Source organism: Pseudomonas sp. IT-P294 (assembly GCF_949767865.1).
GTDB lineage: Bacteria > Pseudomonadota > Gammaproteobacteria > Pseudomonadales > Pseudomonadaceae > Aquipseudomonas.
The window spans coordinates 734,851-824,467 of the sequence record NZ_CATKQW010000022.1; the positions used below are offsets into that span (position 1 = coordinate 734,851).

An 89,617-nucleotide genomic window follows, 5' to 3' on the forward strand; every position below is an offset into this window, starting at 1 on the left:
AGCGTGGGTCGGGGCTTTGAGGTCGGCCAAAACGTCCGTTCGGGTCGTTGATCTGAATAATCGTGGGTTGCGTCGGATTCCCGCTGTCAACTTCGAGGTTGCCGTTGGTGTAGTCGATCCGGGAGATGAAACCGCTCCCCGCGTTGGTTGATTGCTGGGAGACAAAGATCAGCCCGGCAATCTGCTTGTTGGAGACAGTGTTGCCTACCACATGAATCTCGAACGAGGGGTAGGCCGCCGCTGATTTTCCGAGCGCCAGGGTTCCACCTCTGACGAAGTCGGCCCAGGTCAGGGTGTTGGCTGGCATCTGCATAACGGTGTTGCAAGGAACAGTAATCGTGACGCCGTTTAATTGGACGGTCCCCCCAAAGCGGCCAGGGTCGCTGGTGTTGGGGCAATTCGCATTGGTGGAGTCCAGCGTCATGCTCTGGATAAAGCCCGTAACGTCAAACCCATGAATTGCAGTCGGATTGGTAAAAACCGGGTCGGGCAGTGTGGGGGTCGAGAACGGCGAGGGCACACCCGGGGGCTTGGCAGTCCCGCCACCACCGCCACCGCCAGCTCCGTTTTTGGCAAATGCAAATCCGCCACCACCAATGGTCAGTGCGACAGCGACGGCACTGGCGAGCAGTGCTTGGCGACTGAAGATGCCGTTGAATCGTTTGTTGGGCAGCAGCGGTATGCCGAGCGTTTTTTCGTACAAAGATAAGCTCATGGCTCACTCCAGTATCTTGCAAGACCAATTGCCGGCCAATCGAGCCCTTAGATTTGCTGATGCGCTGAATCCTGCGCAGGAAAAACGCAAAGCCGTGAGTGTCGAATGTTGGCCCGATCCAACGGTGTAAGTGCCTGTGTACGGTCGACACTTGCCGTTCGGATGCTTTCGCCTGCGTTGCGTCGGCCGGTTACGGACGCAAACGCGAGAGGCATTTCCTTGAGCCTGAGCCACACGATGCAGTTGTCGTGCCTGCTTTGAAATAATTAGACACAAACAATCACCGGCGCACTCAGAATGCGGGGTGCGCGGCCAAGGATGGTATTGCGCACAACACTACCGAATTAATATCCACCAACATAGGGGGGGGTATATGCCCAAGTTTGGGAGTGTGCGAAGTGAAGTTTAGTATTTGCTGTATGGCTGTAAGCACTTCGTTTCTAAGTGCTAAATGAGAAACGTTGTCTATATCTACTCCGGGCAGAATCATATTGCAAGAAAAATGTATTGGTCACAAAATTTGTTCTGATATTAATAAAAGCAATAGCTCACGCAGTGCAACTAGTGCACGCGCGAAGTATTGAATTCTCATAAAAGCTTATTTTCCTGAAGGCCTAACCTTGTCAACAAAGTCGTAAATTTTATTAGTTGCTATGAAGTGTGGAGAGCAATTGCTATGCCAGGTGTTTAATTAAATATTTATCTTTAAAATCATTAACTTGATGTTGTTTGTTAAATCCGGTGTTTGCATGCATTGGGGGAGATTACCCAGTATTGGGGGAAATTCACCATATTTGAGAGGCCTCCATAGTCTTTGTTGGTGCATGCTGTTAGGCGTGTTTGCGAGGCATTTTTATTTGTATCGATGTAGATAAAAATTTTTGATTTTTCCTGTTGAAATTATTTGTTACAGCTAAAGTTCGATTAGGCGCACCGTCGGTGCGACAGAACAGTGTCTTAATCAAGCCTGAGCCAAGAGAGTACTTTGCCAGTCAAGCTTTGCTTTGCCCTGAACCCTTTCGAGTGGTGTAACTACTGGTGCAAGCAGCAAGATGTGTGGCGATGAGTTCATCTCGTAACAGGAAAACCCCGGAGCCTGGCTACTCCGTACTGAATCGAGAATGTCATCATGGTGAAGCCCTTGAGCATCCTTCGTACTTCCAACTTTGCCTGCGCGATCGCAGTCAGTCTGGTTTGCAACTGCGCGTTTGCCGCGACAGCACCAGAGATTGTCACAACCGCGCCGGATGTCCCCACCTTGCAGTCGCTGCACGGGATCGTCCCGCCCGACCCTTCGGGAACTGAAGGCGGGCGAAAGGTCGATCTGATGACCGACTACGTGCTCAATCGCAGCGCGGCGGTCCTGTTGGGCAAGGCTCTTTTCTGGGACATGGAGATCGGCAGCGATGGCTCGACGGCGTGTGCGTCGTGCCACTTTCACGCGGGCGCAGATCACCGGATTACCAACCAGATCAACCCCGGCCTGGCGAACACCAACGCCAACGTCGCATCGATCTTCAACAAGCCGTTCATAGCGTCCAACATCCCTGGCGATGTGGCTTCCTATGCCACCCTGTCCGGCGGCAAGGGCGGCCCGAATTACACGTTGAAGAAAACCGACTTCCCGACCCATGTGCTGGCTGATCCGCTGGATCGCAATTCGCCGATCCTTCACTCGACTGACGACGTGGTTGGCTCACAAGGCGTGTTCGACGCCAACTTCGTCAAGCCGCGCCAGGCGCGTTTCGACAAGTGCACACAGCAACCGGACGGCATCTTCCAGGTGGGCGGCATCAATGTGCGCCGCAGCACCGGGCGCAATGCGCCAACCGTCATCAACGCCGTGTTCAACGTTCGCAACTTCTGGGACGGTCGGGCCAACAATGTCTTCAATGGCTTCTCGCCGTTCGGCAACCGTGATCCCGATGCCGGGATTTTCGTCACCAGCGATCGCAGTGGGGTGGCAACCAAAGTGCGGCTCGCCCTTAATGATGCCTCCGCGGCGTCCCAGGCCGTGGGCCCACCCGGCAGCCCGGTCGAAATGTCCTGCGGCGGGCGTACCTTCGCCGATATTGGACGGCGGATGCTCGACACGCTGATGCTCAAACAACAGCGGATTTCTTCCACCGATTCGGTTCTTGGCCCGGTATCCGGCGCTCGCCGTCCCACCTACCGTGAACTGATCAAGGCCGCTTTCCATCCACGCTTGTGGAACGCAACCCAACAGGTTTCGCTGGGCGGTGCGCCGTACACCCAAATGGAGGCCAACTTCCCGCTGTTCTTCGGGCTGGCCATTCAGATGTACGAAGCCACGCTGGTCTCCGATCAGGCGCCGCTGGATACCTACTTGCAGGGTAATCAACAGGCACTGAACGCCCAGCAAGTCGAGGGCATGAAGCTGTTCCTCGGCAAGGGCAAATGCGTCAGTTGCCACGGCGGCGCCGAACTGACCAACGCCGCCAGCCGTTTGCTGTTTCATCCTCGCGAGCGTATCGAACGGATGTTGATGGCCGACAACCTGATCGCGCTGTACGACAACGGTTTCTACAACACAGGGGTGCGTCCGACCTCCGAGGACCTGGCACTGGGTGGGTCGGATGCCTGGGGCAACCCGCTGTCATTCACTCGTGAATACAACACTCAGCTCAAAGGCGGCAGTGTGCCCGATCCGCTGGACGTCGACGTGTGCAAGTTTGAGGTGCTGTTGAGCGCGGGACTGCCTTGTGATCCGACGCTCAAGCCCAATGTCGGATTCCACGATGCTGTCGATGGCGCATTCAAGACCCCGACCTTGCGCAACATCGCGCTGACCGGACCCTATTTCCACAATGGCAGCCGGGCGACGCTGAAACAGGTCATGGAGTTCTACAACCGCGGCGGCGACCGGCGTGGCTCGGAGGCAAACAACACCAGCGGATTCGATCATCCGAGTGCGAATCAGCACAACACCTCCAACCTCGATCCGGACATGACCCCGCTGAACCTGACGCCCGATGAGGTGGATGCCTTGGTCAAATTCATGGAAGTCGGGTTGACCGATCCGCGTGTCGCCTGGGAGCGGGCACCATTCGATCACCCATCGCTGGTCATTCCACAAGGAGAGGTGGGTGACGAAAACTCTGTGTCGCTACGGCCAGTCAATCCAAAAATCACCACCCGCCAGGCGACGGATGCGCTGATAACGCTCAAGCCGGTAGGGGCCGAAGGGCGCAAAGTTGAAGAAGGACCGTTGCTGCCGTTCTACAACGACCTCTGATGGAATGACCGTTACTGGCCGCACCGTTGCGGCCAGTAACGCACTCGCTAAAAAAACCTGGCAATTGACTCAGCAAGTCAGCGTTTCTGCCGTTACAGTACGTGGGCACAATGCCATCTATTGTTATGACGGTCGGAGCTTTACCCTTGCCGCGTTCTTCAGCTGTACGTTTCAGCCATTTCCTACCGTCGTTACTGCTATTGCTTGCGGGGCTGGCGGCTGCCTACGTCAAGGATCTCAACGTCTTCTTCACCTCACTGTTCAACGTGCTGCCAACGTTGGTGCTGTTGCTCGGTGGTGCGTATTGCGCGGTTTACCGACGTCAGCGAGAGCTGTTTCTGATGGTCACGGTGTACATCGCCTACTTCCTGCTCGACACGCAGACCGACTATTACCGCGACAACGGCAAAGTCCGCGATGACGCTGCCGTGGTGTTTCACTTGTGTTGCCTGCTGTTGCCATTGATGTTCGGTGTGTTCGCTGCCTGGCAGGAACGCACCCATTTGTTTCAGGACATGGTGGCGCGCTTCGCTGTCTTGCTGGCCGTCGGCAGTATCGCGTTGGGCCTGGAGCAAAGTTACCCACAGGCTCTGCTGCTATGGCTGTCGGAGATTCGCTGGCCAGCCCTGCATGGTGCGTGGATGAGCCTGATCCAGCTGTCCTATCCGGTGTTCATCGCATCGTTCCTGTTGCTGAGCTGGCAATACTGGCGCAACCCGAGACCCTTGCACGCCGCGCAATTGGTGGGTTTGCTGGGTTTGTTCTGGGCGCTGCCGAAAACGTTCATCCTGCCGTTCACCCTGAACATCATGTGCAGTCAGGTGATGCTGATGATTGCGGCGGCGGTCGCCCACGAGGCTTATCAAATGGCCTTTCGCGATGAACTGACCGGTTTGCCGGGGCGTCGTGCCTTGAACGAACGGATGCAACGGTTGGGGCGCAACTATGTGCTGGCCATGAGCGACGTCGATCACTTCAAGAAATTCAACGACACCCACGGTCACGACGTCGGCGACCAGGTATTGCGACTTGTTGCCAGCAAGCTGTCGAAAATCGGTGGGGGCGGTAGGGCGTATCGCTACGGTGGTGAGGAATTTGCGCTGGTGTTCGCGGGCAAGACGCTTGAAGAGTGCATGCCGCACCTGGAAGTCATTCGCGAATCCATCGCCACGTACAACATTCAACTGCGCAACCAGGACAGTCGTCCTCAGGACGACCAGCAAGGTCGTCAGCGGCGTGCGGGCCCGGGCGCTGCCAGTGTGTCGGTCACCGTCAGCATTGGCGTCGCCGAACGAGTGGATCAGCGCACCCCTGAAAAAGTGCTCAAGTCCGCGGATGAGGCGCTCTACAGCGCCAAGGGTGCCGGGCGAAACTGTGTGGTGGCGTTCGGTCAGAGCCGTCGTGGCGCGGTACGCATGGACACCGCTGCGGGTTGAGTGATGATGGCGCATTCAGCGTCTGGACTGTGATTGTGAGGCGTGGTGGGCGGCAGTAGGTTTGATCGATCTGCTGACGGAGAAATGACCATGCCCGAGTACAAAGCCCCCTTGCGCGACATGCGCTTTCTGATCGACCACGTCTTCGACTTCCACACCAACTACGCAGCGCTGGGCGCGACCGACGCCAGCCCGGACATGGTCAATGCGATCCTCGAAGAAGGCGCGAAGTTTTGCGAGAACGTCCTTGCGCCGCTCAATCGCAGCGGCGACGAAGAAGGCTGCCATTTCGACAATGGCGTGGTGACGACGCCTACAGGCTTCAAGCAGGCATTCGCACAATACGTGGAAGGCGGCTGGCATGGTCTGGCGGCTGATCCGGCGTATGGCGGCCAGGGCCTGCCGAGTTCGCTGGGGCTGGTTATCAGCGAGATGGTCGGCTCCAGCAACACCTCCTGGGGCATGTACCCCGGCCTGACCCACGGCGCGATGTCAGCCATCCACGCCCACGGCACCGAAGAACAGAAAAGCACTTACCTGAGCAAGCTCACCGCAGGCCAATGGACGGGCACCATGTGCCTGACCGAAGCCCACTGCGGCACCGACCTGGGCATCATCAAAACCCGTGCGGTGCCGGCGGCCGACGGCAGCTTTGCGATCTCTGGCAGCAAGATTTTCATCTCTGCCGGCGAGCACGACATGAGCGACAACATCATTCACCTGGTGTTGGCGAAATTGCCGGACGCTCCAGCGGGCACCAAGGGCATTTCGTTGTTCATCGTTCCCAAATTCCTGCCCAATGCCGAGGGTGAAGCGGGCGAGCGCAATGGCGTTTCCTGCGGCTCCATCGAGCACAAAATGGGTATCAAGGCGTCGGCCACGTGCGTGCTGAACTTCGATGAGGCCAAGGGCTTCTTGATCGGTGAGCCGAACAAAGGCCTGAACTGCATGTTCACCATGATGAACCATGCGCGGCTCGGCACCGGGATGCAGGGCTTGTGTCTGGGCGAGGCTAGCTTCCAGGGGGCGATCAAGTACGCCAATGATCGCCTGCAAATGCGTTCGCTCACCGGTCCGAAAGCCCCCGAAAAAGTCGCCGATCCGATCATCGTTCATCCCGATGTGCGGCGGATGCTGCTGACCATGAAAGCCTTCAACGAAGGTAATCGTGCGCTGACGTACTTCACCGCGCAGCTGTTGGACGCGGCGCATCTGAGCCCGGATGCATCCGCGCGCCAGGATGCCGAGGACCTGCTGGCGTTCCTCACACCCATCTGCAAAGCCTTCATGACCGACACCGGGCTGGAGGTGACCAACCACGGCATGCAAGTGTTCGGCGGTCACGGCTTCATTCGCGAATGGGGCATGGAGCAGTTGGTTCGCGACTGCCGGATTGCGCCGATCTACGAAGGCACCAACGGTATTCAGGCGCTGGATTTGCTCGGGCGCAAAGTGCTTGGCAGCCAGGGCAAGCTGCTGCGCGGCTTCACCAAAATCGTCCACAAGTTCTGCGCAGCGAACGCTGAACATCCGCAACTGGCCAGCTACATGGCACAGCTCAACGAGCTGAACCAGCAGTGGGGCGAGTTGACCACCAAGGTCGGCTTGGCCGCGATGAAAAATCCGGACGAAGTCGGTGCTGCATCGGTGGATTACTTGATGTACAGCGGTTACATCATCCTCGGCTATCTGTGGCTGCGTATGGCGCTGGTGGCCCAGGCCCAACTCGAGGCTGGCAGTGGCGATGCCGATTACTGCAAGGGCAAACTGGCGACCAGCGAGTTTTACTTCAAGCGATTGCTGCCGCGCACCGCCGCTCATCGCGCCGCAATTGAAGCGGGCAGTGATTGCCTGATGAAGCTGCCGGCCGAGTTATTTGCGCTTTAATCTTTAAAACCGGTGACACAGGAGCCCGCGCTATCGCGGGCTTTTTCATGACTGTTTAGTCAGTGACTAAACATTACAAAATGGTCACCGGCTGACCCTATGTGTCACAAAAGTTGTTGGGGTACACTCTGACCCAACGAAAGCACTATTCCTACGAATCACCTGTAAAGATCTTGCGAGGTTTGCCATGGCTGACTACAAAGCGCCCCTGCGCGATATGCGCTTCGTCCTCAATGAAGTATTCGAGGTCGCCAAACTCTGGGCCGAACTGCCTGCGCTGGCCGATACCGTCGATGCGGAAACCGTCGAGGCCATTCTCGAAGAAGCCGGCAAAGTCACCAGCAAAAGCATCGCGCCGCTGAGCCGTGCGGCTGACGAAGAAGGTTGCCATTGGGCGGATGGTGCCGTCACCACGCCGGCGGGTTTCCAGCAGGCTTATCAGACTTACGCTGAAGGCGGCTGGGTCGGTGTCGGTGGCGATCCGACCTACGGCGGCATGGGCATGCCCAAGGCGGTTTCGGCGCAAGTCGAAGAGATGGTCAACTCCGCGAGCCTGTCGTTCGGTCTGTACCCGATGTTGACCGCCGGCGCCTGCCTGTCGATCAACGCCCACGCCAGCGATGAGCTGAAAGCCGCTTACCTGCCGAATATGTACGCGGGCGTCTGGGCCGGGTCCATGTGCCTGACCGAGCCACACGCCGGCACGGACCTTGGGATCATCCGCACCAAGGCCGAACCTCAGGCCGACGGTTCCTACAAAGTCAGCGGCACCAAGATCTTCATCACCGGTGGTGAACACGACCTCACCGAGAACATCATCCACCTGGTGCTGGCCAAGCTGCCGGATGCACCGGCGGGGCCGAAAGGCATTTCGCTGTTCCTGGTGCCGAAGTTCATGGTCAATGCCGATGGCAGCCTGGGTGCGCGCAACCCGGCGAACTGCGGTTCGATCGAACACAAGATGGGCATCCAGGCGTCCGCGACCTGTGTGATGAACTTCGACGAAGCCGTGGGTTATCTGGTCGGTGAGCCGAACAAAGGCCTGGCGGCCATGTTCACGATGATGAACTACGAGCGTCTGGGCGTCGGTATCCAGGGCCTGGCCACGGGTGAGCGCTCCTACCAGAACGCGATCGAGTACGCCCGCGACCGTCTGCAAAGCCGTTCGCCGACTGGCGCGCAGAACAAAGACAAAGTCGCTGACCCGATCATCGTCCACCCGGACGTGCGGCGCATGCTGCTGACCATGAAAGCTTCGAACGAAGGCGGCCGTGCCTTCTCGACTTACGTGGCGATGCAACTCGATACCGCCAAGTTCAGCGAAGACGCGACCACCCGCAAGCGTGCGGAAGACCTGGTGGCACTGCTGACCCCGGTGGCCAAGGCGTTCCTCACCGATCTGGGGCTGGAAACCACGGTCCACGGCCAGCAGATTTTCGGCGGCCACGGTTACATCCGCGAGTGGGGCCAGGAGCAACTGGTGCGCGACGTGCGTATCACCCAGATCTACGAAGGCACCAACGGCATTCAGGCGCTGGACCTCGTCGGACGCAAGATCGTCGGCACCGGCGGTGCGTTCTACAATCTGTTTGCTGACGAGATCCGTCATTTCACCGCCACGGCCAGTGCTGACCTGGCAGAGTTCACCAAGCCGCTGAACGATGCCGTGACCACCCTCGACGAACTGACCGCCTGGCTGCTGGATCGCGCGAAAAGTAACCCGAACGAAATCGGCGCTGCGTCGGTCGAGTATCTGCAAACCTTCGGTTACGTAGCCTACGCATATATGTGGGCGTTGATGGCCAAGGCAGCCGTGGGCAAAGAAGCGCAGGACGATTTCTACGCGAGCAAGTTGGGCACGGCGCGGTTCTACTTCGCCCGCCTGCTGCCGAGAATTCACTCGTTGAGCGCGTCGGTGAAGGCTGGCAGCGAATCACTGTTCCTGCTGGACGCCGCACAATTCTGACCCTGTAGCGTCATGTAAGCATTCTCTTACATGACGTACTGCTGTTCTCCCATATGCGAAGATTGGATCCAGAGCTAATCTACTTCACATGGACGTCGCGCAGGAAGCGCAAAGCAACAACACGGACACGTAGGATTCTGCCAGGACGGCGGAGTGAAATGGATGTCAGGGAAACAGTCTGCAAAGCCCCGCTTCGGCGGGGTTTTCTTTTGCCTGCAGAAAAGTATTCAGCTCAGTGCGTCGAGGGTTGGCGCGCTGTTCAAGCGGTCATCCGGCCCATTCATGACTTCCTCCAGCAATGTCCGCAACAGGGCCAGCGAAGCTTGTTGCCGTTGTACATCCCGGCACACCAACCCGACTTTCAGCGGCACCCGCGGCTCGGTCAGTGGTTTCCAAAGCAGTTCATTGTTGCCGAGCGCCTTTTGCGAGCGCCCGGGCAGGACCGTCGCCAGCCGCGTGTGGGGCAAGCTGTCGAGTATCCCCGCCATGTTGTTCAACTCCGCCTGCACCTGCGGACGCCGTCCCAGATTGGCCAGTTGTGTCTGCCAGATCTGCCGTACCTGAAACTCTTCACCGAGCAACAACATCGGCAATTCGGCGGCCTGACTCATCGAGACTTTCTTGAATTCACGCAACGGGTGGTCCGCCGGGATGACCAGCGTCAGTTCATCCTCGTACAGCATCACGCCGTGCAGACCCGGCTGACGGGGCGGCAAGTAGCTGATACCGATATCGAGGGAGCCATTGAGCAGCCGGCGTTCAATCTCCAGCCCGGTCAATTCATAAATCTGCACCACCAGGTGCGGCTGCGCCTTGCGCACGCGTTCAAGCATCTGGGGCACCAGACTGCTGTGAACCGTTTGCAGCACGCCGATGGCCAAGGTGCGCAACGCCTGGCCCTTGAAATTTCCCAATGCCTCGCGCGCCCTTTGCAAGCCGTCGAGCAAGGGCAGGGCGTGGTTGTACAGCGTGTGCGCGGCCAGCGTGGGCAACAGGCGTTTGCTGCTGCGCTCGAACAGGCTCACATCGAGGTTTTGTTCCAGATGACGAATCTGCTGGGACAGTGCCGGTTGGGAGATTGAAAGTCGCTCGGCGGCCCGACCCACATGGCCTTCTTCGTAGACCGCGACGAAATAACGCAGTTGCTTGAAATCCATAAGGTGCGCTTATCGAAAATGCTCGGAAATCGAAATGGCTCAACGCCTTGTGTGGGCCTAGTCTAACCGCATTCACAAGGCTTACAGGGCCATAGAGCGCGATGAATACCGTTTATGTCGATAGTATTTGCATAGGCAAGACAAAAAATCTCAAGCGAGGTTTTTTTGTATGAATTTGTTCAGTTTGCGGCGCAATCCGCTAAGCCTTGATGATTTGGCCGTCGACACCTTCCAGCAACCGCGCAGCATCAGCCTTTCCAGTGAGTACCTGATGCCCAGTGTCGAGCGGCCGAAGCAGATATTCGTTCGAGGTCAGGGCTCGTGGTTGTGGGACAGCGATGACCGTGCGTACCTCGATTTCTCACAGGGCGGTGGCGCCAATAGCCTGGGGCACAGCCCTTCGGTGCTGGCCAACGCGATTTCGGAGCAGGCCCGGTCGCTGATCAATCCAGGATTCGGCCTGCATAACCGCGGCATGCTCAGCCTTGCCGAGCAACTCTGCGCCCGTACCGGCAGTGATCAGGCCTACCTGCTCAACAGCGGCAGCGAGGCGTGTGATGCCGCAGTTCAACTGGCGCGTAAATGGGGTCAACGTCATCGCGGTGGAGCTTCTCGGATTATTGTGGCCGGTAATGGCCAACGTCCGGGGATGACTTCTGCTGGAGACTTTCACCACGTTCCTTTCAATGACCTTATGGCGATGCACGCGGCGGTCGATGCCCGGACCGTGGCAATCATGCTTGAACCGATCCAGAGCGAAGCCGGAGTGATTCCAGCCACCGAGTCTTACCTCAAAGGTGTCGAACGCCTGTGTCGGGAACTGGGTATTTTGTTGATCCTCGACGAAGTACAAACCGGTATCGGTCGCTGCGGCACCTTGCTTGCCGAAGAGTCCTACGGCGTTCGGGCAGACATCGTTGTCCTGGGTGGCGGGCTCGGTGGTGGCGTACCCTTGGCGGCGTTGCTGGCGCGAGGCACGGCGTGCTGTTTCGACATCGGCGACTTGGCGGGCACCCATCACGGCAACGCGCTGATGACGGTCGCCGGGCTGGTGGTCCTCGACAGTGTGCAAGACCAGGGCTTTCTCGATCATGTCGGGCAAACCGGCCAGCACCTGCGCGAAGGCCTGCAGCGTTTGTCCCATCGCTATGGTCACGGTGAGTTACGCGGGCGAGGATTACTTTGGGGACTGAGCCTGTCCGAAGATTCGGCTGATGCCGTCGTCAAATCAGCGTTGTACGAAGGCTTGCTGCTCGACGCCCCGCAACCTGACTGCCTGCGCTTTACCCCGGCGCTCACCGTCAGCAAGGCCAACGTCGACGAAATGCTCCTGCGACTGGCCCGCGCCTTCTCCCGAGTGCGCACCGCGCAATTGCAATGCCGCAAAGGGATCGCAGTCTGATCAGACCCGACCTACACGAATTTCCGAACCGTCTCGCGGTAATAACGCATCGCCCCACGTTTGATCTTTCGCGTGGGGCGTTTTTTTGTCTCTGCGTTTTGCCAGATGCAATAAGCGCTTGAGCGACCGCTCGATAAATGGCTTTTTGAGACAGTTGGCCGACTAGAGCGAGTTAGCCAAGTCATACGTTGGGCTGACCGAGATGGAAATCCAGCGCCTGCTGGATATGAAGGAATTCGTGGAGATAAATCATGAGTAAAAAATTCAAAAGTGAAGTGTCTGAATCGATACACGAATCGGCCAGTGCCTTGTTTGCTGTCGGAGCAATCAGCAAGGCAACCATGCGCGAATTCGACGAGTCGTGCCTTGCAACGGTGCCAGTGTCAATTGATGCAGAGCAGATTAAAGCGCTGCGCGAGCGCAACAATGTCAGCCAACCCGTGTTCGCTCGTTATTTGAACACCAGTGCTTCGACAGTAAAGAAATGGGAGGCAGGCGATAAACACCCCAGTGGCATGGCGCTGAAGTTGTTGAGCATCGTGCAGAAACACGGTCTTGAGATATTGGCCTGATGGTCCGCACTGAACCCTGACGAATGACGCTGGTCGATTGACTGTGTGGCTCACACGAGCCAACTTCAATCAGGAGCTACCCCATGGACTTTATTCGAATCATCATTGCCATTCTGTTGCCGCCATTGGGTGTGTTTCTGCAAGTCGGTTTCGCTGGCGCGTTCTGGCTGAATATTCTGCTGACGTTGTGCGGTTACATTCCGGGGATCGTGCATGCGGTGTACATCATCGCCAAGCGCTGAGTTTAGCGACCTTAGATAGACCGCTATCGCGAGCAGGCTCACTCTTGCAGGGATTTCTGCAACACCGCAGATCCAATGTGGGAGCGAGCCTGCTCGCGATGGACGCGCCGCTAATCAGGCATTGCCTCCGAGCGCCATGACCCGCCGATAAAACAACCCTTCCTGCTCGAGCGCATGGGCCTGGTTCCGCGCCTTGCGAAAACCGTGGCGTTCGTCGGCGTAGTAATGCGCCTCCACCAGAATCCCGTTGTCCTGCAGCGCGGTGACCATGTCGCGGGTCTGTTGCGGCACCACCACGGCGTCCAGTTCGCCCTGAAAGAAAATCACCGGCACGCTGATGTTCTGCGCATGCAGCAGCGGTGTTCGCGCAGCGTAGCGTTCGGCATCAAGCAGCGGATCGCCGATCAGCCAATCCAGATAATCGCCTTCGAATTTGTGGGTCGCGCGCCCCAGTGCAACTGGATCGCTGACCCCGTAGAGGCTGGCGCCAGCGCGGAAGACCTTGTGAAAGGCCAGTGCGCATAGGGTGGTGTAGCCGCCAGCGCTACCACCGCGAATAAATGCCTTGTCACCGTTGATCAATCCGCGTCCGGCGAGATGAGCGACGACAGCGCAGGCATCCTCCACATCCACCTCGCCCCAACTCAAATGCAGGGCCTGGCGATAAGCGCGGCCATAGCCGCTGCTGCCACGGTAGTTGAGGTCGGCCACGGCGAAACCGCGTTGCGTCCAGTACTGGATGCGTGGATCAAGCATCGGGTAGCAGGCCGAAGTCGGGCCGCCGTGGATGAACACCACCAGCGGCGGCGTTGCGTCTGCGGTCATCGCCGGATAGAAGAAGCCATGAGCCTCACCCGCGCCGCTGGGGTAGCGCAGGGTTTGCGGGAAGCTGATCTGTTCGGCGGGCAACGGAGCAATGCCTCCGGCCAATACGTTGACCTGCCGCGTAGTGCGGTCGATAGCAATGACCGCTGCGGGACTGACCGGCGAGGCGGCGATGCAGTAAATGAATTGCTCATCGAGGGCGAGATGGCGAAACCGGCTGTAGTTGCCAGTGAAATCTTCACTGACGTCGCCACACAAACCCAAACGACCAAACCCGCCTTCCGTCCAGCTTGCCAGGTAGTTGCTGTCGCCCAGCGGCAACCAAGTGCTGCCACCCAACTGCCACGGCGCCGGTCCATGATCGGCGGCGGCGCTCGGCAGCGGGCTCAGGCCGTCTGCCGACTCCACCCAAGGCTGCCAATAACCGCCGCGATCGGTCAGGCAAAACAGACGGCCGCTGCTATCGAAACGAGGTTGTTGCAGCGACTCCTGAGCACCATCGCCCGCCACGCAACGCGACTGAGCAAAACCACCCTCGCTTTTACGTTCGGCAACCACCAGGCGGGTCGCGGTCCATGGCTGATCCGGGCGGCTCCATTCGATCCACGCCAATCGTTGCGCGTCGGGACTCAGTGTCGGCGCGGCGTAGAAATCAGCGCCTTCGGCCAGCAGATGTCGACTGCCGTCCGCTACATCAATCGCCACCAGTCGATGCCGATCACGATGCTCTTCAACCGCCAGAACCTGACCATTGGCGAACTGCAGGTCGCCGTAACGGCACTCCCCCGACGTCAGCATTTCAGGCGCCTCGCCGGCCATGGATTGCTGATACAGCTGCTGATCCGCCTCGTTGACGAAAACAATCCCGTCATCGGTCAGGCAAAACGCGCCACCACCATATTCGTACACCCGACTGCGCACGCTGAAGCCTGTCGGTGTCAGGCACTGCGCCTGGCCATCGTGCCAATGCCAGATCCGGCAGGCGGCGTCTTCGGGACGGTACTCGTTCCAGAACAGGCCGTGTTTGCCGACCTGCAACTCGGCGAAGTCGATACCCGCCGCGACGGCCCGGGCTGCGCTGAAGGGTTCAGCTTTTGGCGATGAGTCGTGAGTTTCGTTCATTGCGAAAGGCCAGTTGTTCGATGGTCTGAGTCGCGTGCTCGGCTTCTTCGCGGGCCTTGAGGATCACGCCGTGATGTTCGGACTTGCTGCACACCGGGTCGGCATTGCTCGCGTCACCCGTGAGCATGAACGCCTGGCAACGGCAGCCGCCGAAGTCCTTTTCCTTCTCGTCGCAGGAGCGGCACGGCTCGGGCATCCAGTCGTAACCGCGAAAGCGGTTGAAACCGAACGAGTCGTACCAGATGTGCTGCATGCTGTGGTCGCGCACATTGGGAAACTGCACTGGCATTTGTCGGGCACCGTGACACGGCAGTGCGGTGCCATCCGGCGTGACTGTCAGAAAGATACTGCCCCAGCCGTTCATGCAGGCTTTCGGGCGCTCTTCGTAGTAATCCGGCGTGACGAAAATCAGCTTGCACGGATGCCCTTCGGCTTCGAGTTTGGCGCGGTATTCGTTGGTGATGCGTTCGGCGCGGACCAGCTGTTCCTTGGTCGGCAACAGGCCGACCCGATTGAGCTGCGCCCAACCGTAGAACTGACATGTGGCGAGCTCGACGAAGTCGGCCTCAAGGGCGATGCACAGCTCGATGATCCGGTCGATCTTGTCGATATTGTGCCGATGCGTCACGAAGTTCAGCACCATCGGATAGCCGTGGGCTTTCACCGCACGGGCCATTTCCAGTTTCTGCGCGAAGGCTTTTTTCGAGCCGGCCAACAAGTTATTCACTTGTTCGTCGCTGGCCTGAAAGCTGATCTGGATGTGGTCCAGGCCGGCCTTCTTGAAGTCGCTGATTTTCTGCTCGGTGAGGCCGATGCCGGAGGTGATCAGGTTGGTGTAGAAACCCAGGTTGCGCGCCTCGGCGATCAGTTCGGCGAGGTCCTGGCGCACCAGCGGTTCGCCGCCGGAAAAGCCCAATTGCGCGGCGCCCATCTCCCGTGCTTCGCGGAAAACCTTGATCCACTGCTCGGTGCTCAACTCTTTGCCTTGCTCGGCGAAGTCCAGCGGATTGGAGCAGTAGGGACATTGCAGCGGGCAACGATACGTCAGCTCGGCGAGCAGCCAGAGCGGCAAGCCGATTTCAGGTTTTGGCGGTAACGTGTCTGACACGGAATCAGACAAGTTCGATCCAGTGCTGAGCACGGGCGACCTCCATGAATTGCTCGATGTCTTCACCAAGTTCTGGCACGCCGGGAAATTTTGCGTCCAGCTCAGCGACGATTGCCGCGACGTCACGCTGGCCATCAATCAAACCGCCAATCAACGCGGCGCTCTCGTTGAGTTTGATCATGCCTTCCGGGTAGAGAAGGACATGGCCTTTCTGCGCCGGTTCGTATTGGTAACGGTAGCCAGGACGCCAGGTCGGGGTCTTGCTGCGATCGAAACTCATAAGGTGATTCCTTTATGCCAGACCCGTTGCCCGGTCACGCTGTGATACGGCGGGCGGTTCAGTTCGTAAGCCATGCTCATGGCATCGAGCATGCTCCAAAGAATGTCCAGTTTGAACTGGAGAATTTCCAGCATGCGTTCCTGGCCTTCGCGCGTGGTGTAGTGCTGCAAGGTGATTGCCAGACCGTGCTCGACATCGCGGCGCGCCTGGCCGAGGCGGGTGCGGAAATACTCGTAGCCGGCCGGATCGATCCACGGGTAGTGCTGCGGCCAGCTGTCCAGGCGCGATTGGTGAATTTGCGGTGCGAACAGCTCGGTCAGCGAACTGCTGGCGGCTTCCTGCCAGCAGGCCCTGCGGGCGAAGTTGACGTAGGCGTCCACGGCGAAACGCACGCCGGGCAGGACCAGTTCCTGGGAGCGCAACTGGTCCGGGTCGAGGCCGACGGCCTGGCCCAGGCGCAACCAGGCTTCGATGCCGCCGTCTTCGCCGGGCGCGCCGTCATGGTCGAGCAGACGCTGAATCCACTCGCGGCGGATCTCGCGATCCGGGCAGTTGGCAAGGATCGCAGCGTCCTTCAGGGGAATGTTCACCTGATAGTAGAACCGGTTGGCGACCCAGCCCTGGATCTGCTCACGGGTCGCCCGGCCTTCATACATCGCCACGTGATACGGGTGATAGATGTGGTAGTAGGCGCCCTTGGCGCGCAAGGCCGCTTCGAATTCGGCGGGGGACATCGGGGTGTCAGTCATTTTGCTTCTCCGGGTACGACCGGTGGTTTCTTTGGTGTCAGGACCGGCCTCATCGCCAGCAGGCTGGCTCCCACAGTTGATCGCATTCCCCTGTGGGAGCCAGCCTGCTGGCGATAGACTGCGCCGCGGTCTTGAAGTCCTACAACACAATACTCATGCCGTCATACGCCACTTCAACCTTACGTCGAGCCAACTCCGCGCGCTCCGGCGAATCCTCATCGAGAATCGGGTTGGTGTTGTTGATGTGGATAAGCACCTTGCGCTGCTTGGGCAATTGCTCCAGCACTTCGAGCATGCCGCCGGGGCCGCTCTGCGCCAGGTGACCCATTTCCCGACCGGTGCGAGTGCCGACGCCACGGCGTTGCATTTCGTCGTCATCCCACATCGTGCCGTCCACCAGCAGGCAATCGCTGGCGGCCATGATCTCCAGCAGCGGCGCGTCGACCTTGCCCAGGCCCGGGGCGTAGAACAGTTTGCCGCCGGTGTTCAGGTCTTCGACGATCAGGCCGATGTTGTCGCCCGGGTGCGGGTCGAAGCGGTGCGGCGAGTAGGGTGGCGCGGCGCTGCGCAGGGGCAACGGGGTGAAACGCAAACTCGGGCAGGCCGGGATGGTGAAACTGCAATCGAGTTCGATGCGGTTCCAGTTCAGCCCGCCATTCCAGTGGGTCAGCATGGTGAACAGCGGGAAACCGGTGCTCAGGTCCTCGTGGACCATGTCGGTGCACCAGACCTGATGCGGGCAACCTTCGCGCAGGCTGAGCAGACCGGTGGTGTGGTCGATCTGGCTGTCCATCAGAATGATCGCGCTGATGCCGGTATCGCGCAGGGCGCGGCCCGGTTGCATCGGGGTGAAGCTTTGAAGCTGGGCGCGGATGTCCGGCGATGCGTTGCACAGGATCCAGTTCACGCCGTCATCGGAAATCGCGATGGACGACTGAGTTCGCGCCTTGGCCTTGAGGCTGCCGTTGCGAAAACCTGCACAGTTCACGCAGTTGCAGTTCCACTGGGGGAAACCACCGCCAGCGGCGGAACCTAGAATCTGGACAAACATGGCCGCTCCATCATTTCAGCACTGAAAATAAAAACGCCTCGGCAATACCGAGGCGCTGAACCACACGACAATCTTAGCGGCTTGCGAAGTACATAGTGACTTCAAAGCCGATACGCAGGTCGGTGTAAGCAGGTTTGGACCAGGACATGGGAGCGCTCCTCAGGGTGATGGGACGGTTGAGATCTATACATATAGTCCACCTCCAGTCGGAGATGTTCAGATAGTTAGGTGGCTATGTTACTCAAAATTACCGATTGATTGGCCTGCTATCTCGGAAAAAGCTAATTGCGCCAGCGGTAATGATCATTTTGTCACTTGCCAAGGCGCTTGCGGTTCCGAACTGCTGGCCAGGCAGCGCCAGCCACCTTCGGCGTTGCTCAGTCTATGCGCGGCGGCGACCAAGGCGTCGCGGTCGATGGCTAGAATCGACAAGGGCAGCTGCGTCAGGTAATCCGACGAACGGCCAGCCTGCTTGCCCTGCCAGAGCAGTTCGGCGGCTTGGGCCAAGGGTAATGCAGCCTCCTTGAATTGATCGGACAATGCCTGACGATGCGCGATAAACGTAGCCTCCTCGATTCCGTTGATCATGGCGGGCAAGTCACTCAGGAAGCGTTCCATGTGTTCCAGCAATTTCAATGGTGCGGTGCCCGGAGATTGCACACCCAACACAATACCGGTCTGCCCATGGATCTGGCGCAGTGCGCTGAACACTGCATAACCCAGTTGCAGCTCCACGCGCAGGCGCTGATAGATCGGGGTCTGACAGACGAGCGCCAACAAGCGCCAGACGGCTTCTTCGCAGATGTCCTGCGTTGCCGTCGGGCAGAACAGCACCAATGCATGTTCGCTGGAACCGGTGTCGAGCGTTGTCCACAGACGCTGCGAGTTGATCGAGGGTGGCGTAGACGGTTGGGTGTCGGCAACGCCGGGCACGCGGCTCAGGGTCAAACCCAAGGCCGCTTGAGTGTGAGCTGACAAGCCGACCGCCAAGCCTTCCCAGCGCGAACTCGACCACAATTGCTGCAAGTCGCCAGAGACGGCCGAGCGCGCGATGCAAAGATCGGGCAGTGCCTTGAGCAGGTGTTTAATCGGTATGAGTGCAGGGCTTTTCGGCACTTCCTGTGAGAAATCTCTGTCAGGCGTTGTCAGTGCTTTCAGCGCATGTTCGAGGGCAGTCGGCATCGGCGCCTGCAGCCCCGTCATCTTCAGCAACCATTCATTGCCTGAGGCGCTGAAAGACACATCAACGCCAGCCTGACGTGCATCTTCGCGCAACGACTGCAGGCCATTTTCCAGGTGGTATTGAAGGCGCGAGTGCGGCTTGGACTCGAGGCGCCAGCGCAGATAAATCGCACCGTGTTCCGTATTGTCCGGCAAGGCCTGGCTGAACTGCATTGGGGAGTTTTCCCGACGACTGCGCGAGCGGTCTTGGGCAAACGTTCTCAGGCCTCGGTGTTTACTGGTTTGCCCGCGAATCAGCCCGGCATTTTGCGCCGGTGCCTCGACTTTTAAAAACGGGTTCGGCGCTGGCAGTTGCCAGTCGCCAATGAAGTTATCCACAGCGCCGATTTTCTTCAGGATGTCCTTGAGTGCTACAACGCCTTGCTCGGTTAACCCGTCTTCAAGCTGTTCGCTGTCGAGCCGGGCCAATTCCAGTGCACTGCTGACCTGTTGCTGGCGCTGAAGCACGGTGGCGTACTCGTCGCGCAGACACGCCCAGTCTTGCTGTGAGGCAAAAAAGCCTAGCCAATCCAGGAGTTTCTCGCGGATTGCGCTCGCTGGCGCAGCCTTTGTCAGCTCGATGTGCAGTACGGCTTGTCCGGCAAACTGATACAGCAGTCTGGCGTTCAAATGTTCAGCCAAACCGCGCGAGCGCAATTCAGCCAGCAACCCACCGGGTTTCGCGGCGTTCAACCAATGGCACAGGAACGCCAACGCTTGGGCCGATGAAGGCAGTAGCGATTCGAAAGCAAACAGCAGATCGAGCCTGGCTTCGTTTGCCTGTTGATAATTTGTCTGTGAAGACTCCATCAGCGGCACAGGTGCCACTTGCGGGATGTTTGCTCCCGCAGGAATCGCCGCGCCGAAGCTCTGCGCCAATTGCTTGAGCTCTTCAATACTTTGCGGGCCGGCCATGCTCAGCGTCATCTGCCCGGTTCGATAAAACTGCTGATGGAAATCCTTCAGCGCTTGCTGAAACGGCAGTTGCTGCACGGGAAGGCTGTCGCGGTTACCGGCATGAAAACCACGCAATGGGTGACTCGGCGACAATCCGTCGAACAGCGCCAATTGCTGTTGCGCTCCCTCATCCTGCGACCAAGCGACAAACTCGGCATGCAGCACTTCCCGTTCCCGCTGCTGATCGTCCAGATTCATACGCGGATGAGCGAGCATGTCTGACAGACGCTCCAATCCTTCTTTGAATACCTGAGGTGGCAACTCGAAAAAGAAGTCGGTGGTGCGCTCGCTGGTCCGAGCATTCACCTGCCCGCCATGACCTTGTACGTAGGCCATCAGCCCTTGTTCCGCAGGAAAACGCGCGGTGCCAAGAAACAACAGGTGCTCAAGAAAGTGCGCCAGGCCTGGCCATGCCAATGGCACGTCGTGACTGCCCGCAGCGACCCGCAAAACAGCCGCACAACGCTTCAGGTTCGGGGCATGACGCAGGGTCACCCGTAAGCCGTTTGCCAGGGTTTCAGTGTGGGGGCGAGGGGGATTCAGCACAGGCATGAGCACTTCCAGAACAGAGAAGTACTCATGCTAGCGGATAACGCTGACTCAGCGCTTGTTCAGTGCGCCGTAAAGCTCGGGACGACGATCGATCAAATAGCGGTTGGCCGCGCGGGAATCGATCATTAACTGACGGTCCAACTCGCCGACAATCAGCGCTTCATCCAGGCCCGCCTGGGCGATACGACTGCCATCCGGCGCGGCAATGCTGCTCTGGCCGCAGTACTGGATCTCGCCTTCCTGCCCGCAATAGTTGGCATATGCCACATAGCACTGGTTTTCGAAGGCGCGGGAACGCACGGTGACGTCGGCCACGAAGTCGAAAGGAATCATGTTTGCCGTCGGCACCAGAATCAGCTCGGCGCCAGCCAGGGCGAGGCGGCGAGCATTTTCCGGGAACTCCAGGTCGTAGCAGATCAGGAAACCGAGCTTCCAGCCGTTGAGTTCAACCAGCGGAAACTCGTCTTGCCCGGCGCTGAACATCGAGTGATCGAGGTCGCCAAACAGGTGCGTCTTGCGGTAGTTGCAAAGGCGCTCGCCGTTGGCGTCGATCAACTGCACAGCGTTGTAGATCTGCCCGTCCTCGGTGCGCTCGGGGTAGCCATACAAAATGGCGATCCCTGCCGTCTTGGCAATGCGCGCGATCTGCTGCGCCGATTCACCGTTGTGCACTTCCGCCAGCACGCTGACCGCATCGAGGCCAATGTTGTAGCCGGTCAGGAACATCTCCGGCAGCACCAGCAGGTCTGCGCCCTTGGCCTCCAGCGCCAGTTGATGCAACCGTTGCAGATTACCGGCGACATCCAGGGGTAACGGTGGACATTGGTACAGGGCTACGCGCATTTCTCGATTCCTTTTACTCGGGCAGGGCGATCGGACCGATCTCGTTGAACACATCACCTGGACCCGGGTTCTCGGCGTGAGTTTCACCGCCGAAGTGTTTCATGATGCCCCACACCGCATTGAGCGAGGTCTGCACCGCGCCTTCGACCCACGCCGGCGTCCACGAAACGTCGTCCCCGGCAATGAAAATCCCGCGCTGCTCGGCCGGCATGTCGTCCTGCATGAAGTGCGCGTACATGCGCTGGTTGTAGCGGTAGTGACCGGGCAGGGCGCCTTTGAAAGCCCCGAGGAAATGCGGGTCGGCTTCCCACGACACAGTGATCGGATCGCCGATGATGCGCGCGGCGATGTCGACTTTCGGGTAGATCTTCTTCAACGCGTCCAGTGCCAGCTTCACGCGCTTCTCAACCGGGTGCGGGAGCATCTTCAGCGCATCGCTCATCCACGAGTACGACAGGCAAATCACACCGGGCTTGTCGTCGCCGTTGTCGAACAGGTACGTGCCGCGGGTCAGGCGATCGGTCAGGGTCATGCTCATCAGGTCGCGGCCGGTTTCCGGGTCCTTGTCCTTCCAGAACGGGCGGTCGACCATCACAAAGGTTTTCGACGATTGCATGTAGCGGGTGCGATCCAGGGCCATCCACATCTTTTGCGAAAACAGCGTTTCGTCGCATTCGATCTGGGTGGTCAGCAGCCAGCTCTGGCAGGTGGTCAGCACCGCCGCGTATTCGCGGGTGTCGCCATAGGTGTCGGTGACAGCAAAACGGCCGCCCGGCGCGTGGGCAATTTTCTTCACCCCGGAGCGTGGCGCGCCCCGGTGCAACGAACTCAGGCTGGTGCCTTCAGGCCAGTGCACGCAACGCTCCGGCACATGGCGCCAGATGCCCAGCGGCACTTGTTCCACGCCGCCGACTACCAGGTGCTGGTGATCGTCGCAGTTGGTCATTACCACACGGAAGATTTCCAGCATCGAGTTCGGGAAATCCGAGTCCCAGCCGCCGGTGCCGAAACCGACCTGGCCAAACACCTCGCGGTGATGGAACGACAGCTTGGCGAAGGCTTTGGAGGTGGCGACGAAGTCGTAGAAAGTGCGGTCGTCCCACAGCGGAACCAGCGTGTTCCACAGCTCTTTGAGGCGCGGTACATCGCGGTCGCGGATGGCTTGCTGGATATCGGAGAACTGCGAACCGGCTTCCAGTGCGTCCGCCCAGGCGTCCGCCACTTCCTGGAACAGCGCAGGAAGATCCGCCAGTTTCTGTGCGTAATGGGTTTTGCCTTCGATGTCGATCACCGTGCTGCCCGATGCGGGCGTCAGCGGGTTCGGGAAGGGCTTGGTTTGCAGGCCGAGCTTGTCGACGTAGTGATAAAACGCGGTGGACGATACCGGGAAGCGCATGCCGCCCAGCTCGGCGATGATGCCTTCGGCACCATTGAACGCCTGCGAGCGCAGACGGCCGCCCATTTTCGAGGCTTCGTAGACGACGGGTTTGAGACCCAGCTTCATCAACTCGTAAGCCGCTACGAGACCAGCGATACCCGCGCCGACAATCGCCACTTCGGCACCGTGGTTGTGCGCAGGAATACTGCCCAGGCCGGCCGGGTGTTCGATCCAGTCGTCAAAACCGAAAGGGAAGTCCGGGCCGAAAATAGTGACTGGTTTTTTACCGTCTGCAGGATGGCGATTGTTCTTGTTCATGGCTGACCTTGCTGGCGACCCGACGCGGAATGCGCATCTGAGTATAGGAAAAGATGGCAGCCATTCTAGAGAGCGTAGAACACGTTAATAAGACGCAATGTGTCGTCGTTTTGCCAAATAACTGATCAATATGACGGTCAGCTGCTACACACCGACCAATGTGGTAGCGATCCTGCTCGCGATGAGGTCCTCAAAGACGCTGCAAATCAAACCGGCTGGCCCCGATCAATCTTGCTGCTCAGGATGATCGAAGTCGTCGTCTTCTCCACCCCGTCCACACTGCCAATCTGATCGAGCAACTGATCCAGTTGCTCCGGCGAATCGGTGCGCAACCACGCCACGTAATCAAATTCGCCACTCACCGCACACAGTTGCTGCACCTGTGCCATGGCGCTGAGCCGGCGCAGCACTTCCTTGCCCGAGCGCGGTTGCACCGTGATCCCGACATACGCCTGCAAGCCGCCATCCACCACCCGCTGACCCAAACGCACGCCATAACCGGTGATGACTTTGGTTTTCTCCAGTCGCGCCAGGCGTGAGGTCACCGTGGTCCGGGCGATGCCCAGCTGGCGAGCGAGCATGGCCACGCTTTCACGAGCGTTGATCTGCAAGGCCGCGATCAATTGGCGGTCGATTTCGTCAAGAACAGGCGGGCGGGTGTCAGGCAAGGGTCGTCTCCAGCAACACAAAACATTGATTTGGCATGTTACAGCACGGCTCGCACAACGCAGGTTTGATCTGGCCTCAGTACCGTTCGGGACATTTTTATCTGCGACAAATTGCCATAAGTAACTAGGTAGTACATCATTTCGCGCTTGTCACAAATGGGGATAATTTCCGACATGAATAATTCTGGGGCTGCCGGCGGCGGCAAATGGTTGCTGTTGGGGCTGGGTGTCCTGATCGCGTTGATCGGACTCGGCCTGGCCGGCGGCGGTGGTTATCTGATGTCGCTCGGCGGGAGCGCGTACTTCCTGCTGATGGGCCTGGCGATGCTGGTTTCGGGGCTGATGATTGCCCGTTGCAAGCCGCAAGGCGCGTGGCTGTATGGCGTGGCGTTGATCCTGACAGCGATCTGGGCGGTATGGGACGGCGGTTTTGAATACTGGCCACTGGTCTCACGCGTGCTGACCTTTGCCGTGATCGGCCTGGACGTGGCGCTGATCTATCCGACGCTGGTGCGTGCTTCGGGCGCGACGGCGGGCCGTGGTGCATATGGCCTGGCCGGTATCCTCGGCGTCGGCGTTGTTGCAACGATGGCGTACATGTTCGTGCCGACTCACGTCGTCAAAGCCAGCACCGAGCCGGCTGTAACGCCGGTCACACCCGGCTCCGAACAGAAAGACTGGGCCCACTGGGGCAACACTACAGCCGGTAACCGTTTTGCCGCGCTGGATCAGATCAACAAAGGCAACATCGACAAGTTGCAGGTGGCGTGGACCTTCCATACCGGCGACATCCCGCAAAGCACCGGCGCCGGCGCCGAAGACCAGAACACGCCGCTGCAAATCGGCGACACGGTCTACACCTGCACCGCCTACGGCAAAGTCTTCGCCCTGGACGCCGACACCGGCACTCAGCGCTGGAAATTCGACCCGCAAGGCACCGCGCCTAACTGGCAGCGCTGCCGGGGCCTGGGCTATTCCGAAACCCCTGCGTCCTCGCCAACCCAGCCCACTGCCTGTACGAAACGTCTGTTTCTGCCGACCGGCGATGCGCGCCTGATTGCGATCAATGCTGATACCGGCAAGCCCTGCGAAGAGTTCGGCAACAAAGGCACGGTCGATCTGACCATCGACATGGGCGAAGTGAAGCCCGGTTACTACCAGCAGACGTCGACCCCATTGGTGGCGGGTGATGTGGTGATTGTCGGCGGTCGAGTTGCCGATAACTATTCCACCGGCGAACCGCCAGGCGTTGTCCGCGCATACGACGTGCGCAGTGGTGAACTGGTGTGGGCGTGGGATCCGGGCAACCCGAACACGACCAAACGTCCACCGGCTGGTGAGACCTACACCCGTGGCACGCCGAACGTCTGGTCGGCCATGTCCTACGACGCCAGACTCGGTCTCGTGTACCTGCCAACCGGCAACGCCACACCGGACTTTTTCGGCGGCCAGCGCACGGCATTCGATGACAAGTGGAACTCGTCCATCGTTGCCGTCGATGTGAAGACCGGTCAGGTGCGTTGGCACTTCCAGACCACTCACCACGATTTGTGGGACTTTGACCTGCCGGCGCAACCGCTGCTGTATGACGTGCCGGACGAAAAAGGCGGCATGCAGCCGGCCTTGGCGCAAGTCACCAAACAGGGCGAGATCTTCCTGCTCAACCGCGAAACCGGCGTCCCAATCGCCCGCGTCGAGGAACGCCCGGTGCCACAGGGAAACGTGCCCGGCGAACGCTACTCGCCGACCCAGCCGTTCTCGGTGGACATGCCGTCAATCGGCAACAAAACCCTGACCGAGTCCGACATGTGGGGCGCCACGCCGTTTGACCAGTTGATGTGCCGCATCCAGTTCAAAGGCATGCGCCATGAAGGCGTCTACACCCCGCCGGGCCTTGATCGTGCGTTGCAATTCCCGGGCTCGCTGGGGGGCATGAACTGGGGCAGCGTTTCGGTGGACCCGAACACGAACTACATGTTCGTCAACGACATGCGCCTGGGCCTCGCCAACTACATGATCCCGCGCAACAAGATTGCTGCCGGGGCCAGTGGTATCGAAATGGGCGTGGTGCCGCAGGAAGGCACGCCGTTCGGTGCCATGCGCGAACGCTTTCTGTCGGCGGCCGGCATTCCGTGCCAGAAACCGCCGTTCGGCACGATGTCCGCCATCGACCTCAAGACCCACAAACTGATGTGGCAGGTCCCGGTTGGCACCGTGCAAGACACTGGTCCGTTGGGCATCCGCATGCACCTGCCGATCCCGATCGGCATGCCGACCCTCGGCGCTTCGCTGGCCACCCAGTCGGGCCTGTTGTTCTTCGCCGGCACTCAGGATTTCTACCTGCGTGCTTTCGATACCGGCAACGGTAATGAGATCTGGAAGTCGCGTTTGCCCGTCGGTAGCCAGTCGGGGCCGATGACCTACGTTTCGCCTAAAACCGGCAAGCAGTACATCCTGCTCACCGTCGGTGGCGCTCGTCAGTCGCCGGATCGCGGTGACTATGTGATTGCCTACGCGTTGCCCAAGTAAAGTCTGAATCGCAGGTACGAAAAAGCCGCGCCATTGCGCGGCTTTTTCTATTGTGGAGTTCAACCCGGGTGGGGCGCGGATGCCGGGATGGACACCAACAGACAGTCATAGTCGAATGCGAAATCGAGGGATGCGAGGTGATGAATATGACGCAGAAAATGCCTTCCGCTGTACGGGATCATGCAGTGCAGATTGCCCATCACGAAATGGGGCACTACGTCGTTGCCCGCGCCTTAGGGTTTGAAACGGGCGGCGTGACCCTGAAAGTCACCATGGATTTGAGGCATCAAGCAGGGGCCTCCATTACCTTGGCGCGGTCAATGTCGTCGATAGATGCCGTACAGGACTATTTGGAGGCCCGGATGATGGTGCTCTTTGCGGGCGCGATGGGGCAGTCATTGGCCTCGGAACAGTCATCCGGCAAACGCGTCGATAAGCGCAAGGCAGCCACGATCCTGAAAGGGGAGCTGGGGGCGGAACAGGATTACGCAAAAATAAGGGAGTTAGGGCACTTGCTGCGCAACATCACTTACCCCGATACGAATTCGGCGTCGTCTGACCGTACAGCGGCCGAACTGAAAGAGATAACGGATCGCCTGTGGTTTCGGACTCAAACCCTCGTAGAAGAACTGGCCGATACGATTACCGGACTGGCGAGGATGCTGGTAGACGGCATGGTCATTGTGGAGCAATGGGGCAGGGCGGCGGATACGTATGAGGGGGTGTTGACGAGGGAGGTGCTGGAAGGGCTGCGGTTAGTGCAGGCGATTCCTGCGTCACGTATCAGAGCTTATTAACCCCGGCATTTCTGCCGGGGCTGTCAGCAATGTCGTTAGGCTCAAGCGCATACTTTTGCCTGATTGTGCCATTCGCCTTCGAACTCCAGATTCAATTTATAAAGGTCATGGTCCAGTTTGTTGATGGTATTGATAGCTGCCATGAGATCCGCTTCGCCAGTTTTGGCTTCAAGATAAAGACCACGCAAATACCGGTCGTTTACCATCGGAATTTTGTCGGTTTTTTCCCATATCGCTACGGCTTGACTCGTCAAACCGACGATCTCGGCGAGACTTTCCTGAGACAGCCCAAGCTCTTTCCTTAAAAATCTAAACTCAGCCCCCGTCAGCACTGAAGGTTTCTCAGCGATGGCCTTGCCGATTACGTCATGCAGGCCCTTCACATCCGTGATGGCGACAGACTCGCCATATGCGGTCTGTTTCACCACGAAGCCATTGCTAAGCCATACGTTCGGTAGGCCGCTTTCTACGTAGTGGTACATAAAATTCACCTTTTATTTTGACCCTCGACTTTAGTTTGCTGGCATGTCGAGGTGAACTCGTTTTGGGTAATTCAGATGCTTCTGACGGAAAAAGCGCTTGGAAAAGCTGAGCGCCAGAAACGGAAAAGCCGCGCATTAGCGCGGCGCCGGATAAGCGGGGAACCGTGAAAGGAAGGCAGATATACAGATTTGCTAGAAGCCTCTAGCAGCCATCCCAATCGTGATGACCCGCTCAAATATTGGGGAGCCCCATCAGAGATGGCTCGTTACTGTTCTTCGGATTCCGTTTCGGTCCGGGGAGGCCGAGGTGTCAACACCTTCACTACATCATCAATAACCGCCTTACCCATCGCCGTCAGATAGTGCGCGGCCCATGCGTGGCGGTCGGTGTCTTTTGCGTAGGCTGCGTCCTCGGCAAAAGATTTGGCGAGGAACAGCAAATCGGAGGCTTGTGACAACGCATCGACGATGGGGACACCAGCGCGGACGTTGAACAACGCCTGATCCGAGCAGTAGATGAGTGGGGTGAAACCGATGGTTTTCAGGTCTGATACTGCGGATGGACTTGTTTTATTCAAGGTAAAACTCCTGGGTTCGAGGAACTGCCACTTTCGTTACCACACGAAAGGGAGGCAGCTGTACGCAGGGTGGTAAACCGGGAACCAAGGAAACCGGCACGCCCGAAAGCGTCCCACGCACAGCCGCCATATCGAAACCACAGGATAAAAACCGCCTGTTTTCGTGATGAGTGCACTGTTGCGCTGGTTTCACCGGGTTACCACACCCGATCACTGCATTTGCAGCGACGTCCGGAGAGTATCCCGTCGAAGAGAACGCCAACAAGGCTGCAAAGTGCCCAAACGCACCCATTACGCAATTCTCGGAGTTTGCCTACAACCTTAGAGGACGTCATCCGATAACCCGACGATTGCGTAAAATATAACCTAAGGGCACAAAGGAAAATGACTCACGTTCCGCCGCGGAGCATTGCACAGGACGCGACCCGAGCCCCGATAGGATGACTGATGCTGCAAAATGACCGCGATAATCTGGAGCTCGATAAGCTTCAAGTCGAAATCCGGAAATTCATGGCCGAAACCCGCAAGTTTATGGCAGAAGAAAGCAAACTTAGGCAGGAGGCTTTTTGGTATCCATTTGCAGTGGGCGCTGGTCTGGTGACCGCCGTTGTCGCCGCCGTCGGACTGTGGTCCAAACTTTAAAATTCCAACACATGGAAGCGACCAATCATCGGGGATGCTTGAGTTTTACCGCTTAGCAGCTCACCTTACCTAACAAGGGTTAGCGCATAGGCGCGACCCGTGATCCCTGCAGGAAGACGCAGTATGTCCACACCTCCAACGACTCAGGCCAGCATTGAACAGTTACACCGTGACGTGGCCGCTTTGGCTGAAGACATGCGTAGCCCAACCCCAACCGCAACCCGAGCGATCCTTCTGCCGTTTGGCCTCGGTGCCGCGTTGGCTCTTGTAACTTTTGTTGCTGTCGCCTTTTTGGCTCGACTGGTCTGATCTCTTAGGCCAATCGTTAAGCTCAGAAAAACAGAAAGCCGCGCATTTGCGCGGCTTTCGTGTTTGGTGGGTCCACACGGATGAATCGTGGACTAAAGAACTATGAGTAGGTCTGTATTGGCTAGGGCAGAAACGAAAAAAGACGCCATAGGCGTCTTCTTCGATTTGGTAAAGCAGGTCCGGACACCACTTGCGAACCGCCTTGCGCGGTTACGGCTTTCGCCGCTGGGAAGCGCTCAATCTCATCCGGTCAGTCGCTTCGACAGCTCGAATCTAATGAAAGTCGATATTAGCGTCAATCATTAGATCTGAAGAACGCCGCGCATCAGCGCGGCTTTCTTGTTTGGTGGGCCCACACGGACTTGAACCGTGGACCAAAGGATTATGAGTCCTCTGCTCTAACCAACTGAGCTATAGGCCCTCAGTAGGCCGCGGATTATAGCGATGGTTTCTCGGCTGTGCTATCCGAAAAATCCGATACGGCTATATGAAGAAACGTCGCGGCGAATTCATCTGCGGGGAGAGGCAGGCTGACGATGTAGCCCTGGATCTGTTCGCAGCCTTCCTCAGTAAGGAATTGCTGTTGCGCCAAGGTTTCGACGCCCTCTGCGATGACCGTGAATTGCATGCTGCGACCCAAGGCAATAATGGCCCGGACAATCGCTGCATCGTGCGGATCGTCAGGCAGGCCACGGACGAAGGACTGGTCGATCTTGAGAATGTCCAGCGGCAGGCGCTTGAGGTAGCTCAGGGACGAGTAGCCCGTACCGAAGTCGTCGATCGCCAATTGCACGCCCAGGTGCTTGAGTTGGTGCAGCACTGTCAGTGCTTCTTCGGCCTGGCTCATGATGAAGTTTTCGGTAATTTCCAGTTGCAGAAAACCTGGCGCCAGGCCGTGGTCATTGAGCAGTTGTTCGATTCGTCCAAGCAGGTTCGGCTGACGTAATTGAGCGCCGGCGAGGTTCACCGACAGTGGGCCGACGCTTTCATACACCTGGTTCCATTCGTACATCTGCCGGCAGGCGGTTTCCAGTACCCAGTCACCGATTTGCAGAATCATGCCGTTTTCTTCTGCCAAGGGAATGAAGTGTTCCGGCGGCACCGCACCGAAGGTCGGGTGGTGCCAGCGTATGAGCGCTTCGGCGCCGACCAGTCGATGGTCCACGAGGCTGATTTTCGGTTGGTAGTACAGAAACAGCTCATTGCGTTCCATGGCTCGCCGCAATTCATGTTCCAGCGCCACGCGTTCGCTGGCCTGGGCCGTGAGGTCGCGGGTGTAGCTTTCGACCCGGTTACGCCCCTTGGCCTTGGAACGATACATGGCGGCATCGGCGTTCTTGACCAATGTGGCGACATCGCAGCCGTCCCTGGGGTACAGGCTGGTGCCGATGCTGGCGCTGATGAAAAACTCGTGTTCGCCGGCCTGGAAAGGGGCGGCGAAGCAGTTAAGCAACTTGGTCGCAATATTGTCTGCGTCGCTGGCCTGCTGCAGGCCGGGCAGCAGAATGATGAATTCGTCACCGCCCAGCCGCGCAACGGTATCGATATCGCGCAACTGCTCCTTGAGGCGCACGGCGATGCCTTTGAGCAGCAGGTCACCGACCGGATGGCCAAGGCTGTCATTGATGTGTTTGAAACGGTCGAGGTCGAGAAACAGCACCGCGCCCTGGCCGCCATTTTCCTGTTGGGTATTGAGTGCGGTCAGCAGCCGGCTCTCGAACAGCGTGCGGTTGGGCAGGCCGGTCAGCGGATCGTGGTGCGCCTGGTAGTCAAGTTTGGCTTGAGCGTGCTTGAGGCTGGAAATGTCGGCAAATACCGCCACAAAGTGGGTGATGAACTTTTCGCGGTTGCGCACGGCGCTGATGGTCAGCCAGCTTGGGTAGAGCTCGCCATTTTTGCGCCGGTTGGAAATCTCGCCTTGCCAGTGACCCTCGGCCGTCAGCTGGTGCCACATTGCCGCATAGAACGCGCTGTCGTGCAGGCCGGAGGCGAGCAGGCGGGGGGTATGCCCCAGTGCTTCGCTCTCGCTGTAGCCGGTAATCTCGGTAAAGGCGCGGTTGACCGCACTGATGTGCTGCTGGGTGTCGGTGATCAACACGCCTTCGGCGGTGCTTTCGAACACGGTGGCGGCCTGTTGCAGTTTCTCCTGCATCAGGTGTCGCTCGGTGATGTCCCGCGCAATAGTCAGCATGCAGTCTTCATCGCCGATGGGCAGCGGACGGCTGGACACTTCGCAGAGACGGATCTGCCCGTCGCTGCGGCGGATGTGGCAGGTGAAGTCGCGAACGAAACCATCGCGATGCAGCAAGTCGAGCATCTGTTTGCGTTCGTTCAGATTGACCCAAATCCCCAGTTCCAGGGCTGAGCGGTCCACAGACATGGCGCTGTTGAAACCTGTGATACGGCTGAAGCCTTCATTGACCTCCAGCAGCAACCCGTCGCTCTGTCGGGACAACAACAAACCGTCCGGGGAGGCATGGAAGGCCTTGGCGAATTTTTCTTCAGAGGTTTGCAGTTGTTGCTGGGTTTCCTTGAGCTGGCTGATATCGCGCACCACGACGACCAGGGCAGGCGTCGTATCGAGATCAAAAGGCTCAGCGGAAATCAGGCCGGTAAACACCTGGCCGTTGTTGCGCCGAAAGGGCATTTCCAGGTTGCGGATGCTGCCAGCCTGCAGGCGCTGCAACAAACCCGGGCCTACACCGGGTATGCCCCAGATATTGAGGTCGGTGGCGGTCTGGCCAATGACGTCTTCGGCCTTGAGGCCTATCTGCTCCTCGAACGCTTTGTTGACTTCCAGCAGGCAGCCGTCGGACAGCCGCGCAATCACCAGGATGTCCGGGCATTGCTTGAACACGGAGGCGAATTTTTGCTCGGAGAGGCGCAGTGCCTCTTCGGTGCGCTTGGCATCGCTGATGTCGATCATCAAGCCGCGCAGCACCGGTTCATGGCCATGCTCGATCAGGCTGACGATATCGCGCACCCAAAGGCACCGGCCATCGGCCGTGATGACCCGGTAATCGACGCTGTAATCGCGCCCGGCCAACACTTCGTGATCGCAGAATGTCTGGGTCCGGGTCAGGTCTGCCGGATGAATGATGTTGCGCCAGAAGCCTGGAATCAGCCAATGGGACAGGGGATAACCGAGCAGGGCTTCGGCGTGGGGTGACACGTAGCTGTAGGTGTAATCGCTCATCCGTGCTTCCCAGGCGATGGCCGAAAGGCTCTCTACCAGTCCACGGTAATGATATTCGCTACTGCGCAGTTCTTGCTCCAGATCGACTCGACGAGCAATTTCCGAACTCAATCGGCGGTTAATACGAATGACGATCGCCAGCATGATTATCAAAAACAGCAGCCCAGGCAGGCCATAAACCAGTAAGTCCGACCAGAAGGTTCGATGATCCAGGACATTGCCGACCCAATGCTCCTGAATGGCATTGACTTCACTTGGGGTCATATCCGCCAGGACTTTATCGAGGATGCCAACCAGTAGCTTGTTGTCAGGGGGCACGGCCATTGCCAGCTGATAGCGATAGGGTGTTTCGCCGCTGACATACAGGCCCTCGAGCTTGAGTTGACGCAGGCTCCAGACGCTGGAGGCGAGATCGCCCACAACGGCGTCTACTTTATCGGTAGCCAGCGCCTGCAAGGCCGAGCTGACATTGGGCATCGCCACCAGATTCAGGTCGGGGTGGTGCGTGCGCAACAGCTCATGGGGCGCATAGTTTTCTACCACGGCGATCTTCAACCCGTACAAGTCTTCAAGTTTGCGCGGTTGCGGGCCTCCGACATGGGCGAGGATGACGATCGGAAAGTCCAGGTAGGGACGGGTAAACGACAGGTACGATTGGCGCTCCGGGGTCGACATGATGCCCGGAAGGACGTCGAGTTTGCCCTGTTTGGCCTGCTGCAATACTTCGGTCCAGCTGATTGGCTCGATGGGTGTCAGCTTGATGGCCAGCCGTTGACGGATCACGTCGATGTAGTCTGCTGCCAAGCCTTGGTAGCGGCCTTGGTCGTCGCGAAATTCAAATGGCGGCCAGGATGCATCGACACCCAGGCGCAAGTCGGGGTGAGCCTTCAGCCAGCCACGTTCTTCGTCGGTAAGAGTCAGCGCGCCAGCCGTTGCGGTCCAGGTCATCAGAGACAGCAAAAAAAGCATGGACGGCAGTATGGGCATAACCGGTCTCGTTATGGCTCGGGGGGAATGTTTCGAGTGTAGACGGGCAATTCGGAGGGGGAGAGGTGCGGGGGATTTAATCTGTATAAAGCAAAACCCCCGGCCTGGGCCGGGGGTTTTGTGATCACTCGTCGAGGAAGGAGCGCAAATGCTCGCTTCTCGTCGGGTGGCGTAGCTTGCGCAACGCCTTGGCTTCGATCTGACGAATCCGTTCACGGGTCACGTCGAACTGTTTACCAACCTCCTCGAGGGTGTGGTCGGTATTCATGTCGATACCGAAGCGCATGCGCAGCACCTTGGCTTCACGGGCAGTGAGGCCGGACAGCACTTCGCGAGTCGCTTCTTTAAGGCTCTCAACGGTGGCGACATCGATTGGCGACTGCATGGTCGAGTCTTCGATGAAGTCACCCAGATGGGAGTCTTCGTCATCACCGATCGGGGTTTCCATGGAGATCGGCTCTTTAGCGATCTTCAATACCTTGCGGATCTTGTCCTCAGGCATTTCCATGCGTTCGCCCAGCTCTTCCGGGGTCGGTTCGCGACCCATTTCCTGCAACATCTGCCGGGAAATACGGTTGAGCTTGTTGATCGTCTCGATCATGTGCACCGGAATACGGATGGTGCGGGCCTGGTCGGCGATCGAGCGAGTGATCGCCTGACGGATCCACCAGGTGGCATAAGTCGAGAATTTGTAGCCGCGGCGGTATTCGAACTTGTCTACCGCTTTCATCAAACCAATGTTGCCTTCCTGGATCAGATCGAGGAATTGCAAGCCACGGTTGGTGTACTTCTTGGCGATGGAGATCACCAGACGCAAGTTCGCTTCAACCATCTCTTTCTTCGCGCGGCGGGCCTTGGCCTCACCGATCGACATGCGACGGTTGATGTCCTTGATTTCGGCGATCGTCAAACCGGTTTCGGTTTCCAGCGCTTTCAGCTTCTGCTGGCAACGAATGATGTCCGGTTGCAGGCGACCAACGGCTTCAGCATATTTGCTTTTGCCTTTGGCCAGTGCATCCGTCCAGCTTTCGTCGACTTCGTGGCCCGGGAACTGGCGCAGGAAGTCGGCACGCGGCATGCGCGCATCACGAACACAAAGCTGCATGATCGCGCGCTCTTGCTGACGCAGACGATCCAGGGCACTGCGAACACGCTCGACCAGGCCTTCGAATTGCTTCGGAACCAGTTTGATCGGCATGAACAGCTCAGCCAGAAGCACCAGCTCGGCGATTGCCAGCTTGTTGCCACGACCGTGCTTTTTCAGCGCCTTGCGGGTGATTTCCATCTGATCGGAGACAGCGCCAAAGCGCTGGGCTGCGATGACCGGATCCGGACCGCTTTCGGCTTCTTCTTCGTCATCCGTCGCTTCAGCGTCGTCGTCATCGGTGTCGTCGTCCGCTTTCACGGCTTTCGGATCGATTGGCGGCGGCACTTCTGCAGCAGGCGGCGCAATGCCGTCGTCCGGGTCGATATAACCGCTCAGGACGTCGGACAGGCGGCCACCTTCGGTGGTGACGCGAGTGTATTCGGAGAGAATATGGTCAACCGTGCCAGGGAAGTGCGCAATTGCGCCCATCACTTCGCGGATACCCTCTTCAATACGCTTGGCGATTTCGATTTCGCCTTCACGCGTGAGGAGCTCTACCGTACCCATTTCACGCATGTACATGCGCACTGGGTCGGTGGTGCGACCAATGTCGGTCTCGACCGCTGCCAACGCTGCTGCTGCCTCTTCGGCCGCGGCTTCGTCGGTATCGGCGTCAGCCAGCATAAGGGAATCCTTATCTGGCGCAACCTCGAATACGTTGATCCCCATGTCATTGATCATGCGGATGATGTCTTCCACCTGTTCCGGATCTGAAATATCCTCCGGCAGGTGGTCGTTGACCTCCGCGTAAGTCAGGTAGCCCTGCTCACGACCAAGTGTGATCAACTCTTTGATACGAGACTGCTGTTGCGCTTTTCCGGACATAACACCCTATCCACTGAAGGTCTTGGCGGGCAAAAAACAAGCCGAGGATTATACCTGAGCTATGACCTCACGCGCCAGTTGAGGTCGGGGTTGATACAGCCATATTGCGTTTTAATAGGTCGCGCATCTGATTTGCTATCTGATTTGCTTCCTCCGCGGTCAGTCCAGGCTGCCTTGCTTTTCTGATTAGTGCTTCCAGGCTATCGGTGTGTTGAGAGGCTGATAGCCTAGTAATGGTGTCTAAAAACTGTTGTTCAAGGTTGTCGCCCTCAATCAGCCATTCCTTTTCCGCCAGCGCCTTGAGCAAGCGCCCCTGTTCCGTCCCGTGCCAGCGTGCCATTAACTGGATTGAGTTTAGCTTAGGATTTTTTTGCACCGCCTCGATCAGCGCGACCAGCAACTGAGCATAGGTATTGCTTTCGTTGGCGAAGTGGTTGGCGGTTTCGACCTTGCCAGCCAGGTCCGGATGATGGATCAGGGTGCGCAGCGCAATAAGGGTCGGGGCTTCCACTGCAATCGGCGTGCGTGGGGCGCTCGGTTGATCGCGATCACCGCCGCGTTTGCCATTCTTGTCCCATGGTTTCTTGTCCCACTTCTTGCCGCCGGCGCCGGGTTTTTTCGGTGTCCATTCCTGCTGCGGCGCATGCATTTCTTGTGCCTGCGGCTGATGGTAGTCGCCGTAATCCGGCATGGCGTCGTAATCGACGCCCGGGTCGTAGGTCGGCGGTGCATCCTGAGGCGCGCTTTGCACCAGTTGGCTCACGGCTTCGCCGCTGAGTCCGGTAATCTCGGTCAGGCGCTGACGCATCAGGATGCGCAGGTTCGCGCCCGGGACCTTGTCGATAAGCGGCGCGGCGAGGGTGGCCATATGGGCCTTGCCTTCGAGCGAGCGCGGATCGGATTCTTCCGTCAGCTGCTGAAAGAAATAATCCGCCAATGGCTGAGCGTGCTGGTTGATTCGCGCGCGAAAAGCGTCAGTGCCTTCGGAGCGGACCAGTGTGTCCGGGTCTTCGCCTTCGGGCAGGAACAGAAAGCGTGCGCGCCGTCCGTCTTGCAGGCACGGCAGCGTGGCCTCCAGTGCTCGCCATGCGGCGTTGCGGCCAGCCTGGTCGCCATCGAAGCAGAACAGTACGTTGGGCACCACACGAAACAGTCGTTTCATGTGTTCTTCGCTGGTGGCAGTGCCCAGGGTCGCGACAGCGTTGCGCAGGCCTTGCTGGGCGAGGGCGATGACATCCATATAGCCTTCGACAACGATGATTTCGTCGAGGTTGCGATTATTTTTTCGCGCTTCATACAGGCCGTAGAGCTCCTGGCCTTTATGGAATACCGGGGTTTCCGGCGAGTTCAGGTATTTCGGCTTGTCGTCGCCCAGTACTCGGCCGCCGAAAGCGATGATGCGTCCGCGGCTGTCACGGATCGGGAACATCACGCGATCGCGGAAGCGGTCATAGCGTTTGCCGGTTTCGGCGTTCTCGATCAGTAGGCCGGCATCGACCATGGCTTTCTGTTGCAGGGTGTCGCTGCTCAGGTGCTTGAACAGATTGTCCCAGCCGGGCGGGGCGAAGCCGAGGCCGAAGTCCCGGGCGATTTCGCCGGTCAAACCGCGACCTTTCAGGTAATCCACGGCGGCTTTGCGCGATGGATGACTTTTCAGCGCCTGACGGTAAAAGTCGGCAGCGGCGGTGAGCAGCGGATACAGCGGCGAATCGGTCGGCTGGCGCGGTTTGTGCGGCCGGCCGCTTTCTTCGCGGGGTATTTCCATGCCGGCGGCTTTGGCCAGTTCTTCAACAGCCTGGACGAAATCCAGGTTGTCGTGGTCCATCATGAAGCCGAGGGCGTTACCGCCAGCGCCGCAGCCGAAGCAATAGTAGAACTGCTTGTCGGGGCTGACGCTGAAGGATGGGGTTTTCTCTTTGTGAAACGGGCAGCAGGCGGTGTAGTTCTTGCCGGCCTTTTTCATTTGCAGGCGAGAGCTGACCACATCGACGATGTCGGTGCGGTTCAGAAGGTCGTCAATGAAGCTCTGGGGAATTAGCCCGGCCATGGCGTTCTCGTCAACTGCGCTGAAATGGACCCGAAACGAAGGGCGGCCGAACGCGGGTCGTTTTTTGAGGCGCGCAAAACATGCGGCTCGACCGGTGTCGTCTGCGTAATCGCTGTCGGGAAGTGTATCTGCCGAAAATCCACTGACGTTAGTACCAATCAGTATTCGACTATGTGAAAGTATTGCGCTGAACTCCGCTGCGGCCAGTCGATAGCCTCGGATAGCTCATAAGCGGGCACGCAAGAAGGTGCCTTGGGCTGATCGTCGTGAGAGGAATCAGTGGGTGTGCTCGTCAGTAGCCTTGGAAGGCTCGTCAGAAAAGACGTGCACCGCTGGCAAAAGAGCCAGGTCTGACGCTGTGAAGCAGTTTGTCTCGGTCGCGTCTGCGGCTTTGACGGTGAAGCATCAAGCGTACTCCGCAAATGCCATTAGCCCGGCTGAGGGCCGGGCTTGGCAGAAGCTTGCTACGAACGTCTGTGTATTAGTACAGACGAACGGCGCGGCGCTGTTCGCGCTGTACTTTCTTGGCGTGACGCTTAACAGCGGCTGCTGCTTTACGTTTACGCTCAGAAGTAGGCTTCTCGTAGAATTCGCGGCTACGAACTTCAGCCAGTACACCGGCTTTTTCGCAGGAGCGCTTGAAACGACGCAGAGCTACGTCGAAGGGTTCGTTCTCTTTTACTTTGACGGCTGGCATCCAGAGCTACCTTCATTCATTACCGGGGTCAACATCCTCGTGGCAAAAGAGCACTTGAAGACGTCGGTTTTTAAGGGTTGCGGATGTTAACCCCTCATCGCTCGGAATGCAAAGCCTCTGATCGAAAACCGCTAGTCGGGGCATCACGTGGCGACTATTATGCGCGCCTTCGAATTCAGCCTAAACAAGGCGTAAACCCATGCTAGTACTGGGATTAGAAACCTCTTGCGACGAAACCGGTGTCGCACTTTACGACAGTGAACGTGGCCTTTTGGCCGACGCGCTGTTCAGCCAGATCGATCTGCACCGTGCCTATGGCGGCGTAGTGCCGGAGCTGGCCTCGCGCGACCATGTCAAGCGCATGCTGCCCTTGATCCGTCAGGTGTTGGCCGAGGCCGACTGCGTTCCGACCGAGATCGATGCCATCGCTTATACCGCGGGTCCCGGCTTGGTCGGCGCGTTGTTGGTGGGGGCCTCCTGTGCCCAGGCGCTGGCCTTTGCCTGGGGCATTCCAGCCCTCGGCGTACACCACATGGAAGGTCACTTGCTGGCACCGATGCTGGAGCCGCAACCGCCCGAGTTCCCGTTCGTCGCTTTGTTGGTGTCGGGTGGTCATACGCAGCTCGTTCAGGTCGACGGTATCGGCCACTACACGTTGTTGGGCGAGACCCTCGACGATGCCGCCGGTGAAGCGTTCGACAAGACGGCGAAGATGATGGGGCTCAATTATCCGGGTGGTCCGGAGATTGCCAAGCTGGCGCAGCAGGGCGTTGCCGGACGTTTCACTTTTCCGCGTCCGATGTGTGACCGACCAGGGCTGGCGTTCAGCTTCAGCGGCTTGAAAACCTTTGCCCTGAACACCTGGCAGCAATGCGTCAGCGCCGGGGACGACAGCGAGCAAGCCCGTTGCGACATCTCGCTGGCGTTCCAGGAGGCCGTGGTGGAGACTTTGACCATCAAGTGCAAGCGAGCCCTGAAACAGGCGGGCATGAAGCGTCTGGTGATCGCTGGGGGCGTCAGCGCCAACAAGGCGCTGAGGGCATCCCTGGAGAAAATGCTCAGGGACATGAAGGGCGATGTGTTTTATGCCCGTCCGGAATTCTGCACCGACAACGGCGCAATGATTGCGTTTGCAGGTTGCCAGCGCCTACAGGCCGGTCAGCACGAAAGTCTGGCCATCAGCGTGCAGGCGCGTTGGCCGATGGAGCAATTGTCAGCGCTTTGATGAGCGGCACTCACGTGCAGGATTCAAAAATGCCGTTCGCGCCCGGCAAACAGGTCGCGTAGATTGCCGCGATGGCGCCATACAATCAGCCCCGTAAGTGCGGTCATGGGCAGCAGGGCCGCCGGTTCCTGCCAGGCCAGCAGCGGCAGGGTCAGTGGCGTTGCGATCAGCGCGGCCAGTGAGCTGGTGCGGGTCAGGTAGAACGTCAGCAGCCAGGCACAGACCGCCAGCAGGGCCGCGGGTGGATAGAGTCCCAGCAACATGCCGGCCGCAGTGGCGACACCCTTGCCACCGCGAAAGCGGAAGTACAGTGGAAACAGGTGGCCGATGACGGCGCAGATGCCGATCCAGGCTTGCTCCTGAAGGGAAAGCCCGGCAAGACCTGCGATCAGCACCGGCAAAAGGCCTTTGAACAGGTCGCCGAGCAAAGTCAGGACGGCGAGCTTTTTACCGGCCAGGCGCAACATGTTGGTGGCACCGGCATTGCCCGAGCCACTCATTCGCGGATCGGGATTACCGGTCAGGCGGCTGAGCAAAATGGCGAAGGACAGCGAGCCGAGCAGGTAGGCGAGTGTCGCCAATAACCAAAACATGCTAACTATTCCGGGCGAGGACGCCCTGATTCTAACGGCGCATTGCGCCCTTGTCGTGCAGCGGAGAAAAGTGCTTGGACAGAGTGTTTATCGAGGGCCTGGAAGTCGACACCGTAATTGGTGCCTACGACTGGGAACGAGGCATCCGACAGTGCTTGCGACTTGATCTGAGTTTCGCCTGGGACAATCGCCCGGCCGCCGCCGGTGATGACCTGACCCTGGCGCTCGACTACGCGAGCGTTTCGTCACGCATCCAGGCCTTTGCCGAGCAGGCACAGTTCCAGTTGGTAGAAACCTTCGCCGAGCGTCTGGTGGAAGTGTTGATGAGCGAATTCAAGATCACCTGGATGCGCCTCAAACTGACCAAGCCAGGCGCTGTCCCGGCGGCCACCGGTGGTGTGGGCGTGGAGATCGAGCGCGGATGTCGCTGACTCAGGTGTACCTAGGGCTCGGTAGCAATATCGAGCGCGAAACCCATTTGCAGGCGGGCCTGGAAGCCTTGGCGGCTTTTCTGGTGGATATACGCTGCTCGGCGGTGTTCGAAAGCCAGCCGGTGGGGATCAAGAGCGGACCGTTCTTCAATTTCGTGGTCTCGGCTTACACCGATCTGCCGTTGATGGAACTGGATCGTCGCCTGAAATTCATCGAGGCGGATAACGGTCGTTATGCCCCGGACCGCAAGGGCTTGCCGCTGGACATTGATGTGCTGCTGTTCGGCGATCTGGTAGGCAATTTCGATGGGCTGACATTGCCCAGGGCAGAGATTCTGAAAAATGCCTTTGTGCTGTGGCCGCTGTCGCTGATAGCGCCGGATCGGGTCCATCCAGGTGTAGGCAAAAGTTTTTCGACGTTGTGGCGCGAAGCGCAGATTGATCAGGTGTTGGCGCCAGTGGCGTTCGAGTGGCGTGGCCAGCAATTGACCCCAACGAATTTACTGAGATCTGACTGACGCAATTGCGGGAAGTCCGCTCCCATAGGGATTTACATAGAACCTGTGGGAGCGGGCTTGCCCGCGATGTTTTTCAGGCGGACGCCGCCTCTTTGTAGGCTTTCAGCGCCTTGAGCCGTTCACGTTTAATCGCCTCGCCCAGTTCCGGCCCTTTAAATCCCTTCTCAAGCAGCGGCTGAACCGCCACGCTGCGGGCCGCGGTCGCTGCGCCGCGCAAATAATCCGCCTGTGGATAACTTCGCTGCTCCAGCCCTTTGCGCCCCCGCGCATCCATTTCACACGCCGCAATAAACTCTTCAAATCGCTGGGGTCGACGGTACACGTCAAAACTCTGCAACAACTCCAGCAAAGTCGAAGGCTTCAGCTCCAAAGCGCGATGGCCATGGGTGTGATATTGGCCCACCAGCAATGCCAGTTCCTGGCAATCCTTGGGTGCCTTGAAGCGTTCATTGACCGCTTTGATCAACTTCATGCCCGTGTGTTCGTGGGCAATGTGACGCGGCCATTCTTCTTCGGGTGTCAATCCTTTGCCCAGATCATGCAACAGGCAGGCCCAGCGCACGGTCAGTGGTTGTTTGTGCAGCGCCGCTTGTTCAAGCACGCTCAGGGTGTGCACGCCGGTATCGATTTCCGGGTGATGGGCTTCGGGCTGCGGCACGCCGAACAGGGCATCGACTTCCGGCATCAGCACGTTGAGCGCGCCACATTCACGCAATACCTCGATAAATACCTGAGGCTGGTCTTCCATCAGCGCCCGGGAGATTTCTTTCCAGCTGCGTTCGGCGGTCAAGGCTTGCAGTTCGCCGGACTGGCTGAGCTGGCGCATCAGCTCCAGGGTTTCAGGGGCGACGGTAAATCCCAGGCCGTAATAACGAGCGGCAAAACGCGCAACCCGCAGGACTCGGAGTGGATCTTCTGCGAACGCGGGCGAAACGTGGCGAAGTATGCGCGCCTCGAGATCACGCTGGCCATGGTAAGGGTCAGTCAGATGCTGTTGATCGTCTTCGGCCATGGCGTTGATGGTCAGGTCGCGACGGATCAGGTCCTCTTCGAGGGTGACTTCGGGGCTGGCGTGAAAGGTGAAACCGCCATAACCGCGACCGCTTTTGCGTTCGGTGCGGGCGAGGGCGTATTCCTCACCGCTTTTAGGGTGAAGGAAAACCGGGAAATCCGCGCCTACCGGGCGATAGCCCTTGGCGAGCATTTCTTCAGTGGTGGCGCCGACCACGACCCAGTCGATATCGGTGACAGGCTTGCCCAGCAGGCGATCGCGTACCGCACCGCCGACTTTATAAATCCGCATAAAAAACCTCCGTTAGCTCGACAGAATAACCTTTGCATCGAGCTATCGGAGGCGTAAAGACGGTTAAAGATGAATGACGGCGAGGTCCAGTCGCCCGTAATCCCCTTCGCCGTGCTCGCTTCTGGGGGGAACATGATGGGTTTTCATCACCTGATCCCCTTGCAGGGTTTCGAGGTGAATATCGAAACCCCACAGCCGGTGGAGGTGCTTGAGCACTTCCTCGGTGGACTCGCCCAGCGGTTTGCGGTCGTGTTGCTGATGGCGCAAGGTCAGCGAGCGGTCACCACGCCGGTCGATGCTGTAGATCTGCACGTTGGGCTCGCGGTTACCAAGGTTGTACTGCGCGGCCAGGGTTTCGCGGATGATGCGATAGCCACCCTCATCGTGAATCGCCGGAACCAGCAAGTCGTCCTTCTGGTCGTCATCGAGAATGCTGAACAGTTTCAGGTCACGGATCACTTTCGGTGACAGGTATTGCAGGATAAAACTCTCATCCTTGAAGCTGCTCATCGCGAACTTGATGCTCGATAGCCAGTCGGTGCCCGCTATTTCCGGGAACCAGCGGTAGTCCTCCTCGGTAGGGTTTTCACACATGCGGCGGATGTCCCGGTACATGGCAAAACCCAGGGTGTAGGGGTTGATGCCGTTGTAGTAGGGGCTGTCGAAGCCGGGTTGGTAGACCACACTGGTGTGGGACGTCAGGAACTCCATCATGAAGCCGTCAGTCACCAGCCCTTCGTCATACAGGTCGTTCATCAGGGTGTAGTGCCAGAACGTGGCCCAGCCTTCGTTCATCACCTGAGTCTGGCGTTGTGGGTAGAAATACTGGGCAATCTTGCGCACGATCCGCACGATCTCCCGCTGCCAGGGTTCCAGTAGCGGCGCGTGTTTTTCGATGAAATACAGGATGTTTTCCTGAGGTTCGGCGGGGAAGCGTGCGTTGTCCTTGTCACTGAACTTGTCCGCTCCTTTCGGAATGGTGCGCCACAGATCATTGATTTGTTTCTGCAGGTGCTCCTCACGATCTTTCTGACGACGACGTTCCTCTTCCGCCGAGATCGGATAGGGGCGTTTATACCGGTCGACCCCGTAGTTCATCAGCGCATGGCAGGAATCGAGGAGATCCTCGACTGCGTCGATGCCGTGGCGTTCTTCGCACTGCATGATGTACTGCTTGGCGAAGACCAGGTAATCGATGATCGAGCTGGCATCGGTCCAGGTACGGAACAGGTAATTGCCTTTGAAAAAGCTGTTGTGCCCGTAGCAGGCGTGGGCGACGACCAGCGCCTGCATGCAGATGGTATTTTCTTCCATCAAATAGGCGATGCACGGGTCTGAGTTGATCACGATCTCGTAAGCCAGTCCCATCTGCCCGCGGCTGTAGGATTTCTCGGTGCTGAGAAAGTGTTTGCCGTAGGACCAATGGTGATAACCCAGCGGCATGCCGACGGAGGCGTAGGCATCCATCATTTGCTCGGCGGTAATCACCTCTATCTGGTTGGGGTAGGTATCGAGTGCGTAGCGAGCCGCCAGGCGACTGATTTCTTTGTCGTAGGCCTGGATCAGCTCGAACGTCCATTCGGAGCCGGTGGAAATGGGTTGGCGCTTCTGCTCTTTGGCGGTCATGTCACTAACCTGCGCTGGAAGAGTTCACGAAAGACCGGATAGATATCCCCGGCCGAGACCAGTTGCTGTTGGGCAAAAGTGTCAGAGAAGGCTTCGGCGATGCGTTCGTACTCGAACCACAAAGCCTGGTGTTCGCGCGGGGTAATCTCAACGTAAGTGTAGTACTGCACGAACGGCATGATCTGGTTGATCAGAATGTCGCGGCAGATCGGCGAGTCGTCGTTCCAGTTATCGCCGTCGGACGCCTGGGCGGCGTAGATGTTCCACTCATTGCTCGGATAGCGCTCGGCCATGATCTCCTGCATCAGTTTCAGGGCACTGGAGACGATGGTGCCGCCGGTTTCCCGGGAGTAGAAGAACTCTTCCTCATCCACTTCGCGGGCGCTGGTGTGGTGGCGGATGAACACAACGTCGATCTTGTCGTAGTTACGCTTCAGAAACAGGTACAACAGGATGAAGAAGCGCTTGGCGATGTCCTTGGTCGCCTGGGTCATGGAGCCGGACACGTCCATCAGGCAGAACATCACGGCCTTGGAGCTCGGGTTCGGCTGCTTGATCAGCAGGTTGTACTTGAGGTCAAAGGTGTCGAGAAACGGCACGCGATGGATGCGCGCACTGAGTTTTTCGATTTCCGCTTCGATTTCCTGAATATCGCCAAAGTTATCCGGTTCATCGCGCTTGAGCCGCAACAGTTCCTCTTTGGCTTCGCGCAATTTAGCCCGGCTGCTGCCAGACAGGGCGATGCGCCGGGCATGGGCCGAACGCAGCGTGCGGATGATGTTGATGCGTGAAGGGTTGCCTTCGTTGCTGATGCCCGCGCGCACGGTCTTGAAGGTGTCGGTGCCGGTCAGGTTGCGCTTGACCAGGTTCGGCAGCTCAAGGTCCTCGAACATGAACTCGAGGAATTCCTCCTGGGTGATCTGGAAGACAAACTCGTCCATCCCTTCGCCCGAGTTGCCAGCCTTGCCGGGGCCTCTGCCGCCTCCCCCTCCAGGTGGACGGGCAATGTGCTCGCCGCTGGTGAATTCCTTGTTGCCGGGGTGCACGACGGTCTGCTTGCCACCACGGCCATGGTGAAGCACCGGCTCGTCGATATCACGTCCGGGAATGCTGATTTGCTCGCCGTGCTCCATATCGGTAATGGAGCGCCGGCTGACGGCCTCTTCGACAGCCTTTTTGATGTGATCACGGTAACGCCGCAGAAACCGCTGGCGGTTCACCGTGCTCTTGTTCTTGCCATTGAGACGTCGGTCGATCACATAGCTCATGACTGCTCCTTAGAAGCTGTCCTGAAAGGGGCGAGCGGTTATGCAGCATCGACCGTGCCAAGGGATGTTCACGCTCCCCCAAGCGCTTTGAATACTGCCTGAACCTCGCACCGACTTTCGAACACCTTCCAGAGGCCTGTGTAACAGAAAAAGCGCACACAGGTCTCTGGCTGACGACAACCGGTCTGACCGGCAGCGGGTTACTGTGATTTTCTGACCCGCAGGTACCACTCGGACAGCAGCCGTACCTGTTTGTCGGTGTAACCCCGCTCGACCATCCGTGTGACGAAGTCGTTGTGTTTCTGCTGGTCCTCTTTGCTGGCCTTGGCATTGAAGCTGATGACCGGCAGGAGGTCCTCGGTGTTGGAGAACATTTTCTTCTCGATGACCACCCGCAGTTTTTCGTAGCTGAGCCAGGTCGGGTTCTTGCCATTGTTGTTGGCCCGCGCGCGCAATACGAAGTTGACGATTTCGTTGCGGAAATCCTTCGGATTGCTGATGCCAGCCGGTTTTTCGATTTTCTCCAGCTCTTCGTTCAGGGCGACGCGATTGAGGATCTCGCCGGTTTCCGGGTCGCGGTATTCCTGATCCTGAATCCAGAAGTCGGCGTACAGCACGTAGCGATCGAAGATGTTCTGGCCGTACTCGCTGTAAGACTCGAGGTAGGCAGTCTGGATCTCCTTGCCGATGAATTCGATATAACGCGGTGCCAGGTACTCCTTGAGGAAGCGTAGATACCGTTCACGAGTCTCGGCCTGGAATTGTTCCTGTTCTATCTGTTGTTCCAGCACATAGAGCAAATGCACCGGGTTGGCGGCGATTTCGTGCGGGTCAAAGTTGAACACCTTGGACAGGATCTTGAACGCAAACCGGGTCGACAGACCGTTCATGCCCTCGTCTACACCGGCGTTGTCGCGGTATTCCTGGATCGACTTGGCTTTCGGATCGGTGTCCTTGAGGTTCTCGCCGTCATACACCCGCATCTTGGAGTAGATGTTGGAGTTTTCCGGCTCCTTGAGACGCGAGAGCACGGTGAACTGGGCAAGCATCTTCAGGGTGTCGGGCGCGCAATGAGCCTTGGCCAGGGAGCTGTTGAACAGCAGCTTGTCGTAGATCTTCACTTCGTCGCTGACGCGCAGGCAGTACGGTACTTTGACGATGTAGATCCGGTCGATGAAGGCTTCGTTGTTCTTGTTGTTACGGAAGGTGTGCCATTCCGATTCGTTGGAGTGCGCCAGCAGGATCCCGGTGAAAGGAATCGCCCCGAGGCCTTCGGTACTGTTGTAGTTGCCTTCCTGAGTGGCGGTCAGCAATGGGTGCAGCACCTTGATCGGCGCCTTGAACATTTCGACGAATTCCATCAGGCCCTGGTTGGCCCGGCACAGTGCGCCCGAGTAACTGTAGGCATCGGCGTCGTTCTGTGGGTATTCCTCCAGTTTGCGGATGTCGACCTTGCCCACCAGCGCCGAGATGTCCTGGTTGTTTTCATCTCCCGGCTCGGTTTTGGCCACCGCGATCTGATTGAGGATCGACGGATAGAGCTTCACCACGCGGAACTGGCTGATGTCGCCGCCGAATTCGGCCAGGCGCTTGGTAGCCCATGGCGACATGATGGTGTTGAGATAGCGCCGAGGAATGCCAAAGTCTTCCTCGAGGATCGCGCCATCTTCGGTGGCGTTGAACAGACCCAGGGGCGACTCGAATACCGGCGAACCCTTGATCGCGTAGAAGGGCACTTTCTCGATCAGCTGTTTCAGCTTTTCGGCCAGGGACGATTTACCGCCACCGACAGGACCGAGCAGATAGAGAATTTGTTTCTTCTCTTCCAGCCCCTGAGCGGCATGGCGGAAATACGACACGATCTGGTCAATGCATTCTTCCATCCCGTGGAAGTCTTCAAAGGCCGGATAGCGGCGGATGACCTTGTTGGAGAAGATTCGCGACAGCCTCGAGTTGGTCGAGGTGTCGAGCAGCTCCGGTTCTCCGATGGCCAGCAATAGACGCTCGGCGGCGGAGGCGTAGGCGCTGCGGTCCTGTTTGCACAGTTCAAGATACTCTTGCAGCGTGAGTTCTTCCTGGCGTGTGGACTCGAATCGTTGTTGGAAGTGGCTAAAGATACTCATGACGTCACCTCGCTCGATACGTGGAGCCGACGCCGGATCATTCAGTCGATGCTGGCAGCAACCGGATATGCAGTCGCTGTTTACCCCCCAGAACTCTTTCGGATCTGACTACCCCGAAAGCTACTCCCGATGACCCGCGCGCCGGTGTACCGGCTCTCCCCTGTTTTGGATGGCCTGCGCTTAAGGATAGTTGGGAATTCGTGAGGTAAAGGCAAGATGCGTAATTAGTTGTGGCAGACCGTTCGTCTGCCACCGCGCTAACCCACGGGGGCCGGGGCTTGCGCGTTACAAAAAAATTATTCTGAGGTGCCTTGCGCCGTTTCCGCAGGAAAAGTGGTACGCCACAGCTCAAAACCGCCATCCATGCTGTAGACGTCGGAAAAGCCCTGGCTGATGAGGTAAGCCGCCGCGCTCTGGCTGGAGTTGCCGTGATAGCAGACCACTACCAGCGGTGCGTCGAGGTCGGCGCTGCGGATGAAATCGGCGATGGAGTGGTTATCCACATGCCGGGAGCCGGCAATGTGCAGCGCGGCGTAGGTTTGCGGGTCGCGGATATCGACCACCACTGCGCCTTGTTCGCGCAGGGCATGGGCCTGTTCCGGGGGAATACGTTTGAATTCGCTCATGGCGGGCTCCTGTGGCTCGGCTGGAGGCGCAGTCTAGCGCGGGGCGCTGGCTGGCGTTGGTTCGCTGGTTTGTGGGGCGACTGCTGGCTCGGCGGCATGGCCATGCTCGTCGCATTTGCAGGACAGGCGTTCTCCGCTATCGACATCCATCAGGGTCAGGGCACCGCCCCAGACGCAACCTGTGTCGAGGGCGGAGACGCCCGGTTCGTTGCACTGGCCTTCAAGCGCGGCCCAGTGCCCGAAAATGATTTTCACGCCCTTGGTCTTGCGTTCCTTATGCTGGAACCAGGGTTTGTAGCCAGGTGGCGCAGTGTCCACGCCTTCCTTGGTCTTGAGGTCCAGCTTGCCTTCGGCGGTACAGAAACGCATGCGGGTGAAATAGTTGGTGATCACCCGAAGGCGCGTGACACCTTTGAGGTCGCTGTCCCATTTCGCTGGATCATTGCCGTACATACCGTCGAGGTAGGGTGGCAGCAAATTATCGTCGCGCAGGGTCGTCTCGACCTCGGCGGCGCATTTCAGGGCTTTGCGCAGCGACCATTGCGGCGGGATACCGGCATGCACCAGCACAACGTTACGTTGCTCGTCGTAGTGCATGAGCTTTTGCTGGCGTAGCCATTCCAACAGGTCGGCACAATCGGGGGCTTCAATAATCTCGCGAAGGGTGTCGGTTTTCTTCAGGCGTTCGATGTTTTTTCCGGCGGCCAACAAGTGCAGGTCATGGTTGCCGAGCACGCACACCAGCGATTCGCGAATGCTATAGAGGAAGCGCAAGGTAGCCAGCGACTGCGGACCACGGTTGACCAGATCACCCACCAGCCACAGACGATCCTTTGTCGGGTCGAAGGCTACTTTTTTGAGCAGGCATTGCAGGGCTTCAAGGCAGCCTTGCAAGTCTCCGACCGCATACGTTGCCATCAGTGCAAGGCTCCGGGCACCGCCAGCCGGAAGGGCGCAATGACAGCATCGAAATGCTTACCGTCGTCGGCAAGCATCTGATAAGTGCCTTGCATCGTACCGACCTTGGTGGTCATCACGGTGCCACTGCTGTAGGTGTGTTCTTCACCGGCCTGGATCAAGGGTTGCAAGCCCACGACGCCGGCACCGCGAACCTCCTCGACATGCCCGTCACCGTCGGTGATCACCCAGTGCCGTGACAACAATTTGGCCGGTAGCTCGCCATTGTTGTGCACGGTGATGGTGTAAGCGAAGGCAAAGCGGTTGTGCTCGGGTTGCGATTGTTCTGCCAGATAGCGGGTGACGACGCTGACGTCGACCTGATAACGAGGATCGGACATGCAAGAGGCCTTAAATCAAAGCGGGACGCGGGGCGTAGCTGATACAAATCAGTCTAGGCCAAGTACCGGGTAGTAAACCAGACATCGCGTCTGGCGTCCCACCCGATAACGCTCATCGCCTGTCAGTCGGCGGCAGGCGCCAGCGAGACTTGTTCGCTGAGCTTGTCGGCCAGGCGCACGAAAGCGGCGAGGTCGAGCTGCTCCGGGCGCAGACTGCCGTCGACACCGGCGGCGGTGATCTCGTCGTTGCTCAGCAGCAACTTGAGGGTGTTGCGCAGGGTCTTGCGGCGCTGGTTGAAGGCTTCACGCACCACACGCTCCAGCAGTTTGTGATCCTTTGCCGGGTGCGGCAGCACGGTGTGAGGCACAAGGCGCACGATGGCCGAGTCGACTTTCGGTGGCGGATTGAACGCACCGGGGCCAACGTTGAACAGGTGCTCGACCCGGCAATGGTACTGAACCATGATCGACAGGCGACCCCAGTCACCGCCACCAGGTCCCGCCGCCATGCGCTGGACCACTTCCTTTTGCAGCATGAAGTGCATGTCGCGAATCAGGCTGGCGTTATGCAGCAGGTGAAAAATCAGTGGCGTCGAGATGTTGTACGGCAGGTTGCCGACGACCCGAAGGCTGCCCGGTGCCGCATTCAGGCTGTTGAAGTCGAACTTCAGCGCATCGCCTTGATGCAGGTTGAAATTGCTCTTGCCGGCGAACTGCTGATTCAGGATCGGGATCAGGTCCTTGTCCAGCTCCACTACGTCCAGTTGCGCGCCGCTGCCCAGCAGGCCTTGGGTCAACGCACCCTGGCCCGGGCCGATTTCCAGCAGGCGGTCTTCCGGTTTGGCGTGGATGGAGCGCAGGATGCGGTCGATAACGCCGGCATCGTGCAGGAAGTTCTGGCCGAAACGCTTGCGCGCACGGTGTTGGTAATGCTCGGTCATAAACGGGTCTCGGCCATCTGGTAGGCAGTTTCCAGGGCGACTTGCAGGCTGCCGGTATCGATTTTACCGCTGCCGGCCAAGTCCAGGGCGGTGCCGTGGTCGACTGACGTGCGGATGATCGGCAAGCCGAGGGTCACGTTGACTGCCGCGCCGAAACCTTTGTATTTCAGTACGGGCAGGCCCTGGTCGTGGTACATCGCCAGCACCGCGTCGCAGTGCTCCAGATATTTGGGGGTAAACAGAGTGTCGGCGGGCAGGGGGCCACGAAGGTCCATGCCCTCGCCGCGCAGGCGCTCTAATGTAGGTTCGATGATATCGATTTCTTCATGGCCCAAGTGTCCGCCTTCACCGGCATGCGGGTTGAGTCCGCAGACCAGGATGCGTGGCTGGGCGATGCCGAATTTTTCTTGCAGGTCGCTGTGCAGGATCCGCGTGACTCGTTCCAGGCGCTCCGGCGTGATCGCATCGGCAATCTCGCGAAGGGGCAGGTGAGTCGTTACCAGCGCCACACGCAAGCCGCGGGTGGCGAGCATCATCACCACTTGTGCGGTATGGGTCAGGTCGGCGAGAAACTCGGTGTGCCCGGAAAAAGCTATCCCGGATTCATTGATTACACCTTTGTGCACAGGGGCGGTAATCATCCCGGCAAAATGCCCGTCGAGGCAACCTTGGCCCGCACGGGTAAGGGTTTCCAGGACGAAAGCGGCATTCGCCTTATCCAGTTGCCCGGCAGTGACCGGTGCACTGAGGGGGGTATCCCAGACATACAGGCTATTGGCAGGCGCCGGCGCGTCCGGCCAACTGTCCGGCGTCACCGGAATCAAGTCGACAGCCACGCCCAGCTGCGCGGCCCGCTCAAGGAGCAGGTCACGGCTGGTAATGGCAATCAGGGGGTGGGGCTGGGCTTGCGCGGCGAGCAGCAGGCACAGGTCGGGACCTATGCCGGCCGGTTCGCCGGGTGTCAGCGCGAAACGTTTGGGTTTCACTGTGCTGCCTGGTCTGCACCAGGGAGTTTGATCTCTACATAAGCTTCGTCACGGATCTGACGCAGCCAGGTTTGCAGCTCTTCGTCGTATTTGCGGTTGCGCAGTACGGTCATTGCTTGCTGCTCACGAGCCTGGGTGGTGCTGTCGGTGGCGCGACGGCCAAGGACTTCCAGAACGTGCCAGCCGTATTGGGTCTGGAATGGCTTGGACAGCTGACCTTGCGGGGTCTTGGCCATTACTTCGCGGAACTCGGGCACCAGCGCGTTAGGGTCGACCCAGTTCAGGTCGCCGCCATTGAGGGCTGAACCCGGATCTTCCGAGAAGCTTTTCGCCAACTCGCCGAAGTCTTCGCCGGCTTCGATACGGGCGTAGAGCGATTGGGCCAGTGCCTTGGTTTTTGCTTCGTCGCGGATCGGACTCGGTTTGACCAGGATATGACGCACGTGCACTTCATCGCGTGTCTGGGTTGCACCGCCACGCTTTTCGAGGATCTTCAGGATGATGAAGCCGCCCGGTGTGCGCATGGGTTGGGTGATATCGCCGACTGCCATGGTGCTCAACATGCGATCGAATGGCGGTGGCAATTGAGCAGCTTTACGCCAGCCCATATCGCCGCCTTCCAGTGCAGTTTCGCTGGCAGATTTGGCAATGGCCAACTGACCGAAGTCAGCGCCTTGCTTAAGCTGCTGGTAGACCGCGTCCGCTTGTTTGGCCGCATTCTGAATCGCATCGGAGTTGGCGCTTTCCGGTGTAGGAATCAGGATGTTCGCCAGACGAAACTCTTCGGACAGCTGCATCTTGCCGAGGTCGGAAGCGAGGAAGTTCTTCACTTCCTGCTCGGACACCTGGATGCGTTCGGCTACACGACGCTGGCGCACACGGCTGATGATCATTTCGCGGCGAATCTGTTCACGGGCGTCGTCGTAAGACAGACCGTCGTGAGTCAGGGCGGCGCGGAACTGATCAATCGACATGTTATTGCGCTGGGCAATGGTGCCGACGGCCTGGTTCAGTTCTTCATCGGTAATGCGGATGCCAGAACGTTCGCCGATCTGCAATTGCAGGTTTTCGACGATAAGGCGTTCCAGCACTTGCTGATCCAGCACACTGGCAGGCGGTGCCGCAGCACCGCGTTTGGCGATGGTTTGCTGAACTTCGTGGACACGCTGGTCCAGTTGGCTCTGCATGACCACGTCGTTATCGACAATGGCCACCACTTTATCGATGGACTGCACTGCGGCGTTAGCCGCAGTACCCAGGAACATCGCGCCCAGCAATAGCGGGCGCAGACAATCAGAAAGCTTGGTCTTCACGTTCACGATAACCTTGGATGCCTTTGTCGAGGAAGCTCTCTACTTTAGCGCCGGTGAGGCCGCCGAGACCTTTCAGAACGATTTGTAGGAAGACGCCGTGGTCGCCTTTTTCGTTTTGCGGAGCTTCCTGACTGAATTCGTCGTAGGAAACCCAGTAACGGTTGATCAGGCGCAGTTTCCAGCAGCAGTTGTCGTACTCGAAACCACCAAAGGCTTCCAGGGTACGGTTGCGGTTGTAGTCATACTGCCAACGGCTGATGGCGTTCCATTGCGGCACGATCGGCCACATCACCGAGAAGTCGTGCTGCTTGATTTTGTAGTAGTCCTTCACGAAGCCAGGCTGGCCAGGGGTGCCGTAGTCACCGCCACCCACGGACCACTTACCGGTGTTCTGGTCATAACGAACCTGGTCATTGCGATAGCGATAGCCGGCGTTGATGATCTTGTTCGGGTTGTCTTCAGGCTGGTAGTGGAACATCGCGCTACCCGAGCGAGGGCTGCGGCTGTCCGGATCCCAGTTGTAATCGGCGGTGGTGCGCCAATCGTGGTTCCAGCGGTATTCGTATTCCAGCGCATACGGCGAAACGTTGGAATGCGCGTCGTCGCGGGTTTTTGGATCGATACCCGGCAGCTGGACTTCACGGTTCTTGAAGTACATGGCCTGGCCGACACTGATCCGTTGACGCTCGAAACCGTCGTCTTCAATCCAGCGGTTGGTGATGCCCAGGGACAGCTTGTTCTCGTCGCCGACACGGTCGGAGCCCGAGAATCGGTTATCACGGAACAGCGACGCGTAGCTGAAGGTGTACTCGCTGGTGTCGAAAACAGGGATGTTTTCCTGATCCTTCTCGGGTACATAGAGGTAGTACAGGCGCGGCTCAAGGGTCTGGCGATAGTTTTTACCGAACCATTGGGTATTGCGATCGAAGTACAGGCCGCTGTCGATGCTGGCGATGGGTACGCCGCGGCTTTGGTTGCTGCCGAATGTACCGTTGAGCTGGTCTTGTTCTGCGTTCTGCGCAGCAATCTGGGATTTGCCGATACTGTCCAGGTCCAGTTGGTACTGAGTGTACTGGTACTTCAGGGATGGCTTCAGGAAACCATAGGTGGCATTCATCGGATAGCTGATAACCGGGGCCACATTCAGACGATCGCCGGTCGCGCGCGCCAGGCCTTGAACGTTGGTGTCCAGACGTGGACTTACATTGCCGTTTGCATCAGTGAAAGTGCCATTTTTCAGGTCACGATCAAATCGCACTATTTCAGTTTCGTAAGCGAAATCCAGTCCGCCCGGATGCTCCGGCAACTGACCGTTGAAGGTGATCTGCGGCAGACGATCATATGGCGTGATGTTGGAAACGGTTGCCAGCTCGTAAGCCTGGGCATTGAGGCGGGCCACATAGCTGTCGCCACGGTAAGTGACGGAACCCTGCTGGTTTACATAGTCAGCGCTTTTCACGCCAATCTGGTCAGTCTGCAGATCCTGGAAGTAGTACGGATCGCTGATCTTGGTGTAATCGACCTGCGTTAAGACCCGCGAATCCAGACCGCCCTTGTGCTGCCAGTTATACATGTAGCGGTTTTTCTGATAATCGGTCTGCTTGCTGCGATCGGTATCTTCGTCGTTGAGGTACGCGGCACCAAACTGACCTTCGCTCGACTTGGTCAGGTAGCGGAACTCGCCTTCCATCAACAGGCCGTGCTTGCTCATGTAACGCGGGTACAACGTGGCGTCGTAGTTCGGTGCCAGGTTGAAGTAATACGGTGTGACCAGCAGGAAGCCGGTATCGCTGCCCGCGCCGATGGTCGGCGGCAGGAAGCCGGACTGGCGACGGTCGTCGATCGGGAAATAGATGTAGGGCGTGTACAGGACTGGAATGTCCTTGACCCGCAATGTCACGTTGGTTGCGGTACCGAAGCCGGTCGCCGGGTTCAAGGTGATGTTGTTGCCCTTGAGCTGCCAGGCGTTGCTGTTCGGTTCGCACGTGGTGTACGTACCGTCCTTGAGACGGATGATCGCGTTTTCGGCCCGTTTGGCGTACAGCGCGCTACCGCGGATGCGGGATTTATGCATCACGTATTCGGCGTTATCGACCTTGGCTTCACCGGTGTCGAGCTGCACGTCGGCATGGTCGCCGACAAGCAGCGCGCCGTTGTCGCGAATACGGACGTTGCCGCTCAGTTCGCCACGGCTCTCGGCCTGGTAAAGGTTGGCCTCGTCGGCTTCGACCTGCATGCTGCCTTGGCGCATGACGACGTCACCGGCGAGCGTGCCGACCTGATCTTCGGTGTTATAGCGCGAAGCCTTGGCGCCGATAAAGGTCGGGGCGTCACTTTTATTCGTCGTGTCATTCATGCCAGGACGAATCGGTTCGATATAGGAACCAGAGCAGTAAGGACCGGTCTCGGCCAATTGCGCAGCCGTGAGGTTTTCACGAGGAACCCAATCGAGGTGACTGTAGTCTGCACTACGCGACTTCAGGCCGCGGCCTTTGGCCTCGGTAACCAGCACAGGCTTGGCGCCGGTATCTTCACGGGGGCCGCCTTCGGGCGAGGCTTCGCCCGTGGCGGAAACTGCGCTGCCCTCATGGACGGGACGCGGAGGCAAGGCCGCCGCTGGCGATTTTGGCGCACAGGCCCAGGCGCCCGAAGCAGAGACTGAGCAGTCATACTGTTCCGCGGCGACCACGAATGAAGTGGCTAGGGGTTGCAGGGCCAGCAGACTGCCGGTAACCAACAACGGAAATTTTTTACGAAACGCGGGGGATTTCAATGCCATCTTATTAGTCCGGGCTTCCTGCGTGCCATCTGCCCGCGGTGTGGGCCGCACGCCTCTCGATGGTCTGAAAAAGATGCTGGATAATAAAGCATGACCCGCTTGACGGCTAGCGCCGTCGGAGACCCTTGCAATGCCTGACCAAGATGTACGTTTGCAACACCTGAAAGTTTGGCTCGATGAGCAGTTGGCCGTCCTTTTTGCAGAACAGGATTGGGGCGTTGTACCCCCGGCCACGTTGACTGCGGCCAGTAGTGATGCGAGTTTTCGGCGCTATTTCCGTTGGGAAGGCGCCGGCAGAAGTTTCGTCGTGATGGACGCGCCACCGCCCCAGGAAAACTGCAAACCCTTCGTGGATATCGCTTTTTTGCTGGCGAAATCCGGAATAAATGTGCCGAAAATTTATGCCGAAGACCTCGAACGCGGTTTTCTTTTGCTCAATGACCTGGGCAACAAGACGTATCTGGACGTGATCGACAGCGAAAACGCCGACGATTTGTTCAAGGACGCCCTTGATGCGTTGCTGGCTTTTCAGCAGTTGCCAATGGTTGCGCCGCTGCCCAGTTATGACGTGGCGCTGTTGCGTCGCGAGCTGGAATTGTTCCCCGAGTGGTACGTGAAGCGCGAGCTGGGCATCGAGTTCGACGCAGCGCAACAAATGCTCTGGCAGAACGTCACCGATGTGTTGATCGACAGCGCCCTGGCTCAGCCCAAAGTGCTGGTGCACCGCGACTACATGCCGCGCAACCTGATGCTCAGCGAGCCTAATCCTGGCGTGCTGGATTTCCAGGACGCGGTCTATGGCCCGGTGACCTACGATGTGACCTGCCTGTTCAAGGATGCCTTCCTGAGCTGGCCAGAAGAACGCGTACGCGGCTGGCTGGAAAACTACTGGCAGCAAGCGGGCGAGCTCGGTATTCCCGTGCAGCCTGATTTCGAAGACTTCCTGCGGGCCAGCGACCTGATGGGCGTGCAGCGCCACCTGAAAGTGATCGGCATTTTCGCGCGCATCTGCCATCGCGACGGCAAACCCCGCTACCTGGCTGATGTGCCACGCTTCTTTGCCTATATAGATGCAGTGATAGCCCGCCGCCCTGAATTGGCTGAGCTGGATGTGTTGCTGCTGAGTCTGCGCGCTGGAGTCCCGGCATGAAGGCAATGATTCTGGCAGCCGGCAAAGGCGAGCGCATGCGCCCGTTGACCCTGTCCACGCCAAAGCCGCTGGTTCGTGCCGGCGGCGTGCCCCTGATCGAGTATCACTTGAAGGCCCTGGCGATTGCCGGGTTCACCGAGGTCGTGATCAATCACGCCTGGCTTGGTCAACAACTCGAAAGCTACCTGGGCGACGGTTCGCAATACGGCATGCGTATTGAGTACTCGCGAGAAGGTGAGCCGCTGGAAACCGGCGGCGGGATTTTCCGCGCGTTGCCATTATTGGGTGACGAGGCCTTTGTGGTGGTCAACGGCGACATCTGGACCGACTACGACTTCAGCGTGTTGCATCAACCCATTGCCGGGCTGGCCCACCTGGTGTTGGCGGATAACCCGCTCCATCATCCCGCCGGCGACTTCACACTGGTTGACGGGCAAGTGCATGACGCTCAACCGGGCGCCGCGACCCTGACCTACAGCGGCATTGCCGTGCTGCATCCGCACTTGTTCGACGGTTGCTCGGCCGGCGCCTTCAAACTCGCACCGCTGCTGCGCAAGGCCATGGCCGATGGGCAGGTCACGGGCGAACACCTGCGAGGGCATTGGGTGGATGTCGGCACGCACGAGCGTCTGGCCGAAGTTGAATCCTTGATAGAAGCGAGACGCTGAGATGCTGTGGCCAGGGACTCTGATTGGAGCCGGAGCGGGCTTTGCCATAGCCAGTATTCCGGGGGCCATGCTCGGCGCTTTGTTGGGGCAGGCACTGGATCGGCGCTTGCACTTGCAGAGCTGGGGACAATTGCGTGAAAAGCTCGGCGGTCGTCCGATGCTGCGCAACGATGAGCTGTTATTCGTGTTGCTGGGGCGCTTGGCCAAGAGCGATGGGCGTGTGGTGGATGGCCATATCCAGCAGGCCCGTCAGGAAATGCGTTCGTTGGAGATGACCGAGTCGGCGCAGCGACGTGCCATTGCCGCGTTCAATCGTGGCAAGTCGGGCAATGACCGGTTACGCGGGTATCTGCGCCGATTGAGTGCGCAGCCCCATGCGGCGGAAGGTGTGTTGCGTGCCTGTTGGCGGATGGTCTGGGCCGATGGCCGTGCCGGAAACCGCGAGCGCGAGCTGATTGCGCAGTGGGGGAAATGGCTAGGCTGGACGCACCATCAGGTGCAGGCACTGGCGGCCGACTATGAACAGCACAAGCGGCCGCAAGTCAGCGCCACCCTCACTTATCAGGATGCACTGCGGCTATTGGGTGTGTCGGCGACCAGTGAGCCGGCGCAGATCAAGCGTGCCTATCGACGCCTGCTCAGTCGCCATCACCCGGACAAGATTGCCGGCAGCGGTGCGACCGCGTTGCAGGTGCGTGAAGCGACTGACAAGACACGTGAACTGCATAGCGCCTACACGTTGATTCGCCAGCGACGGGATTTTCGCTAACCGGCGGCGATGCGCTGGCTGTGAGACCGCCATCGCGAGCAGGCTCGCTCCCACACTTGATCCAGGCCGAACACAAATGATGTGTTTACCGAAAATCCAATGTGGGAGCGAGCCTGCTCGCGATAAGGGGGACGCGGTCTATCAGTCCGCCGCTTTCTGCGGATTCAGCCAGCCGCGCACTCGACGCACCAATTGCTCTTGCTCCGCCGCGGCGTTACCGGGCAGTGCCTTGAGCGATACCTGGCTGAACGCTGAAGTCTTCAAGCGCTTGCTGGCCTGCATCCGCTCCAGCGCCGCCTTGCGATCCAGTGGTTTATCCACATAGAAAATGTCTGCCGTCGGCAGCTTCAGCGTCGGCGTCAACTCAACCAGATCGGGTTTCGCCGCCACCGGCGTCTGCACCGCGACCATCACGAACTTCTCCACTTGCGCGGGTTGCTTTTCGCTCAGATATCGCGCGGCCCAGTAAGCGCCGGTGCCATGACCCAACACCACAATGCGCCGAGCGCTCTGTTGCTCTGCATAGGCAATGGCGGCATCGATACGGGCGAAGATGCGTTCGGCGTCGGCCTTGGCTTGTTCCTCGGTGGTTTCGGCGATGGCCTTGTCGGCCACTTCCGCTTCGCCGCCGGCCGCTTGCTCGATGGGGGCTGTCGTGGTCGAGTCCTTGCTGCCGGTTTGCGGCGCCTTGAGCGTTGGCGGCATTTCCACGACGCGTGGCGCAATGGCATCGCTTTGCAGGTCCGGCAGGGTGATACTCAGGCTGCTCCACTGGGCGTCAGGTAATTTGCGCCGCAATGGACCGATTACTTGCGGCCAGTCAACGGTTTCTCCGGCGCCCGGGATGATAATCACCGCACCTTTGGGCTCGGCGGTATTGGCCGGTTTCCACAGCGCGAGGAAAGTGTCGGCACCGGCTTGCAGTTGTTGCTGTTCCTGAACAGGGATTTTTCGCTCAAGTGCTGTCGCTTCTTCCTGACTACGCTCAAGCAGCGGCTGGCGTTCGACCGGTTTTTCTTCTGCGGGTTTTTCCGCAGCCACAGGTGCCGGGTCAGCCGCTTCGACAGAAAAGGCGCAAGGCAGGATCAGCGACAGGCACAATGCTGGCAGTGCCAGGCGGTAGACAGGGGGCATCGGATATTCCAGGCCAGAAGTTATTCCGGCAGCCTAAAGGGTTGGTCAGTATTTGTCAGTGTGTGGGACTTCAATGATGCGTTTTCGCTGCCTGTGGGTTATCGGCTGTTTGTGGTTTCCCTTGATCAGTTGGGCGGCCTCCGCGCCAGCGGCGCACGTCGCGCCCTTGTCGGCCCGGCAACAACAGTGGCTGGCAGAGCACGGCGAGTTGCGTGTCGGGCTGGTGTTGCAGGCACCTTATGCGCAATACGATCGCCGTTTGCAGCGGTTGTCCGGGGTTAACGTCGAGTTGATGAAATGGCTGGCCAAAGCGCTCAAGGTCGAGCTGAGCTGGCGCAATTTCCCCGACCTTGAACAATTGGAAGCTGCCGCGCGCGAGGGTGAAATCGACATCGCCCCGGGGTTGACCCAAACCCCCGCCAGTCTGAGGCTCTGGCAATTCACCGACCCCTACATGCGCGTGCCGCAACTGGTGGTCAGTGACCAGAAAAGCGCTGGCGTGGTGGAACTGGAAAAACTCGACAGCCGAATCCGCGTTGCCGTGCGCATGCCAAGCGCCACGGCAGATTATCTGCGCAGCAACTATCCACATCTGAACCTGCAAGGCGTACCGATCGACCGCCAGGCGTTGCAGCTGTTACTGAGTCAGCAGGCCGGTTACGCGATTGTCGATGAGGCGCAGTTGGGGCGTTTGTCGATTGAGCCCGAGTTCGCCGGGCTGGTCGTGGTGGGGGACATCGGTTTGCCGCAATTGCTGCGCGTGGCCACGCGCCGGGACTTGCCGGAGTTGGCCGGCATCGTCGAAAGCGCGCTACGGGCGATTCCGGCCAAAGACCTGGAACAACTGCATAACCAATGGCTGCAACCCAAGTACCCGCGTTTGACCGAATCACCGGGATTCTGGCAAAACCTCTGCCTGCTGATGGCGGTGTTGATGCTGACCAGCATGGCCATCGTGATCTGGCAGCGTCGCCAGCAGCACAGCCTGGAGCAGCGCCTGTTGGCGGCACGCGAAGACATTGCCCAGCGTGAGGCCAGTGAAGAGGCGTTGCGCCTGACGCAGTTTTCCATCGACCAGAGCACCGTCGGCATCCTCTGGGTCAATTGGGACAGCCACGTGCGCTATGCCAACCGAGCCGCCGAAACCATGCTTGGCTACCCGGCGGGCGGGATCATTGATCGGCCGCTGATCGACTTCGAACCCGGTTTGCATATGGACCGTTGGCTGAACCTGTGGAAGCGTGCGCGCGCCAGTGAAGAAGGGCCACAAAGCTTCGAAACCAACTGCGTGCGGGCCGATGGCAGCATCCTGCCGACCGATGTTTCGTTGAGTTTCCTGCGCTTTCGCGACGGCGAATACCTGGTGGTCTACCTCAATGACGTCACTGAACGGCGTCGCGCCCTGGCCGCCTTGCAGGAAAGTGAGGCACGGTTGCAGGGGATTGCCGCCAACGTTCCGGGACTGGTCTTTCGCCTGGAGCGGGCGCCGGTGACAGGTCAGATCGACTTTGCCTACATCAGTGAAGGCAGCGAGAGCCTGGTCGGTTATTCGCCGGCGACCCTGGCGCATCGCGACAAAGGCCTGCGCAGCCTGGTACATCCGGACGACAAGGCCAGCTATCACCAGACCCAGGATCATGCACTGGACACCGACAGTGACTGGTCGTGGCAGGGGCGGATTCTCACGCGTTCCGGCGAACAGCGTTGGGCCGAGATCAAGGCGATTACCCGCCGGCTCGAGGATGGCGCCTATGTCTGGGACGGGATTGTCTGGGACATCAGCGAGAGCAAGCGCATCGAACTGGAACTGGCCAGCTCCCGCGAGCAACTGCGTGAATTGTCGGCTCACCTGGAGAGCGTGCGGGAGGAGGAAAAGGCTCGCATCGCAAGGGAAGTTCACGACGAGTTGGGTCAGATGCTGACCGTGCTTAAACTGGAAACGTCCATGTGCGAACTGGCCTACGCCCAGCTCGACCCTGGTCTGAATGAACGATTGAACAGTATGAAACGCTTGATCGCTCAGCTGTTCCAGTTGGTGCGTGATGTGGCGACGGCGCTCCGGCCACCGATTCTCGATGCCGGGATCGCCTCGGCCATTGAGTGGCAGGCCCGGCGATTCGAGGCGCGCACGCAGATTCCGTGCCTGGTGCAGGTGCCGGAAAACCTGCCGGTGCTCAGTGATGCCAAGGCGATTGGCCTGTTCCGGATCCTTCAGGAAGCACTGACCAATGTCATGCGCCATGCCCAGGCGCATACTGTTGAGCTGACGCTGACCCTTGAAGGCGATGAGTTGTGCCTGACCGTCAGCGATGATGGCGTAGGATTTGTTCCGGCTACTGGCCGGCCAACGTCCTTTGGCGTGGTAGGCATGCGCGAACGGGTGTTGATCATGGGCGGGGAACTGTCGCTTGAAAGTGAGCCGGGGGAGGGCACAACGTTGAGTGTGCGGGTGCCGGTGGAAGCAACCTGAATTTTTGTGGTGTCTGTACTGACGCTATCGCGGGCAAGTCGAATCGTCGCACCGCCGCTACCACAGGAATTTGTGAACGCTGCAGATCCAATACGGGGGCGGGCTTTGCGGGCGGTGTTGCGACGATAGATCTTGGCTCTGACATAAGAACAATGGAGAAGAACGTGATCCGTGTACTGGTAGCCGAAGACCACACCATCGTCCGTGAGGGCATCAAGCAGCTGATTGGCCTGGCCAAGGATTTGCTGGTGGTGGGGGAGGCGAGCAATGGTGAACAACTGCTCGAAACCTTGCGTCATGTGCCCTGCGAGGTGGTGTTGCTGGACATCTCGATGCCCGGGGTCAATGGCCTGGAGGCGATTCCACGGATTCGCGCGCTAAACAATCCCCCGGCGATCCTGGTGCTGTCGATGCACGATGAAGCGCAAATGGCCGCCAGGGCGCTGAAGGTTGGCGCTGCGGGTTATGCGACCAAGGACAGCGATCCGGCACTGCTGCTGACCGCGATCCGCAAAGTCGCGGCGGGCGGGCGTTACATCGACCCGGACCTGGCTGACCGGATGGTCTTCGAAGTCGGCCTGACCGATTCGCGACCGTTGCACGCCTTATTGTCGGAACGCGAGTTTTCAGTATTCGAGCGCTTGGCCCAGGGCGCTAACGTCAACGACATCGCCCAGCAACTGGCCCTGAGCAGCAAGACCATCAGCACCCACAAGGCGCGCCTGATGCAGAAGCTCAACATCACCTCCCTGGCGGAACTGGTGAAATACGCGATGGAACACAAACTTCTCTAAGACACACCACCGTTCACTGTGGGAGCGGGCTTGCCCGCGATGACGGAGGAACATTCAAGGTATGTACCTACTGGCACACCGCAATCGCGAGCAAGCTCGCTCCCACAGGACAGCGGTGACATACCCATTTGCGACAGCCTCAATCAATACTTCTGCCAATTCTTGTGGCTTTTAGCTTCAAACCACCGCTGCACCTATCCAATCCCGCCATCCTTGTAGGGCAATCCCTACCCCCAACCTTCCAAACGGCTGAGGCGATTCTCTCCTGCGCCCCGATTTGCGCGCATCCCAGCGTCCACTAGGCTTAGTCCACAGCAGTCATCAATAACAAAGGTGTGGGTATGAGCCAGGTCGATTCAAGTACAGGGGCCAATGACATTCTGGTCAGCTTTCGTGGAGTGCAGAAGAGCTACGACGGCGAGAACCTGATCGTCAAAGACCTCAACCTGGATATTCGCAAAGGCGAATTCCTCACCTTGCTCGGGCCGTCCGGTTCCGGCAAGACCACCAGCCTGATGATGCTCGCCGGTTTTGAAACACCGACCGCTGGCGAAATCCTGCTGGCCGGGCGCGCCATCAACAATGTGCCACCGCACAAACGCGACATCGGCATGGTGTTCCAGAATTACGCCTTGTTCCCCCACATGACCGTGGCCGAGAACCTTGCATTCCCGCTGACCGTGCGCGGCTTGAACAAGAGCGACGTCAGTGACCGGGTCAAGCGTGTCTTGAGCATGGTGCAGCTCGACACCTTCGCCCAGCGTTATCCCGCCCAACTGTCCGGCGGTCAGCAACAGCGTGTGGCCCTGGCCCGTGCGTTGGTGTTCGAACCGCAACTGGTGCTGATGGACGAACCGCTCGGCGCACTCGACAAACAACTGCGCGAACACATGCAGATGGAGATCAAGCACCTGCACCAGCGTCTCGGCGTGACCGTGGTCTACGTGACCCACGACCAGGGCGAAGCCTTGACCATGTCCGACCGCGTGGCGGTGTTCCATCAGGGCGAAATCCAGCAGATCGCCCCACCGCGCACCCTCTATGAAGAGCCAAAGAACACCTTCGTCGCCAACTTCATCGGCGAGAACAACCGTCTTAACGGGCGCTTGCACAGCCAGACGGGCGACCGTTGCATCGTTGAACTCGGTCGCGGTGAAAAAGTTGAAGCGCTGGCGGTCAATGTCGGCAAGACCGGCGAGCCGGTCACGCTGTCGATCCGCCCGGAACGCGTGAGCCTCAATGGTTCGAGCGAGTCCTGCGTCAATCGCTTCTCCGGGCGGGTGGAGGAATTCATCTATCTGGGCGACCACGTCCGGGTTCGTCTGGAAGTCTGCGGCAAGACCGACTTCTTTGTGAAACAACCGATTGCCGAGCTCGATCCTGCGCTTGCCGTCGGTGACGTGGTACCGCTTGGCTGGCAGGTCGAACACGTTCGCGCGCTCGACCCACTTCTAGAGGCGCATTAATCGCCCCGGCTACACCAACACCAACCTGCACGTGGAGAGAACAATAAATGTTGAGATCCCTGAAATTAACCGCTTTGGTCATGGGCATGATCGGTGCGGCACACGCGATGGCGGCGGGTCCGGACCTGACCGTGGTGTCCTTTGGCGGGGCGAACAAGGCCGCGCAGGCCAAAGCGTTCTACGCACCGTGGGAAGCGGCAGGCAACGGCAAGATCGTGGCGGGCGAATACAACGGCGAGATGGCCAAGGTCAAAGCCATGGTCGACACCAAGAGCGTGTCCTGGGACCTGGTAGAAGTTGAATCGCCAGAACTGTCCCGTGGTTGCGACGAAGACATGTTCGAGCAGCTGGATCCGAAGTTGTTCGGCAAATCCGAAGACTACGTCAAAGGCGCTATTCAGCCGTGCGGCGTGGGTTTCTTCGTGTGGTCGACCGTGCTGGCCTACAACGCCGACAAACTGGCTTCCGCACCGACCAGCTGGGTTGATTTCTGGGACACCAAGAAATTCCCGGGTAAACGTGGCCTGCGCAAAGGCGCCAAGTACACCCTGGAATTCGCTTTGATGGCCGACGGCGTCGCGCCTAAAGACGTCTACAAAGTGCTGGCTGGCAAAGACGGTCAGGACCGCGCGTTCAAGAAACTCGATGAACTCAAGCCAAACATCCAGTGGTGGGAAGCCGGCGCACAACCGCCGCAATACCTCGCTTCCGGTGACGTGGTCATGAGCTCGGCCTACAACGGCCGGATCGCTGCCGTGCAGAAAGAAAGCAACCTGAAAGTCGTGTGGAATGGCGGCATCTACGACTTCGACGCATGGGCAATCCCGAAAGGTCTGGACAAGGCACGCGCTGAAGCTGCGAAGAAATTCATCGCCTTCTCGGTGGCGCCGCAGCAGCAGAAGACCTACTCGGAAAACATCGCTTACGGCCCGGCCAACACCCAAGCCGTACCGTTGCTGGCCAAGGATGTCCTGAAAGACATGCCGACCACCCCGGAAAACATCGCCAACCAGGTGCAGATCGACGTCAGCTTCTGGGCTGACAACGGCGAGCAACTGGAGCAGCGCTTCAATTCCTGGGCTGCGAAGTAAGCACGACCCTGTGGTTTGAACACCGCAATCCTTGTGGGAGCGAGCTTGCTCGCGATAGCAGTGGGGCAGTCAACATCGATGTCGGATGGAATGCCCCCATCGCGAGCAAGCTCGCTCCCACAGGTTGTTTGTATGCCTCTGTAACGATCAAAGATTTCCGGAGTACGCCATGGCCACCGCCATTCCCCTGAACGCGGGCGCTGACCCCACCTTGAAGCAGCGGCTCAAGCACGCCGAGCGGATCAACCGCTGGAAGGCACAGGCCTTGATTGCGCCCTTGGTGCTGTTTCTGTTGCTGGTGTTCCTGGTGCCCATCGTGGCGCTGCTCTACAAAAGCGTTGGTAACCCGGAAGTGGTCGGCGGCATGCCGCGCACTGTGGCGGCCATCGCCAGTTGGGATGGCCGCGGCCTGCCCGCTGAACCGGTTTACAAAGCAGCCAGCGAAGACCTCGCCGAAGCCCGCAAGAATCAGACCCTGGGCGATCTGTCCAAGCGCTTGAACATGGAGTTGGCCGGCTACCGCAGCCTGCTGACCAAAACCGCACGCGCCTTGCCGTTCGCCACTGAACCGGCCTCTTATAAAGAAGCACTCGAAGGTCTCGACGAGCGCTGGGGCGACCCGGCCTACTGGCAAGCGGTACGCCGAAACACAAGCAATATCACTCCGTACTACCTGCTGGCGGCCGTCGATCACCGCATCGACGACCTCGGTGAACTGGCCCCGGCCACGCCCGATCAGGCGATTTACCTCGACATCTTCGCCCGTACCTTCTGGATGGGTTTGATCATCACCGGCATCTGCCTGCTGCTGGCGTATCCGCTGGCCTACTTGCTGGCGAACCTGCCATCGCGCCAAAGCAACCTGCTGATGATTCTGGTGCTGCTGCCGTTCTGGACATCGATCCTGGTGCGAGTCGCCGCGTGGATCGTGTTGCTGCAATCGGGGGGCTTGATCAACAGCGGCCTGATGGCGATGGGCATCATCGATAAGCCGCTGGAGCTGGTGTTCAACCGCACCGGGGTTTACATCTCCATGGTGCACATCCTGCTGCCGTTCATGATTCTGCCAATCTACAGCGTGATGAAAGGCATCTCGCCGACCTACATGCGCGCCGCGATTTCCCTCGGTTGCCACCCGTTCGCCAGCTTCTGGCGGGTGTACTTCCCGCAGACCTATGCCGGTGTCGGCGCCGGTTGCCTGTTGGTGTTCATCCTCGCGATTGGCTACTACATCACCCCGGCGTTGCTGGGCAGCCCGAACGATCAGATGGTCAGTTACTTCGTCGCTTTCTACACCAACACCAGTATCAACTGGGGCATGGCGACCGCACTCGGTGGGCTGCTGCTGTTGGCGACTGTGGTGCTTTATCTGATTTACAGCTGGCTGGTGGGCGCCAGTCGCCTGCGCCTGAGCTAAGGGGAGAATGAAATGCTGAGTCCTTATATGTCGCCCATTGAACGGGTGTGGTTCTACAGCTTGCGGATTCTCTGCGGCCTGGTTCTGCTGTTCCTGATTCTGCCGGTGCTAGTGATCATTCCGCTGTCGTTCAACTCCGGCAGCTTCCTGGTGTACCCGCTGCAAGGTTTTTCGCTGCACTGGTATCAGGACTTCTTCGCTTCGGCCGAATGGATGCGCTCGCTGAAGAACAGCATCATCGTCGCCCCGGCGGCGACGGTGCTGGCGATGGTCTTCGGTACGCTGGCGGCGATCGGCCTGACCCGTGGCGACTTCCCCGGCAAAGCGCTGGTCATGGCGCTGGTGATTTCGCCGATGGTGGTGCCTGTGGTGATCATCGGTGTGGCGAGTTATCTGTTTTTTGCCCCGCTGGGGTTGGGCAACAGCTTCTTCTCGTTGATCGTGGTGCATGCGGTGCTGGGTGTGCCGTTCGTGATCATCACCGTGTCGGCCACGTTGCAGGGCTTTAACCAGAACCTGGTGCGCGCCGCCGCCAGCCTCGGTGCTTCGCCACTGACGGCGTTCCGCCGGGTGACGTTGCCGCTGATTGCGCCAGGCGTGATCTCGGGTGCGCTGTTTGCCTTTGCAACGTCGTTCGATGAAGTGGTAGTGACGCTGTTCCTCGCAGGTCCTGAACAAGCGACCTTGCCTCGGCAGATGTTCAGCGGCATCCGCGAAAACCTCAGCCCGACCATCGCCGCCGCAGCAACGCTGCTGATCGCTTTCTCGGTGATCCTGCTGCTGACCCTGGAATGGCTGCGTGGCCGCAGCGAGAAACTGCGCACCGCCCAGGTCTGATCCCCCCACAATGATCGTTCCCACGCTCCGCGTGGGAACGATCGGCAGTCGGGGCTCGGTCATTCACAGGCTGAATAGCAGACAAACCCCAATCCCCAGCTACTCTTGTGCCCAGCTCCCCTATTTATAAGAGGCTGCGCGCATGAGTCTTTCCTCTTTCAAAATCGCTCACAAACTGATCACCGGCGCTGGAGCCATCGAGCAACTGGCCGCTGAACTGAACCGCCTGGACATCGACAACCCGCTGATCGTCACCGACGCCGCCCTAGTCAAATCCGGTACGGTCGAGCTGGCGCTGGCGCAGTTGGGCGATCGAACCTACGAAATCTTCGATCGTGTATTGCCAGACCCGGAAATCGCCATCGTCGAAGACTGCATGCGGGTTTATCGCGAAGGCGGGCACGACGGTCTGATTGGCCTTGGCGGCGGCAGCGCCATCGACATTGCCAAAAGTGTCGCGGCCTACGCCGGTTACCACGGCGCGCTGGAGGATTTGTTCGGCGTCGATCAGGTGCCGCGCAAAGGTCCGCCGCTGATCGCCATCCCGACCACGGCCGGTACCGGATCGGAAGTGACCAACGTTGCCATCCTCTCCGACAAGGTCGCGCAGCTGAAAAAAGGCATCGTCAGCGACTATCTATTACCGGACGTCGCGCTGGTCAGCCCGCAAATGACCCTGACTTGCCCGCGCAGTGTCACCGCCGCCAGTGGCGTCGACGCATTGGTGCATGCCATTGAATCCTACCTGTCACTCAACGCCTCGCCGATTACCGACGCGCTGGCCATCGGCGCGATCAAGCTGATCGCCAAGGCACTGCCCAAGGCGTACGCCAACCCGTCCAACCTGCAAGCCCGCGAAGACATGGCCACCGCCAGCCTGATGGCCGGCATGGCATTCGGCAATGCCGGTGTTGGCGCGGTGCATGCGTTGGCGTATCCGCTGGGCGGGCGGTTCAATATCGCCCACGGCGTGAGCAATGCCTTGCTCCTGCCTTATGTCATGACCTGGAACAAGATGGCCTGCGTCGAGCGCATGCAGGATATTGCCGAGGCCATGGGCGTGAAGACCGCTCATCTGAGCGCCACTGACGCGGCCGACAAAGCCGTGGAAGCGATGACCGAACTGTGCGCCGCCGTGGAAATTCCGCTGGGCCTGCGCAGCTTTGGCGTTCCCGAGGATGCAATTCCGGCGATGGCCGTGGAAGCGGCAGGGATTGAGCGCTTGATGCGCAACAATCCACGCAAATTGAGCGCGATTGATATCGAGAAGATCTACCGCGCGGCTTACTAGGGGCTGGCCCAATCATCGCGGTCACGGTGCGCGCGCCAAAGCATGAGGTATACAATGCGCGCCATCGTGATTCTGTTCAAAAAAGGTGCGTCATGCAGCCCTTCGTCATTGCTCCATCGATCCTCTCCGCCGACTTCGCCCGCCTGGGTGAAGAAGTGGACAACGTCCTGGCCGCTGGCGCCGACTTCGTGCACTTCGATGTCATGGACAACCACTACGTGCCGAACCTGACCATCGGCCCGATGGTCTGCGCTGCGCTGCGCAAGTACGGCGTGACCGCGCCTATCGATGCACACTTGATGGTCAGCCCGGTGGATCGCATCGTCGGCGACTTCATCGAAGCGGGTGCTACCTACATCACCTTCCACCCGGAAGCCACGCAGCACGTCGACCGCTCCCTGCAGTTGATCCGCGAAGGCGGTTGCAAGTCGGGCCTGGTGTTCAACCCGGCGACGCCGCTGGATGTGCTCAAGTACGTGATGGACAAGGTCGACATGATCCTGCTGATGAGCGTCAACCCGGGCTTCGGCGGGCAGAAGTTCATTCCCGGCACCCTCGACAAGCTGCGTGAAGCGCGCGCGCTGATCGATGCGTCCGGCCGTGACATTCGCCTGGAAATCGACGGTGGCGTCAACGTGAACAACATTCGTGAAATCGCGGCGGCGGGCGCGGACACCTTCGTCGCCGGCTCGGCGATCTTCAATGCACCGAATTACCAAGAGGTGATTGAAAAGATGCGTTCCGAACTGGCGTTGGCTCGTCCATGAGTGGCTTTGAGCAGCTGTTCCCGGGGCGTTTGCCGCGGCTGGTGATGTTCGATCTGGATGGCACGCTGATCGATTCAGTCCCTGACCTCGCGGCGGCTGTGGATAACATGTTGCTCAAGCTGGGGCGTGAGCCGGCCGGCATCGAGTCGGTGCGCGAGTGGGTCGGCAACGGCGCGCCGGTGCTGGTTCGCCGTGCGCTGGCCGGTGGCATCGACCATTCGACCGTCGATGACGGTGAGGCCGAGGGCGCGCTGGAGATTTTCATGGAGGCTTACAGCCAGAGCCATGATCTGACGGTGGTGTACCCCGGTGTGCGCGACACCCTGAAGTGGCTGAACAAGCAGGGCGTGGAAATGGCGCTGATCACCAACAAGCCGGAGCGCTTCGTCGCGCCGCTGCTGGATCAGATGAAAATCGGCCGCTACTTCAAATGGATCATCGGCGGCGATACCTTGCCGCAGCAGAAACCTGACCCGGCTGCGCTGTTCTTTGTGATGAAAATGGCCAACATCCCGGCCTCGCAATCATTGTTTGTCGGCGACTCGCGCAGCGACGTGCAGGCGGCGAAAGCAGCGGGGGTCAAGTGCGTCGCCCTCAGTTATGGCTACAACCATGGCCGGCCGATTGCCGAAGAATCGCCAGCGCTGGTGATCGACGATCTGCGCAAGCTAATTCCCGGTTGCCTGGATCCAGCCGCTGAGATAACGTTGCCCGACGTTGCTCAATCCCCTTCTGGAAACGCCATCGTGGTGGTCACTCGCAAACTCTGGATGAAAGTCATCAAGGCCCTGGCCCGCTGGCGTTGGCGCGCCTGACTCGATTCTGGCCGGCTCGCCGGCGCGTTTGCATACCTGACTGTTAGCACCTCAAGCCACGAGGCTACCCCATGATCCGTGAAGAATTCCTGCGTTTGGCCGCTGCCGGCTATAACCGTATCCCGATGGCCTGCGAAACCTTGGCCGACTTCGACACTCCGCTGTCGATCTACTTGAAACTGGCCGACGAGCCCAACTCTTACTTGCTGGAATCGGTACAGGGCGGGGAGAAGTGGGGCCGTTATTCGATCATCGGCCTGCCATGCCGCACCGTGCTGCGGGTTCACGATCATCACGTGAGCGTGACCCACGACGGCGTCGAGATCGAAAGCCATGAAGCCGAAGACCCACTGGCATTCGTCGAAGCATTCAAGGCCCGCTATAACGTGCCGACGATCCCGGGCCTGCCACGCTTCAACGGCGGGCTGGTGGGGTACTTCGGTTATGACTGCGTGCGGTATGTGGAGAAGCGCCTGGGCAAATGCCCGAACCCGGATCCACTGGGCGTGCCGGACATTCTGCTGATGGTGTCCGACGCGGTCGTGGTGTTCGACAACCTCGCCGGCAAGATGCACGCCATCGTTCTGGCCGACCCGTCACAGGCCGAGGCTTTCGAGCAAGGTCAGGCACGCCTGGAAGCGCTGCTGGAAAAACTCCGTCAACCGATCACGCCGCGCCGTGGCCTGGATTTCAGCAAGCAACAATCGGCTGATCCGGTGTTTCGCTCCAGCTTCACCCAGGACGATTACGAAAAAGCCGTCGACACCATCAAGGAATACATCCTGGCCGGTGACTGCATGCAGGTCGTCCCGTCCCAGCGCATGTCGATTGACTTCAAGGCTGCGCCGATTGATCTGTACCGCGCGCTGCGTTGCTTCAACCCGACGCCGTATATGTACTTCTTCAACTTCGGCGACTTCCATGTCGTCGGCAGTTCGCCGGAAGTGCTGGTACGGGTCGAAGACAACCTGATCACGGTGCGCCCGATCGCCGGCACCCGCCCACGCGGGGCCAACGAAGAGGCCGACCTGGCGCTGGAAAAAGACCTGCTGTCGGACGACAAGGAAATCGCCGAACACTTGATGCTGATCGACCTGGGCCGTAACGACACCGGTCGGGTTTCCGAGATCGGTTCGGTGAAGCTCACCGAGAAAATGGTCATCGAGCGTTATTCCAACGTGATGCACATCGTGTCCAACGTCACCGGTCAATTGAAGGCCGGGCTGACGGCGATGGACGCACTGCGGGCCATTCTGCCGGCGGGCACGTTGTCGGGCGCACCGAAGATTCGCGCGATGGAAATCATCGACGAACTGGAACCGGTCAAACGCGGCGTCTATGGCGGAGCGGTCGGTTACTTCGCGTGGAACGGCAATATGGACACTGCGATTGCGATCCGCACCGCAGTGATCAAGGACGGCGAACTGCACGTTCAAGCCGGTGGCGGCATCGTCGCCGACTCGGTGCCGGCGCTGGAATGGGAAGAAACCCTGAACAAGCGCCGCGCGATGTTCCGTGCCGTGGCCCTGGCCGAACAGACCCCGGACAGCTAAGTTTACGCAAAAAACCTGTGGGAGCGAGCTTGCTCGCGATGGCGATCTATCAGTCAACATAGATGTTGAATGTCCCAGCCTCATCGCGAGCAAGATCTCTCCCACATGGACTTTCATCAGCATAAAAAAATGCGGCGCCTGTGAGGGCGCCGCGTTTTTTGTTGCCTGGGATCTAGTAGTCCAGCGCAACCCCGAGATTAATGCCTTGCTGGGTGAAGTCATCATCCTTGCGAATGTCGTAGCTGGCGCGCAATGACAGGTCCTTGGTGAGGTTATGGCTGACGCCCAGGTTCAAGCGGTTCAGGTTGGACTGCGGGGTGTAGCCGGCCAGGGTGTAGTGGTTGTTTGGAAGACTGTTGAGGTTCATGGTCACATTCTGGGTGTCGTCGTTGTACTCGCGCTCGCGGGCCAGTTCGCCAAACACTTGGGTTTGCGTGGTGATCTGGTACTTGCCCTGGATTCCGAGGCCAAGACGCCGGGAAATGCGTGACTGGTCGTCATAGGTCAGCGCGGTGGAGTCGGCGCCGTTTTCCGAGTAACCATTCACTTCAACTTTCGAGAAGTCCGCGCTCACGAATGGCGACAAGTGCCACGGGCTGCTCGCCTCTGGCGCGATGTCGTAACCCAGGCGGCCACTGATGGCGACCAGGTAACCGTCGGTGTCGCCTTTCTCCCCGCGTTCGTTGACCCCCAACTGGAATTTGCGTTTGAGGCTATCGTAGTCCAGATGCCCGGCCGTCAGCGCCGCGTCACCCCAAATGCGATTCTGCTGGTATTGGGCGAAAGCGGTGCCCAAGTAGGTGTTGAGTTTGTAATCCGAATCTTTATCGCCGGCTTCGAGTTTCTGGTTATAGAAGCCCGCCGCCAAGCCAACGCGCCATGCGTCGTTGAGCCGATAGCTGCCACCAATGTTCACGTTGGCGCCATTGCCGTCAGCACTCGCCCCACTGCGCTGGCTGTCGAAATCCTGGTGTTGGCCGCCGGCGGCGACAATCGCCCGCCATTGACCCACGCCTTGCCAATTTTCCCAATCGGCCAGCCACTGGTTACGCAACTCGTCCTGATGAGAACGCAAAGTGCCCTGGGCCATTTGTGGCAACAGGCTTGCTTCCCATGGAGCGGACAGCAGCGAGTACGCGTAATCGGCAATCAAGCGTTGCCCGGCTTCGGTCGGGTGCACCGAGTCGTTGTAGATCAGTTTGGTCGGGTCCGGGGTGGCACTGTTGATGCCGTATCGGGCGTTCTCGGTGCAACTGTCGCCGCTGAAGCAGGTGGCACTGAGGTTCTGGTCGGTAGCCAGGCCGAACTGGCCAGGGTTGGCGAATGTCTCTTTGAGCAGTACCGGAATGTTCAGCGGGATGATGTTGGCGTTAATGCCCTGCAGTTGGCTGACCAGTTCAGTGTTGAACTGGGAACTGAGCTGGGACGTGAAGGCCTGCAAAGGTGTGCCGTTGAAGGCCGGGGTAAAGCCAATATCCGGCAGCAACCAGACCATGATGTAGCGGGCCCCGGCCTGCTGCAGGGTTTGCACGCTGCTGGCCAGGCGATCGGCGGCGGCGCTGGCTTGAGGCAGGCTGGTCACGCGCCCCTGCAGGAAGTCATTGCCGCCTCCCGAGAGGTAATAGAGCGCATTCGGGTCGGCGCGGAAATTGTTCGACGGCAGATAGCCCGCGCGGGTGCGTTCGCCGGTAGCGGAGGTGCTGGTGATCGAGTCGAGAATCTGATCGGTGCGATAACCGCCGACAGCCCAGTTGTTGCCATCGGGCAGGCCTTCGCTGGCACGTACTGCAGAGGAGGATGACGCCGTCTGATCCGGCGAGAACCCCAGTTTCCCTCCAAGGACCTGGGTGGCGTTGAGCGAACGGACTTCACCGCTGCCATCCAGATACACCGGCCCTGTACGGTTGGTATAGCGCTCCGTCGCCCCGGCGGGTCCGCCGGTATCGGCAAATGTGCCGGCGTCATTGAGGCTGTCGCCGAAGACGATGAAATTGGTGTAGGGATTAGGCGAGGCGTTCGCCTGGGCGCAGGCCATCGCGAGCAGGCATCCTGCGAGTGGTACAAACAACGTCTGTTTGATCATGAGCAAGTCCGTTTTATTTATTGTTTTAGTAAACGAAACGACAGTACCAAAAACTTCCAGCGTTTTGCCATCGGTCGCGAACCCTTCGATTGTTTCGCGAGCTGTCACTCCGGCCATATTGCACGCTCTGCCCAGCTAAGTTACTGTGCCGAGACGTATGAATGAGACCTTCCCCGTGTTGATCATCAGCAAACTCCTGGATCAAGTCATCAAGGCACATGCCCGCTGGCGTTGGCGCGCCTGAATCTTTTCTGCCGGCCTGGCCGGACCTGTACCGCTTTGCCTTCTTCACCCGTTAGACATACCGCTTTGCTGGCGCATCTTGCGACAGACAAAGTGCAGGACGCTGCGGGTAATCGTTCGAAGGCTGTCTTAAAAGTCAGTGAATTCAAGAGGTTCTAAACGCCATGTTGCTGATGATCGATAACTACGACTCTTTTACCTACAACGTTGTGCAGTACCTTGGTGAGCTCGGCTCCCAAGTCAAAGTCGTGCGCAACGATGAACTCACGATTGCCGAAATCGAAGCCCTTAACCCCGAGCGTATCGTCGTGTCCCCCGGTCCTTGCACCCCGACCGAAGCCGGCATCTCGATCGAAGCGATCAAGCATTTCGCCGGCAAGCTGCCGATTCTGGGCGTCTGCCTCGGCCACCAGTCCATTGGCCAGGCGTTTGGCGGTGATGTGGTCCGCGCCCGTCAAGTCATGCACGGTAAGACTAGCCCGGTATTCCATGAGGACAAGGGCGTATTCGAAGGCCTGAATCTTCCGTTGACGGTAACGCGCTATCACTCGCTGATCGTCAAGCGCGAAACCTTGCCCGATTGCCTGGAGCTGACCGCCTGGACCCAGCTCGAAGACGGCTCGATCGACGAGATCATGGGCCTGCGCCACAAGACGTTGAACATTGAAGGTGTGCAGTTCCACCCTGAGTCTATCCTCACTGAACAGGGCCACGAGCTGTTCGCCAACTTCCTCAAACAAACCGGCGGCACGCGCTAAGGACTTTCCATGAATATCAAGACAGCCCTGAGCCGTATCGTCGATCACCTCGACCTCAGCACCGATGAGATGCGCGATGTGATGCGCGAAATCATGACCGGGCAATGCACGGATGCGCAGATCGGCGCGTTCATGATGGCCATGCGTATGAAGAGCGAGAGCATCGACGAAATCGTTGGCGCCGTGTCGGTCATGCGCGAACTGGCAGACAAGGTCGAACTCAAGACCCTCGACGGTGTGGTCGATGTCGTCGGCACCGGCGGCGATGGTGCGAACATTTTCAACGTGTCGACGGCTTCCTCTTTCGTCGTGGCGGCTGCCGGTTGTACCGTGGCCAAGCACGGTAACCGTGCGGTATCCGGCAAGAGCGGCAGTGCCGACTTGCTGGAGGCCGCTGGTATTTACCTCAACCTGAGTCCGGTCCAGGTGGCGCGCTGCATCGACAACGTCGGCATCGGTTTCATGTTTGCCCAGACCCATCACAGTGCCATGAAGCACGCTGCCGGTCCGCGCAAGGATCTTGGTCTGCGTACCCTGTTCAACATGCTCGGCCCGCTTACGAATCCGGCCGGCGTGAAACATCAGGTGGTGGGCGTGTTCAGTCAGGCGCTGTGCCGGCCATTGGCCGAAGTCTTGCAGCGTTTGGGCAGCAAGCACGTGCTGGTGGTGCACTCCAAGGATGGTCTGGACGAGTTCAGCCTGGCGGCGCCGACGTATGTGGCAGAACTGAAGAATGACCAGATCACCGAATATTGGGTCGAACCTGAAGACCTGGGCATGAAGAGCCAGAGCCTGCATGGCCTGGCGGTAGAAAGCCCGGCGGCTTCCCTTGAGCTGATTCGCGATGCCCTGGGCAAACGCAAGACCGAATTTGGCCAGAAAGCCGCCGAAATGATCGTGCTCAATGCGGGTGCCGCACTGTATGCAGCCGACCTGGCGACCAGTTTGAAAGAAGGCGTTGCCCTGGCGCACGATGCGCTGCACACAGGCCTCGCCCGGGAAAAACTCGAGGAGTTGGGTGCATTTACCGCGGTATTCAAAGTGGAGAATGAGGGATGAGTGTACCGACGGTTCTGGAAAGCATTCTGGCTCGCAAAGTCCAGGAAGTTGCCGAGCGTAGCGCCCGTGTGAGTCTGGCGGAGCTGGAAAGCCTGGCCAAGGCGGCCGATGCACCCCGTGGTTTTGCCAAGGCATTGATTGCTCAGGCCAAGCTGAAACAGCCGGCAGTCATTGCCGAGATCAAAAAAGCATCACCGAGCAAAGGCGTGATTCGCGCGAATTTCGATCCCGCCAGCATTGCCAAGAGTTACGAGAAGGGCGGCGCAACCTGCCTGTCAGTGCTCACCGATGTCGATTTTTTCCAGGGCGCCGATGCTTACCTGCAACAGGCCCGGGCGGCATGCAAACTGCCAGTGATCCGCAAGGACTTCATGATCGATCCGTACCAGATCGTCGAAGCCCGTGCCTTGGGTGCTGACTGTGTGCTGTTGATCGTCTCTGCACTGGACGATGTGAAGATGGCCGAGTTGGCGGCCGTGGCCAAAAGCGTCGGCCTCGACGTGCTGGTGGAAGTGCACGACGGCGACGAGCTGGAGCGGGCCTTGAAAACCCTCAACACGCCGCTGGTTGGTGTGAACAACCGTAACCTGCACACCTTCGAGGTCAGTCTGGAAACCACCCTCGATCTGTTGCCGCGCATCCCTCGTGATCGCCTGGTGATTACCGAAAGTGGCATTCTCAACCGGGCCGATGTCGAGTTGATGGAAATCAGCGATGTGTATGCGTTCCTGGTCGGCGAGGCGTTCATGCGCGCCGAAAGCCCGGGCACCGAGTTGCAGCGCCTGTTCTTTCCTGAACGTGGTACTGCAGTGAGTGGTTCTACACTCGACTGACAACATCTTCGCAGGCAAACCCGATTCCCTGTGGGAGCGGGCTTGCCCGCGAAGAGGTCATCAAGCCCCCCCAAAAGACTTCATGTCTTACGGAATCGTCCATGTTCCAGCCAATCTCTCTGACTGTCGAAGCCGGCCTGCAAGCCGAGCAAGATCTGTTGGCTCATGTCTGCACCGGCGATTCGGACTTTGGCCTGCTGTTCTGGCAGCCCAATGATCGGGCGCTGGTGATGCCGCGCCGCTTGAATCGTCTGCCAGGTTTCGAAGCCGCCTGTGAAGTTTCGGCAGCGGCCGGTTGGCCAGTGTTGCTGCGAGAAACCGGTGGTGAGCCGGTGCCGCAATCCGCATCGACCATCAATATCGCTCTGGTCTACGCACCTCCGCGTCGTGAGGGTGACCAGAACCGGATCGAAACCGCCTATCGCCGACTCTGCGATCCGATTTGCCAGTTGCTTGATGAGTTGGGTGGCGTTTCGTCCCTGGGTGAAGTGGACGGCGCATTTTGCGATGGCCGTTTCAACGTCAACCTCGACGGTCGCAAGATGGTCGGCACCGCTCAGCGCTGGCGTCAGAGCAAGGGTGGTCAGCGTCCGGTGGGGTTGGTGCACGGCGCTTTGTTGCTCGATAACGAGCGAGAGTCGATGGTCGCAGCGGTCAATCGCTTCAATCAAGCGTGCGGTCTGGAGCAGCGGGTTCGCGCCGAAAGCCACATTGCCCTGCATGAGAAGTTTGCCGCGCCTGACGCATTGGAGCGGCTTGACGCGTTGTATCGCCAGTTGCTGGCAGACATGCTTGAGGCTTGAGTTTTCGAACTAGCGTGTACCGAAGACCACCATGGTCTTGCCTTTGACGTCCACCAGGTTGCGCTCTTCGAGATCCTTGAGTACGCGACCGACCATTTCACGCGAGCAGCCGACAATCCGGCCGATTTCCTGACGGGTCACTTTGATCTGCATGCCGTCAGGGTGAGTCATCGCGTCCGGTTGCTTGCACAACTCCAGCAGGCAGCGTGCGACGCGACCGGTCACATCGAAGAATGCCAGGTCGCCGACCTTGCGCGTGGTGTTGCGCAAACGTTGTGCGATTTGTCCGCTGAGTACGTAAAGAATGTCTGGATCTTGTTGGGACAGCTCACGGAATTTCGCGTAACTGATTTCCGCCACTTCACATTCGATCTTTGCCCGCACCCAGGCGCTGCGTTCCTGTTCAAGCCCCGCTTGTTCAAACAGCCCCAACTCACCGAAAAAGTCCCCGGAGTTCAGGTAGGCGATGATCATCTCGCGGCCGTCATCATCCTCGATCAGGATCGTGACCGAGCCTTTGATGATGAAGAACAGCGTGTCCGAGCGATCACCTGCACAAATGATGTTGCTCTTGGCCGCATAGCGACGGCGCTGGCAATGCATCAACAGCTTGTCGAGGTTCTTGATCTTGGGGGTTGGGGCAATAGCAACCATGGTTGTATCCCGAAAGGCTTCACGGTGTGTTTGGTTTTTTTATGAGTCGTTGACAAGGTTGCTGCAAAGCTGGCTATGCGCCAGCGAATTGGCGCCAGCTTAACAGACGCTTCCTGCATTTTTCGAGAAATTACCTACTGCCCGGAAGGTTATGCCCTACAAAGCCAGGGCACTGTCAATCACGGGCCCTGTGCTAAGCTGGCGACCCTTTTTTATACAGTGGAGTCTTGGCGATGAAGGCACGCATCCAATGGGCTGGCGAAGCCATGTTCCTCGGTGAATCCGGTAGCGGTCACGTCGTGGTCATGGACGGTCCGCCCGATGCCGGCGGTCGCAACCTGGGTGTCCGGCCAATGGAAATGCTCCTGCTGGGTGTCGGCGGTTGCAGTAATTTCGACGTAGTCAGCATCCTCAAGAAGTCCCGTCAGGCCGTCGAAAGCTGTGAAGCCTTCCTCGAAGCCGAGCGTGCGACCGAAGATCCGAAGGTCTTCACCAAGATCCACATGCACTTTGTGGTCAAGGGGCGCGGGCTCAAGGAAGCTCAGGTCAAGCGCGCGATCGAGCTGTCTGCGGAGAAGTATTGCTCGGCCTCGATCATGCTCGGCGCGGCCGGCGTAGCCATCACCCACGACTACGAGATCATCGAACTCGGTTGATGTGACATTCAACTATCATAAAAGCAGTGCAGAATCTGGCGATCTCAAGTTGACGTCTGCACAATGCGCCACTTTTTTCTGGGGCGTGGCCCGTCACCCGACAGGCCCCGCGCCCGAACAGATAACCAAAGTCGCCATCGCGAAGAGGTGTTAACCGTCCTACGCAGCTGCGTTGTTCGCATCTGACGGGCATGCTTGATCACGCGGCCCGGGCCGCATACATAGAGAGTCTTTAACGGTGAAAAGCAAACTCAAGCTCCACGGGTTCAATAACCTGACAAAGACCTTGAGCTTCAATATCTATGACATCTGCTACGCGGAAACCCCGCAAGACCAACAGGCTTACGTCGAGTACATCAATGAAGAGTACAACGCGAAGCGCCTGACGCAGATCCTCACAGAAGTTGTCGATATCATTGGTGCCAACATCCTGAACATTGCCAGTCAGGACTACGACCCACAGGGCGCCAGCGTCACGATTCTGATATCGGAAGAGCCGGTGACCCCGACTGAAAGCCAGATCGAAGAGTCCCCAGGCCCGTTGCCCGAAATCATCCTGGCCCACCTCGACAAGAGCCACATCACGGTGCACACCTACCCGGAAATCCATCCGGTCGACGGTATTGCAACCTTCCGTGTGGACATTGATGTGTCGACCTGTGGCGTCATTTCACCGCTTAAAGCACTCAACTTCCTGATTCACCAGTTCGATTCGGACATCGTGACTGTGGATTATCGCGTGCGCGGTTTCACCCGTGACGTTGAAGGCAAAAAGCACTTCATCGACCACGAGATCAATTCGATCCAGAATTACCTCTCCAAAGACACCCGCGGCGCGTACCAGATGACCGACGTGAACGTGTATCAGGAAAACCTGTTCCATACCAAAATGCTGCTGAAGAACTTCGAACTGGATAACTACCTGTTCGGCGATGCGACCAGCAGCCTGTCTTCTGAGCAGCGCGCTCAGGTGACCGACCGTGTGAAACACGAGATGTTGGAAATCTTCTACGCGCGCAATATGTCGAGCTAAGATTTTCGAGCACAAAAAAGGCGACTACCTCACGGCAGTCGCCTTTTTTCATGATTGTGTCTACAGGTCAGATTCGATAAGTGCTCTTGGTCATCACTTTGGCCAACAGACTCATCCCGAATTTCACCGGCGCCGGAAAACGAAATCCTCCCGCATCCAGCGCGCTTTCTGCGTGATGTTCTTCATCAATACGCATCTGCTCAAGAATGGCCCGGGACTTCTCGTCCTCGGCCGGAAGTTGCTCAAGGTGTTCGTTCAGGTGCTTGCACACTTGATGCTCGGTCGCGGCAACGAAACCCAGGCTGACCTTATCGCTGATCAGTCCGGCCACCGCGCCGATCCCGAACGACATGCCATAGAACAGTGGATTGAGAATACTGGTATGGCTGCCCAACTGGTGGATGCGTTGCTCGCACCAGACCAGGTGATCGATTTCTTCTTCGGCCGCATGTTCCATGGCTGCACGCACGTGCGGCAGCTTGGCGGTCAGGGCTTGCCCCTGGTACAGCGCCTGGGCGCAGACTTCGCCGGTGTGGTTGATGCGCATCAGACCGGCCACGTGCCGGGTGTCTTCGTCGCTCATTTGCGCATCCGGCTGAACAATCGCAGGCGACGGACGGTACGGTTGGCCACTGAAGGGCAGCAAGGTACGCATCGCGGCATCGGCTTGCAGCAGTAGACGGTCAATCGGCGAGTAGTGACGTTGGGTAGTCATGCTGACCTCCGGGAAGAATCTCGGCGGTCAGTTTAACCCAATCGGCCGGGGAAGGTTTGCGCTGGGTCATTGTGAAGCAGGCGCATTGCCAAGATCCCCTGTGGGAGCGGGGTTGCTCCCACAGGATGGCTGAAATCAGCCCGGCGGCCAGTGCATCTGGCGCTGGCCGAGCACATGCATATGAATGTGATAGACGGTCTGCCCGCCCAATTCATTGCAGTTCATGACCACGCGGAAACCGTCTTCGCAACCCAGCTCCTTTGCCAGACGCTGGGCGGTGAACAGAATATGCCCGGCCAGTGCCTTGTCGTCCTCGGTGAGGTCGTTAAGGGTGCGCACCGGTTTTTTCGGAATGACCAGAAAATGCACCGGCGCCTGTGGGGCGATGTCGTGGAAGGCCAGTACCTGGTCGTCCTCGTAAATGATCTTGGCCGGGATTTCCCGGTTGATGATCTTGGTGAACAGAGTATCCACAGCTGTTTTCTCCGTTGATTGGGCTGACCTGAGTGTACTCATGGGTTATCCCCGAGCCCAGCCCTGCCTTTTATCAGCGCGGGCAGTAGGCCTTGTTGACCATGCCGGCAATTGTGCGGTTCAACCAGCGAGAGCCGAGCCGCGGCAGAAAGGCGCGCCAGCGGTTGCCTCGACCCGGAATGATGATCGCGCGATCTTTCTCCAGGGCCCGTACGGTATACAACGCTACCTCTTCCGGGCTCATCAGCATTTTACTGTCGGCCAGTTTGCCGGTATCCAGTTGCGCCGTACGGAAGAACCCGGTGCGAGTCGGGCCCGGGCAAAGCACCGAGACCTTGACCGCACATTTCTTCAGCTCGACGCGCAACCCTTCGGAAAAGTGCAGCACATAAGCTTTGCTGGCGTAGTAAGTGCTCATCCACGGGCCGGGTTGGAATGCCGCCATTGAAGCGACGTTGAGAATCTGCCCGCCCCCCTGCAAGGCCATGCTGTTGCCAATGGCATGGCACAGGCGGGTCAGCGCCAGGATGTTCACTTCGATCAGGTCCTGTTCGGTCATCCAGTCCTGGGCCAGAAATGGACCGCAAGTGCCGATACCGGCGCAGTTGACCAGCAAATCGATTTGCCGGTCTCCTTCTTCCAGTTCCAGCAGGAACCCCGACAGCCGTAACGGTTCTCCAAGGTCGCAAGCGCGAAACAACACTTCCACGCCAAACCGTTGAGTCAGTTCAATCGCAATACTTTCCAGCTGATCACGCTGTCGGGCCACCAGAATCAGGCTGCGGCCGCGCCGGGCCAGCGCTTCGGCCATCGCCAGGCCGATGCCGCTGGAAGCGCCAGTGATCAGAGCGTAACGGGTCATGCAGTTCTCCATCGCAACAGCTCCGCGCCGGCGACGCAGGTGTCACGGGCGGGGAGCGCTGTTCATTCTTTTGCAGAGTCTACAGGGGCCGGGGCTTCTTCGGCTTCATCGTCTGCGGAATCGGGTACTTGTTCCGCCTCTGCGGCGGGCTCTACTTCAACGTCTTCGGTGGTAACCGAGCTGCTGTCATAGCTGGTTTGGGCCGCGTTTTCGTACTCGTTCTGGATGGCTGTGATGCCGCCCGCCAGTGCGCCAATAAAAATGAGCGCGATGAACACGACCCAAAGCGAAGACAGGACCTTGACCGCTGTGCTGTTGGGCGGAGGCGGCGCGCCATAGCGATTGGCAATGTTGGTGCCGGGCACGACCATGATGACCAGTGGAAAGAAGCTGCCCACGAACGGTACAAGGTTCAACAGCCAGAGCCAGCCGGACCAGCCGATGTCATGCAGGCGTTGGACACTGAACTGGACGCTGACGACCGCCAAGGCGATGAACAGGATAAAAGCAACCAGGCCCCCAAGAATAAGGCCTGCGGTGGAATCGGCGCTGATGATGGCAAAGGCGAAAATCGCCAATACCGAGCCGACGGCCAGCGTCACCAGCGTTAGCGCCATCGTCCAGGCGAGATAACGCAAGCGGCCGATGCGGCCTTCGATGCTGAAAGGCTTGAGCGTCGCGTAAGCGGGCAGGCTTTCGCCAACAGTGGACCGAGGCGGGGCGTACGGAGAAGCCGGGTCGGTGAAGACCGGCTGGCTGCTTGCGGGAGGGTGTTCGTGAGCGTCGGCCAGGTTCAGCTCGATGGACGGCTCGCTTTCTACCCGGGCATCAATGCCGGTTTTCTTCAGGGCCTGCAGGTAGGTTTGCGCGTCGGCGTGCGACAGGTCTTGTTTGAGCGTAACCGATTTGCCGGTGAACAGCCGTTCGACGGCTGCGACCTCGCTTTTGTACAGCGCGGCCAGATTCAGTTTGGCGGTTGTGACGTCAACACCTGGCAGCAAAGCGCCGTCGAATACGATCTTGAAACGGTTGTCGCTCATTGCGAGGCATCCTTGTCGCGAATAATTGAGTTTTAAGAGCTTGCGGGTGTTAAGTGTAAGGCCAGCCAGGGCGGGCTGGCCAAGCTTTCATTTCAGCGCGGCCAGCGTTTTGGCAACTGTGCTGCCAGTTCCAGTGCCTTGCGGTATTCGGCGTCCAGCCGTGCGACCAATTCATCGACACTGGGCAAATCGTCGATTTCGCCGACGCCCTGGCCTGCGGACCATACGGTCTTCCAGGCTTTGGCTTCATCGTTCAATGGTTTGAGCTTGGAGCCGAAATCCACTTCACCTTTGGCTTGTAGCGCCTTCATGTCGAAACCGGCAGCTTCCAGGCTTTGGCGCATGAAGCTCGCCGGTACACCCGATACCGCTGGAGTATGAATGATGTCAGCGGCTCTGGACGTCAGCAGCATCTCTTTGTAGGCGTCAGGGGCATGACTTTCAGTGGTGCCGATAAATCGCGTACCGAAGTAGGCCAAATCCGCACCGAGCAATTGTGCCGCGAGAATCTCGTGGCCATGGTTGAGGCAGCCGGCCAGCAGCAAGGTCTTATCGAAGAACTGGCGGATCTCGGCAATCAGCGAGAACGGGCTCCAGGTCCCGGCGTGCCCACCGGCGCCGGCGGCCACGGCGATCAGACCGTCGACACCGGCCTCGGCCGCTTTCTCGGCATGACGACGGGTTGTCACGTCGTGAAACACCAAGCCGCCGTAGCTATGGACGGCATCGACCAGTTCTTTCACGGCACCGAGGCTGGTGATCACGATCGGTACTTTGTGCTCGATACAGATCGCCAGGTCGTCTTGCAGTCGCGGATTGCTGTTGTGAACGATCAGGTTCACAGCGTAAGGCGCCGGGTTCTCCAGTGTCGCCAAGCCTGCTTCGATCTCTTCCAGCCAGGCCTTGAAGCCGCTGCTCTCGCGCTGGTTCAGCGCGGGAAAGCTGCCAACTACTCCATTCCGACAGCAGGCAAGGACCAGTTGCGGGTTCGAAATCAGGAACATCGGCGCTGCCACCACGGGCAATCGCAAACGTTGTTCGAGCAAAGCGGGCAGCGACATTGGAAGTACCCCGGTGAGTTGTGCTTTTTAGAATGGCCGAACGACGACCAGAATGACGATAGCCAGCAATATCAGAACCGGCACTTCATTGAACCAGCGATAAAAGACATGGCTGCGGGTGTTCTCGCCACGGGCAAAGCGTTTTACCTGTGCGCCGCACATGTGGTGGTAGCCGATCAGGATGACCACCAAGGTCAGTTTGGCGTGAATCCACGCGCCCGAACTGAAGATGCTTGGGTTAAGCCAGATCAACGCAATGCCGAAAATCAGGGTAGCGATCATCGCCGGGCCCATGATGGCGCGGTACAACTTGCGCTCCATGAGGCTGAAGCGTTCTTTGCTGACGCTGTCCTCGCTTTGCGCGTGATAAACAAACAGGCGCGGTAGGTAAAACAGGCCGGCAAACCAGCAGACCATGCTGACGATGTGAAGCGCTTTGAGCCACAGATAAAGCATTTTTAGTTATTCCCAGGTTCACGGTAGTCCGGATAGTAGAGGCTTGTTCGGCCACACGTCACCTAAGCGGTTGTCGCAGGGCCGCGCGGCCCCTATTATCGACGGCTTTCCAGTGGGTTCGTTGAGGGCAGGTTTATGGTCAAGGTCGGTATCGTCGGCGGCACGGGTTACACCGGTGTCGAACTGCTGCGTCTGTTGGCACAGCATCCGCAAGCAGAAGTGGTCGTGATCACTTCCCGATCCGAGGCCGGTCTGGCCGTGGCTGATATGTATCCGAACCTGCGAGGCCATTACGACGGCCTGGCGTTCAGTGTTCCGGATATCAAGACACTGGGCGCTTGCGACGTGGTGTTCTTCGCCACGCCGCACGGTGTTGCCCATGCGCTGGCTGGCGAGTTGCTGGCAGCGGGCACCAAGGTCATCGACCTGTCGGCGGATTTCCGTTTGCAAGACTCAGCTGAGTGGGCCAAGTGGTACGGCCAGCCGCACGGTGCGCCGGAGCTGCTGGAAGAAGCGGTCTACGGCCTGCCGGAAGTCAATCGCGAGCAGATCAAGGACGCTCGCCTGATTGCCGTGCCGGGGTGCTACCCGACCGCAACGCAATTGGGTTTCCTGCCATTGCTCGAAGCGGGTCTGGCTGACACCACACGTTTGATCGCTGACTGCAAATCCGGTGTGAGCGGTGCAGGGCGTGGTGCTTCGGTCGGTTCGCTGTACTCCGAAACATCGGAAAGCATGAAGGCCTATTCCGTCAAAGGTCATCGTCACTTGCCGGAAATCCGCCAGGGTCTGCGTCGCGCAGCGGGCAAGGACGTGGGTCTGACCTTCGTACCGCACCTGGCACCGATGATTCGCGGTATTCATTCGACGCTCTACGCCACTGTCGTGGATCGTTCGGTGGATCTGCAGGCGTTGTTTGAAAAGCGCTATGCCAATGAACCGTTCGTCGACGTAATGCCAGCCGGCAGCCATCCGGAAACCCGCAGCGTGCGCGGTGCCAACGTTTGCCGTATTGCCGTGCATCGTCCACAGGATGGTGATCTGGTGGTGGTGTTGTCGGTGATCGATAACCTGGTCAAAGGCGCGTCGGGTCAGGCGGTGCAGAACATGAACATCCTGTTTGGCCTGGATGAACGTCTGGGCTTGTCCCATGCGGGCATGCTGCCTTAAGGCGTCATCTCGCACAGCAAAAAGGCCCGTCTGACGGGCCTTTTTGTATTTCGGGCTGACAAATGTGTTGATTGATATACCGTAACAATAGTTGACCAATTTTCTAGGAGAAGCGGATAATGCGCGTCATCACGCATTATGGCGGCGTAACGCCGGGAGATAGTTAGCATGAGCGTCGAATCCTTCACCCCCACGGCTTTGCAATTCACCCACGGTGCCGCGCACAAGGTGAAGAGCCTGGTCGATGAAGAGGGGAATGATCGCTTGAAGCTGCGCGTATTCGTTACGGGCGGTGGTTGTTCAGGTTTTCAATACGGCTTTACCTTCGATGAAGAAGTGGCCGATGACGACACCATCGTCGAGCGCGAAGGTGTGAGCCTGGTGGTCGATCCGATGAGCTTCCAGTACCTGGCGGGTGCCGAGGTGGATTATCAGGAAGGTCTGGAAGGTTCGCGCTTCGTAATCAAGAACCCGAACGCCAGCACTACCTGTGGCTGCGGCTCTTCGTTCTCGATCTGATCGCGCTTCACGGCATTATCAAGCGCCGCATGGCCTCCGGGCTATGCGGCGTTTTGCTGTGTGGCGTTTATGCCGGGTAGATAGCGCCGAGCACCCTCAGGCCTCGGGCGCCAGTGACGCTTGGGCGATTGGCGGCAATGCCTTCCAGGCAGCAATGAGCCAACCAGGCGAAGGCCATGGCTTCGACCCAATCCGGGTCCACCCCGTGCGTAGCGGTGCTGCTGACCTTCGCATTCGGCAACAGGGTAGCTAAACGCTTCATCAGCGTAGCGTTGTGCGCACCACCGCCACAGACCAGCAGTTCCTGAGTGTCCGACTGGGCGTGTTGCAGTGACTCGATGATGGTCAGTGCGGTCAGTTCAAGCAGTGTTGCCTGCACATTTTCGGCGGAGAAGGTTGGCAGTTTCGAAAGATGCTGCGTCAGCCATGGCAAGTTGAACACTTCGCGACCGGTACTCTTTGGGCCTTTGGTCACGAAAAATGGATCACTCAGCAACTCATTCAGCAGGATCGGTTCGACCTTACCGCTGGCAGCCCATTGGCCGTCGCGATCAAAGTTTTCACCCCGCTGTTGGTGAATCCAGGCATCCAGCAGAACATTACCCGGGCCGCAGTCGAAACCGGCTACTGGCTTACCGGGTTCGATCAGGCTGAGGTTGCTGAACCCGCCCACGTTCAATACCGCGCGATTGCCTGCGTGCTCTTTAAACAATGCTTCGTGAAAAGCAGGCACCAGCGGCGCGCCTTGTCCGCCGGCCGCAACATCACGGCTGCGGAAATCGCTGACCACCGTAATACCGGTCAATTCAGTCAGTAGGGCAGGGTTGCCGATCTGCACGGTGAAGCCGCGCGCCGGCTCGTGGCGGATGGTCTGCCCATGACTGCCTATCGCGCGAATGTGTTCAGGTTTCAGGTTCTGTTGGACGAGGAGAGCGTGAATGCCCTGTGCTGCCAGTTTCACCCAGTTCTGCTGAGCGATGGCGGAGCGGGCGATCTCGTCCGGGCCGCTGGCGCACAAGCCAAGCAGCTCGGCGCGCAGGGAATCGGGCATGGGGGTGTAGTGCGTGGCGATTAGATTGATCGCTGGAGTCAGCTCGATCAGCGCAATGTCCAGGCCATCGAGGCTCGTCCCGGACATCACGCCTATATAGAACGTCATGGCTTAGCGCTTGCTCGAAGCGAGCATGGTGGCCTTCTCTTGGTCCATGCGTGCCATCAGTGGTTGGCTTTGAGCCAGGAAACGCGCGCGTTCAGCTTTGGCGATCGGATCGGCCATCGGCAGCTTCTGGCCCAGCGGGTCTACGTGCACGCCATTGACCTGGAACTCATAGTGCAAGTGCGGACCGGTTGAGAGACCCGTCGTGCCAATGTAGCCAATCACCTGGCCTTGCTTGACGTTGCCGCCAGTCTGCACGCCTTTGGCGAAACCCTGCATGTGGCCGTACAGCGTCCTGTAGGTGTTGCCGTGCTGGATGATCACGGTATTGCCATAGCCGCCACGACGACCCGCCAACAACACTTTGCCGTCGCCCGCTGCCTTGATCGGTGTGCCGCGCGGTGCTGCGTAGTCGACGCCTTTGTGGGCGCGGATTTTGTTCAGGATGGGGTGTTTGCGGCCCATGGAGAATTTCGAGCTGATGCGGGCGAAGTCTACCGGGGTGCGGATGAATGCCTTGCGCATACTGTTGCCATCAGCGGTGTAGTAGCTGCTGTTGCCTTGTTTGTTGGTGTAACGCACGGCGGTGTACGTCTTGCCGCGGTTGGTAAAGCGTGCGGAGAGGATCGGGCCGTTGCCGACAGCTTTGCCGTTGACGACTTTCTGCTCATAGATCACGTCGAACTCGTCACCCTGGCGAATATCCTGGGCAAAGTCGACGTCGTAGCCAAACACGCTGGCCATGTCCATGGTCAGGCTGTGGGACAGGCCGGCACGCGCGGCAGACTGCGACAGCGAGCTGTTGATCACGCCATGAACGTAGGCAGAACGTACGGTGGGCTTGGCGGTAATTCGATTGAACGTGTAGCCCTTGTCGTTCTTGGTCAAGGTGATGCTTTCGAGGTCGCTGACCTTGCTGTGCAAGTTGGTCAACTGGCCATCGGGGTTGAGTTCGAATTCGAGTTTCTGGCCGTGTTTGAGCTGGCTGAACTGCTTGGCCTGCTTGTCGCTGGCCAGGACTTCATGCACAGAGGAGGCAGGGAGCCCGACTTTCTCAAACAATGTAGAAAGCGTATCGCCTTTGCCAACGATCACTTCCCTGTGGTTTGGTGCCTTCTTCGTTTCGGCTGCGTGCGCAGGTGCCGGTGCGGCCTGGGCGGTTTCCTGAGTATCTTCTGCGCTGTTTTCGATCTGCGCGAAAGGGGAGACTGCTGGCTCATTTGTGGCTTGAACGGCTTCAGCAGCGTCTTGATCTTGTGTCAGTTGTTCTGCAGGGCTTTCCAGTTCAAGACTAAGGGTCGTCTTTTTGGCTTCTACATCACTGGAAGGGAATACCAGAAGCGCCAGACTCAATAGAGCGGCGATACCACTTGCGGCTAGCAGGTGGGTCTTCGGGTAAAGCGGGGGCGCTTTAGACGATTCTTTGGTCATAAGTAATTTTTGACTTTGAAAAAGATGAATTGGAAAAGATGAATGACATGATGAAGATGAAATAACTGTATAAAATATAACCAAATCATCTCTGAAGCAAGTCCGCGGACGCTCTGTCACCGGATTGGCGTCATTGCGCCGGCCAAACTTTGTATTTGACGCGTGATCTTGTATGGTTGGTTCCCTTTGAATTCGAGCCTTGCGGGTCTGTTATGAAGTCGGTTGAAGAGCAGCTAGCGCTGATTAAACGTGGTGCGGAAGAACTGTTGGTCGAGTCCGAGCTGATCGAAAAGCTCAAGCGTGGCCAGCCGCTGCGTATTAAGGCAGGCTTTGATCCGACTGCGCCGGATTTGCACTTGGGTCATACCGTGCTTATTAATAAGCTGCGCCAGTTCCAGGAGCTGGGGCATCAGGTGATCTTCCTGATAGGTGACTTCACCGGGATGATCGGCGATCCGAGTGGCAAGAGCGCGACGCGTCCACCGCTCACTCGTGAGCAGGTTCTCGAGAATGCCGAGACCTACAAGACTCAAGTCTTCAAGATTCTTGATCCGGCCAAGACCGAAGTGGCGTTCAACTCCACCTGGATGGATCAGATGGGGCCCGCGGACTTCATTCGCCTGACCTCGCAATACACCGTGGCTCGGATGCTGGAGCGCGACGACTTCGACAAGCGCTACACCACCAATCAGCCAATTGCCATTCACGAGTTTCTCTATCCGCTGGTTCAGGGCTATGACTCGGTTGCATTGCGCGCGGATGTTGAGCTGGGCGGTACCGATCAGAAGTTCAATCTGCTGATGGGGCGTGAGTTGCAGCGCGGCTATGGTCAGGAAGCTCAATGCATTCTGACCATGCCTTTGCTCGAAGGTCTGGATGGCGTGAAGAAGATGTCCAAGTCCTTGGGCAATTACGTCGGTATCCAGGAAGCGCCAGGTGTCATGTACGGCAAGCTGGTTTCTATTCCGGATGCCTTGATGTGGCGCTACTTCGAGTTGCTCAGCTTCCGTTCCATGGATGAGATCAATACGTTCCGTGCCGATGTAGAGGCGGGTGCCAATCCGCGCGATATCAAGATCAAGCTGGCTGAAGAGATCGTTGCGCGTTTCCATGGTGACGAGGCTGCGGCCAATGCCCATCGTGCAGCGGGTAACCGTATGAAGGAAGGTGAGTTGCCGGATGATCTGCCGGAGATCGAATTGACTGCGGCGGAAGACATGCCGATCGCTGCTGTCCTTAATAAGGCGGGCTTGGTCAAGAACTCGGCTGTCGCTCGAGATCTTCTCGGCTCTGGTGGTGTGCGTATAGATGGTGAGGTCGTCGATCGCTCCTTTATATACGTACTGGGCGCGACCCATGTTTGTCAGGCTGGGAAGAAGGCATTTGCGCGTATTACGCTCAAATCTGAATAAAGCTGA

Annotated in this window: 76 protein-coding genes and 1 tRNA gene (1 of these 77 cut by a window edge); 35 read left to right on the forward strand and 42 right to left on the reverse strand. The window is 58.7% G+C overall.

The features are described 5' to 3' along the window. On the reverse strand, nucleotides 1–715 hold the start of the coding sequence (locus ACM6I0_RS18510) for a hypothetical protein (protein WP_414922973.1). It extends 1,061 nt beyond the left edge of the window; 715 of the gene's 1,776 nt are visible here — the first part of the coding sequence; it begins with the start codon at nucleotides 713–715; the stop codon falls past the left edge of the window. A 1,129-nt stretch (nucleotides 716–1,844) separates the two neighbouring features. Between ACM6I0_RS18510 and ACM6I0_RS18515 the strand changes: the two genes are divergently transcribed. The 4 genes from ACM6I0_RS18515 to ACM6I0_RS18530 all read left to right on the forward strand — a co-directional run bounded on the left by ACM6I0_RS18515 (nucleotide 1,845) and on the right by ACM6I0_RS18530 (nucleotide 9,260). After that, entirely contained in the window at nucleotides 1,845–3,971 is a 2,127-nt protein-coding gene (locus ACM6I0_RS18515; protein WP_414922974.1) for a cytochrome-c peroxidase, read from the forward strand. Between the two features lie 146 nt (nucleotides 3,972–4,117). Beyond that, complete coding sequence (locus tag ACM6I0_RS18520) at nucleotides 4,118–5,407, forward strand: GGDEF domain-containing protein (RefSeq protein ID WP_414922975.1); 1,290 nt, start codon at nucleotides 4,118–4,120, stop codon at nucleotides 5,405–5,407. Nucleotides 5,408–5,497: 90 nt separating this feature from the next. Continuing rightward, nucleotides 5,498–7,294, forward strand: coding sequence for an acyl-CoA dehydrogenase C-terminal domain-containing protein (locus tag ACM6I0_RS18525; protein ID WP_414922976.1), 1,797 nt, complete (start codon nucleotides 5,498–5,500; stop codon nucleotides 7,292–7,294). Nucleotides 7,295–7,481: 187 nt separating this feature from the next. Continuing rightward, nucleotides 7,482–9,260: an acyl-CoA dehydrogenase C-terminal domain-containing protein gene (locus tag ACM6I0_RS18530; RefSeq protein ID WP_285432652.1), complete on the forward strand. Its 1,779-nt coding sequence runs from the start codon at nucleotides 7,482–7,484 to the stop codon at nucleotides 9,258–9,260. 227 nt (nucleotides 9,261–9,487) lie between these two features. Here the strand turns inward: ACM6I0_RS18530 and ACM6I0_RS18535 are convergent, their stop codons facing one another. Next, nucleotides 9,488–10,417 carry a LysR family transcriptional regulator gene (locus tag ACM6I0_RS18535; RefSeq protein ID WP_285432651.1) on the reverse strand — a complete coding sequence of 310 codons (930 nt, stop codon included), beginning with the start codon at nucleotides 10,415–10,417 and terminating at the stop codon, nucleotides 9,488–9,490. A gap of 169 nt (nucleotides 10,418–10,586) precedes the next feature. Here ACM6I0_RS18535 and ACM6I0_RS18540 point away from each other — a divergent pair, with 169 nt between their 5' ends. The 3 genes from ACM6I0_RS18540 (at nucleotide 10,587) to ACM6I0_RS18550 (ending at nucleotide 12,633) form a co-directional block, all read left to right on the forward strand. After that, nucleotides 10,587–11,819 (forward strand): aspartate aminotransferase family protein, encoded by a 1,233-nt coding sequence (locus ACM6I0_RS18540; RefSeq protein WP_414922977.1) that lies wholly within the window; start codon nucleotides 10,587–10,589, stop codon nucleotides 11,817–11,819. 251 nt (nucleotides 11,820–12,070) lie between these two features. Beyond that, nucleotides 12,071–12,391 carry a helix-turn-helix domain-containing protein gene (locus tag ACM6I0_RS18545; protein ID WP_414922978.1) on the forward strand — a complete coding sequence of 107 codons (321 nt, stop codon included), beginning with the start codon at nucleotides 12,071–12,073 and terminating at the stop codon, nucleotides 12,389–12,391. Between the two features lie 83 nt (nucleotides 12,392–12,474). Continuing rightward, complete coding sequence (locus tag ACM6I0_RS18550) at nucleotides 12,475–12,633, forward strand: YqaE/Pmp3 family membrane protein (protein WP_007904205.1); 159 nt, start codon at nucleotides 12,475–12,477, stop codon at nucleotides 12,631–12,633. 114 nt (nucleotides 12,634–12,747) lie between these two features. Here the strand turns inward: ACM6I0_RS18550 and ACM6I0_RS18555 are convergent, their stop codons facing one another. From ACM6I0_RS18555 to ACM6I0_RS18600, 10 genes are all read right to left on the reverse strand, one after another. Continuing rightward, complete coding sequence (locus ACM6I0_RS18555; RefSeq protein WP_414922979.1) at nucleotides 12,748–14,580, reverse strand: prolyl oligopeptidase family serine peptidase; 1,833 nt, start codon at nucleotides 14,578–14,580, stop codon at nucleotides 12,748–12,750. Beyond that, nucleotides 14,546–15,688 carry a pyrroloquinoline quinone biosynthesis protein PqqE gene (gene pqqE, locus ACM6I0_RS18560; protein ID WP_414922999.1) on the reverse strand — a complete coding sequence of 381 codons (1,143 nt, stop codon included), beginning with the start codon at nucleotides 15,686–15,688 and terminating at the stop codon, nucleotides 14,546–14,548. Before pqqE ends, ACM6I0_RS18555 begins: the two co-directional genes overlap by 35 nt. Before the next feature lie 4 nt (nucleotides 15,689–15,692). Beyond that, on the reverse strand, nucleotides 15,693–15,968 hold the full coding sequence (gene pqqD, locus ACM6I0_RS18565; RefSeq protein WP_285432646.1) for a pyrroloquinoline quinone biosynthesis peptide chaperone PqqD: 276 nt from the start codon (nucleotides 15,966–15,968) through the stop codon (nucleotides 15,693–15,695). Next, nucleotides 15,965–16,717, reverse strand: a complete 753-nt coding sequence (gene pqqC / locus ACM6I0_RS18570; RefSeq protein WP_208671161.1) for a pyrroloquinoline-quinone synthase PqqC — start codon at nucleotides 16,715–16,717, stop codon at nucleotides 15,965–15,967. The genes pqqD and pqqC overlap by 4 nt, the downstream gene beginning before the upstream one ends. Nucleotides 16,718–16,856: 139 nt before the next feature. Further along, complete coding sequence (gene pqqB / locus ACM6I0_RS18575; RefSeq protein ID WP_285432643.1) at nucleotides 16,857–17,768, reverse strand: pyrroloquinoline quinone biosynthesis protein PqqB; 912 nt, start codon at nucleotides 17,766–17,768, stop codon at nucleotides 16,857–16,859. A 73-nt stretch (nucleotides 17,769–17,841) separates the two neighbouring features. Continuing rightward, nucleotides 17,842–17,916 (reverse strand): pyrroloquinoline quinone precursor peptide PqqA, encoded by a 75-nt coding sequence (gene pqqA / locus ACM6I0_RS18580; RefSeq protein ID WP_009045898.1) that lies wholly within the window; start codon nucleotides 17,914–17,916, stop codon nucleotides 17,842–17,844. 155 nt (nucleotides 17,917–18,071) lie between these two features. Next, nucleotides 18,072–20,498: a pyrroloquinoline quinone biosynthesis protein PqqF gene (gene pqqF, locus ACM6I0_RS18585; protein ID WP_414922980.1), complete on the reverse strand. Its 2,427-nt coding sequence runs from the start codon at nucleotides 20,496–20,498 to the stop codon at nucleotides 18,072–18,074. Nucleotides 20,499–20,546: 48 nt separating this feature from the next. Continuing rightward, nucleotides 20,547–21,341 carry a carbon-nitrogen hydrolase family protein gene (locus ACM6I0_RS18590; RefSeq protein ID WP_208671164.1) on the reverse strand — a complete coding sequence of 265 codons (795 nt, stop codon included), beginning with the start codon at nucleotides 21,339–21,341 and terminating at the stop codon, nucleotides 20,547–20,549. A 13-nt stretch (nucleotides 21,342–21,354) separates the two neighbouring features. Next, nucleotides 21,355–23,037, reverse strand: coding sequence for a flavin monoamine oxidase family protein (locus ACM6I0_RS18595; protein ID WP_285432640.1), 1,683 nt, complete (start codon nucleotides 23,035–23,037; stop codon nucleotides 21,355–21,357). Between the two features lie 206 nt (nucleotides 23,038–23,243). Next, nucleotides 23,244–23,705, reverse strand: a complete 462-nt coding sequence (locus tag ACM6I0_RS18600; protein WP_090179061.1) for an Lrp/AsnC family transcriptional regulator — start codon at nucleotides 23,703–23,705, stop codon at nucleotides 23,244–23,246. 174 nt (nucleotides 23,706–23,879) lie between these two features. On the opposite strand from ACM6I0_RS18600, the gene ACM6I0_RS18605 reads away from it, so the two are divergent. Beyond that, nucleotides 23,880–26,234, forward strand: coding sequence for a glucose/quinate/shikimate family membrane-bound PQQ-dependent dehydrogenase (locus ACM6I0_RS18605; RefSeq protein WP_285432638.1), 2,355 nt, complete (start codon nucleotides 23,880–23,882; stop codon nucleotides 26,232–26,234). Between the two features lie 146 nt (nucleotides 26,235–26,380). Then, nucleotides 26,381–27,031 carry a peptidase M41 gene (locus ACM6I0_RS18610; RefSeq protein ID WP_285432998.1) on the forward strand — a complete coding sequence of 217 codons (651 nt, stop codon included), beginning with the start codon at nucleotides 26,381–26,383 and terminating at the stop codon, nucleotides 27,029–27,031. Between the two features lie 41 nt (nucleotides 27,032–27,072). On the opposite strand, the gene ACM6I0_RS18615 is transcribed toward ACM6I0_RS18610, so the two are convergent. Then, on the reverse strand, nucleotides 27,073–27,513 hold the full coding sequence (locus tag ACM6I0_RS18615; protein WP_090179064.1) for a transcriptional regulator: 441 nt from the start codon (nucleotides 27,511–27,513) through the stop codon (nucleotides 27,073–27,075). Between the two features lie 266 nt (nucleotides 27,514–27,779). After that, the gene (locus ACM6I0_RS18620; RefSeq protein WP_285432635.1) at nucleotides 27,780–28,091 is read right to left on the reverse strand and encodes a DUF3077 domain-containing protein; all 312 of its coding nucleotides are present in this window, start codon (nucleotides 28,089–28,091) and stop codon (nucleotides 27,780–27,782) included. 447 nt (nucleotides 28,092–28,538) lie between these two features. Between ACM6I0_RS18620 and ACM6I0_RS18625 the strand changes: the two genes are divergently transcribed. After that, on the forward strand, nucleotides 28,539–28,733 hold the full coding sequence (locus ACM6I0_RS18625; RefSeq protein WP_222588712.1) for a hypothetical protein: 195 nt from the start codon (nucleotides 28,539–28,541) through the stop codon (nucleotides 28,731–28,733). A 653-nt stretch (nucleotides 28,734–29,386) separates the two neighbouring features. Here ACM6I0_RS18625 and ACM6I0_RS18630 read toward each other — a convergent pair. The 5 genes from ACM6I0_RS18630 to rpsU all read right to left on the reverse strand — a co-directional run bounded on the left by ACM6I0_RS18630 (nucleotide 29,387) and on the right by rpsU (nucleotide 37,941). Beyond that, nucleotides 29,387–29,463, reverse strand: a tRNA-Ile gene (locus ACM6I0_RS18630). 15 nt (nucleotides 29,464–29,478) lie between these two features. Continuing rightward, nucleotides 29,479–33,225 (reverse strand): bifunctional diguanylate cyclase/phosphodiesterase, encoded by a 3,747-nt coding sequence (locus ACM6I0_RS18635; RefSeq protein WP_414922981.1) that lies wholly within the window; start codon nucleotides 33,223–33,225, stop codon nucleotides 29,479–29,481. 124 nt (nucleotides 33,226–33,349) lie between these two features. Beyond that, nucleotides 33,350–35,197 (reverse strand): RNA polymerase sigma factor RpoD, encoded by a 1,848-nt coding sequence (gene rpoD / locus ACM6I0_RS18640; RefSeq protein WP_285432633.1) that lies wholly within the window; start codon nucleotides 35,195–35,197, stop codon nucleotides 33,350–33,352. A 67-nt stretch (nucleotides 35,198–35,264) separates the two neighbouring features. Continuing rightward, the gene (dnaG, locus tag ACM6I0_RS18645) at nucleotides 35,265–37,244 is read right to left on the reverse strand and encodes a DNA primase (RefSeq protein WP_414922982.1); all 1,980 of its coding nucleotides are present in this window, start codon (nucleotides 37,242–37,244) and stop codon (nucleotides 35,265–35,267) included. Nucleotides 37,245–37,725: 481 nt separating this feature from the next. Continuing rightward, nucleotides 37,726–37,941 carry a 30S ribosomal protein S21 gene (gene rpsU / locus ACM6I0_RS18650; RefSeq protein WP_002551877.1) on the reverse strand — a complete coding sequence of 72 codons (216 nt, stop codon included), beginning with the start codon at nucleotides 37,939–37,941 and terminating at the stop codon, nucleotides 37,726–37,728. 199 nt (nucleotides 37,942–38,140) lie between these two features. Between rpsU and tsaD the strand changes: the two genes are divergently transcribed. After that, on the forward strand, nucleotides 38,141–39,166 hold the full coding sequence (gene tsaD, locus ACM6I0_RS18655; RefSeq protein ID WP_414922983.1) for a tRNA (adenosine(37)-N6)-threonylcarbamoyltransferase complex transferase subunit TsaD: 1,026 nt from the start codon (nucleotides 38,141–38,143) through the stop codon (nucleotides 39,164–39,166). Nucleotides 39,167–39,189: 23 nt separating this feature from the next. Here tsaD and plsY read toward each other — a convergent pair whose 3' ends face one another. Then, nucleotides 39,190–39,759, reverse strand: coding sequence for a glycerol-3-phosphate 1-O-acyltransferase PlsY (plsY, locus tag ACM6I0_RS18660; RefSeq protein ID WP_285432627.1), 570 nt, complete (start codon nucleotides 39,757–39,759; stop codon nucleotides 39,190–39,192). A 74-nt stretch (nucleotides 39,760–39,833) separates the two neighbouring features. Here plsY and folB point away from each other — a divergent pair, with 74 nt between their 5' ends. Both folB and folK read left to right on the forward strand, forming a co-directional pair. Further along, nucleotides 39,834–40,190: a dihydroneopterin aldolase gene (folB, locus tag ACM6I0_RS18665; RefSeq protein WP_008051601.1), complete on the forward strand. Its 357-nt coding sequence runs from the start codon at nucleotides 39,834–39,836 to the stop codon at nucleotides 40,188–40,190. Continuing rightward, complete coding sequence (gene folK, locus ACM6I0_RS18670; protein ID WP_414922984.1) at nucleotides 40,181–40,708, forward strand: 2-amino-4-hydroxy-6-hydroxymethyldihydropteridine diphosphokinase; 528 nt, start codon at nucleotides 40,181–40,183, stop codon at nucleotides 40,706–40,708. The genes folB and folK overlap by 10 nt, the downstream gene beginning before the upstream one ends. A 73-nt stretch (nucleotides 40,709–40,781) precedes the next feature. Here the strand turns inward: folK and ACM6I0_RS18675 are convergent, their stop codons facing one another. The 11 genes from ACM6I0_RS18675 to ACM6I0_RS18725 all read right to left on the reverse strand — a co-directional run bounded on the left by ACM6I0_RS18675 (nucleotide 40,782) and on the right by ACM6I0_RS18725 (nucleotide 54,971). Next, on the reverse strand, nucleotides 40,782–42,011 hold the full coding sequence (locus ACM6I0_RS18675) for a multifunctional CCA addition/repair protein (RefSeq protein WP_414922985.1): 1,230 nt from the start codon (nucleotides 42,009–42,011) through the stop codon (nucleotides 40,782–40,784). A gap of 63 nt (nucleotides 42,012–42,074) precedes the next feature. Further along, the gene (locus tag ACM6I0_RS18680) at nucleotides 42,075–43,637 is read right to left on the reverse strand and encodes a SpoVR family protein (RefSeq protein ID WP_222588704.1); all 1,563 of its coding nucleotides are present in this window, start codon (nucleotides 43,635–43,637) and stop codon (nucleotides 42,075–42,077) included. Next, nucleotides 43,634–44,905 (reverse strand): YeaH/YhbH family protein, encoded by a 1,272-nt coding sequence (locus ACM6I0_RS18685; protein ID WP_010467159.1) that lies wholly within the window; start codon nucleotides 44,903–44,905, stop codon nucleotides 43,634–43,636. Before ACM6I0_RS18685 ends, ACM6I0_RS18680 begins: the two co-directional genes overlap by 4 nt. 200 nt (nucleotides 44,906–45,105) lie before the next feature. Next, on the reverse strand, nucleotides 45,106–47,028 hold the full coding sequence (locus ACM6I0_RS18690) for a PrkA family serine protein kinase (RefSeq protein ID WP_084318392.1): 1,923 nt from the start codon (nucleotides 47,026–47,028) through the stop codon (nucleotides 45,106–45,108). Between the two features lie 296 nt (nucleotides 47,029–47,324). Continuing rightward, nucleotides 47,325–47,654, reverse strand: coding sequence for a thiosulfate sulfurtransferase GlpE (gene glpE / locus ACM6I0_RS18695; protein ID WP_285432619.1), 330 nt, complete (start codon nucleotides 47,652–47,654; stop codon nucleotides 47,325–47,327). Nucleotides 47,655–47,687: 33 nt separating this feature from the next. Further along, nucleotides 47,688–48,572 carry a symmetrical bis(5'-nucleosyl)-tetraphosphatase gene (locus ACM6I0_RS18700; protein WP_285432618.1) on the reverse strand — a complete coding sequence of 295 codons (885 nt, stop codon included), beginning with the start codon at nucleotides 48,570–48,572 and terminating at the stop codon, nucleotides 47,688–47,690. After that, nucleotides 48,572–48,952 (reverse strand): Co2+/Mg2+ efflux protein ApaG, encoded by a 381-nt coding sequence (apaG, locus tag ACM6I0_RS18705; protein WP_285432616.1) that lies wholly within the window; start codon nucleotides 48,950–48,952, stop codon nucleotides 48,572–48,574. The genes ACM6I0_RS18700 and apaG overlap by 1 nt, the downstream gene beginning before the upstream one ends. Before the next feature lie 122 nt (nucleotides 48,953–49,074). After that, nucleotides 49,075–49,893 carry a 16S rRNA (adenine(1518)-N(6)/adenine(1519)-N(6))-dimethyltransferase RsmA gene (gene rsmA, locus ACM6I0_RS18710; RefSeq protein WP_285432615.1) on the reverse strand — a complete coding sequence of 273 codons (819 nt, stop codon included), beginning with the start codon at nucleotides 49,891–49,893 and terminating at the stop codon, nucleotides 49,075–49,077. Beyond that, nucleotides 49,890–50,879, reverse strand: coding sequence for a 4-hydroxythreonine-4-phosphate dehydrogenase PdxA (gene pdxA, locus ACM6I0_RS18715; RefSeq protein WP_285432613.1), 990 nt, complete (start codon nucleotides 50,877–50,879; stop codon nucleotides 49,890–49,892). The genes rsmA and pdxA overlap by 4 nt, the downstream gene beginning before the upstream one ends. Further along, nucleotides 50,876–52,192, reverse strand: a complete 1,317-nt coding sequence (surA, locus tag ACM6I0_RS18720) for a peptidylprolyl isomerase SurA (protein WP_285432611.1) — start codon at nucleotides 52,190–52,192, stop codon at nucleotides 50,876–50,878. Before surA ends, pdxA begins: the two co-directional genes overlap by 4 nt. Next, on the reverse strand, nucleotides 52,173–54,971 hold the full coding sequence (locus ACM6I0_RS18725; protein WP_285432609.1) for an LPS-assembly protein LptD: 2,799 nt from the start codon (nucleotides 54,969–54,971) through the stop codon (nucleotides 52,173–52,175). The genes surA and ACM6I0_RS18725 overlap by 20 nt, the downstream gene beginning before the upstream one ends. A gap of 130 nt (nucleotides 54,972–55,101) precedes the next feature. Between ACM6I0_RS18725 and ACM6I0_RS18730 the strand changes: the two genes are divergently transcribed. Genes ACM6I0_RS18730 through ACM6I0_RS18740 form a run of 3 tightly spaced genes read left to right on the forward strand, consistent with a single transcriptional unit; the run spans nucleotide 55,102 to nucleotide 57,558 of the window. Beyond that, the gene (locus ACM6I0_RS18730) at nucleotides 55,102–56,121 is read left to right on the forward strand and encodes an aminoglycoside phosphotransferase family protein (RefSeq protein ID WP_285432607.1); all 1,020 of its coding nucleotides are present in this window, start codon (nucleotides 55,102–55,104) and stop codon (nucleotides 56,119–56,121) included. Next, nucleotides 56,118–56,789: an N-acetylmuramate alpha-1-phosphate uridylyltransferase MurU gene (murU, locus tag ACM6I0_RS18735; protein WP_414922986.1), complete on the forward strand. Its 672-nt coding sequence runs from the start codon at nucleotides 56,118–56,120 to the stop codon at nucleotides 56,787–56,789. Before ACM6I0_RS18730 ends, murU begins: the two co-directional genes overlap by 4 nt. Before the next feature lies 1 nt (nucleotide 56,790). Further along, nucleotides 56,791–57,558, forward strand: a complete 768-nt coding sequence (locus ACM6I0_RS18740; protein ID WP_414922987.1) for a TerB family tellurite resistance protein — start codon at nucleotides 56,791–56,793, stop codon at nucleotides 57,556–57,558. 141 nt (nucleotides 57,559–57,699) lie between these two features. On the opposite strand, the gene ACM6I0_RS18745 is transcribed toward ACM6I0_RS18740, so the two are convergent. After that, nucleotides 57,700–58,692 (reverse strand): alpha/beta hydrolase family protein, encoded by a 993-nt coding sequence (locus ACM6I0_RS18745; RefSeq protein WP_285432603.1) that lies wholly within the window; start codon nucleotides 58,690–58,692, stop codon nucleotides 57,700–57,702. A 73-nt stretch (nucleotides 58,693–58,765) separates the two neighbouring features. Here ACM6I0_RS18745 and ACM6I0_RS18750 point away from each other — a divergent pair, with 73 nt between their 5' ends. The 10 genes from ACM6I0_RS18750 (at nucleotide 58,766) to trpE (ending at nucleotide 71,193) form a co-directional block, all read left to right on the forward strand. Next, entirely contained in the window at nucleotides 58,766–61,162 is a 2,397-nt protein-coding gene (locus tag ACM6I0_RS18750; protein ID WP_285432602.1) for a PAS domain S-box protein, read from the forward strand. A 152-nt stretch (nucleotides 61,163–61,314) separates the two neighbouring features. Then, entirely contained in the window at nucleotides 61,315–61,956 is a 642-nt protein-coding gene (locus ACM6I0_RS18755; RefSeq protein WP_285432601.1) for a response regulator transcription factor, read from the forward strand. Nucleotides 61,957–62,297: 341 nt separating this feature from the next. After that, nucleotides 62,298–63,422 (forward strand): ABC transporter ATP-binding protein, encoded by a 1,125-nt coding sequence (locus ACM6I0_RS18760; protein WP_285432600.1) that lies wholly within the window; start codon nucleotides 62,298–62,300, stop codon nucleotides 63,420–63,422. Nucleotides 63,423–63,469: 47 nt separating this feature from the next. Next, a complete protein-coding gene (locus tag ACM6I0_RS18765; RefSeq protein ID WP_222588693.1) occupies nucleotides 63,470–64,513 on the forward strand; it encodes an ABC transporter substrate-binding protein in 1,044 nt (347 codons plus the stop codon). 169 nt (nucleotides 64,514–64,682) lie between these two features. Further along, nucleotides 64,683–65,930 (forward strand): ABC transporter permease, encoded by a 1,248-nt coding sequence (locus ACM6I0_RS18770; protein WP_414922988.1) that lies wholly within the window; start codon nucleotides 64,683–64,685, stop codon nucleotides 65,928–65,930. A 12-nt stretch (nucleotides 65,931–65,942) separates the two neighbouring features. Next, a complete protein-coding gene (locus ACM6I0_RS18775; protein WP_090179144.1) occupies nucleotides 65,943–66,767 on the forward strand; it encodes an ABC transporter permease in 825 nt (274 codons plus the stop codon). A gap of 142 nt (nucleotides 66,768–66,909) precedes the next feature. After that, entirely contained in the window at nucleotides 66,910–68,058 is a 1,149-nt protein-coding gene (locus tag ACM6I0_RS18780; RefSeq protein WP_414922989.1) for an iron-containing alcohol dehydrogenase, read from the forward strand. Nucleotides 68,059–68,150: 92 nt separating this feature from the next. After that, a complete protein-coding gene (gene rpe / locus ACM6I0_RS18785; protein ID WP_008035979.1) occupies nucleotides 68,151–68,825 on the forward strand; it encodes a ribulose-phosphate 3-epimerase in 675 nt (224 codons plus the stop codon). Then, entirely contained in the window at nucleotides 68,822–69,640 is an 819-nt protein-coding gene (locus ACM6I0_RS18790) for a phosphoglycolate phosphatase (protein WP_285432596.1), read from the forward strand. The genes rpe and ACM6I0_RS18790 overlap by 4 nt, the downstream gene beginning before the upstream one ends. A 71-nt stretch (nucleotides 69,641–69,711) precedes the next feature. Continuing rightward, a complete protein-coding gene (gene trpE, locus ACM6I0_RS18795; RefSeq protein WP_285432595.1) occupies nucleotides 69,712–71,193 on the forward strand; it encodes an anthranilate synthase component I in 1,482 nt (493 codons plus the stop codon). A 172-nt stretch (nucleotides 71,194–71,365) separates the two neighbouring features. On the opposite strand, the gene estP is transcribed toward trpE, so the two are convergent. Beyond that, on the reverse strand, nucleotides 71,366–73,276 hold the full coding sequence (estP, locus tag ACM6I0_RS18800; protein WP_414922990.1) for an esterase EstP: 1,911 nt from the start codon (nucleotides 73,274–73,276) through the stop codon (nucleotides 71,366–71,368). A 407-nt stretch (nucleotides 73,277–73,683) separates the two neighbouring features. Here estP and ACM6I0_RS18805 point away from each other — a divergent pair, with 407 nt between their 5' ends. From ACM6I0_RS18805 to ACM6I0_RS18820, 4 genes are all read left to right on the forward strand, one after another. Continuing rightward, nucleotides 73,684–74,277, forward strand: a complete 594-nt coding sequence (locus tag ACM6I0_RS18805) for an aminodeoxychorismate/anthranilate synthase component II (RefSeq protein WP_285432593.1) — start codon at nucleotides 73,684–73,686, stop codon at nucleotides 74,275–74,277. 9 nt (nucleotides 74,278–74,286) lie between these two features. Next, nucleotides 74,287–75,336, forward strand: coding sequence for an anthranilate phosphoribosyltransferase (gene trpD / locus ACM6I0_RS18810; RefSeq protein WP_090179161.1), 1,050 nt, complete (start codon nucleotides 74,287–74,289; stop codon nucleotides 75,334–75,336). Beyond that, complete coding sequence (trpC, locus tag ACM6I0_RS18815) at nucleotides 75,333–76,169, forward strand: indole-3-glycerol phosphate synthase TrpC (RefSeq protein WP_285432592.1); 837 nt, start codon at nucleotides 75,333–75,335, stop codon at nucleotides 76,167–76,169. Before trpD ends, trpC begins: the two co-directional genes overlap by 4 nt. Before the next feature lie 101 nt (nucleotides 76,170–76,270). Beyond that, nucleotides 76,271–76,972 carry a biotin/lipoate A/B protein ligase family protein gene (locus ACM6I0_RS18820; protein ID WP_285432591.1) on the forward strand — a complete coding sequence of 234 codons (702 nt, stop codon included), beginning with the start codon at nucleotides 76,271–76,273 and terminating at the stop codon, nucleotides 76,970–76,972. Between the two features lie 9 nt (nucleotides 76,973–76,981). Here the strand turns inward: ACM6I0_RS18820 and crp are convergent, their stop codons facing one another. After that, entirely contained in the window at nucleotides 76,982–77,626 is a 645-nt protein-coding gene (gene crp, locus ACM6I0_RS18825) for a cAMP-activated global transcriptional regulator CRP (protein WP_201116036.1), read from the reverse strand. 233 nt (nucleotides 77,627–77,859) lie between these two features. Here crp and ACM6I0_RS18830 point away from each other — a divergent pair, with 233 nt between their 5' ends. Further along, nucleotides 77,860–78,282, forward strand: coding sequence for an OsmC family protein (locus ACM6I0_RS18830; RefSeq protein ID WP_007941657.1), 423 nt, complete (start codon nucleotides 77,860–77,862; stop codon nucleotides 78,280–78,282). Nucleotides 78,283–78,520: 238 nt separating this feature from the next. Beyond that, on the forward strand, nucleotides 78,521–79,315 hold the full coding sequence (gene speD / locus ACM6I0_RS18835) for an adenosylmethionine decarboxylase (protein ID WP_414922991.1): 795 nt from the start codon (nucleotides 78,521–78,523) through the stop codon (nucleotides 79,313–79,315). Nucleotides 79,316–79,382: 67 nt separating this feature from the next. Here the strand turns inward: speD and coq7 are convergent, their stop codons facing one another. The 6 genes from coq7 to hemJ form a co-directional block, all read right to left on the reverse strand. Continuing rightward, nucleotides 79,383–80,030 (reverse strand): 2-polyprenyl-3-methyl-6-methoxy-1,4-benzoquinone monooxygenase, encoded by a 648-nt coding sequence (coq7, locus tag ACM6I0_RS18840; protein ID WP_090179176.1) that lies wholly within the window; start codon nucleotides 80,028–80,030, stop codon nucleotides 79,383–79,385. A 135-nt stretch (nucleotides 80,031–80,165) separates the two neighbouring features. After that, nucleotides 80,166–80,504 carry a histidine triad nucleotide-binding protein gene (locus tag ACM6I0_RS18845; protein WP_047534088.1) on the reverse strand — a complete coding sequence of 113 codons (339 nt, stop codon included), beginning with the start codon at nucleotides 80,502–80,504 and terminating at the stop codon, nucleotides 80,166–80,168. Between the two features lie 73 nt (nucleotides 80,505–80,577). Next, complete coding sequence (locus ACM6I0_RS18850; protein WP_090179182.1) at nucleotides 80,578–81,366, reverse strand: SDR family NAD(P)-dependent oxidoreductase; 789 nt, start codon at nucleotides 81,364–81,366, stop codon at nucleotides 80,578–80,580. A gap of 62 nt (nucleotides 81,367–81,428) precedes the next feature. Further along, a complete protein-coding gene (locus ACM6I0_RS18855; RefSeq protein ID WP_414922992.1) occupies nucleotides 81,429–82,406 on the reverse strand; it encodes a DUF805 domain-containing protein in 978 nt (325 codons plus the stop codon). A gap of 92 nt (nucleotides 82,407–82,498) precedes the next feature. Beyond that, on the reverse strand, nucleotides 82,499–83,467 hold the full coding sequence (locus ACM6I0_RS18860) for an NAD(P)H-dependent flavin oxidoreductase (protein WP_285432588.1): 969 nt from the start codon (nucleotides 83,465–83,467) through the stop codon (nucleotides 82,499–82,501). Between the two features lie 27 nt (nucleotides 83,468–83,494). Next, nucleotides 83,495–83,923 (reverse strand): protoporphyrinogen oxidase HemJ, encoded by a 429-nt coding sequence (hemJ, locus tag ACM6I0_RS18865; protein ID WP_090179192.1) that lies wholly within the window; start codon nucleotides 83,921–83,923, stop codon nucleotides 83,495–83,497. 135 nt (nucleotides 83,924–84,058) lie between these two features. On the opposite strand from hemJ, the gene argC reads away from it, so the two are divergent. Both argC and erpA read left to right on the forward strand, forming a co-directional pair. Beyond that, a complete protein-coding gene (gene argC, locus ACM6I0_RS18870) occupies nucleotides 84,059–85,093 on the forward strand; it encodes an N-acetyl-gamma-glutamyl-phosphate reductase (protein ID WP_414922993.1) in 1,035 nt (344 codons plus the stop codon). Nucleotides 85,094–85,261: 168 nt separating this feature from the next. Next, nucleotides 85,262–85,612, forward strand: a complete 351-nt coding sequence (gene erpA / locus ACM6I0_RS18875; RefSeq protein ID WP_007947969.1) for an iron-sulfur cluster insertion protein ErpA — start codon at nucleotides 85,262–85,264, stop codon at nucleotides 85,610–85,612. A gap of 67 nt (nucleotides 85,613–85,679) precedes the next feature. On the opposite strand, the gene ACM6I0_RS18880 is transcribed toward erpA, so the two are convergent. Both ACM6I0_RS18880 and ACM6I0_RS18885 read right to left on the reverse strand, forming a co-directional pair. Then, nucleotides 85,680–86,771 carry an anhydro-N-acetylmuramic acid kinase gene (locus ACM6I0_RS18880; protein WP_414922994.1) on the reverse strand — a complete coding sequence of 364 codons (1,092 nt, stop codon included), beginning with the start codon at nucleotides 86,769–86,771 and terminating at the stop codon, nucleotides 85,680–85,682. 3 nt (nucleotides 86,772–86,774) lie between these two features. Further along, nucleotides 86,775–88,199: a peptidoglycan DD-metalloendopeptidase family protein gene (locus ACM6I0_RS18885; protein ID WP_414922995.1), complete on the reverse strand. Its 1,425-nt coding sequence runs from the start codon at nucleotides 88,197–88,199 to the stop codon at nucleotides 86,775–86,777. 212 nt (nucleotides 88,200–88,411) lie between these two features. Between ACM6I0_RS18885 and tyrS the strand changes: the two genes are divergently transcribed. Then, nucleotides 88,412–89,611, forward strand: a complete 1,200-nt coding sequence (gene tyrS / locus ACM6I0_RS18890) for a tyrosine--tRNA ligase (RefSeq protein ID WP_285432585.1) — start codon at nucleotides 88,412–88,414, stop codon at nucleotides 89,609–89,611. Nucleotides 89,612–89,617 lie beyond the last annotated feature (6 nt).

What these genes read in the sequence shown, in the direction of transcription:
- ACM6I0_RS18595 (WP_285432640.1), bottom strand. Translation starts at nt 23,037, where the DNA reads ATGAACAAGAACAATCGCCATCCTGCAGACGGTAAAAAACCAGTCACT.
- ACM6I0_RS18610 (WP_285432998.1), top strand. Translation starts at nt 26,381, where the DNA reads ATGACGCAGAAAATGCCTTCCGCTGTACGGGATCATGCAGTGCAGATT.
- coq7 (WP_090179176.1), bottom strand. Translation starts at nt 80,030, where the DNA reads ATGACTACCCAACGTCACTACTCGCCGATTGACCGTCTACTGCTGCAA.
- ACM6I0_RS18690 (WP_084318392.1), bottom strand. Translation starts at nt 47,028, where the DNA reads ATGAGTATCTTTAGCCACTTCCAACAACGATTCGAGTCCACACGCCAG.
- trpD (WP_090179161.1), top strand. Translation starts at nt 74,287, where the DNA reads ATGAATATCAAGACAGCCCTGAGCCGTATCGTCGATCACCTCGACCTC.
- glpE (WP_285432619.1), bottom strand. Translation starts at nt 47,654, where the DNA reads ATGAGCGAATTCAAACGTATTCCCCCGGAACAGGCCCATGCCCTGCGC.
- ACM6I0_RS18525 (WP_414922976.1), top strand. Translation starts at nt 5,498, where the DNA reads ATGCCCGAGTACAAAGCCCCCTTGCGCGACATGCGCTTTCTGATCGAC.
- pqqB (WP_285432643.1), bottom strand. Translation starts at nt 17,768, where the DNA reads ATGTTTGTCCAGATTCTAGGTTCCGCCGCTGGCGGTGGTTTCCCCCAG.
- rsmA (WP_285432615.1), bottom strand. Translation starts at nt 49,893, where the DNA reads ATGACCGAGCATTACCAACACCGTGCGCGCAAGCGTTTCGGCCAGAAC.
- ACM6I0_RS18555 (WP_414922979.1), bottom strand. Translation starts at nt 14,580, where the DNA reads ATGAACGAAACTCACGACTCATCGCCAAAAGCTGAACCCTTCAGCGCA.
- ACM6I0_RS18535 (WP_285432651.1), bottom strand. Translation starts at nt 10,417, where the DNA reads ATGGATTTCAAGCAACTGCGTTATTTCGTCGCGGTCTACGAAGAAGGC.
- ACM6I0_RS18860 (WP_285432588.1), bottom strand. Translation starts at nt 83,467, where the DNA reads ATGTCGCTGCCCGCTTTGCTCGAACAACGTTTGCGATTGCCCGTGGTG.
- apaG (WP_285432616.1), bottom strand. Translation starts at nt 48,952, where the DNA reads ATGTCCGATCCTCGTTATCAGGTCGACGTCAGCGTCGTCACCCGCTAT.
- pqqF (WP_414922980.1), bottom strand. Translation starts at nt 20,498, where the DNA reads ATGCCTGTGCTGAATCCCCCTCGCCCCCACACTGAAACCCTGGCAAAC.
- ACM6I0_RS18760 (WP_285432600.1), top strand. Translation starts at nt 62,298, where the DNA reads ATGAGCCAGGTCGATTCAAGTACAGGGGCCAATGACATTCTGGTCAGC.
- erpA (WP_007947969.1), top strand. Translation starts at nt 85,262, where the DNA reads ATGAGCGTCGAATCCTTCACCCCCACGGCTTTGCAATTCACCCACGGT.
- ACM6I0_RS18675 (WP_414922985.1), bottom strand. Translation starts at nt 42,011, where the DNA reads ATGCGGATTTATAAAGTCGGCGGTGCGGTACGCGATCGCCTGCTGGGC.
- plsY (WP_285432627.1), bottom strand. Translation starts at nt 39,759, where the DNA reads ATGTTTTGGTTATTGGCGACACTCGCCTACCTGCTCGGCTCGCTGTCC.
- murU (WP_414922986.1), top strand. Translation starts at nt 56,118, where the DNA reads ATGAAGGCAATGATTCTGGCAGCCGGCAAAGGCGAGCGCATGCGCCCG.
- dnaG (WP_414922982.1), bottom strand. Translation starts at nt 37,244, where the DNA reads ATGGCCGGGCTAATTCCCCAGAGCTTCATTGACGACCTTCTGAACCGC.
- ACM6I0_RS18820 (WP_285432591.1), top strand. Translation starts at nt 76,271, where the DNA reads ATGTTCCAGCCAATCTCTCTGACTGTCGAAGCCGGCCTGCAAGCCGAG.
- ACM6I0_RS18590 (WP_208671164.1), bottom strand. Translation starts at nt 21,341, where the DNA reads ATGCGCGTAGCCCTGTACCAATGTCCACCGTTACCCCTGGATGTCGCC.
- argC (WP_414922993.1), top strand. Translation starts at nt 84,059, where the DNA reads ATGGTCAAGGTCGGTATCGTCGGCGGCACGGGTTACACCGGTGTCGAA.
- ACM6I0_RS18750 (WP_285432602.1), top strand. Translation starts at nt 58,766, where the DNA reads ATGATGCGTTTTCGCTGCCTGTGGGTTATCGGCTGTTTGTGGTTTCCC.
- tyrS (WP_285432585.1), top strand. Translation starts at nt 88,412, where the DNA reads ATGAAGTCGGTTGAAGAGCAGCTAGCGCTGATTAAACGTGGTGCGGAA.
- ACM6I0_RS18605 (WP_285432638.1), top strand. Translation starts at nt 23,880, where the DNA reads ATGAATAATTCTGGGGCTGCCGGCGGCGGCAAATGGTTGCTGTTGGGG.
- ACM6I0_RS18615 (WP_090179064.1), bottom strand. Translation starts at nt 27,513, where the DNA reads ATGTACCACTACGTAGAAAGCGGCCTACCGAACGTATGGCTTAGCAAT.
- ACM6I0_RS18515 (WP_414922974.1), top strand. Translation starts at nt 1,845, where the DNA reads ATGGTGAAGCCCTTGAGCATCCTTCGTACTTCCAACTTTGCCTGCGCG.
- ACM6I0_RS18700 (WP_285432618.1), bottom strand. Translation starts at nt 48,572, where the DNA reads ATGGCAACGTATGCGGTCGGAGACTTGCAAGGCTGCCTTGAAGCCCTG.
- trpC (WP_285432592.1), top strand. Translation starts at nt 75,333, where the DNA reads ATGAGTGTACCGACGGTTCTGGAAAGCATTCTGGCTCGCAAAGTCCAG.
- ACM6I0_RS18850 (WP_090179182.1), bottom strand. Translation starts at nt 81,366, where the DNA reads ATGACCCGTTACGCTCTGATCACTGGCGCTTCCAGCGGCATCGGCCTG.
- ACM6I0_RS18790 (WP_285432596.1), top strand. Translation starts at nt 68,822, where the DNA reads ATGAGTGGCTTTGAGCAGCTGTTCCCGGGGCGTTTGCCGCGGCTGGTG.
- rpoD (WP_285432633.1), bottom strand. Translation starts at nt 35,197, where the DNA reads ATGTCCGGAAAAGCGCAACAGCAGTCTCGTATCAAAGAGTTGATCACA.
- crp (WP_201116036.1), bottom strand. Translation starts at nt 77,626, where the DNA reads ATGGTTGCTATTGCCCCAACCCCCAAGATCAAGAACCTCGACAAGCTG.
- estP (WP_414922990.1), bottom strand. Translation starts at nt 73,276, where the DNA reads ATGATCAAACAGACGTTGTTTGTACCACTCGCAGGATGCCTGCTCGCG.
- trpE (WP_285432595.1), top strand. Translation starts at nt 69,712, where the DNA reads ATGATCCGTGAAGAATTCCTGCGTTTGGCCGCTGCCGGCTATAACCGT.
- ACM6I0_RS18880 (WP_414922994.1), bottom strand. Translation starts at nt 86,771, where the DNA reads ATGACGTTCTATATAGGCGTGATGTCCGGGACGAGCCTCGATGGCCTG.
- ACM6I0_RS18775 (WP_090179144.1), top strand. Translation starts at nt 65,943, where the DNA reads ATGCTGAGTCCTTATATGTCGCCCATTGAACGGGTGTGGTTCTACAGC.
- ACM6I0_RS18755 (WP_285432601.1), top strand. Translation starts at nt 61,315, where the DNA reads ATGGAGAAGAACGTGATCCGTGTACTGGTAGCCGAAGACCACACCATC.
- ACM6I0_RS18780 (WP_414922989.1), top strand. Translation starts at nt 66,910, where the DNA reads ATGAGTCTTTCCTCTTTCAAAATCGCTCACAAACTGATCACCGGCGCT.
- pqqC (WP_208671161.1), bottom strand. Translation starts at nt 16,717, where the DNA reads ATGACTGACACCCCGATGTCCCCCGCCGAATTCGAAGCGGCCTTGCGC.
- ACM6I0_RS18885 (WP_414922995.1), bottom strand. Translation starts at nt 88,199, where the DNA reads ATGACCAAAGAATCGTCTAAAGCGCCCCCGCTTTACCCGAAGACCCAC.
- ACM6I0_RS18770 (WP_414922988.1), top strand. Translation starts at nt 64,683, where the DNA reads ATGGCCACCGCCATTCCCCTGAACGCGGGCGCTGACCCCACCTTGAAG.
- rpsU (WP_002551877.1), bottom strand. Translation starts at nt 37,941, where the DNA reads ATGCCAGCCGTCAAAGTAAAAGAGAACGAACCCTTCGACGTAGCTCTG.
- ACM6I0_RS18740 (WP_414922987.1), top strand. Translation starts at nt 56,791, where the DNA reads ATGCTGTGGCCAGGGACTCTGATTGGAGCCGGAGCGGGCTTTGCCATA.
- ACM6I0_RS18830 (WP_007941657.1), top strand. Translation starts at nt 77,860, where the DNA reads ATGAAGGCACGCATCCAATGGGCTGGCGAAGCCATGTTCCTCGGTGAA.
- ACM6I0_RS18635 (WP_414922981.1), bottom strand. Translation starts at nt 33,225, where the DNA reads ATGCCCATACTGCCGTCCATGCTTTTTTTGCTGTCTCTGATGACCTGG.
- ACM6I0_RS18625 (WP_222588712.1), top strand. Translation starts at nt 28,539, where the DNA reads ATGCTGCAAAATGACCGCGATAATCTGGAGCTCGATAAGCTTCAAGTC.
- tsaD (WP_414922983.1), top strand. Translation starts at nt 38,141, where the DNA reads ATGCTAGTACTGGGATTAGAAACCTCTTGCGACGAAACCGGTGTCGCA.
- ACM6I0_RS18530 (WP_285432652.1), top strand. Translation starts at nt 7,482, where the DNA reads ATGGCTGACTACAAAGCGCCCCTGCGCGATATGCGCTTCGTCCTCAAT.
- ACM6I0_RS18725 (WP_285432609.1), bottom strand. Translation starts at nt 54,971, where the DNA reads ATGGCATTGAAATCCCCCGCGTTTCGTAAAAAATTTCCGTTGTTGGTT.
- folK (WP_414922984.1), top strand. Translation starts at nt 40,181, where the DNA reads ATGTCGCTGACTCAGGTGTACCTAGGGCTCGGTAGCAATATCGAGCGC.
- ACM6I0_RS18685 (WP_010467159.1), bottom strand. Translation starts at nt 44,905, where the DNA reads ATGAGCTATGTGATCGACCGACGTCTCAATGGCAAGAACAAGAGCACG.
- hemJ (WP_090179192.1), bottom strand. Translation starts at nt 83,923, where the DNA reads ATGCTTTATCTGTGGCTCAAAGCGCTTCACATCGTCAGCATGGTCTGC.
- ACM6I0_RS18805 (WP_285432593.1), top strand. Translation starts at nt 73,684, where the DNA reads ATGTTGCTGATGATCGATAACTACGACTCTTTTACCTACAACGTTGTG.
- rpe (WP_008035979.1), top strand. Translation starts at nt 68,151, where the DNA reads ATGCAGCCCTTCGTCATTGCTCCATCGATCCTCTCCGCCGACTTCGCC.
- ACM6I0_RS18550 (WP_007904205.1), top strand. Translation starts at nt 12,475, where the DNA reads ATGGACTTTATTCGAATCATCATTGCCATTCTGTTGCCGCCATTGGGT.
- ACM6I0_RS18540 (WP_414922977.1), top strand. Translation starts at nt 10,587, where the DNA reads ATGAATTTGTTCAGTTTGCGGCGCAATCCGCTAAGCCTTGATGATTTG.
- ACM6I0_RS18730 (WP_285432607.1), top strand. Translation starts at nt 55,102, where the DNA reads ATGCCTGACCAAGATGTACGTTTGCAACACCTGAAAGTTTGGCTCGAT.
- ACM6I0_RS18765 (WP_222588693.1), top strand. Translation starts at nt 63,470, where the DNA reads ATGTTGAGATCCCTGAAATTAACCGCTTTGGTCATGGGCATGATCGGT.
- ACM6I0_RS18680 (WP_222588704.1), bottom strand. Translation starts at nt 43,637, where the DNA reads ATGACCGCCAAAGAGCAGAAGCGCCAACCCATTTCCACCGGCTCCGAA.
- ACM6I0_RS18855 (WP_414922992.1), bottom strand. Translation starts at nt 82,406, where the DNA reads ATGAGCGACAACCGTTTCAAGATCGTATTCGACGGCGCTTTGCTGCCA.
- ACM6I0_RS18545 (WP_414922978.1), top strand. Translation starts at nt 12,071, where the DNA reads ATGAGTAAAAAATTCAAAAGTGAAGTGTCTGAATCGATACACGAATCG.
- pqqD (WP_285432646.1), bottom strand. Translation starts at nt 15,968, where the DNA reads ATGAGTTTCGATCGCAGCAAGACCCCGACCTGGCGTCCTGGCTACCGT.
- ACM6I0_RS18745 (WP_285432603.1), bottom strand. Translation starts at nt 58,692, where the DNA reads ATGCCCCCTGTCTACCGCCTGGCACTGCCAGCATTGTGCCTGTCGCTG.